The sequence below is a fragment of the Pseudodesulfovibrio mercurii genome, from assembly GCF_000189295.2.
Lineage (GTDB): Bacteria > Desulfobacterota > Desulfovibrionia > Desulfovibrionales > Desulfovibrionaceae > Pseudodesulfovibrio > Pseudodesulfovibrio mercurii.
The window spans coordinates 3,203,437-3,318,779 of the sequence record NC_016803.1 but is presented as its reverse complement, the minus strand read 5'-3'; the positions used below and the strand labels follow the sequence as shown (position 1 = coordinate 3,318,779).

Below are 115,343 nucleotides of genomic sequence, written 5' to 3'. Positions count from 1 at the left end.
TCGAAGTTGAAGGCGTTGGACACCGAGATGCCCGCCACGGAGGCCAGGGTGGACAGGCTGCGCCGATGGGCGGCCTCGAAGACCCCGGTCTTGCGGGAGGCCAGGATAAGCAGCCCCTCGCACCGGTTGGGCGAGTTGATGGGGATGAGGATCATGGAGCCCAGGCCGGGCAACTCGTTGTCCCAGCGGTCCTCCTTGTCCAGGTCGTTGACGATCTCGCCCCGGCCGGAAACGGCCACCTCGTGGAACAGGTCGCTGTCCACCATGGGCTGGAGGTAGGTGCCGAAGGGAAAGCCGAACTGCACGGCCAGGCGGAAGACCTTGCGCGAGGGCTCCAGCAGGAAGATCATGCCCAGCTCGCCGGGATAGTTCTCCAGCCGGCACTCGTCGATGAGCGCGTTGACCACGTCGCGCATGTGCAGGGACGTGTTGATGTTCGGCACCGAGCGGTGGAACAGGGCCAGCTCGCGGTACTTGGCCAGGGCCTCCTCGGCGATGGACCGCCGGGCGCGCTCCATGTCCACCAGCTCCTGGATGGAATAGGCCGTGAAATCGAGGAGCCGGGCGCAGTCCACCCGCTCGTCGGGCTCGTCGCGGCGCATGAACAACCGGCCCGAATGGGACTCGTCGAAATGGATCGGAACGCTGATCTGTCCCGGCCCGTCCTCGCCGAAGGCGGCGGCCGGGGCCGAACCCTCCACGATGACCACCTCGCCCTCGAAACTGATGGCCAGGGAGCAGCCTCCCCCGGCCATCTCGGCGGCCTTGCGGAGCAGGTTCCGCAACACGCCGGGGCGTATGTATTTTTTTAGCGGTGTCATGCGGGAAAAATCGGCGCGGAAGCGGGCCGGGTTACAATTCGAGCAGCTCCTTGGAGACGCGCAGGATTTCGTCGGGGTCGAACGGCTTGGTCATGTACATCATGGCCCCCAGCTCCAGCCCCTGCTTGCGGTCCACTTCCTGGCCCTTGGCCGTGAGCAGGATGATCTTCACGTCCTGCAGGGCGGGGTCGTCCTTGATGATCCGGCAGACCTCGTAGCCGTTCATCTTGGGCATCATGATGTCGAGGAAAACGAGGTCGGGGCGCTTGCTCCGGATGAATTCCAGCCCCTCTTCGCCGTCCGAGGCGGTAAACAGGTCCACTTCGAACTCGTCCTCAAGCTCCTCGAGCGTCTGCTCGAGCAGCATTTTGATGTGGACCTCATCATCAACAATGAGGATCTTCTTGGCCATGGGTCATCTCCTTGGGAAAACCGGTTGAAAAAAAGGCTCCGAGCCCAATGGCACGACCATGCCACAAGAGGACGGGGTATCGCAATTGGAATAACGCCGCCAGCCGTCCGTCCCGGTCCAGGCGGCATGGCTTTCACCGGACCGTACCATGCCCGTCGCGCACCGGGAACAGGGTTATATTCCCGCTCCATTTCCTACGAAACGGGAGGGCCATCGGAATTTCCGGCGCCCCCCTTCCGGGCCGTCCGCGCCCTTGCCAAGGGCCACCATGTGCAGTACGTCAACGGACGCATGCAGGACGCCCGGCGCGCCGTGCATCCCGCGCCGCCCCGCCGCCTCCTCTCCCGAAACCATCCACCAGGAGTATTCGACCGCCATGTGTGGTATCGCCAGTTTTCTCAGCAATAAAAAATGGTTGAACGCGCCGGACACCGGCTGGCTCTCGACGCTCGACGCCGCCTTCAACGCCGTCCGCGACACCCCGGACCTCCTTTCGGCCGCCGGTCCCTTGGCGGAGCTGGCCGGGCGGTTTTACGACCTCATGTCCTTCGGGCTGCATATGCGGCTGGTGGGCGATCCCGAAGCGCGGCGGGCGTTGTCGGGCATCCGGGACTCCATCCGGGCGCTGCGCAACGCGGCCGCCGTCAAGCTGGAGCAGGGGCCGCGCACGGATGCGCTGGAGTCCCTGCGCGAGGCCCTGGACGACTACCTGTGGCAGATCGAGCGCGAGGTCCTGGTCAACGTGGACCGGACCCTGGCGCTCATGCCCGGCGAACTGGCCGCGAACCCCGAGGCGCGCGACCGCCATTTCCTGGCCTGGGGGGCCGAGCAGGTCCTGCAGTCCATCGACAAGCTCGAGGTGCGCGGCCGCGACTCGGCGGGCGTGGCCCTGGCCTTTGTCCTGCCCGCTGGCGTGGACCCCGAGGTCGACCTGGACGCCGCCCAGAAGCGGGAGCTGGCCGAGCGCAGCTCCATCGGCAACGCCGACACCCGCCAGGTCCTGGTGCGCAAGCTCAACGACGGCCGGACCGCCTGCCGCTTCTTGTACAAGGTCGCCCAGCTGGTCGGCCAGCTCGGGGACAACGGCGCGGCCCTGCGTGAATTCATCAAGCATGACGACCTGTTGTGGACCATGTCCCAGGGGCTGGAAACCCTGAACATCATCGCCCACACCCGCTGGGCCTCCAACGGGATCATCTCCGTTCCCAACTGCCACCCGGTCGACGGCCTGGTCGAGGGCGACATGTCCACCGGGCTCGAAAAGACCATGTTCGTGCTCAACGGCGACGTGGACAACTACCGCACCCTGGTCGAGGAGACGGTCCTGTCCAAGGGTGCGCACATCCCGCCCGCCATCTCGACCGACGCCAAGATCCTGCCCGTGCTTTTCCACCTGGGCGTGGAGGACACCGGCGACGCCGAGGAGCGCTTCCGCAACGTGCTCCGGCGGTGCGAGGGGTCGCTGGCCGTGGTCATGCAGAACCTCAATGATTTCGACTCCCAGTTCCTGGCCCAGAAGGGGTCGGGCCAGTCCTTCTACATCGGCCGCACCCAGGACGGCTGGCTGGTGGCCAGCGAGGCCTACGGCATGGCCGCCCGGGCCCGCAGCTCCTTCCCGGTGGCCGTGCACCGCCAGGGCGGGGTGTCCGTGGTCCTGCGCGACACCGACCCGGCCGACGCCGTGCCCGTGGCCCGCTACCTGGACAACGGCGGGCCGGTGGAGCTGGCCGAGGAGAAGATCGAGATCTTCTCGCGCGACATCTTCCGGGGCGAGTACGCCCACTACATCGAGAAGGAAATCCACGAGGCCCCGGACTCGGTGCGCAACACTCTGCACGGAAAATATCTCAAGAAAAACGGCGAGGTGGAGTTCCTGCCCGAGGGCTTCGGGCGCGGCCCGGCCCTGGTGGAGCGGTTCCGCGACGCGACCCGGCCCATCCGCCGGATCATCTGCGTGGGCCAGGGCACGGCCGCCGTGGCCGCCATGGCCGTGGCCCAGCTCCTGCGCCGCACCCTGGCCGACACGGGCATGTCCATCGAGTCCTACACCGGCTCCGAACTCATCGGCTTCATGGGCGACGAGCGCATGGACGACGTGTTCCTGATCCCGGTCTCCCAGTCGGGCACGACCACGGACACCAACCGGGTGGTGGACCTGTGCCGCGACCGGGGCGCGTGGGTCAATTGCATCGTCAACCGGCGCAACTCGCCCCTGGTCCAGAAGTCGGACTCGCACATCTACACCTCCAACGGCCGCGACGTGGAGATGGCCGTTGCCTCGACCAAGGCGTTCTACTCCCAGATCGCGGCGGGCAAGCTCCTGTCCCTCTGGCTGGCGGACATCCTCGGCACCCTGGACAAGGGGACGATCCTCAAGGAGATCGAGGCCTTGGAGGGGCTGCCCGGGCTGATCGACAAGGTCCTGGAAAACAAGGAGCAGATCGCCGAGGTGGCCCGCAAGTACGCCCCGGTGCACCGCTACTGGGCCCTGGTCGGCAACGGCGCGAACTGCATCGCGGCCCAGGAAGTGCGCATCAAGCTCTCGGAATTGTGCTATAAATCCATCCCGTGCGACGTCACCGAGGACAAGAAGCACATCGACCTGTCCACCGAGCCCCTGACCCTGGTCATGGCCTCGGATCTGCCCGAGATGGTCGTCACGGACACGGTCAAGGAGACGACCATCTTCAAGGCGCACAACGGCTCGCCCATCGTGTTCTGCGCCGAGGACGAGGACCGCTTCGACCGCGTGGCCGAGGCCACGGTCAAGGTGCCCCGCGCGGGCGGCGGCCTGGACTTCGTGCTCGAGACCGTGGCGGGCCACTGGTGGGGCGTGTCCGCGGCCAAGGCCATCGACTCCCACGCCGAGCCCTTCCGCAAGGCGCGCGTGCTCATCGGCGGGATGCTCGAAAACACGGCCACCTTCGACCGCGCCGCGCTGCTGACGGCCCTGAACCTGTGCGTGGAGCGCATCGCCTCGGGCGCCACGGACTCGGCCCTGCCCGCCCGGGTGGCCGCAAGCCTGGCCAACTACATGCTCTGGCTGGTCAACCAGTCCGAGGCCATCTGCGCCACCGAGGCGCGCCTCGCCGACATCCTGACCATCCTGAACAAGGCCATCGAAGAAATGACCCGCCCCATCGACACCATCCGCCACCAGGCCAAGACCGTCACCGTGGGCATCAGCAGGCCGCAGGGGTAATCCCCATTCCCAGGCGCATCCGAAGACAATGAAGCCCTCCGCATTTCCCGTGCGGGGGGCTTCTGCTTCTGGCCCCGGCGTCTGCGCCGCAAATTCGGCTTTTGAAGAAATAATAACGCCGCCCGCCCGAAAACGTGCTATGCTTGTGGCCTCTGAAACCACAGGAGGCTTTGCCATGAGAAATCACATCATCACCATTGCCGGACTGGCCCTGCTGCTCTTCGCGGCCACAGCCTTCGCCCAGATGGGCATGGGGCCCGGATCCGGCATGATGGGCGGCGGTCCCGGCTACGGCGGCGGTCCCGGCTACGGCGGCTGGAACAACTACCAGCTCACCCCTGAACAGCAGAAGGCGTATCAGGACATCTCCGCCAAATACCAGGAGGACTTCGCCAAGCTGTCCAGCGAGATGTGGGCCAAGCGCGCCCAGTTGAACGCGGTCCTGGCCCAGGACAAGATCGACCGTGCCCAGGCCAGGACCCTGGCCGACGAGATCGGCAGGCTCTCGGCCAAGGCCTACGCCATGCGCGTGGACATGCTCGTGGACCTGCGCGAAAGCGGCATCTCCTACTACGGCCTGGACATGATGCACGGCGGCATGCTGGGCGGGGGGATGATGGGCGGACCCGGCGGCATGGGCGGACCGTGGCGTCAGGGCAACCGGCCCGGCTCCGGGTACGGCGACACCCAGTAGGCCCGCCGGAGGTGACGACATGACCGACATCCTCACCCGACTGACCGCACAGCAGCCCATGTACAACGGCGGCGGCCCCAACGCGTGGGGCGGCGGCATGATGTACTCGCCCTTCGGAGGCTGGTTCATGATCCTTCTCCTCGTCGCGGCCGTGGTCGTCGTCGCCCTGCTCCTCCGGGGCAGCCCCGGTCGGAACAACGGCGGAAACAGCCGGGGGCCGTCCGGCGAGACGCCCCTGGACATCCTCAAGCGGCGCTATGCCGCCGGGGAGATCGACAAGGCGCAGTTCGAGGAGATGAAGCGCGACCTGACCGCCAAATGAGAAAGGCTCCGGACAAACGTCCGGAGCCCTTTTTCGTCCGCATCAAAAGGCGAGATCAGATGTAGAGGGTCTTGAAGTTCTGTTTGACGTCGGGGAACCGCTTGAATTCCTTGTATTCGCTGGCGGCCTTGCCCATGTAGGCGACGAACTGGGGGACCATGTTGTCGCGCGGGACCTTGCGGCTCCAGGACTTGACCACCAGGTCGCCGTTGGTTTGCAGCTCCACGGCGAAGATCAGGACGGTCTTCGGGGTGATCTTGTCCACGTGGCCCACGGTGTCGATGACCAGCCCCACCTTGGGGAAGGTTTCGCGGTACTTCTCCACGGTCCGGTTGATGACTCCGACCTCCTGGTCGGTCAGGGCCAGCTGTTCGAGGCCCACCGAGCCCCGGACCGAGACCAGGCCGGACAGGCCGCGCTCCGCCGAACGGGCGCGGAACAGATCGGTCTGGAAATAGACCAGCCCCGCTGCGGCCACGCAGAAAAAGATGAGGGCAAAGAAAACGACGGGAGATCGCTTCCCGGAACCTGCCTTCCTCGGCATAAATTAAACCGCCTTAAATTCAACTTTTCCAACATGAAAGAATGTGGAAAACATATCCATGAAAATCACGAGTAAACCATTTTGCGTGGCTTGGCAATGGTTTTCGGTGGCCGCCGCCGGGGCCGGGAGGCGCTGCGGGCACGGCCGGACGCGTTGCACCCGATAACGAAAAACAACTTGATGAATTCTTTATTAATCAAGAGTTTAAATTGGTTGATTCAATCCTAAACGGTTGTCGTATACATTTTGATGTTGTATGTTGGCCCATCATGACGGAGCGCAACATGCCCGAATACCGTATTTCGGTGGATCAGCTCCGGCCGGGCGTCTTCATCCGGCTGGAAAAGACCGGCTGGTTCGAACACCCCTTCCTGTTCAGCAACTTCAAGGTCAGGGACGCGGACCAGATCGCCCTGATCAGAAGCCTGGGCATCACGCACGTCTTCTGCGTTCCCGAGAAATCCGACGTCCTGCCCTCGGCCCCGGACAAGCCGGACAAGGCGGCCCCGCCCGCCGCCCAACCGGTGCCGCGCGAGGTCATCGACCACCTGTGGGAGGTCAAGAAGGAGCGCGCCCGTCGGCTCAAACAGAAGAAGGAACGCATCGCCCTGTGCGAGAAGCGCTTCAACACCTGCATCAAGACCTTCAACGACATCCTCAAGGGCGTGGTCGCCGGACGGGCGGAAGCGGCCGCGGCCGCAACGGATTTCGTGGCCCGGCTGACGGACTATTTTCTGGGCGACCGCGAGTCCACCCTGCACCTGATGAACGTGGTGGACCGGGGCGAATCGACCTATTCCCACCCCATGAACGTGGCCGTGCTGTCCATGATCGTGGGCAAGGAGGCGCGCCTGAGCGAGGCGGAGATGACCGTGCTCGGCCTGGGCGCGCTGTTCCACGACATCGGCAAGGAGCACCTGCCCAAGAAGCTGCTCAAGAAGCGCGGCGAGCTGACCCGCCCGGAGCAGGAACTGCTCGAGCGGCACCCGGTCCAGGGCGCGGCCATGCTGGCGGCCGTGGACGTCTTCCCGCGCGGGGCGGCCCTGGTGGTGGCCCAGCACCACGAGCGCATGGACGGCTCCGGCTTTCCCCAGGGGCTCAAGGCCGACCGCATCGACCGGCTGGCGCGCATGGTGGCCATCGCCGACGCCTACGACAACCACTGCAACCGGCCCGACCCCATGGACTCCCTGACCCCGTACCTGGCCCTGTCCTACATGTTCGGCCAGCAGAAGCACCTCTTCGACGTGGAGCTGCTCGCCCTGTTCATCCGCTGCCTGGGCGTGTACCCGCCCGGCACCGTGGTGGAGCTGTCCAACGGCGAGGTCGGCATGGTCATGGCCGTGAACCCCCGAAATCAGCTCAACCCGAGCGTCATGCTCTACGACCCGGACGTGCCCAAGAAGGAGGCGCTCATCGTGGACCTGGCCGACGAGCCGGACCTGCGCGTGGAGAAGTCCATCCGCCTGGCCCAGCTCAGCCCGGACATGTTCGAGTACCTCTCCCCCCGGACCCGCATCACCTACTACGTGGACCCCCGCGCCTAGCCGTTCCCCCGCCCGAAGACATCCCGCCGCACCAGGCCGACCACCGCGCCGAGCGCGCCGGTCAGAACCAGGAGCAGCGTGCCGTAGGCCATGGACAGCCCTATCTCGTATTCGAAGATGGCGTTGACCATGGCGATGGACATGGGCTTGTTGGAGGCGGTGTAGAGGAAGGCGGAGATGGTGTAGTCGCCCACGCTGTGGACGAAGACCAGCAGGAATCCGGCCAGCAGGCCGGGCGAGAGCATGGGCAGGGTCACGCCCCGCAGGGTCTGGAAACGGCTCGCTCCGAGGCTGGACGAGGCTTCCAGCAGGGTCGTGCTCAGGTTCTGGAAGGAGACGTGCACGATCTTGACCACTATGGGCAGGGACTTGATGAAGTAGCCGAGCGGCAGCAGGAAGTACGAGCCCAGCAGGATGGCGTTGAAGGCGAAGACGTTGGGCGTGCTGTTGGCGTTGATCAGGTTCACGGCGATGGCGCTGGCGGGCATGGCCCAGGGCAGGATGACCAGGAACTCGATGAGCCAGCGCAGCTTCGATTGCGTCTTCTCGATGATGAATGAGGCGGGCACGGCCACCAGCAGGCAGCCCATGGCCGCCAGCAGGGACATATTCACGCTGTTCAGGAACGGGCGGAACTTCCGGGCCCTGGTGAAGACCGCCTCGAAGTTGTCCAGGAAGAAGTGCTCGGGATAGATGCTGACCATCCAGGAGGCCGAATCCACGAAGGAGAGCAGGATGATGGTCGCGAACGGCAGGACGACCATGGCCACCAGGAACCAGGCCGCCGAGTACATGGCCGCCCGCAGGAACGGGTTGCGCACGGGCACCGGGCGCATGGGCGTGCCCTTGACCTGGGCCGCGAACAGGCGCCCCCGCTCGTAGCGCCGCAGCAGCGCGAAGAAGATCAGCGAGATGACCGTCAGCACGACCACCTGCACCGCGGCCAGGCCCATGTAGTTGTTGGCCTTGGCCAGGAGTATCTGGGTGGTCAGGACCTTGTACGGCCCGCCGATGATGCTCGGCGCGGTGAACGAGCCGATGCCGGTCATGAAGGTCACGGCCGCCGAGGTGATCAGGGCCGGGGTCAGGAACGGCAGGATGACCGAGGTGAAGACCTTGAGCCGGGACGCGCCCAGACTGCGCGCGCTCTCCACCACCGAGCCGTCGATGTGCCGGATGGCCAGGGAGACCGCAATATAGAAATACACGTACTGGGTGTAGGTGTGCACGAACAGGATGCCCGGTAGCCCGGCGAAGTCCCAGGGTGCCGAGCGCAGCCCCAGCCAGGCCTCCACGGTCTTGGTCACCAGGCCGCTCTCGCCGTAGAGCTGGACAAAGGCGAAGACGATGATGATCCCCGGCATCATAACCGGCAGAAGCAGGATCTTGTCCACCACCCCGCGCAAAGGGAACTCGAAGAAATGCACGAAAAAGGCCAGCGCCGTGCCCGTCACCCCGCAGGCCAGCACGGTCAGCAGCCCGAGGACCACGGAATTCCACAGCACGGACAGATCGTTAACCGAGGCGAAGAAGGCCAAGTAGCGCGCCGGGCCGAGTTCCCCGCCCCCCCTCGGGGTCAGGCTGACCAGCAGCGTGGACAGGGCCGGGTGGAGGATGAACCCCACCAGGAGCCAGACCAGGGCGGCCGTGACCAGCCCGCGCGGGGAAAAACGGCCGTCAGAGGGCACGGCCCTAAGCCTCCAGGACCATGGCCGCGCGGGCCGCAAAGGACACGCGCACCCGCTCGCCCGGACGCGGCGCAAAGGCGTCGGTCACGGTGTTCAGGGCGGCGGCGCGCAGCCGCGTCGCCCCCACCCGGACCAGGTAGTCGATCCACACCCCGTTGAGCTGCGCGTCCTCCACCACGCCCTCGAAGACGTTGTCGTCGGGGGCGGGGGCGGACCCCGCGTTCCCGAGCGGGGACAGGCGCACGTCCTGGGGCCGCACGGCCACATACCGGCCCGGCCCCGCGCTCTCGGCGCGCACGGTCAGGCCCTCCGGGGTCACGGCCAGACCGTCTCGCCAGGCCGCCTCCAACAGGTTGGTGTCGCCCACGAACCCGGCCACGAAGCCGTTGCGCGGGCGGCCGTATATCTCGGCCGGGGTGCCGGTCTGGACCACCCTGCCCCGGTCGAACACGGCGATGCGGTCGGACAGGGTCAGGGCCTCGTTCTGGTCGTGGGTGACGAAGATGGTGGTGATGCCCAGCTCCCGTTGCAGGCGGCGGAGCTCCTCGCGGGTGTGGTCGCGCAGCCGGGCGTCCAGGTTGGACAGCGGCTCGTCCAGGAGGAGCACGCGCGGCTCCACGGCCAGGGAGCGGGCCAGGGCCACCCGCTGCTGCTCGCCGCCGGACAGCTCGTCGATGCGCCGCTCCTCGAAGCCGGACAGGCCGACCATGTCCAGGTACCGGGCCACGGTGGAGCGGATATCGCCCTTGGACCGCCGGCGCACGCGCAGGCCGTACTCCACGTTGCGGGCCACGGTCAGGTACGGGAACAGGGCGTAGTTCTGGAAGACCATGCCCACCTCCCGCTTCTCGGGGGGCAGCCGGGTGATGTCCCGGCCGCCCAGCAGGATGACGCCCGACTGCGGGGTCAGGAACCCCGCAATCAGGCGCAGGATGGTCGTCTTGCCGCAGCCGGACGGCCCCAGGAAGGTGAACAGTTCGCCACGGGCCACGGCCAGGTCCACGTCGGCGCAGGCCGTGGTCGCGCCGAAGGTCCTGGTCACCCCCCGGAGGACCACTTCGTCCATGGCAGGGGCCCCGCTACTTCTTGTCCTTGGCCGAATCCTTGATCTCGGCGTCCCACTTCTGCATCCAGGCCGACTGGCGGGAGGCCAGTTCGCCCCAGTTGACGTCCATGGCCTTGAACGTGACCTGGCCCATCCACTCCGGGGCCCCGGCCAGGGCGTCGGGCAGGGTCGGCATGCGGTTGAACTTCTGGGCCAGCAGGGCCTGGATCTCGGCGCTGCCCGCGAACTCCACGAAGGCCTTGGCCGCCTCGGGGTGCTTGGCGTTGTTGATCACCGCGATGCCGTCGGTGATGACCGGGGAGCCGCTGGCCGCGTCGATGAACTGCAGCGGCATCTTGTTCTTGGTCTTGTTGTCGATGATGTCGTTGAGCACCGAGAAGCTGATGGCGGCCTCCTTGCGGCCCACGGCCTGGAACAGGAGGGAGCCGCTACCGTAGTAGCGCTTGGTGTTGGCGTCGACGCCCTTGAGGAAGGCCCAGCCCTTGTCAAGCTCGCCCTTCTTCTCGTACTGCTGCAACAGGGCGGAATAGGTGGCCCGGGCCGACGAGGACAGGGCGTTGCGGAAGACCAGCATGTCCTTGTACCGGGGATCGGCCAGGTCCTTCCAGTCCTTGGGGGCCTCGGCGGCGGTGAGCATCTCGGTGTTGTAGAAGAGCAGCACCGGGGTCTGGATGGTGCCGATCCAGTAGCCGTCCTTGTCCTTGAACAGGGGGTTCACCTTGGCGGCCCAGGTGGGCGTGAAGGACGCGAACAGGTCCTCGGCCTGCAACTCCTGGTAAACCGAGGACGGGCCGCCGTACATGACGTCGGACTGGGGGTTGGCCTTTTCGGCGCGCACCCGGTCGGCCAGCTCGCCCTTGAGGTTCAGGAACTCCACGGCCACGCCGGTCTTGGCCTCGAAGGCGTCGGCCACGACCTCCAGCAGGGACTCGCCGTGGGTGGAATAGACCACCACCTTGTCCTCAAGTTTCCCGGCAAACGCGGTGGCGGCGCACAGCGCCACGACCGCCAGGCTGGACAGCAGACAGAAAATCCGTTTCATCGCATTCCTCCAATGTGTTGTTGTGACGTCCCGCGGGCAGGCCCCGCCCGGCCTACAGCGCGACGGAAATGGCCGCCATGTCGTCGTGAACCTTGAACCGGGGATAGAGGGTGCATGCCGCGTCACCCGCTTCCGTGCTCCGGACGTGGTCCCGGACGGACTTGAGCCCGCCCGCCCGGAACAGGTCGGCGAACAGGTCGAAATTTTCGCGCTCCCCCGGATCGCGCTTGGGGATGAACAGGCCGTCGGTGAAGAGCAGGATGTCCGTGATCCCGTCGAGGGGCAGGGAGCCGGTGTTCAGGAAATCCATGGCCGCGGGTTCGCCGTTGAGCACGCCGTAGGTCACGTTCATGCCCCGACGCACCTTGACGATCTGGTCGTGCAGGACGTCGAGGATCGGCCCGTCGCTTCCGCAGGAGACCTCCTGCCACAGTGTCAGGGTCTCAAGGTCGTGGTTGAATTCGGCGCAGTGCACCCGGTGGCTGCCGTCCTCGTGCAGGGTCATGACCAGGCAGTCGCCGATCTGGACCCACTCGAAGCGGTCCGCCTCCACCCGGCACACGGCCGCGCTGGTGGACCACAGGTTGGCCCGGTCGTCCAGGTCCACGCCGTGCCCGACCATGCCGTCGAGGATGGCCCGGTTGGCCCGCTCCGCCAGCTCGTCGAGGGGCAGGCCGCTGCCGTGGAAGGCGCTCCCGGCGATGGTCGCGGCCAGGTAGCCGCCGGTCAGGCCGTGGCCGAACCGGGCCGGGGACAGGCTGGTGGCCCCGTCGAACACGCCGAACAGGTTCTTGTCCACCACCAAAAAGTCCTCGTTCAGCGGGCCGGTCCCCTGCTCAAAAACGGTATCGATTTTCATGGGTTGTCCTTTTCCGGTCCCTGACACCCTGGTATCCGCGTCACCGTTCTGTCAAATTGATACCGTCTATTGAGCGTCCGTTGTCATCGATGGATTCAATAGATATTTCTAATCGCCCGGTTTCACGGAGGCTTTCCCGGCGGCGCCGAAGAGAAAGGGCCGAAGCGAACTCCGGCCCCTGACGTTTCATGGGGGTGGGGGCCGGGTTTCTCCGGCCGGAACGGCGGTTATTCCCCGCCCAGCAGGCGGCTGATGGAGGCCATCAGGTCGTGCTTGAGGATCGGCTTCATGATGAAGTCGCCGATGCCCACGTCGCGCAGCCGCTCGTAGGACACGGCGTCCGAGAACCCGGTGCACAGGATGATCGGGATGTCGGGCCGGATCTTGAGGACCTCGCGGGCGAACTCCATGCCGGTCATGTTCGGCATGGACTGGTCCGTGATGATCAGGTCGAAGTCGCGGGCCCGGAACTTGAAAGCCTCCAGGGCCTCGATGCTGGACGTCCGGGTGACCACCTCGAAGCCGCAGGACTCGAGCATCTCGCGGCCGATGTCCGTGAGCGGCTTCTCGTCGTCCACGAACAGAATGCGCCCCTCGCGGAAGACCAGGTCGGACGGGATGTCCGCCTCGCGCCGGGCCACCTCGGAGCTGCGCGGCAGGAAGACGTGGAAGGTCGCGCCCTGGCCCGGACGGTTCTCCAGCTCCAGATAGCCGTCGTGCCGCTTGACGATGCCGTGGACCATGGCCAGCCCCATGCCCGTGCCCTCCCCCTGCTTCTTGGTGGTGAAGAAGGGGTCGAAGACCCGCCCGGCCACGTCCGGGTCGATGCCCGGCCCGTTGTCGGCCACGGTCAGCCGCACGAACCGTTCGGCCTTGCCCAGGTCCTCGGGCGGCAGCACCGGGTCGTCCTGGTGCACGTCGGCCAGGGTGATGGTCATGGTCCCGCCGGTCTCCTGCATGGCGTGGGCGGCGTTGCCGCAGAGGTTGAGCAGGATCTGGTGCATCTGGGTGGCGTCGGCCATGACCTGGTCGCGGTCGGTCTCGAACCGGGTAACGATGCCCACGTTGGAGGGCACGCTGGACCGGAGCAGCTTGAGGGCCTCCTTGATCAGCGGGGTCAGGGTCATGGCGTGGCGTTCCTGGGGGCCCTGGCGAGAGAAATTCAGGATCTGGGTGACCAGGTCGCGCGCCCTCCGGCCCGCCCGGGATATCTCCCCGATGCGCCGCTCCAGGCCGGAGTCCGGCTCGGCCCCGGACTCGATGATCTCGGCGTAACCCAGGATCACGCCGAGGATGTTGTTGAAGTCGTGGGCGATGCCCCCGGCCAGGGTGCCCAGCGCCTCCATCTTCTGGGCCTGGCGCAGCTGGTCCTCCAGCCGCTTGGGCTCGGAAATGTCGAACAGGTAGCCGCGCAGCTCCTCCTGCCCGCCCTCGTCGTCGGTCACGGTGTCGCAGCTGACCATCAGGTGGCGCTTGAGGGGGCCGCGCGTGAAGACCACCTCCTGGTTGGACACCCGCCCGCCGGCCGCCAGCAGGTCGCGCAGGGACTCCCCGCCCCCGGCCCGGTCCCAGAGGTCGAAGATGTTCGCGCCCAGGGCGTCCTCGGGCAGGGCGAAGGAGAACATCTCGGCAAAGGCCGCGTTGCAGTCCAGGATGGCCCCCTCGGCGTCGGCCGCGAAATTGCCGGTGATGTTCTTCTCGAAGAGCAGCCGGTAGCGCTGCTCCGAGGCCTTGAGCTCGCGCAGGACCGCGGCGCGCTTGGCGATGTCGAGCCGAAGCCGCCGGTTGGCCGCGTTGAGTTCGCTGGTCCGGGCCTCGACCTTGGAGGCCAGGGTCTCGTTCAGGTCCCGCAGCCGGTTCTCGGCGTCCCACTTGGAGCCCAGGGACAGGGCGATCTGCTTGAGTTCGGGCGAGCGGAACGGCTTCTGGACGAAGAGCAGCTTCTCGGGCGGCTGGACACGCTTGTTGAATTCCTTGAGCGGCACCTTGTGGCGGGCCGAGAGCAGGACGATCTCCATGTACGGGTCCCGGCCGCGCAGGGCTTCGGCCAGGTCGATGCCCCCCAGCGCCTCGCCCAGGTCGGACAGTTGGATGTCGATGAGCGCGATGGCGAAGGGCGCACCCTCGGCCAGCGCCCGGTCCATGGCCTTGAGCCCGCCCGCCGCGTCCGGGGCCTGGACCACCTCGAAGACCGGCCGGGCCGCGTCCTCGGCGATCTCCTCGCGGGACGGCAGCCGGGCGTCGTCGTCGAACAGGGCCTCCAGGGCGGACGGCTCCTCGCTCTCGAAGCAGAGGATGTCGCGGTAGAGCGTGAGCATGGACTCGTCGTGATCCACGGCGAGGACGCGAAAGCGCTGGGTGCGGTCGGCTGGCAAGTTCATCTCTCCGAAGGTTCGGGCCGGGTCGGGGGCCTCATGTCTTCCGGGAAACATACGGAAATCCGCTGAAAAAGGGAAGGTTCCTCCATTACGCAGGCACCCCGGAGCAGTCGGCTCGGGGCCGCCTGTCCGGGGTGCTGCACGGGCCGGTGCCTGTCAAGACGTTGTGCCGTTGCTAGAGTTGGGCCGAGACCACGGGCTCGGGGTCCTCGCGCTCGAAGATCGGGGCGCTGTCCAGGTTGAGGATGGTCAGCACGTCGGGCCGTTCGGCGCGGGCTTCCCGGACCGAGGAGAACTTGCCGACCAGGACGCGATACCAGACGCCCTTGTCGCCGAGGTCCACCTGGTTGATCCAGGTCTCGAACCCCTGCTTCTTGAGGTCTTCGCACTGAAGCAGGGCGTTCTTCTCGTTGTGCCAGGAGCTGATGTGCAGCCCGTAGGTCTTTTCCCTGGGAATTATGTTCTTGTCCCCGGAACCCTGCTCGTTCAGGACCGCCTGGACGGCCTTGACGGGAGGGGGAGGCGAGCCTGCGGACGCGGGAGATGCCGCAGGCTCGCCGGGGTTCTGCTTCACGTCGGGGAAGGACGTACGAAGCAGAGGGTTCGGGGTGGAACCGCTGAGTTGGGTGCCGATCTCCTGAAAGCGGGCCGCCAGTCGGGCGCGCTTCAGGTTGTCGGCGGCCTTCACGTAGTAGTTGGGCGACAGCTCGATGGCCTTCTCGAAATAGGGCGCCGCCTGGGCGGGCTGGTTCTCCGTCAGGAGGACGTATCCGAGATTGTTGTTGGCCTTGGCTTCGCCGCCGGCGTACTTGAAGGATTCGAGAGCCTCGTCCAGACGGCCCATACGGGCCAGGGCCAGGCCGAGGTTGTTGTAGGTCCGGGAGGACACGCCGCCCGCCTGGAGCGCCTGGCGGAAGGTCTCCACCGCCTGGGCGTACTGCTTGCGGGCGATGTGGACCACGCCCAGGTTGTTGTAGATCTCGTCCACGCCGTTGCCCCGGTGCAGTTCCAGGGCGGCGGAAAATTCCTTGGCGGCCTTGTCGTAGTCGCGGTTGCGGTCGTAGATGATGCCCAGGAAGTTGTGGGCCTTCCAGAGCATGGGGTTGAGCTCCACGGCGCGGATCAGGTGCGCCTCGGCCTCGTCGTACAGCCCGGAGCGGAAATACACGCAGCCAGCGGCCTCGTTGGCGATGGCGTGGTTCGGGTCCTTTTCCAGGACCTTGGTGAACTCGGCCAGGGCCTGCTCGTCCAGCCCCTGATCGACCAGCAGCTCGCCGCGCTTGACCCGGGCGTCCAGGTTGTCGCCGTCCAGCTCGATGGCCTTGTTGAAGTGGACCAGGGCCATCTCGGGCTTGGCGCGCCGGACGTAGCCGTCGCCCACCTGCTCGTGCTGCTCGCTGGTCAGGTTGACCGCGGAGCCCTCGCCGTAGGCCAGTTCATCGAAGGTCTTGTCGTCGTAGGACTTGCCCATGCAGCCGGACAGGACCACGCCTGCGAAAATCGTTATCGCGATGATGGAAAGCTTTTTCATGACGGTCTCCTTGGCTCTTAGCCCTAATGACTGTTCATCTTGAGGAACATGTCCATGCTCATGATCACCGCCGGTCCGAGGATGGCCACGAACAGGGTCGGGAGGATGAACGCCACAAGCGGAAGAAGCAGCAGTACGGGCATCTTGGCGGCCTTTTCCTCGGCGCGCTGGGAGCGCTTGACGCGCATGGCGTCCGAGTAGACGCGCAGGGTCCGGCCGACGCTGATGCCGAAGGCGTCGGCCTGGATGAGCAGCGAGGTCAGGCTGTTCAGGTCGTCCAGCCCCACCCGTTCCGCCAGGGAGCGCAGGGCGTCGATGCGGGCCTTGCCCGCGCGCAGCTCCAGGGTGAGCAGCTTGAATTCGGAGCTGATGATCGGGCCGGAGTTCTTCATCTCCTGGCAGACGCGGTCCACGGCCTGGTCCAGGCCCATGCCTGACTCCACGCAGACCACCAGGAGGTCGAGGGCGTCGGGCAGTTCGTCGCCCACGGCCAACTTGCGCCGGTTGATCTTCTTGCTCAGCCAGTACTCGGGTCCGTACACGCCCACTGCGGCCAGGGTGACCGTGCCGAAGGCGGTCATGGCTATGGACATGTCCTCAATGAACAGGAAGCGGACGAGCAGGAAGCCGCCGGCCAACCCCACGGCCAGGAACCCCTTGAGGCCCTGAAAGATCTTGTAGGAATCGGGCTTGCGCATGCCTGCCTGGATCAAGCGCAGGCGGCCCTTGTCGATCTCCTCGGTCTCGGTGGGGCCGATCTTGGTGCCCAGCCGGCCGAAAAAGTCCACGACGGACTTGACCGCGTTGCCCAGGGGGGCGGTCAGGGCATCGGACCGCTTGACGGTCGTGCCCGAGACCCGCTCCTTGAGCTTGGCCGAGTCGCTGGCGCCGCTCAGGTAGCCGAGGAGGCCGTAACCGGCCAGGAGCACGGAGACGAAACCGATGCCCGCGGCGAACAGGGGAACTATCTGGATGTCCATGGTCGCCTCCCTACACCTTGATCTTGATGATCTTGCGGATGATGGCCGCGCCGATGATCATGGAGATGGCCGCGCCCCAGACCATGTTCTGGCCCAGTTCGCGGGTCCACAGCAGGCTGATGTAGTCCGAGTTGACCACGTACAGGATGCCGGTCAGCAGGAACGGCAGGGCGATGAGGATGTAGGCGGACACCCGGCCCTCGGCGGACAGGACGCGGATCTTGCCGAACAGGGCGAACCGCTCGCGCACCAGGGCGGCGATCTTGGCGATGATCTCGGCCAGGTTGCCGCCGGTCTCGCGCTGGATGTTCACCGAGACCACGAAGAACTTCAGGTCCGGGCAGTCCACCCGCGACTGGAGGTTGCTCAGGGCGCGGTCCACGTCCATGCCGTAGTTGATCTCGTCCAGGGTCTTGCCGAACTCGGGGCCGATGGGGCCGTCGAACTCGTCGGCCACCATGCGCATGCCGCCGCCGAAGGTGTGTCCGGCCTTGAGCGCGCGGGCCATGAGGTCCAGGGCCTCGGGCAGCTGCTTCTGGAAGCGGTCCATGCGCTTGCGCTTCTTGCCCTGGAGTATCCAGATGGGCAGGTAGCCGAGCATGATCGCCCCGGCCAGGGAGACCCATATCTTGCCGGAAAAGGACCCGGCGTAGAAGCCGATGACGGCCAGGAGCATGCACAGCAGGAGGTAGACGCCCGGCGAACCCTTGGCGTCGGCCTGGTAGAGCAGGCGGCTGAGGTTGCTGGACCAGCGCATGCTCTCGAGCAACCGGTTGAACAGCGGCACCTCGCTCATGGCGGCCTCGCGCAGGACCAGGTCCACGGAGGCGGCGTCGATGTCCGCGGTCAGGGCCATGGCCCGGAGGCGATCCTTGACCCGGCGCTCGGCCTTGTCCGAGCCGGACTGCATGAGCGAACCGATGCCCATGACCAGCAGGAAGACGATGAGCACGGCCGCTGCCGCGATGATCAGTGTCATGGACATGGCCTACTCCTTGTTCTTCGGGGGTCTGGGGGTGACGTTGAAGGTGTCCATGGGGAACGGGAAGCCCATGCGCTCGAGCTTTTCGGCGAACTTGGGGCGGATGCCCCGGGCGGTGAAGTAGCCCTCCACCTTGCCGTCGTGGGTCAGGCCGGTCTGCTCGAAGGCGAAGATCTCCTGCATGGTGATCATCTCCCCTTCCATGCCGGTCACTTCCTGGATGGAGATGACCTTTCTGGTGCCGTCCACCAGGCGGGTGGCCTGGATGATGACGTCGATGGCCGAGGAGATGTAGCGCTTCATGGAAAGGGGATTCAGGTTCAGCCCGGCCATGGAGATCATGGTCTCCAGACGCATCAGGGCGTCGCGGGGCGTGTTGGCGTGGATGATGGTCAGGGAACCGTCGTGACCGGTGTTCATGGCCTGGAGCATGTCCAGGGCCTCGGCCGAACGGACCTCGCCGACGATGATCCGGTCCGGACGCATACGCAGGCAGTTCTTGACCAGGTCGCGCATGGTGATCTCGCCGCGTCCCTCGATGTTGGCCGGGCGGGTCTCCAGCCGGACCACGTGATCCTGCTTGAGCTGCAGCTCGGCCGCGTCCTCGATGGTCACGATGCGCTCGTCCTCGGGCACGTTGCGCGACAGGCAGTTGAGCAGCGTGGTCTTGCCCGAGCCGGTGCCGCCGGAGATGAGCACGTTGAGCTGGGACTGGACGATGCCCTTCATGAGCAGGGCCATCTCCGGGGTCAGGGAGTTGAAGCCGATGAGGTCGGCCACTTCCAGGGGGTCCTTGGAAAACTTACGGATGGACAGCGAGGGCCCGTCGATGGCCAGGGGCGGGATGACCGCGTTGACGCGCGAGCCGTCGAGCAGACGCGCGTCGCACAGGGGCTGCGACTCGTCGATGCGCCGTCCCACCAGGGAGACGATGCGGTCGATGATCTTGCGCAGGTGGTCGTCGTCCTTGAACCGGGCCGGGGTCAGCTCGAGTTTGCCCGAACGCTCCACGTAGATCTGCTTGTACCCGTTGACCAGGATATCGTTGACCGTGGGGTCCTGGACGTAGGGTTCGAGCGGTCCCAGGCCGATGACCTCGTCCTGGATCTCGGAGAGCATGCGCTTGCGTTCGGCCAGGTTCAGGGGCGCATTGCGGAACTCGCCCCAGAGCAGCCCTTCGGTGACCTTGGAGATTTCGCTGCGCATCTCGGTCTCGGACAGGGAGTCCAGGAGCGACAGGTCGATCATGTCGATGAGCCGGTCGTGGATGCGCGTCTTGATGTCGAAATAGTGTTCCGCCGCCTCGACCTTGACCACCTTGGGCTGGACCTTGGCCTTGGGCTTGGCCGGGGCCGGGGCCGGAGCCGGGGCCGCCGGGGCGGAGCGCCGCGCCGCGTTTCGATTCAGTCGTTCCGCGAGGTTCATAACGCCGCTCCTGCCAGGTTGTCGTTGGTGTCCGAATTCTTGCCCTTCTTGCGGAAGAACGAGGAGAACGGCAGGGAGAGCTTCTTGTGGGCCTTCTTCTCACGGGGAGCCAGCCCCTTGAGCAGGGCCTGCACCCCCTTGGCCGCGGCGGACTTGGGAAAGGCCTGGACCACGGGGGTGCCCTGGTTCAGGGCGGAAAGCACGGTCTCCCCGTCCTCGGGGAGGGTCCAGGCGATCTCGCGGCCCAGGACCTCGGCGGCCTCGGGCACGCCGATGGAGCCGTTGCGGACCACGCGGTTGGCGACCAGGCGCAGGCGCCGGTCCGCGTCCGGGTCCTGCCCCGCGAGGGACTCGGTCAGCCGGGTGACGCGGGCCAGGCACGGCAGGGAGAGCTGCATGGCCATGAGGATGGAATCGGCCAGCTCCACTTCCTTGGGCAGCTCGTCCTCGTCCGGGGTGGCCGCGTCCACGACCACGAAGTCGTAGCTCTGGCGGAGCTGTTCAAGGATCAGGACCAGGGTGTGGTCGTCGGGGCGCTCGCCCGCGCCCGGAGCGGGCAGGACGTGCAGGCCGGACTCGTGCTCGGCGATGACGCTGCGCAGGTAGGTGGCGTCCAGCCGGGAGATGTCGGCCACCAGGTCGCCCCAGGTGTAGTCGTACTTGAGGTCCAGGAAATAGGGAATCTCGCCCATGGGCGCGTGCAGGTCCAGGAGCACGGTGCGGCCGGGCTCGCGCTCGTTCAGGGCGCAGGCCAGGTTCACGGCCAGGGTGGTGGTGCCCACGCCGGACTTGCAGCCCAGGACCGTGAGGATGCGGCCCTTGTCCGTGTCGTCCACGGTCAGGCTCAGGCGCATGGCCGTGCGCATGACCGCGGCGCGCAGGTCGTTCTCCTCCACGGGGAACTTGAGATATTCGCGGATGCCGCTGCGCATGGCCCGGATGAGGATCTCGGGGTCGGCCACGTCGCCGGCCAGGTAGACGTCCTCGGCCTGTCCCGATTCCAGGGCGTGGATGATGTGCGGCATGTCCTCCTCGACGGAGTCGCCGGGCTCGTAGATGAGCACGCCCATCTCTTCGGCGTCGTCGCCGACCAGACGGACCATGGGGTTGGCCGCGATCATCTTTTCCAGACGATCCCGCTGCTCCCGGTCTATGACGGCCAGCGATATGGGTATCACTCTGTTGTTCATGGTTCCCCCTTTCCCCTGTCTCCTGCTATTCGGCCCCGACAACGGCGATCAGGTGGTCGCCGTTTTCCCCGTCGTGCCGGTTGGTTGCAAACATTCTCCGGTCAAGCGCCAACCCCTTCGGGGGTCTGCGCACGGCATGGCGCTCGCGGCCGTTCATCACTGGACCTCGACCACGCCGAAGGTGGATTCGGTCTTGGCATCGCTCTTTTCCCTGGGGCCCTTCTGGTACTTCTTCATGGCCTCGGCCGCGTACTTGCCGTCCAGTCCGACCACCGGGGCGTCGCCTCCGGCCTCGGGATTGGCGGTCTGACCGGCCACGGCCATGTGCACCGAGCTGCCGAATTCCGGCGTGCTCTGCTTGCCCTCGAACAGGGTCCCGCATCCGGCCAGGAGCATGACGCCCAGCATGGCGGTGCAGATCATAATGTTACGCATGACGTTTCCTCGCACCTGCGGTCTCTAGTTGGGCCAGGAGTGGCCGAATTCCCCGTCGAAGCCGGATTCGGGACGGATCACGGTACCCGGATCGGCGGCGCCCTTGGCAACGGTCTTGGGGGTTCCGCTCCCGCTGGAACCTCCCTGTCCCTCCAACAGCCCGAAGAGGTAGAATTCCCGGTCGTCCGGCTCACGGAACCCGTCCGTGGGCAGGGTCTGGGTGGCCATGTCCACGGGCTTGGCCAGGTGGGCGGTGACCAGGACCACCAGTTCGGTCTTGTTGGAGTTGAAATCCTTGGAGCTGAACAGGGACCCGAGCACGGGGACTTCGCCCAGGCCCGGGAACTTGTGCGCGTTTTCCTTGAGCGAGTCGCTGATCAGACCGGCGATGACGAAGGACTGGCCGTCGCCCAGCTCCACCACGGTGTTGGCGCGGCGGGTGGAGATGGTCGGAATCTCGTAGCCGGACACGGACAGGGCCTTGGAGTAGTCGAGCTCGGACACCTCGGGGTTGACCTGGAGGTTGATCCGGCCGGACGACATGACCGTGGCCGTGAACTTCAGCGCGATGCCGAAGGGCTTGTAGTCGATGCCCACGGTGCCCAGCGCGCTGGGCATGGGGATGGGCACTTCGCCGCCCACCAGGAACTCGGCCGCCTCGCCGGACACGCAGGTCAGGTTCGGCTCGGCCAGCATGCGCACCAGGCCGTTGGACTTGAGCGCATCGACCATGCCGTGGATGGTGGTGTTGCCGCTGACGTAGCTGCCGGCCAGGTTGATGTTGTCGGTCAGCTCGAAGACGTTGTCCTCGTTGTTGTAGCTCGTCAGGTTGTTGATGATCGAGTAGATGGAAAAGTTGGAGCCGATGGCCGCGAAGTTGAGGCCCAGCCGCTTGGTCACGGAGCGGGACATCTCGGCCACGCGCACCTCGAGCATGACCTGCTGGATGCCGTCCACGCTGAGCAGGTTGACCACGCGGCCCGGAGCGGCCGCCTCGGCCAGGGAGAGCACCGAGGACAGGCTGGTGGCGTTGGACACCTGCCCGGACAGGGTGATGGAGTTGCCGCTGGTCAGCACGCGGACGTTGTTCTCCTGGGGCAGCAGCTCGTAGATCATCCGCTTCAGCCGGGTGGTGTCCGGGTCCACGGCGATGTCGTAGATCTCGGAGACACGGTCTCCGGTCCACAGGGTCAGGGTGGTGGAGCCGATCTCGTTGGCGGTCAGGTAGATCTGCGTCGGGGAGATGACCACGATGGAGCAGACCGTGTCCGAGCCCAGCGTGATGCGGCTGACGTTCTGGTCCGTGGTGATGACCGTGGACTCGCCGATGATCATGGAGATCATGTCCGGCTTGTCGGACTTGACCACGCGGGCCCAGGCCACGGTGGCGGTCAGCACGACCAGGCAGGCAAGCAGGACGACCAGGGTATACTGTATGGTTCTTGCGTTCTTCATGGCGCCTGCTCCTAAAACTTGACCGTCGAGCGGTTCGTACCGGTGATGATTTCTATGCTGATGTTCCGCCGGGTCCGTCGCACGTTCGGGGTCGTCTGCTTGGGCCGCAGGGCGGCCAGCGTCTGGGGCACCGTGGTCCCGATGGTCCGCACGTCGGCGTTGTCCTGCTCGTTGCGCAGGGCGAAATGCAGGGTCCCCTGGGTGGAGGCCAGGGCGAGCCGTTCGGACTCGGCCGGGGTCAGCTCCAGGGTGTACACGCCCACGGACGCGACCTTGCCTTCCTCGTTGGGCGGGGTCAGCTGGGTGCCGGTGGCGATGACCTTGATCTGTTCCAGGACCAGCTTGGTCACCGGCTTTTCATTGCGGCCCACGGTCAGGGAGACGATGACGTCCACCCGGTCGCCGGGACGGACGAAGCCGGACAGACCCATGACCTCGTTGCCCTTGACGGCCATGGCTCGCTTGCCGGGGGTGATCAGCGCGGACACGCCGCCGCCCATGATGGACTTGTCGGCAAGCTTGAGGGGGGTCAGGGCGTCGCCCATGCCCACGGTCTGGTTGAGCACCCGGCCCTCGACCTGCTTGACCTCGGCGAAGGCGCCGGAGGGACGGGAGTCCTGGGTGAACTTGCGGATTTCGAGCATGTCCTCGGTCAGCTTGACGCCGCGTCCCAGGTCGGTCTTGGCCACGACCACGGGCACGGTGTTTTCCACGACCGCCGTCGGGGCGGCCTGCTTCACGCCGTTGGTCCACTTGAAGATGATCACGCCCGCGATGACCGCGAGGAACAGGGACAGGGTGATCTGGACAAGGGCTCTGGTGGACTTGCTCATGCCGGGCCTCCTTTAATAGCCGGGGTACACGGACCCGGTCTGCCAGGCGAAGAGGGCCATGGCGACCACGGTTCCAACGGCGATGGCCACGCCGTAGCACAGTCTCGGCATGGCGTTTTCCGCAGTGACGGGGGCGAAGTCGAACTTCCGGCTGGCCATGAACACGGAAAAGGTGGCCGTGATGTTGCGCAGGACCCGCTTGAGAATCTCCCGATGGAAGGCGAGGACGGCCAGGGCGTAGACGCCGCCCGCGATGCAGGTGAACAGGAAGGCGGTGAAGGTCGCTTCCACGCCGAGCCATGCGCCGACGCCGGCCATAAGCTTGACGTCGCCCGCACCCATGACGCCCATGAAATACGGAAGGGCCATGGCCGCGAACCCGAGGGCGAAACCGGCGGCCGAAAACTTCAGCCCGGCGAAACCGCCGAAAACGGTGTGCGCGACCAGTCCCGTCAGGATGAGCGGGAGGGTCAGCCAATTGTAGATGCGCTGGTTGCGGATGTCGGTGACGGTGGCCGTCACCAGGGCGGTCGCGAGTGCGATGACGATCAGAATATCCATGGTTCCCCCGAGGTGCCGGACCGGCCGCGTGTCGTCTCCGCTTTCCCCCGGAGACAAAACCGGGGCTTACGGGACCATCCCGAAAGCCCCGGTTCGGCTGCTCTGGCTGCTTCCGTTAAACGGTTAGCTTCTCTTCTTCCTAGGAACCGGTCGTGGTCGCGGCGGACATCTGGCCGGTGATGTAGTCGAAGGTGCTCACAACCTGGTCGCCCAGGGCGGAGGTGGCGGCCACGATACCGGCGGCGATCAGGGCGGCGATCAGGCCGTACTCAATGGCGGTAGCGCCTTCTTCGTCACGGATGAGGTTCATCAGCTTGGTCATTGTCGTTCTCCTTGGTTTAAATTCGTCTGCTAAATTTGTTTTGTGCCTTTCAGCACCAGCCACGCCCTCCATTGAGCAACCCGCGTGCCACAGCGAAAAACAATCTGAAAAATAGTTTGCAACATCCCTGTATAATTGGAAATAAAATTTAAATTCCGGCAAACGGTCCGTGCCAGACACGATCCGGCACCCCTGCCGGAGGCTTACAATCCATGAATTGTGGAGCGCCTGGGCGCGATCGCTCCGGAATGAGCATTCGTTTCGCCAACAAATCAAGCTTGTTATACGTATCTATTTTTTATGGATAGTCTTGTGCAGGGGCTGGCCGGGACGCGTTTTCAGGGTCTGAAAACGCGAAAATCCCCTGTTTGAGGGGATTTTCCGGGTCCCGGAGGACCATAAAATGTGGACATGTTCCCGCTTCCGGGCGGACGGGAAGGCTGGGCGGACCGCCCTTCGAACAGCTATTTCTTGAATAATACCGGGTCGATGTCGTGCTTCTTGAGCTTGTTCCAGAGGTTCTTGGCGGACACGCCCAGGGCGGTGGCGGCCTCGGTCTGGACCCCGCCGCAGGCCCGGAGGGCGTTTTCGATCAGGGCCTTCTCGTACTCGGTCAGGGCCTGTTTCAGGGGCAGTCCCTCACCCGTGGGCACGCAGATTCCGCTGTCCGTAGCGGGCCGGGTATTGGAAAAGGCCTGGTCCACCTCGGCCGGGGTGATCCGGGAGGAGGTGCAGAAGATGGCCGCGCGCTCCACGGCATTGGCGAACTGGCGCACGTTGCCCGGCCAGTCGTAGTTGAAGAATATCTCCATGGCCTCGGACGAGACCCCGGCGATGTCCGTGCCGAGCCGTCTGTTGGCCCGGTCCAGGAAGAACTCGGCCAGCTGCGGCAGGTCGGACTTGCGCTCGCGCAGGGGGGGCAGGATCAGGGTGGCCACATTCAGTCTATAGTATAGATCGCTGCGGAACCCGCCGTCCCGGACCCGCTCCTCCAGCTCCTGGTTGGTGGCCGCGATGATGCGCACGTCGTAGCGGATGGGCTTGGCCCCGCCCACGCGCTCGGCCTGCTTCTGCTCCACGGCGCGCAGCAGCTTGGGTTGCAGGTGCAGGGGCATGTCGCCGATCTCGTCGAGCATGAGCGAGCCGCCCTTGGCCAGCTCGAACTTGCCCTGCTTCATGCTCGTGGCCCCGGTGAAGGCCCCCTTCTCGTGGCCGAACAGCTCCGACTCGATGAGGTTTTCCGGGATGGCCGCGCAGTTGATCTTGACGAACGGGGCCTTGGCCCGGGCGGACAGGACGTGGATGGTATCGGCCACCAGCTCCTTGCCGGTACCGGTCTCGCCCATGATGAGCACGTCCGCGTTCAGTTCGGCCACCCGGCTGATGCGCTCCTTGACCGCCATCATGGGCGCGCTGTGGCCGATGATGTTGTTCAGGGGGCTGGACCCGCCGTGCCGTTTCAGCTCGGCCAGCTCCTCCTGGAGGCGGCGCCTCTCCATGGCCCGGCCGACCACCACCTCCATCTCGCGCAGGGAGAACGGCTTCTCGAAATAATCGTAGGCCCCCTGCTGCATGGCCGTGACCCCTGTCTCCTTGGAGCCGTAGCCGGTCATGACGATGACGTCCACGCCCGGGGAGACTTCGGCCAGGTGCCTGAGCGCCTCGAGCCCGGACATGCCGGGCAGCTGGATGTCGTGCAGGATGAGATCGAAGCGCCCCGCCCCGGCCTTCTTTATGCCTTCCTCGGCGCTCGCCGCGGTCTCCACCACATAGCCCTTGTCGGCCAGCGCTTCGACCAGCATGCCCTGGAAGGCACGGTCGTCATCGACCACAAGTATTTTCTCGGCCACAGGTCTGCTCCCTGATCGTGTTGTTCCCGCGTGAAGACCACCCTACACGAATCGGGTCCGTCCATCCACAAAAAATAGATATTCCCTGTTTCACACCTTCATTACGAACGTTTGCCGACATGGGTCACAAAAAAAATTTATCTTGTTGATGCGGGAGGTTGTTTCCACCTTTCCGGGCACCCCATTACGCCTTGGCACGCACAATGCTTCCTTCGGGGTACCCGGCCTTCCGCCGGACCAATTTTGGAATGCAAGGAGAACGGGAATGAGAAAGAGAGACGTAAGGCGTCGGGGGATGGCCGCCGTGGAGTTCGCCCTGCTGGTTCCCATCATGGCGCTCCTGATCCTGCTTCTGATGCAGGGCGGCAACGCCATGCACACATACTCCTCCCTGGTGGAAGCCAGCCGCGAAGGCGCCCGGCGCGTGGTCACCCAGGGCGAGTCCTCCGACGTGGCGGCCCTGGTGGCCGCCGTTGTGGCCGATCTCGATCCCGACAAACTGTCCACCAACGTGACCACCAACCCCGCAGACAACACCGTCACAGTAGAGGTTTCCTATGTTTACGACATCTTCGGATCCCAGGACGGCAACGGACTGTTCGGCAACGATGAACCCCTCACGTTCGTCGCGCAGACAACCATGCCGCTCCCCTAGGCGGCGGGGCTCCACCAGCGCCATCATGGCCCTGCTGCTGCCCGTGCTCCTCGGAGTGGCGGGCATCGCCGTGGACATGGGCAACATGTACATGACCCACACCCGGCTACAGGCGGCCGTGGACGCGGGCGCCCTGGCGGGCAGCCTCGAACTGCCCTACGACCCCGACCTGTCCAAGGGCATCGTCACCCAGGCCGTGAACGACATGGTCGAGACCAACATGGAAGAGGCCGTGGTCACGGAAATTTCGGCGGGCACCGAGATCCGCAGCGTCAAGGTCACGGCCCAGGCCGAGGTCAGGATGCTCCTCATGGAGGTCCTGGGCATGGCCGACAAGACCGTGGAGGCCAGCGCCATGGCGGGCTTCAACAAGCTCGAGGTGGTCTTCGTCATCGACAACTCCGGCTCCATGAAGGGCACGCCCATCGACCTGGTCAAGCAGGCCTCCGAGGAGCTGACCGACCTGCTCATTCCGGACGGGACCACGCCCGACACCAAGGTCGGCCTGGTGCCCTTCCGCGGCAAGATCCGCCTGGGCGAGGCCGTGGACGGCTACGCCGAGGGCTGCGTCAACGCGGACGGTTCCCTGAACACCGGCATCAACGAGGAGTTCATGGACGAGTACAACGCCCTGCCCTACTACTACAAGCGCTACATCACCCTGGACACCTGCTCGGACATCCCGACGGTCCTGCCCCTGAGCAAGAACAAGAGCACGATCATCGCGGCCATAGGTTCCCAGACCGCCACGGGCGCGGCCTCGGGCACGGTCATCTCCGAGGGCATCAAGTGGGGGCGGAACATCCTCACCCCTGATGCGCCCTTCACCCAGGCCGGGAGCAAGGAAGACTTCCGCAAGATCATGATCGTGCTGACCGACGGCGACACCGAGGACGGCGAATGCGGCGGCACCTACCGCGCCACCTACCGGCCCAACAACTACTGGACCAACGCCTACTACGGCATGGGCGTGGACACCGCCCACTGCAACGACGGCGGCGTGCTCAACGCGGACATGCTCAGCGAGGCGCAACTGGCCAAGGACGCGGGCATCGAGATATTCTCCATCCGCTTCGGCTCCTCGGACACCACCGACATCAACCTGATGAAGGAGATCGCCTCAAGCAAGGCGGGCACCGACGACCACTACTTCGACGCCCCGTCCGTGTACGACATCCCCGACATCTTCAAGCAGATCGGCAAGCAGCTGGGCTGGCGACTGCTCTAAGGGAGGTTTCATCATGCTGAAGAACCGAAAGCGCTCCCGCCGCGCAGGGCTGGCCGCCGTGGAAACGGCCCTGATCCTGCCCATCCTGTTCATGCTGGTCATGGCCGTGATCGAGGGCGGCAACGCGGTCTACGCCTGGGTCACGGTGCAGAAGGCCGCCCAGATGGGCGCGCGCTTCGCGGCCACGGGCCGGGGCGCGGACGAAGGCACCCGCCTGGACGACATCATCGCGGCCACCGAGGCCGGGCTGACCACCCTGAACCAGGCCAACATCGAAATCTCCGTGCGCTCCTGGCCCGACGTCCAGGCCTCGGGCGACGGCATCGACAACGACCCCGGCGCGCCCTGCCAGCTGGCCGAGGTGGCCGTGGTCTACAACTACGAGCCCTTCACCCCCCTGGTCTCGCCCCTGCTGCCCGAAAACATCCCGCTCAGGGGGTTTGACCGCAAGGTCAACGAGCCCTGGAAGCCCTGCGACTAACCGAGTGCGGATCCACGACAAAAAGGCCCTCCCAAGGGCCTTTTTTCGGCTCGTTGACCGGCCCCGGCGGATAATAAGTATTGATCTATGCCAGGACCTGCACTAGTTTGACGTCTGACGACACGTCACGGGAACCGACCAACAAGGGAGATGGGAGTCTTGGACGATTATCCGGCCATTCTCGGCGTATACTCACTGCAACTCGCGGCCGAAGTGGGCACCGGCGGCACCGCGGCCCGGCACGACAACATCACCTACTGGTACGCTCGCCAGCTTTCCCCCGACCAGTTCGAGATTCAGCCCCTCAACGCCCATCACGTGCCCTCGGGCGTGCGCAGCATCCTCGCCGAGCTGGACTTCCTCCGACAGTACACCCCGGAGCCGACCTACTACCGGGTGCACACGGTCCCGGCCCTGGAGACCCTGCGCCGCAAGATCGAGATGGGCCAGGAGGCCTTCGTCAAGGGCGACCTGGACGAGGCGGAACGGCAGTTCCTCAAGGCCCTGATGATCGACGACAAGAACGTCGAGGCCAACTACGGCCTGGGCGAGGTCTATTCCGAGAAAAAGGACTTCGACAAGCTCAAGAAGGTCCTGGACACCCTGCTCGGCCTGGACGAGGCCTTCTCCTTCGAGTTCCGCCAGAAGTTCAACTCCTTCGGCATCTCCCTGCGCAAGAACGGCCACTACGACGAGTCCATCCGCTACTACGAGAAGTCCCTGGAGATCGTGGACACCGACGAGAACGTCTACTTCAACCTGGCCCGCGTCTACTACGAAAAGGGCCACAGCGACAGTTGCGTCAGCAACCTCGAACGGGCCCTGAAGATCAACCCCGCCTTTGTCGAGGCCCAGAAGTTCTTGAAATACTGTCAGAAACACGCCTAGCCGTCCGATCCATACATTTTTTTCGCCCCGCCCTTGCCAAGGGCGGTTCCGTGATTATTTATCACATATGTTCATGTATAATCAGCTCGACCATTGATGCCGGGCCATTCCCATACCACCACCTTGGAGGACACTATGCCCAACATGGATTATCCCGGACCGTGCCTCTCCTGCATCGATCACAGCTGCGGGCTGTGGGACGAAAACGTCTCGGAGAGCAAGGACGACCGTTCGAACGACGAAGAAGACCGCAATCGCAACTAACCAGCCCCGACCAATCAGATACACCCAAGGCCCGGACCCCCGTCCGGGTCTTTTTTTGCCTCCGGCGGCCGGAGGAAGGGGAAGGAAAACCCTTTGAAAAGGGCTTTCCTTCCCCTTCCCCCGGACCCCCATCCCCATCCTTTCCTAAACTTTGTATCGCCGCTCCGCGGGGCAATTCACAACAAAATGGCCTCCGACCCAACCATGGTCGAAGGCCTCTTATTCTATTCTTCTGGAGCGATTCGGGTGCCGCAGGCACCCGACAGCGGCTCTCTCCTCCCTGCCGCTCTAACGTCCTGGGGATAGGCTTTCGAGAGTGGTGCAGCTGTGCATTTTCTTCCTGGGGGCTTTCACCGCAGCGTAGCCGTCTACGTAAGGAGGAAAAGAGCTTCCCATAACCTCTTCCCCCATCATCATCCTTTACGAAACTTGTTATCGCCGCTTCGCGGGGAATGAGAACACGAAAAAGTCCTCCAACTCAACATCGGGTCGAAGGACTCTTGTTTTCTATTCTTCCTGGAGCGTTTCGGATGCCGCAGGCACCCGACAGCGGCTCTCTCTTCCCTGCCGCTCTAACGTCCTGGGGATAGGCTTTCGAGAGTGGTGCAGCTGTGCATTTTCTTCCAGGGGGCTTTCACCGCAGCGTAGCCGTCTACGTGAGGATGAAAGCCCCCTGGAAAAAATGTGCAGATGCGCCGCTATCGGAAGCCGCCTCCCGACCCACGCCCTACTCCTTCACAGAGCCCGCAAGAAGTCCGCGTATGAAGTATCTCCCGAGGAAGATGTAAATAGCCAAAACCGGCAGCGCCGCCAGGATGGAACCGGCCATGGGCAGGTTCCAGGTCACGGCCTGGCCCCCGGCCAGGTTGGCCAGCCCCACGGTGATGGGCCTGGCCGTACTCCGGGTCAGGCAGATGCCCCAGAGGAACTCGTTCCAGATCTGGGTGAACTGCCACAGGGACGTGACCACGAAACCCGGGATGGACAGGGGAAAGACGATGCGCAGGTAGATGGAGAAGAAGCCCGCGCCGTCCAGCCGGGCCGACTCGATGAGCGCGGTCGGTATCTGGGCGTAGAAGTTGCGGAAGATGAGCGAGGTGATGGGCAGCCCGTAGACGATATGGGCCAGGATCAGGCCGGGCAGGCCGCCGTACAGGTGCATGGCCCGCAGGGTCTGGAACAGCGGGATCAGGATGACCTGGTACGGGATGAACATGCCGAACAGGAACAGGGTGAAGATCACGTCCGAACCCTTGAACTTCCACTTGGAGAAGACGTAGCCGTTGAGCGACCCGAGCATGGTCGAGCCGATGGTCCCGCAGATGGTCAGGATGATGGAGTTGATGAAGTCGGGCCTGAGCTTGTCGACGGCCTGGGAGAAGCTGGACCAGTTGATGACCGACGGCCATTCCCAGGCCGTGGGCAGGTTGATCTCCGAGGGCATCTTGAGCGCGGTCACGGCCGCCATGTAGGCGGGCATGAGGAAGAAGAGCGCCAGCAGGACCAGGGTCCCGTAGAGAAACACGTTGCCGAGGGTGAGCTTGCGGGCGGTCATCTAGCGCCTCCCCTGCTGCCGGTACTGGCCGACGAGGTAGGGCACGATGAACATGGCCGCCACCAGGAACAGGACGATGGCGATGGCCGCGCCCCTAGCGAACTCGTTGCCCCGGAAGGTGGTCAGGTACATGGTCAGGGCCGGATGGCCGGTGGCCGCGTTGTCCGGACCGGTCATGGCGAAGATCAGGTCGAACATCTTCAGCGAGATGTGCGACAGGATGATCACCGCCGAGATGGTGATGGGCTTGAGCATGGGGATGGCCACGTGCCGGTAGTAGGCCACGTTGGAAGCGCCGTCGAGCATGGCCGCGTCGCGCAGGTCCTGGGAAATGCCGTTGAATCCGGCCAGGTACAGGGCCATGGTGTAGCCGGAATACTGCCAGACGGTCGCGATGATGATGCCGAGCGTGGCCAGGTTGAAGCCGTGCTCCTCCTCCATGAACAGGGCGTCGGGGATGATCCCGCCGAACAGCCAGACGAATCCCCCGATGAGGATGCCGGGCAGGAGGCAGCGCTTGATGGCCTTGGCCTGGTTCTTGCGCAGCATGAACACGCCGACCAGGATCAGGATGAAGGCCGCGATGTAGAGCAGGATGCGCAGGATGTCCTGCCAGTTGAAGACCAGGACGGCCGACTGGCTGGACAGCCACTTGAAGGTCAGGGGCTCGAAGCCGAAATATTTGGGCAGGACGTTGACCCCGCCCTGGGGGGCGAGCAGCCAGCGCCAGATGGTCCCGGAGACGATGAACGACAGGGACATGGGATAGAGGAAGATGGTCCGCAACAGGTCCTCGCCCCTGGGCTTCTGGTCGAGCAGGATGGCGATGAACATGCCCAGTCCCACGGCCCCGGCCAGGAGCATGATCGAATAGTAGACCGCGTTGACCAGGTCCTGGCGGAATCCGCTGCCCAGGAACCCGGTGAACAGGTCGATATAGTTCTCCAGGCCGATGAAATGTTTTTCCGGGGCAAAGGCCATGGCGGTCCCTCCGCCCCAGTCGGTCATGGAGGTCCAGATGGTGTCGCCGATGAACCCGTAGACGAAGACGCCGATGAGGATCATGGACGGCAGGAGCGTCAGGAACGCTTTCAACTTGTCGAGCGAGGCTTCCCGCATAAGCAAATCCGGTGTGTCGGGCCGGGCCGCGCCGGGGATATTCCCGGCGCGGCGCGGCTGGTTCATATTCTCAAACTAGATGCCGGCCTTCTTGGCGAGCTGCGCGCACGCCTTGGAAGCGGCCTGGGGGTTCTTGGTCTTCAGGAACATCTCCATGATGGAGGCGAAACCGTTCTTGAAGGTGTCGTTGGCGGCCACGCCGTGGGCCAGGGAACCGACCACGCGGTCACCGGTCCAATCCTTGGCCGCGGACTGGGAGTACGCGTTGTACTTGGACAGGTCCGAGTCCTTGCGGGCCGAGATGGAGCCCTTCAGCGGGTTGAAGGCGTCGGAGCCCTCCTTGGAGCCCAGGACCTTCAGCCAGGCAACGGCGTTGTCGCGGTGCGGGGCGCCCTTGGGCAGGCCGAAGGAGTCGGCCAGGAACATGAAGGTGCCGGTGGTGTCCGGGGAGGCGATCCAGCCGTAGCCGGTGCCGGGGGCGAGTTTCTTGGTGGTGGACATGTAGCCGGCCGCCCAGTCGCCCATGACGTTGAAGGCCGCGCGGCCGTCAACGACCATGTCCGTGGCCTGCTGCCAGGACAGGGAGGGGGCGTCCGAGTTGGTGTACTGCAGGACCTTGCCGAACAGTTCCCACGCCTTGACCACTTCCGGAGAATCGAAGGACAGCTTGCCCGCCCACAGGGCGTCCCAATTGTCCGCGCCCATGGCGGCCAGGGCCACGGATTCCCACAGGTGGTTGGCGGTCCAGTTCTGGGCCAGGGCCAGGGGCACCACGCCCTGCGCCTTCAGCTTGTCGGCGGCGGCGAAGAAGTCGTCCCAGGTCTTGGGAGCGGCCACGCCCCACTTCTGCAGGTTGGCGGGCACGTACCACATGACGTTGGAGCGGTGGATGTTGACCGGCACGGACCAGATGCCCTTGTCGGTGCCGATGAGCTTGATGAGGCCTTCGGGGAAGACTTCCATCCAGCCCTGCTCCTTGAACAGCGGGGTCAGGTCTTCCATGCGGTCGGCCTTGACCCAGGTGCCGATGAGCTCCTGGCCAGCGTGGACCTGGAAGGAGTCCGGCGGCTCACCGCCGAGCATGCGGGTCTTGAGCACGGCCTGGGCGTTGACGCCGGAACCGCCGGTCACGGTGGCGTTGATCACGTTCACGCCGGGATGCTGTTTCTTGTAGATGTCGATCAACGCTTCCAGAGCCGGACCCTCGTCACCGGCCCACCAGGAGAAGATCTCCAGGTCGCCCTTCAGATCGTCCGCCTGGGCGGCCTGCGGAGCGCCGATCAGCAGCGCGGCCGCAACCACGATCAACATTTTCGCAAAAGCCTTTTTCATACGTACCTCCTAAAGGTTTGCAAACTCAACTTCAGCCAATCAAGAGTCAATCAAATCAATCTGTTGTTAAACCAAAAATTTAATAAACCGCCTCTTTGGTCTCCGGGTCGAACAGGACCATGCGGTCGAACTCGAAGCCGATGGGCACGATCTCGCCGGGATGGGCCACCACCCTGCCCTCGACCTCGGCGATGAGCTGGTGTTCGCCGTCCACCACGATCTCCAGGTGGGAGTGGCCGCCGAGGATCTCCGAGACGACCACCTCGCCCTGGCACATCCATGCCTCGGGCAGCTTCTTGATGCCGTCGCCCATCTTGATGGAGTCCGGGCGGATGCCCGCGAGCACGGACGCGCCGTCCTTGAAGGAGTCGCTCTGGCCGTCCGACACCGGGAATTTCGAGGGACCGGCCTGGACGTAGCGGCGGCCGTCCTCCACCCGGAAGGTCCCCTCCAGGATGTTCATGGGCGGGTTGCCGATGAACCGGGCCACGAAGACGTTGGCGGGCCGCTCGAACACGTCGATGGGCGTGCCCACCTGCTGGATGTGGCCGTCCTTGAGGATGACGATGCGGTCGGCCAGGGTCATGGCCTCGGTCTGGTCGTGGGTCACGTAGATGGTCGTGGTCGCCAGCCGCAGGTGCATCTTCCTCAACTCCATGCGCATCTGGGTGCGCAGCTGGGCGTCCAGGTTGGACAGGGGCTCGTCGAACAGGAACACGTCCGGCTGGCGGACGATGGCCCGGCCCATGGCCACGCGCTGGCGCTGCCCGCCGGACAGCTCCGACGGCTTGCGCTCCAGGTACGGGGTCAGCTCCAGGACCCTGGCGGCCTCGTCCACCTTGGCCGCGATCTCGTCCACGCCCTTGCCGCGCATCTTCAGCGAAAAGCCCATGTTCTCGCGCACGGACATGTGCGGGTACAGGGCGTAGTTCTGGAAGACCATGGCCACGTTGCGGTCCTTGGGCGAGACCTGGTTGACCATCCGGCCGCCGATGAACACCTCGCCGCCGGAAATCGGCTCCAGGCCCGCGATCATGCGCAGGACCGTGGACTTGCCGCAGCCCGACGGGCCGACCAGGACGATGAATTCGTTGTCTTGGATGTCGAGGTCGATGCCGTGAACCACCTCCACGTCGCCGAACCGTTTGACCACCTTCTTCAATTGCACGTTTGCCATGTTGACCGTCTCTTTTTGCCTGTGCACAGTCCTGTGCTACTTCACGAAAAACCTGTACAAAATCGTCTGGTTGTATGCCTGTCCGGGGCGCAGCGTCACCTGCGGGAAGGGCGCGTGCCCCGGTGCGTCCACGAATCCCTGGGGCTCGAGACACAGTCCCGACCTCTCACCATACACCGCGCCGCCCTTGCCGGGCAACCCTTCCGGGATGTGATTGCCGGAATAGAACTGGACGCACGGCTGGGTGGCCAGGACCTCCAGGCCCCGGCCCGATACGGGCTCGAACACCGACCCGGCGGGCTTCAGCCCGGCCTGTCCATCGAGGACGTAACAATGGTCGTAGCCCCCGGCGAAGGACAGGGGCGGAAAGTCCTCGCCCATGCGCGCGCCCACGGCCGCCCCGGCCCGGAAATCCATCGGCGTGCCGGCCACCTCGGCCAGGCTCCCGGTGGGGATCAGTTCCGGGTCCGTGGCCAGGTAGCGCCGGGCCGGAATGGTCACGATGTGGCCCAGGCAGTCCGTTCCCGTCCGCCCGGTCAGGTTGAAATAGGGGTGCGCGGTCAGGTTGACCGCCGTGGTCCGGTCCGTGGCCGCCGAAAAATCGAGGCGCAACCCGTCGTCGGTCATGGTGTAGACGGCCGTGACCGCCAGGTTGCCGGGGTAGCCCTGGTCCCCGTCGCGGCTCTCCAGGGTCAGGACCAGTCCGGGCCCGCCCCCGGTCTCGACGGGCTCCGCGCGCCAGACCCGGCTGTGGAACCCGCCCCGCCCGCCGTGCAGGTGATGGCGGCCGTCGTTGCGGTCCAGAAGAAATTCCTCGCTGTCCAGGACCAGGCGCGCCCCGCCGATGCGGTTGGCCACCCGGCCCACCAGCCGCCCGAAATAGCATTCGTCCCGCAGGTAGCCGCCCAGGTCGTCGTACCCCAGGACCACGTCGGCCAGTGTGCCGTTGCGGTCTGGCGCGGTCAGCCGGACCAGGGCGGAGCCGTAGGTGCACACGTCCGCCTCCATGCCCGCTCCGTTGGCCAGGGTGAACAGCTCCACTGGGGTGCCGTCGTCGATCGCGCCGAAGGGTCGCCGGGTCAGTTGCATAGGCCCCCCCTGGGCGCGGAGGTGCCGCGCACCCGGAGCTCGGTCTTCAGAACCACGGTCTCGGGCGTGAAGTCCGCGCCCTCGGCGAACTGCCGCAGCAGCAGGGAGACAGCGGTCCGCCCCATGTCCACGGCGGGCTGGTAGACCGTGGTCAGGGCCGGGTCGATGAGCGCGGCCGCCGGGGTGTCGGAGAAACCCACCAGGGCCACGTCGTCCGGGATGCGCACGCCCAGCTCCTTGAACCGGGTGTACAGCCCCACGGCCACGGGGTCGTTGATGGCCAGGATGGCCTCGGGCAGCTCGCCCAGGGCCAGATAGCGCTCGGCCCCGGCCCGGCCGTCCTCCTCGCGGTACCCGCCGCTGAGGTGAAATTTCTCTTCCAGCGGCAGGCCGTGGGCCGCAAGGGCGTCGCGGTACCCCTCGAAACGCAGGCGGTTCAGGGCGATGCCCTCCCGCCCGGCCATGTGCCCGATGCGCCGGTAGCCGGATTTGATCAGGTGCTCCACCGCGCCGAAGGCGGCCGCGTAGTCGTCCACCACCACCTTGCCGGTGTCCAGCTCCTCCACCACCCGGTCGAACTGGACCAGGGGCACGTGCTGGCGCATGGCCCTGGACAGGTGCTCGAAGGTCGTGGTCTCCGAAGAGATGGCGATGAGCAACCCGGCCACGCGGTTGGCCACCAGCGCCTGGACGTTGAGAATCTCGCGGGCCAGGGTCTCGTTGGATTGGCAGACCATGATGGTGTAGCCGTTGTCGTAGGCGACCTCCTCGATGCCGCCGATGACGTGGGAGAAGAAGTGGTGCCGGATCTCGGGCACGATGACCCCGATGACGTTGGAGCGTTTCTTCTGCAGGGACTGGGCGAGCTGGTTCGGGTGGTACTGGTACTTCTCGGCCGCCTCGGTCACGCGCTGCCGGGTGGCCGGGCTGATGTCCGGGTGGCCGCGCAGGGCGCGGGACACCGTGGACGGCGACACGCCCAGCTTGCGGGCCAGGTCCTTGATGGTGAACTGGCTCATGCCCGCGCCTCCCCGCCGATCCCGTCGAGGGAGATGCGTTCGAAGCCCGGCCTGCGGACCTTGAGCGGCATGACCGCCCCCGGTCCGAAGATGCCCTCCATGAACGCCGCGTAGGCCGCGAACAGCCCTTCGGGCACGTAGGCCTGGATGGTCCCGGCGAAGCCGCCGCCCTGGATGCGGCACGCGCCCCGGCCGCCCAGGAACCGCTCGGTCAGGGTCAGGGCCAGGGGGATGGGCTGCTCCAGGGGCGCGGTGGCCGAGATGCAGTTCTGCAACAACCGCCAGGAGGAGTCCCCGGACCGCCGGACCAGGTCGAGGAAATCGTCCATGCGCCCGGCCGCCAGGACCTCGGCCTGCTCGGCGGCGCGGTCCGTCTCCTCGATGAAATGGATCAGCCGGAGCACCCCCCGGTCCCCGGCCGCCTCACGCACCCGTGCGGCATGGGCCAGGACCGCGTCCACGGTCAGGCCGCGCGCGTGCTCCCGTCCCAGGGCACGGGCCGCCCGGCCCATCTCGTCCGGGATGGCCGCGTAGTCCGGGGTCAGGTCCGCGTGGCTGCCGCCCGTGGCGACCACGGCCAGCCGGTACCCGGTGCGCTCGAAATCGAAGTCCACCTCGCGCACGGCCGGGGCGGCCGGGTCCGCGAAGTCGATGGACAGGATGCCCTGGGCCGCGCAGGAGAGCTGGTCCATGAGCCCGCACGGCTTGCCGAAATAGACGTTCTCCGCCGCCCGGCCCGCCACGGCCAGCTCCAGGGCGGTGCATGCCCCCCCGTTGAACAGTTCGCTGAAGATCCGCCCCACCAGGACCTCGAAGGCCGCCGACGAGCTCAACCCCGCGCCCAGGGGGACCTCGCCGTCCACGCGGGCGTCGAACCCGGCCACCCGGCGGCCGTTCCCGGCCAGCCCGGCGGCCACGCCGCGCACCAGGGCCGCGGAGGTGTCCTCCTCCTCGGGCCGGGGCGCCAGGTCGTTCAGGTCCACGACGATCTCGCCGTCGAACCCCTTGGAGCGGATGCGCACCACGTCCCCGCCGTTGGGCCGGGCCGCGGCCAGGCAGTCGAACTGCACGGCGGCGGCCAGGACCACGCCCAGGTTGTGATCGGTGTGATTGCCGCCCAGCTCGGTCCGGCCGGGGGACAGGACCAGGGCGGCCGGGCCGGGGCCGGGCCAGTCCACGAAACGGGCCAGGAGATCGAGATAGCGGGCGCGCTGGGCCGCCACGTCGCCGGGCCGGTACAGCTCGGCCAGGACAGCGTCCAGGTCGCCCCGACGCAGGGCCTCGGCGTATGCGGCCGCGCTCGTCATCACGCGCCCTCGCCCGGCAGGTCCAGGTAGTGGACCTCGGACTGTTCGCGCAGCCGGGCCGCCGCGGACTCGGCGGTCAGGTCGCGCTGGGGCATGGCCATCATTTCAAAGCCGACCATGAACTTCTTCACGGACCGGGAGCGCAGGAGCGGCGGATAGTAGTGCAGGTGGAAATGCCAGTGCGGGTGGTCCCCGCCGTCGGTCGGGGCCTGGTGGATGCCCATGGAATAGGGGAACGAGGTCCGGAAAAGATTGTCGTAGCGCACGTTCAGCCGGACCATGGCCTCGGCCAGGTCGCGCCGCTGGGCCGGGCTCATGGCCGGGATGTTCGTCAGGTGCGCCTTGGGCAGGATCATGGTCTCGAAGGGCCACAGGGCCCAGAACGGCACCAGGGCCGCGAACGAGTCGTTCTCGAAGACGATCCGCTCGCCCCGCGCCAGTTCGGTCTCCAGGTAGGCGCAGAGCAGGCACTGGCCGTGGTCGCGCAGGTGCGCGGCCTGGTGGCGGTCCTCGGCGGCCGGGTACATGGGGACGGACCGGGTGGCCCAGATCTGGCCGTGGGGATGCGGGTTGGAGCAGCCCATGGCCGCGCCACGGTTCTCGAAGATCTGGACGTAGCCGATGTCCTCGCGCCCCCCGAGCTGCCGGAACTCCTCGCACCACACGTCCACCACGGCTGCCGCCCGGTCCACGCCCAGCCGGGCCATGGTCAGGTCGTGGCGCGGGGAATAGCAGATCACCCGGCAGGTGCCGGTCTCGGGCTCGGCCACCAGCAGCCCGTCCGTCTGCGGGGCGAGCCCCTGCGCGGGCGGCTCGGGCAGCAGGGCCGCGAAGTCGTTGGTGAAGACGAAGGTGCCGGTGTAGTCGGGATTGACCGCCCCGCCCGCCCGGCCGTTGCCGGGACAGAGGTAGCAGTGCTCGTCATACGGCGGCAGGGCCGCCCGGTCGGGCGGTTCCTGCTGGCCCTGCCAGGGCCGCTTGGTGCGCTGGGGCGAAACCAGCACCCATTCGCCGGTGAGCCGGTTCAGCCGCCTGTGCGGATGGTCCTCGAAAAACATGCCTTCCCCTCGGCTCTCGTGATCGCGCCGGAGGGAGGTCCTTCCCAAGACTTCCGCGCCCTCCGGGTCGTGCCGCAAACGTTGCCGCAAACGTTTGCGGTACACGCACCAAAAAAACACAGAAAGGCTGTTTTGTCAACAGGGTGTCACGGAAAAGGATCCCCGGACGCGGGGACCGGCAGGCTTTGCCGGGAGGCACCCGAGCGGTCCCGCCGGTCCATGCCCGGCCGGGACAACGCTCAGGCGGCCGGTCAGGCGGCGACCTGGGAAAGGATCTGGCCGACGACCGCCGCTGCCAGGATGGACAGGCACAGCCGCGCCTCGGTCTCGCCGAAGCGCACGTCCAGATAGACCGTCTCGCCGTGCTGGTGGCTGCCACCGGCCACGCCGGTCAACAGCGGCAGCTCCAGGGGCTCCGACAGGTCGAACTCAAGGGGAATCATGCCCTCGCGCTCGGGGCCCACGGCGGCCTGGGACATCTCGGTCAGCGCCTCGGCCATGGGGCCGCAGGCGGTCAGGGCCACGGGCAGGAAGAGCTGGTTGAAGCGGAACAGACAGACCTCGTGGTCCTCCAGCAGCGTGGCCTCGGGCGGATCGGCCAACACCTGAAACAGATAGGGGCCCTTGCCGTCAAATTCGATTCTCTGGCCTTGATCGGTCATCCTTCCTCCTAGTCCAGGTAGGAACAGCAGTAGTCGGTCACGGTGCTGACCTTGAGACGGAACTTGGCCTCGCCCGGAACGTTGAAGCTCTGGCCCGAGGTCACGGCCACCCAGTCGTCGATGCCCGGCAGCTGCACGGACAGCTCGCCGGAGGTGATCTCCATGAACTCCGGCTTCTCGGTGCCGAACTCGTACTCGCCGGGCAGCATTATGCCGAGCGTGACGACGCTGCCGTCGTTCAGGGTGATGGTCCGGCTGGTTACCTTGCCGTCGAAATAGATGTTTGCCTGTTTCTTGATGGTCGCGTTGGCGAATGCGGTCATGCTCTCTCCGATGTTGTTGGCTGGTTCGCGGGGATATCCGCGCTTGCGTGGTGACGGATTCCGGTTATACTGGGAGGCGGCAATCACCGTCAACCCTGGGGGAGCCCATGAAGACCATCCGCATCGGCGTGCTGTCCACGGCCAGGATCGGCCGCACCAAGGTCATTCCCGGCATGCAGAAGGCCCGCAACTGCACCGTCGAGGCCATCTGCTCGCGCGACGAATCGGCCGCCCGCCGGACCGCCGAGGCCCTGAACATCCCCAAGGCCTACGGCAGCTACGAGGCCCTGCTGGCCGACCCGGGCATCGACGCGGTCTACAACCCCCTGCCCAACCACCTGCACGTGGAATGGACCCTCAAGGCCATGGCCCGGAACAAGCACGTGCTCTGCGAAAAGCCCCTGGGCCTGAACGACGGCGAGGTCAACCGCCTGATCAACGCCATGGCCGTCCACCCGGAGGTCAAGGTCATGGAGGCGTTCATGTACCGCTTCCACCCCCAGTGGGTGGAAACCAAGCGGCTCATCGACCGGGGCGCCATCGGCAGGCCGACCTCGATCCAGTCCTTCTTCTCCTATTTCAACGCCGACCCCGGCAACATCCGCAACAAGGCGGACATGGGCGGCGGCGGACTCATGGACATCGGCTGCTACCAGGTCTCCCTGTCCCGCCTGCTGTTCGACGCCCAGCCCCGGCGCGTGCTCGGCTGGATGGACAGGGACCCCGAGTTCGGCACGGACCGGACCTTCTCCGGCCTGCTCGACTTCGGCGGCAGACTGTCCGCCTTCACCTGCTCCACCCAGCTGGCCCCCTACCAGCGGGTCAACGTTCTGGGCGAAAAGGGCCGCATCGAGATCATCATCCCGTTCAACGCCCCGCCCGACGCCCCCACCGAAATCCTGCTCCAGCAGGACCGCGAAACGCACACCATCACCTTCGACCCCTGCGACCAGTACACCCTCCAGGCCGAAGCCTTCGCCCGGGCCGTGCTCGAAGACACGTCCGTCCCCATCTCCATCATGGACACCTTCGCCAACCAACACACCGTGGACGCCCTGTTCAAAAGCGCCGAGGCCGACCGCTGGGAAAACTGCTGACAGTAAGACGGCGCCTCCGGCGGCCGGGGGAAGAGGAGAAGGGAACCCTTTGAAAAGGGCTTCCCTTCTCCCCTTCCCCCGAACCCCCATCCCCTCTTCCTTCCTAAACTTTTTGTGCCGCTTTGCGGATGGTGCGGGACCGGTGGATTTCATTTTTTTACAAGTTCGGGCACGCCGCCCTGATGCTTCGGCTTGACCCGCGCCCCGCCAAGCCCTCCGCACAAACCGACGCACCCTCTCCACCCCGACACGACCCCAACCCTCCGCCACCCCGCTCCCGCACGTCCCTGCCGAAGGCGCACAAAAAGTTTGGGAGAGTCCAGAGAACCCTTTCCAAAGGGTTCTCTGGTCCCGCCGAAGGCGACCCCCGGTAGGGCCGCCGGAGGCATCCTCCGCCTACTTCGCGGGGATGTAGGTCACGCCCGTGGTGGGCAGGGGTTTGAGCATGCGTTGTTGCCGGACGTAGCGGATGAAGGCCTGGGCGTCGACGAAGCCGGTGTCGTAGCTGGACTTGGCCGCCTTGAGGACCTCGTAGCCGTCGCCGCCCGAGGCGAGGTAGGCGTTGGTGACCACGCGGTAGACGCGGGCCGGGTTGAGCGGGGTCCAGTTGCCGTCGTGGTCCAGGGTGTCGATGGCCAGGACGCGGCTCCCGGCGGGTCGGCGCATGTCGGCGGTGAAGCGGGCGTCGCCCACGTAGGGGAAGGCGCCCCCGCCCCGGTCCACGCCGGTTTCCAGGGCCTGGCGGATCTGTTCGCCGGTCAGTTCGAGGAGCACCAGGCTGTTGTTGAACGGCAGCAGGGTGTAGGCGGTGCTCATGGTCACCGGCCCCTGCTCCACGGACTCGCGCACCCCGCCCGCGTTGAGCAGGGCCAGGTCGGCGGGTTCGCCGGTATCCTGAAGCTGGGCGAGCATGGACCGGCAGACCAGGGGGGCGATGAGGCTGCCGCGCGGCAGGGACTCGCCCGTGTCGGTGGTGCCGGGCACGCGGATGTGCGGCAGGGGCAGGACTGCCTCGCCGATGACCTCGGTGCCCATGGCCTCCACGCCCTGGCTGAACGGACCGAGGAAGGTCCGGACGGCCGGGTCGGCCTCCACCACGGCGGCCTCGGGATCGGCTTTGATGAGGGCGAGCAGGTCTTCGCGCTCTGGTCCCTTGAGTTCGATCTTCTGCCCGGCGTCGTTACGGCGCTTGAAGGTGTCGGCCAGGATCAGGGTGGGCCGGGGTTCGGCGCGGGTGACGCGCCCCTGGTCGTCGAAGGTCAGGTCCAGGCGGCCGAGCACGCGGCCCCATTTCCAGGCGGTGACCACGTACACGTCGTCGCCGTCCGCGCCCTTGATCACCGTGGGATAGGCGGCCTCGGGGCGCAGGCCCAGCGCGCCCACGCCGTCGGGGCTGCCGAGCAGGGTGTGGGAGTGGCCGCCCACGATGACGTCCACGCCGGGGATGGTCGCGGCCAGGCGCTTGTCCTCCTCGAAGCCCACGTGGGTCAGAAGCACGATCTTGTTCACGCCGCGCGCCTGAAGTTCGCGCACCAGCAGGGTGGCCGCGTGGGTCTCGTCGGTGAAGTCCACATGGCCGGGGCTGGAGATGACCTTGGTCTCCGGGGTGAGCAGGCCGATGACGCCGATCCGCTGGCCGCCCCGCTCAAGGATGACGTAGGGCCTGACCCGCGAGGCCAGGACCGGCTCGTCCGGGGCGTGCAGGTTGGCGCAGAGCACCGGGACCCGCGTGTACTTGAGGAACCCGGCCAGGAAGGGCGCGCCCCGGTCGAACTCGTGGTTGCCCAGCTCGAAGGCGTCGAAGCCGAGCCGGTCCAGCAGTTCCATCTCGGGCCTGCCGCCGTACTTCATGAAATAGAGGCCGCCCTGTACCGCGTCGCCCGCATGCAGCAGGATGACGTTGTCCTTTTCGGCGCGGGCGTCCTCGACCGCCCGCTCAAGGCGCGCCCAGCCGCCCATGCGCACGTAGGTGGCCACGCCCCTGGGGGCGATCTTGTCGGCCGTGGCGTCCAGATAGGAGTGGGAGTCGTTGACGTGCAGCAGGGTCACGTCGAAGGCGCGGGCCGCAACGGGATAGGCAAGGATGACGGCGGCAAGGACGAAACGGGCGAGATGGCGCAGCATGGGTAACCTCCGGCTATTGTGGCCTGAATAGCAGCATTCCGGGGAAATGGAAATGATTGACCGCCGCCCCGCGCGGGCGCGGACCGGATAACGCGGGGCTGTGTGAACAATTGTGACAATTCCACGCCGCGCATTGTCTTGGAGCGTTTTTTCCCGGTATGGTCGTCACAATCATTTTTCATAGGGAGACCTGCATGAGCGACGACATGACCATCAGCAAATATCTCGACGCCGGGGAACTGGCCGCCTTTTTCCGCGCCCTGGCCGACGCCGTGGAGAACGGCGGGCACGACGAATTCGCCTGCGTGGACGACTTCCGCAAGATCAAGATCGGCGTGAAGAACGAGTTCGGCCAGATCAGCCTCAAGGCCAAATTCAAGGCGGCCAAGCCGTGCGCCCCGGAGGCCGTCGGCGCGGACGGCGAGCCCGCCAGGCCCAAGTACAAGGACCTCAAGAAGCGCATGCGCGGCAGCTTCAAGATTCTGGTCAAGATGGTCCACGACGGCGTCGAACCGCCCAGGGAGGCGGTGGACGCCTTCCTGGCCGACGCGGCCCTGATGGTCGGCTACCCCGGCTACGGGGACGAATATTACGAGAGCTTCACGCAGGTCTGCGCGGAGTTCAAGGCCGCCTACGAGTCCGGCGACCTGGAGCGGATGCACGCGGCCGTGGACGGACTGGTCCACGAGAAGAGCCGCTGCCACGCCAAGTACGATTGAAACACCCGACCCCGGACAACGCCCATGAAACTGATCCAGACCGACCCCAAGGACCGCGACTGCCGGACCCTGCCGTTTGAGACCGACGAGGAAATCTCCGAGGCCGACGTCGAACGGTTCTTCGCCGTGGTCTCCACGGACCTCGAACCGTGGCAGGTGGAGCAGGTGGTCACCCCCTCCACGGTGCACGCCCGGCAGGAGGTCGTCCTGGCCGCGCACTGGCACCCGGAATTCGTGCCCTTCGAGCACATCCGCGCCAGGGTGGAGGCCATGTTCCCCAACCGCACGGACGAACTGCTCATCCCCACCCAGCACAACCAGCTCATGAGCTGGGACGGCTATTCCGGGGTTGAGGTGGACTGCTTCTCCTCCGGCTTCAACCGCAAGGTCCAGCTCCTGCTGCACTTCGCCGACGAGCGGGTGGAGGACGCGGGCGTGCTCAAGTCCATGCTGGCCCACACCTTCAAGTACCGCTCGGGCCAGCTGTTCGAGTTCATGCACACCATCACCAGGCCCGACGAGGCGCGCGTGGCCCGCGCGGCCAGGGCCACGGGCGCGGACCGCGAGCTGATCGAGTTCGTCCGCGTCAACGTGGCCAAGGTCGAACGACTGCTGGACGAACACTGGGCCGACGTGCCGCGCCTGTCGGTCAAGAACAAGCTGTTGCGCGACTGGTTCAACGCCATGCGTTCCGATCTCGGCGACAACGTGACGGACCGCGTCCAGGCCTACCTCAAGGCGGTCAAGCAGTTGGTCAAGGAGGGGTTCGACCTGTCGTTCTTCTACCGGGCCAGCGAGGTCATCGAGGAGGTCCGGTCCCTGGGCGGCTGCGTGGTCATCCCCCACCCGGAACAGTTCTGGCCCATCCTGCTGCGCAACTACGACGTGGACGGCATCGAGGTCTGGAACCCCCAGTCCAGGGAATACACGGAGTTTCTGATCTCCGTGGTCAACGAGCAGAACGAGCGGCGCACCTCCGGCAGGGACAAGCTCATCTTCATGGGCGACGACTGCCACATGGGCGAGAAGACCAAGCCCGCGGACCAGCAGGACCCGGAGAAGTCGGCCCGCGAGATCGGCTACCAGCCCGCCTGGGACGACCTGGGCGTGCGCAAGCGGCTCATCGTCAACAACATCTCCCGACGCACGGTCATTCAGGAGTACAAGGCCCGCCTGGCGGGATAGGCAGGCAAGGACACCCATGGCAGAAGAAAAATTCGTATTCGATTCGCTCCAGGACTGCGGGTCCATCAAGGAGTTCCTGGAATCCCTGATCGAGGGGTTCGAGAAGCACTCCATCGACCTCTCCACCAACGGCAACGAGATTCACCTCGAACCCCAGGGACTGCTCAACTTCACGGTCAAGGCCAGGAAAAAGGGAACCGAGAACAAGATCTCCATCAAGGTGTCCTGGAAGGACGCGCCCTCCATCCAGGCGTCGGAAGACGCCTTCCTCAAGGTCCGCTGATGATGACCTTCGAAGGACTGGACGAGAACTTCAAGTTCATCGTCTACGAGGTGGAGAACCAGGCCCGGTCCACGCAGAGGTTCATGGATGCCCCTTCCCGCAAGCGGTACGCCAAGATCACCTCGCGCGACGACTACATCGACAACCTCAAGACGATCATCGAGAACAAGTGCTACTCGCGCATCCACGCGGATCGGTCCCTGGACAAGCGGGCCCTGAACAAGATCAGGGCCATCCAGGTCATCTGCGTGAACCTCGAAAAGATCGCCGACTATTTCGTCAACATCGTCAAGCAGATGCAGTACCTCGACGACCAGTCCTTCGTGCAGCGCTACGACTACACCGAGGTCTTCGAGATCATGCTCTCCCGGCTGGAGGCCATCCTCGACGCCTACCACGACGAGGACATGTCCAAGGCCCTGTACATCTGCAAGGCCGAGCCCATGCTCGACGACGTGTACAAGGTCCGCTTCGACCGGGTCATGAACGAGATGGGCATGGGCCGCGACGCGCAATCCCTGGTCACGGTGCTGTTCATCTTCCGCTATTTCGAACGGGTGGGCGACGCCCTGCTGAACATCGGCGAGGCGGTCATCTTCTCCCTGCTCGGCGAGCGCATCAAGATCGAGCAGTTCGAGGCGTTGCAGCAGACCCTGACCAAGTCCGGGTTCAGCGACTCCTTCTCGGACATAGACTTCAGCGCCATCTGGGGCACGCGCTCGGGCTGCCGCATCGGCAAGGTCGAGCCGCGCGAGGCCGAGCTGACCGCCGAGGAGAAGAAGCAGGGGTCCATCTACAAGGAAGGAAACCTGGAGAAGATCCGCAAGGAGCGGGAGTCCATCCAGCGCTGGAAGCAGCTCTTCCCGCACCTGGTGGCCGACATCTACGGCTTCCACGAGGACGCGGACAAGGGGTCCATGCTGGTGGAGTTCCTGAACGGCTGCACCCTGGACGAGGTGATCCTGTCCGGGGACGACGAGCTGGTCCGCAACGCCCTGTTCATCCTGGAGAACACCGTGCTCGAGACCTGGTCCACCACCATGGTCCGGCTGCCGGTCAAGACCAACTACATCCGGCAGATCCAGTCCCGCCTGGAAGGCGTGCTCCAGACCCACCCCGAGTTCTGGCGCGACCCCAAGAGCCTGGGGCCGTCGGAGGTCCGGTCCACCGAGGCCCTGCTGTCGGCCTGCGCGGACATCGAGGACGAGCTGGAAGCCCCCTTCTCGGTCTTCATCCACGGCGACTTCAACATCAACAACGTGGTCTACAACCACGAGGCCCAGCAGATCCACTACATCGACCTGTACCGCTCGCGGGACTTCGACTACGTCCAGGACGCCTCGGTCTTCCTGGTCTCCAACTTCCGCGTGCCCCTGTTCGATTCGGACCACCGCAAACGCATCAACTCGGTCATCCGGCAGTTCTACGGGTTCATCCTGGAGTTCGCCCAGCGGCACGAGGACCCCACGGTCCAGGCCCGGCTGGCCTTCGCCCTGGCGCGCAGCTTCTACACCTCCACCCGGTTCGAGCTGAACTTCAAGTTCGCCAAGGAGATGTACAACCGGTCCATGTTCCTGCTGGAAAAGATTCATCAATACCGGGGCGGGGACTGGGAGCTTTTCTCCCTGCCCGAGGACGTCCTCTACTACTAGGCAAGCAAGGAGCCGTTTCGTGAAGATAGGAGTCATTGGCATCGAGGGCGGCTGGTCCTCCGAAAAACTGGCGGACACCGTGGCCGAGAAGACCGGCGGGGAGCGCGTGCTCATCGACATGGAGGACGTGCGCCTGGACCTACCCTCGGGCCGGGCCTTCTACGACGGGCACACCCTGAACGATTTCGACGCCCTGATCATCAAGAAGATCGGCGCGCGCTATTCCCCGGACCTCCTGGACCGGCTGGAGGTCCTGCGCTACCTGCACGAGCGGGGGCTCAGGATATTCAGCGCGCCCTACGCCATCCTGCGCGCCCTGGACCGGCTGTCCTGCACCATCTCGCTGCAACTCAAGGACATCCCCATGCCGCCCACGACCGTCACGGAGTCCGTGGACCAGGCCCTGACGGCGCTGGAGCAATACGGCGAGGCCGTGTTCAAGCCGCTGTACACCTCCAAGGCGCGCGGCATGTTCGTGCTGAGGAACGGCCCGGACGCCCGGGCGGCCATCGAGGAGTACAAGGCCGAGAACCCGATCCTGTACATCCAGAAGACCATCGAGCTGGGCGATCTGGACCTGGGCATCGCCTTCCTGGGCGGCGAGTACCTGACCACCTACGCCCGGTGCAAGACCAACGGGGCCTGGAACACGACCACGGCCTCGGGCGGCAAATACCGGCCCTACGAGCCCGCGCCCGAGATCATCGAGCTGGCCCGCAAGGCCCAGGCCGACTTCAACCTCGACTTCACCTGCGTGGACGTGGCCATCACCGACGACGGCCCCTACGTCTTCGAGGTCTCCGTGTTCGGGGGCTTCCGGGGCATCCAGGAGACCAGCGGCATCGACGCCGCCGCGCGCTACGTGGACTACGTCATGGAGAAACTCAAATGAAGCTGACCGGCACCACCCGCAGGGAACTGGCCGAGGCCGTGAAGACGGCCTGCCCGGCCGGGCACACCCTCCACCTGGACCTCGGCGGCTGCCGCATCCGGGTGGACAGCTCCACGGACGCCCTGCACGACGTCCTGGCCGACTATTTCAAGGAGTTCCTGACCGGGGACGGCGAGCCGGAGATCACCCTCTCGGCCCACGAGGTCCCGGCCGTGGACACGGACCTCGCCTTCAACGTCAAGGAGCCCGATCCCGGCAAGACCAGGATCAAGGAGGAGTGGATCGACCTGCCCGACGGCCGCGTGGTCCGCAAGCGGCTGACCGGCATGCACTTCCTCTTCGGCCGGGGCGAGAACGTGGCCGTGGGGCCGTGCCTGGACAACCCCAACCAGGTCATCAATTTCGTCAACAACCGGTTCATCGAGTGGAAGCTCAACAGGGGCGGGTTCCTGGGCCACGCCGCCGGGGTGCGTTCGGGCGAACGCGGCATCTCCCTGGCCGGATTCTCGGGCGCGGGCAAGTCCACCCTGGCCCTGCACCTCATGAGCAGGGGCACGACCTTCATCTCCAACGACCGGGTCATGGTCGAGGAGGACGGCGACGGCCTGGTCATGTACGGGGTGGCCAAGCAGCCGCGCATCAACCCCGGCACGGCCCTGCACAACCCGGACCTGCACTGCATCGTGGAGCCGGGCATGCGCGAGAAGTTCCTGTCCCTGCCCAAGGACGAGCTGTGGCAGCTGGAGCACAAGTACGACGCCCTCATCGACGAGTGCTACGGACCGGGCAAATTCGAGCTGCGCTGCCCCATGAACGCACTGGTCGTCCTCAACTGGAGCCGGGACCGCGCCCCCCTGCGCGCCGGTCTGGTGGACCCACGGGAGCGCCGCGACCTGCTGCCCGCGTTCATGAAGTCCACGGGGCTGTTCTACCTGCCCGACGACCCGGCCCGGCGGGCGGACCCGGACGAGGACGCCTACGCCGCGCTCCTGTCCAAGACCGATCTCATCGAAATCGCCGGAGGCGTGGACTTCGACCGCGCTTCCGAGATATGCTTGCGGTACATGCAAACCGGCCTCCTCCCGGCCGACTGACGGAGCGGACAGTGCGCATTCGAGTCACCAGGGACGTCACCATCCCGGACCCGCGAAAGCTGGAGCAGTTCCGGCGGGCCCCCGAACTCGGCCCGTCCGTGCTCTTCTTCAGCGGCGGCTCGGCCCTGCGCGACACCTCCAGGGAGCTCATCCGCTACACCCACAACTCCATCCACCTGATCACCCCCTTCGACTCGGGGGGCAGCTCGGCGGTCATCCGCAAGGCCTTCGGCATGCCCGCCGTGGGCGACATCCGCAACCGGCTCATGGCCCTGGCCGACCAGTCCGTGCAGGGCAACCCCGAGATATACAACCTGTTCACCCACCGGCTGCCCAAGGACGGGGAGCGCGACGCCCTGCGCGCCGACCTGGACGCCATGGCCGCCGGGGCGCACCCCCTGGTCCGGCGCATCCCGGACCCCATGCGCAAGCTCATCCGCAACCATTTCTACGAATTCCTGGAACGCATGCCCGAGGACTTCGACCTCCGGGGCGCGTCCATCGGCAACCTGGTCCTGACCGCCGGGTACCTGTCTAACCGCCGCCAACTGGACCCGGTCATCTACCTCTTCTCCAAGCTGGTCCAGGTCTGCGGCGTGGTCCGCCCGACCGTGAACCAGGACCTGCACCTGGCCGTGCGCCTGGCCGACGGCGAGACCATCGTGGGACAGCACCGGATTACCGGCAAGGAGTCCGCCCCGCTCGCCTCGCCCATCGAGGACATCTGGCTGACCCGCTCCCCGGACGACCGGGAACCGGTCCGCACGGCCATCCGCAAGAAGGTCCGGGAGTGGATCGGCAAGGCGGACCTGATCTGCTACCCGCCGGGCAGCTTCTATTCCAGCGTGGTGGCCAACCTGCTGGTCGACGGCGTGGGCCGGGCCGTGGCCGCCAACACCTGCCCCAAGGTCTTCGTCCCGTCCACGGGCGCGGACCCCGAGACGCCCGGCGTGTCCGTGGCCGAGCGGGCGGACATCCTCTGCCGCCACCTGCGGGCCGACGTCGAGGCCCACGACGGGGACGGCGGCGGTACCGGAGACGGCGAGGTCCTGGGCTACGTCCTGGTGGACTCGAAAAACGGGCGGTACGCCGGGGGCATCGACAGAAAGCGGATCGAGGAGCGCGGCTTCACGGTCATAGACGGCCCCCTGGTCACGGCGCGGAGCGCGCCGCACCTCGACGGCCGGGTCCTGAGCGAATTTTTGCTGTCGCTTTGCTGACGGCCAACCCAAAGGAGGTTGTGAACGTGGATAAGCAAAAGATCAGTGTCAAGAAGGTCCTGGAGTACAAGGACGCCGTGTCCTACATCGAAGACCTGGCCAGGAGCTTCCGGTCCGGCACCATCGTGGTGGAGAGCGGCGGGGAGCACGTGGTCATGACGCCCGGCGCCCAGGTGGCCGTCAAGGTGGAGGCCAAAGTCAAGAACGACAAGCAGAAGATCGGCTTCGAGCTGAGCTGGACCGAGGCCGGAGGGGACGAACTCCGGATCGGCGACGCCGAGCCCGCGCCCGCACCGGCGATCCAGCCCGAGGGCGGCGCCCCGGCCATGAAGCCCGCGGCCCAGGCCCCGGCCGCCAAGATTCCGGCAATGGCCCCGGCCACCACCGAACCGGCCAGGGTCCCGGCCACCACCGAAGCCAGGCCCGAATCCGAGGCCAAATCCGAGGCCAAATTCGAAGCGAAAAAGGCGGCGGCCAAAAAGGACCCGGACGGGAAAAAAGCGGCAAAAAAGGCGGCATCCAAGAAATCCATCGCCAAGAAAACGTCGGCCAAGTCCGCCGACAAGAAATAACAACGAGCACGAGCCCATTGCGGAGAAAAACAATGACTGAAACGCAAGATCAATGTTTCGAATGGAATGAGGTGGCCGACCTGTTCGGCATCGAAGAGGAGAACCCCGACATGGTGGACGAGGAGCGGGACCGCATTCTCGAACGGATCAACTCCCTGACCTGCCGCTACGGCCGGGAGTACGTCATCAAGAAGATCACCCTGCACACCACGCACTAGACCGGGACCGGCATGCGCATCATCGCCGTACTGAACCAGAAGGGGGGCGTGGGCAAGACGTCCACCGCCGTGAACCTGGGGGCCGCCCTGGCCCGGCAGGACCGGCGCGTCCTGCTGCTGGACCTCGACCCCCAGGCGCATCTGACCTATTCCCTGGGCATCATGGCCCACGAGCTGCCCCGGACCATGGGCGCGGCCCTGATGCGCGAGTGTCCCCTGGACAGCGTGACCATGGAGGTCGGCGGACTGCATGTGGTGCCCGCCTCCGTGGCCCTGGCCGGGACCGAGGTGGACCTGGCTTCGGCCGGGAACCGCGAGACCCGGCTGCGCGACGCCCTGGCCGGGACCGGAGGGTACGACTTCGCCATCATCGACTGCCCGCCCAACCTCGGCATGCTCACACTGAACGCCATGGTCGCGGCGAACGAACTGCTCGTGCCGGTGCAGCCGGAATTCCTGGCCCTGCAATCCCTGGGCAAGCTCATGGAGACGGTCAAGGCCATCCGCGAGGGCTGGAACCCGCATCTCACCCTGTCCGGCATCCTCATGACCCGCTACCAACGCACCCGCAAGCTCAACCGGGAGATCCGGCGCAAGATCAAGGACCACTTCGGCGACGCCCTGCTGGATACGACCATCCGCGACAACATCTCCCTGGCCGAGGCCCCCAGTTTCGGCCGGGACATCTTCACCTACAAACCCCGCAGCCACGGGGCCGCCGACTACCGGAACCTGGCCCTGGAACTGCTCCGCAGAGGTGCCCCATGAGCGACGAGAGACTCGGGACCAACCCTCTTGAGTGGGTCACGCCCGCCGCGACCCCCGAGGCCTCCGGCCCGGCCCCCGAAACCACGCAACCCGCCCCGCGGGCGGACACGGCCGGACCGCGCACCGGCCTGTTCCGCCCGGCCGCGACCGACAACGAGGAGACCACGATGGGCAAAGGCAAGATCAAGATCGAACAGACCATGGACACGGCCCAGGTGGTCGCCTACCTCAAGGACCTGGCCGACTCCATCGAATCCGGCGTCATCCGCGCCGAGAACGAGGGCGGCACCCTGGTCCTCGGCGTGCCCGAGACCATGCAGGTGGAGCTCAAGCTGGCCCGCAAAAAGGACAAGGCCAAATGCGAGATCGAGCTGGAATGGCTCGACGACGGCTCCCAGGCCGAATCCCTCAAGATATCGGGCGAATAACCGGCCCGCGACACCCATCCGGAACCGGGGCCCCGTGCGGACGTGCGGGGCCCCGGCCCGTTTTCCGCCCCGGTCCGTTGCGCACGGACGGCCGTCCGGCGCGCCCCGCGCGAACGGTGGAAAACCATTTTGCCGAACAGGAGAAAAATCGGCCGGAGGTGTCCGTCCCCGTATCTGTGGAGGCCGGAATCAGGAGGCCCTTATCTAGGAATTGAACAAGTTGGCGCTTGTTGATATGTTCACGGCCTGCCGCCGAGCCACCGAGTCTCACCCTGTCCCCGGAGTTTACCGTGCACACCAGAACCCCCATCGCCATCGTCGTCTCGCTGTTGGCGACAACCCTGCTCCTTCTCGCGCCCGCCAGGGCCGCCGCTCCCCAGAAAACCGCCCTGGTCATCGGCAATTCCGCCTACCCCGGCATGCCCCTGGCCAACCCCGTCCACGACGCCACGGACGTCGGCAGGGAACTCGAGGGACTCGGCTTCCGGGTCACGCTCCTGACCGACGGCACCCGGCGCCAGATGGAGAACGCCGTGCGCAAGCTGTCCAGGCAGCTGGCGGACGGCGGCGTGGGCCTCTTCTATTTCGCCGGGCACGGCATCCAGGTGAACGGGGAGAACTACCTCATCCCGGTGGACGCGGACATCGAGACCGAGGCGGACGTGCCCTATGAGGCGGTCTCGGCGGGCCGCATCCTGGATCACCTGAAGCTGGCGGGCAACCAGATGAACATCATCATCCTGGACGCCTGCCGCAACAACCCCTTTGCCCGGTCCATGCGCTCCGAGACCACCGGCCTGGCCCGCATGGACGCGCCCACCGGGTCCATCATGGCCTACGCCACGGCTCCGGGCTCGGTGGCGGCCGACGGGGAGGGACGCAACGGGGTCTACACCAAGAACCTGCTCGCGGCCATGAACACCCCCGGCCTGGACATCTACGACACCTTCATGCAGGTCCGGCGCGGCGTGATCCGGGACACCGGCGGTCGCCAGACGCCGTGGGAATCCTCGTCCCTGATCGGCAAGTTCTATTTCCGTGAGAAGAAACCGGAACCGGTCGCCGCGCCGACGCCCCCGCCCGCCCCGGCCGTCACCCCCGAGACCGAGGCGCTCAAGGCGCAGCTCCTGGCCATGCAACAGCAGATGGCGGCGCTCCAGGAGCAGGCCCGGCAGAACGCCGAACTGGTCCAGACGCGGCAGCCCGACGATTCCAACGAGGAGCTCAAGGCCCAGCTCGCGGCCGTGCAGCAGCAGATGGCCGCCATGCAGGAACAGGCCGAGACCCGGCCGCAGCCCGTCCCGGCCCCGCAATCCGGCCAGACCGACGAGGAGCTCAAGGCCCAGTTGGAAGCCATGCGGCAACAGGTGGCCGCATTGCAGCAGAACCGGATCGTTTCAGGCGGATCGGACATCGTCCATACCGACGTCGATCCCCTGTCCGCCAGGCAAAAAGCCCTGAGCGCCGCCAACGGCAGGCTCGTCCTTTCTGTGGCGCCCATGGCCTTTGCCTGGACCTACAAATACAAGCGGCGCGACTGGGAGGTGAAGGGACGGGAAAAGCTGCTCTCCGTCCTGGCCGAGAGAAAGGACGTCCTTTCCGTCTTTTGCGCCGGAGACGGGGATTCGCCGGCGCATCCCTATACCCTGTCCCCGAACGCGGAGGCGATCCTGTGGTCCGGCGGGGCCTCCCGGCCCCCCGACACCAATATCCTCAGGCAGATGGCGGTTCAGCTGCACGCCGACACCCTGATGGCCGTGTCGACCTACCTGAGCACCCTGAACACCTCGAATCAAATATACGTCCTGTGCAACTTCTACGATGCGAAAAAGGACACGTTGAAGACCTTCACGCTGAAGGAATCGCGGGGGAGCTACTATCCGGTGACCCGCTACCTGTTCTTCCTCAAAGAGAGCGTGAACCAGGCGCTGGACGAATACATGGGCAAATAGCTAGACCAGCCTGAGCACGATCAGGGTCAGGTCGTCCTCGACCCCGTCGTCACCGGCGAAGGCCCGGACCGAGGACAGGATCACGTCGGCGATGGCCCCGGCGGAACGGTCCGCGTTCTCCCGGAGGATCGCCCTGACCCGGTCCTTGCCGAACAGCTCCCCGTCCCGGCCATGGGTCTCCCAGACCCCGTCCGTGCCGAAGAAGACCACGGCGCCCTCGGGCAGTTCCCGCCGCTCCTCCACATATTCCATCCCGTCCATGACGCCCAGCGGCAGCCCGCTGTCCCCGGCCAGTTCCTCGAAGGCGCCGCTGCCGGGCAGGTAGACGATGGCCGGATCGTGTCCGGCGCGGGACCAGCGGATCATCCGGCGGGCAGGGTCCACGGCGCACAGGAACGCGGTCATGGACCGGCCCGTGGTCTGGATGTCCCGCGAAAGCAGCTCGTTGGCGCGGGTCAGGACCTGTCCCGCATCCGCCCCCCCATCGAGGTTGGCGCGGAGGAAGGCCCGCGAGCTGGCCATGAGCAGGGCCGCCGGGATGCCGTGTCCGGTGACGTCCCCGACCACGGCCCCGACCTCGCCGTTGTCGAAGCGGAAGAAATCATAGTAATCCCCGCCGGTCTCGTCGTGCGGGATGGACATTCCGGCCACGTCCAGCCCCGGCGCGGACGGCGCGTCCTCGGGCATGAGGCACTGCTGAATGCCACGGGCCACGGCCATGTCCCGCTTCATGCGCACCTGCTCGTCCAGGGCCGGGACCATCTCGTCGAAGGTCGCGCCCAGCTGGGCCAGCTCGTCCCGGCCGCGCACCCGCACCCGGACCGAAAAATCGCCCGCCGCCACCTGCCTGAACGCCTCGGCCAGCCGCTCCATGCGCCGGGTCATGGTGCTCGACAGGGCCAGGGCCGCGAGCAGGGTCAGCAGCCCCAGGCCCGCGATGACCAGCATCATGGTCCGGTGCCGGACCCGGATGGTCTCGCCGACGAACCGCTCGGCCTGGAGGGACTGCCCGAGCAGGGAGGACACGGACAGGCGCAGGACCACGCCCAGGCCGCGCACCCCCAGCCCGGCAAAGATCCAGAGATGGTCGGCGTCCCCTTCGCCCCGGCGAAACGACCCGTGGCCGCCGTCCCGGAGACCGGCCCGGAGCGGGCCGCCCCGGTCAGGCCCGAGGTCGGGCAGGGGGTCGCCCGAGGCCCAGTACAGGGAGCCGGGATCGTCGCCGGGCGTGCGCGAGGCGAGCAGGCGCACCACCTCCCCGTCCGCCTGGACGAAAAACCACTGGATGCCGGCGGGCAACCCCACCGCGTCCGCGCTGTCGAACAGGTCGTCCATGGCGGCCGCCACCGTGACCGTGGGGGATGACAGGGTCCGGCCCCGCAGGGTCGAGAGCAGCATCAGCTGGTGCGTGGCCGGGCTGGCCAGGACCGTAACCGGTGTGCCGACCGCCTCCCTGCCCACGGCGGCGAACTCCCGGACGAGCGCGCCCCCGTTGCCCGGCAGTCCGGGATACAGGCAGACGGTCCCATCCGTGGACCGGGCCCACTGCCACAGGACCAGCCGGGGCAGGGAGCGCTTGCCGAATTCGAGGGCGGGGAGCGCCGTCCCGAGAAACCCGTCCGGGGCCGCAGGGACGCCGCCTTCCGGGGAGAGCGTGGTGAGCGAGGAGAGATCCACCTCCAGCCGGGACCGCTTGCCGTCCCCGGTCCAGGCCCAGTAGCCGCTCCCGGCCCCGGTCCGCTCGGGCGGCGTATCCTGGGGCGCGTCTCCGGCCAGCAGGCGCAGCTGTTCCCGCTGCACCTGGGCGAGCAGCCGGAAGCGGTCCCCGGCCGTCCGGGCGGACCGTCGGGCCACGGAGAGCAGTTCGGATTCGGTCCGGGCCACGAGGATGTCCTCAAGGGGCATGGACAGGTCGTCGTCCGCGTCCCGGCCCACGGACACGCCCAGGCCGAACCGCTCTGCCAGGACACGGGCGGACTCCTCGTCCGCGTCCTGGATGACCACCCGCATGACCAGCAGGGGCACCAGGGCCACGGCCAGCAGGACCAGCAGGAGCTTCCACTTGAATTTCACGGCGCAGACTTCCCCGAGCCTAATCCAGGCGGGTGATGACCACCCGGCGGTTCCCGGCCCGCCCCTCGGCGGTCTCGTTGGAGGCCACGGGGGCGGACTCGCCGTAGCCCGTGACGGCCGCAGCCGTGAACCCATACTTCTTGTTGAGATAGTCGCTCACGGCCTGGGCCCGCTTCCTGGACAATTGCAGGTTGTAGGCATCGCTGCCCACGCTGTCCGTATGGCCGCCGATCTCCATGCGCGCCCCGCGCAGGGCGCTTGAGGTCAGGGCCCGGCCCAGCTCGTCGAGCTGCCTGAAGGATTGCTCGCCGGTGATGACCGCGCTGTTGGTGGCGAAATAGATGTAGACGGTCGCCGAGGGCCTGGGCGTCTCGGCCGCGGCCTTGTTGACCGTGAAGCCGCGCGTGCGCATGCCGCCGCTCCCGCCGTCCTCCAGCTGCCGGACCAGGGTGTCGCTGTCGATCACCTCCCCGGCCAGGGCGACCCCGGCCAGGGCGACCGCCGCGAATGCCAGACAAACCCCGATGCAGAATTTCCGAAACATGTCTCTCTCCGTGGGCGCTAGTTGGTCAGCATGAGGTAGGCCAGTTCGGCCCCCTGTTCCCGGTTGGCCACCTTGATGGTGAACAGCCCGTCCCAGTCGGGCGTCCACTGGACCATGCACTCCCTGTCCACGCCGTCCCGGTCGGCCACCAGGCCGCCGTTTTCGTCGTAGACCGAGACCTTGAAGCGGCCGCCACGGCTCTTGACGTAGACCGCGGCCCGTTCCCCGGCCATGAAGCGGACGTCGTGCTCGGCCGCGCCGCTCGGCTCCAGCCGGTTGACGTTCTTGGCCGGGCCCTGGACATTGCCGCGCATGCCCTGCCGCCGCATCTCGGCGGTGATCAGGGAGCGCAGCTTGAGGTTCGTGCCCGCGCGCCGCATGGCCGACTCCAGGATGCGCGCCGCGTCCCGGTCCGCCTCGGCACCGAGCCCGGCGTCCTTCATAATCTGGGCAGCGGCCAGGAGGACCACCGGATTGCCGGAACTCTCGCCGTAGTCGGCCATGGACACGGACAGGGCGTATTGCTCGATCATCACCACCCGGGGCGACTTGGCCCCGTCCTCGGCGCTGCGGTTCACGCGCTCGCCCGCGCCGCATGGCGCGGCGAACAACAGGCTCAATACGACGACAAGACACCATTTCACGCTGTTCATGAGTTGCTCCCGCCCCGGGCGGCTATGTCCAGGACCAGTTTTTCCGTTGCCCACTGCGCCGGGGGGACGCTCCGGTCCACGTCCTTGCCACGGCCGGAGGCGGGCAGCAGGAAGCTCCCGGCAAAGCCCAGGTCCTTGCCGGAAGACCCGGCCCGGCGCTGGTTGAGCAGGCCGATGTCCACCGGGTCCCGGCTGACGATCAGCTGGATGTATTCGCGCCCGGACCGGTCCATTTCCAGGGAAAGGTCGTCCGCCGTGTCCAGGGTCTGCCCCGGCAGCACCTTGCCCGATTCCATGCCCTTCTCCTCGGTCGGGTAGAAGGGCAGAATCCTGCCGTCGTCAGTGATATCGATCAGATAGCAGTAATACGGCGTATCGCTTTGGTTGTACATGCCGAACGTCAGCACGTCGCCCACGGCCAGGACGGCCGTGTCGGAAACGTCCGTGTCGAAGCTGCCCCAGCGGGCGTAGCGCCTGCCGCCGATCTCCCGAATCTCGCCCGTGGCCCCGGCAACGGCGGGCTTCCAGATGGTCATCTCCATGATCACCGGCCGGGCCGCGCCCGGCGGCGACTTGAGGGTCAGCAGATGGCGCACCCTGGAGACCCGTTCCAGGGCATCCTCTAGGGGCTTCTCCCAGTCCCGCGTCACGGCCAGGGTGAGCCTGCGCCCGCCCTCGGCCAGGGGCCGCCCGTCCGGGGAAAGAATCCAGCACTGGACCGGGGCGCTTTCGTCCGATGCGGGCGGGCCTTCCTGCCGGGCGGCGTCCTTGGCCGCCCCCCTGCCGGGCCGGAAGATGTGCAGGATCAGGTCCGCCGAGGATTCGTCCCCGGCGAGCTCGAACTGCGGCATGTTCCGCACGGCCTCGCGGGCCATGGCCGCGTAGAGGGCGTCGCCGGGCAGCTCCGCGCGCACGAAGATCGACCGGGAGGAGGCTTCGGGCCAGAACCGCTTCAGGGACAGCAGGTCCCCCGGCTTCAGGTCCGCCGAGGTCTCGCCGATGCTCATGGTCGGCTCCACCGAGACGATCCGCACGCTGCGCTCCCCGGCTCCGCCCCCCCGGGACGTGTCCACGTAGAGCGAGTTGACGGTCACTCCGGACAGGCTGCCCGCATTGAGGGACACCAGGCCGTCGTCCACTCCGGCCACGGACACCCTGTCGTCCAGGTCCCGCCCGCCGCCGCCGAAGACCTCCCGGTCCAGGCCGCCCTCGATCTGCGGGTGCTGATTGGAATACCCGGCGTACTCGTAGCCGATGAGCGCGGAGGCCCGCTTGACCAGGTCCTGCCAGGTGGCGTCCGGCCCGACCTCCATCAGGGCATTGGCCCAGAACCAGGTGAACATGCCGTAGACCTTGTCCCCGGTGCGGTACTCCCCGGCCTTTTCGTCGTCCCGGCAGGCCCCGATCCGGACGCCCCGCAGGGTCCCGGTCTCGATCCGGCCGGGCACGTAGGGCCGGAAATCGCGGGGCAGGCCGCGCGTGGCCCGAGCCTCGAAGCTCCGGGTCACGGTGCCGGAGTGGCAGGAATCGGACACGAACACGATGTTGTCCGTGACGCGGCCCAACTCCACCAGCCAGCCATTCAGTTCGTCGTCCAGGATGTCGTAGGAGTCGATGCCGTCGCTCCAGGCGGGGAGGGTCCCCGCCCGCTCGCGCAGCAGGCGGCAGTCCACGGGCCCGGCCTTGCCCTTGCCGCCGGTCCTCGATCCGAAGGCGACCCAGGTGGAGTCCAGCCCGCCGGGTCCCTCGTCGCCGCTCACGTCGCAGACCGAGGAGCCGTGGCCGGAATAGTGGATGTAGACGAAATCTCCGGGACCGACCGTGTCCCGCAGGCGGTGGAAGGCGTCGCGGATGGCCGTGTGCGTGGCCTGGCCGTCCACCAGCTGGACGATATGCCCGGGCGCGAACCCGAAGCGGGAGACGAGCACCCCGCGCATGAGGTCGATGTCGTTCCTGGCCCCGCGCAGGGAGCGGAAGCCGGTGTGGGAATAGTCGTTGATGCCGATGAGCAGGGCGTACTTCTGCGCCCCGAAGGCGACCGACGTCAGCAGCAGGAACAATGCCGGGACCAGGGCGGGCAGCCACCCGGCGACGGGCCTCGGACGATGGATGATGGGCAAGTGGATGTTCATGACATTGTCAGACGGACGCGGCCCGGTTTTTTCGTCAGGCGCCGAGGTCCGATTCCCCCATGACCCGACCGAGCCCGCCCAGGAGCCTGCACAGCCGGTCCCGGTCCCGCGCCGTGGCGGAACCGTCGGCCAGACGGTCCAGGACCGCCGCCAGGTCCCCCCACAGGGCCCGGTGCCGGGTCTCGTCCCCAGGCGCGAGCGCGGCCGTCCGCTCCTGGAACAGCCCGGCGGTCCGCGCCTGCTCCTTCCAGAAATTCCCGCCGGACGGGACCTCCGCGTCCAGCGCCGCATGAACCAGGACGCTCCACCGTCCCGCCGCAAAGACGTACTCCGCGCGCGCGTTGCCGGAAGGCGCGGCAACCCCTTCCCTGCCCCGGCCCAGCGCGGCCAGGCCCGCCGCCCACCCGGCCTCGAACGCGCCTTCGGCCGGGGTCCCGGCGGACCGCACCCCGCCGGACGCGGCCAGCTCCCGGACCGGGCCGCTCAGGGCGGCGTACAACCGGGGATCGTCCAGCACGAGCCGGTACCCGGCGTCCACGGAGCGCGCGAAGTCCGGCCCGCCCCCGCTCGGGGGAAAGAGACGGATGACGAAAAACACGCAGGCGGCAACGGCCGCAATCACGGCCACGGTCCGGACAAAGACCGGCGACACGGCCCTGGGGGCCGGGACGGCCCGCTCCGGCGCGTCCTCCGAGGATGCGTCCACCGACGACACGGCCAGCCACCGGGCCACGCATTCGGCGCAACCGTCGAGATGGGCCAGGATTTCGGCCCGGCGGGCCGCGTCCAGGCGGCCCTCCCGCAGTGCGGCCAGATCCTCGGCGGACGGGCAGGGGCCGGGATGCCCGGTTCCTTCCGTCGCGGCCAGACCCAGTTCGGCCAGTTGTTCGTCGCTCAGATGGTGCGCCATATGCCGATTCGTCCTCTGCATCTTTGTCCTATGCATTCGTTATCAGGGCGAAAATTTCCTCGCCGATGCCCGCGCCGTCAAAGGCCTCCCGGAGCTCCCGCAACAGCGACTTCAACCGGCTGTGCGACCGGGACGCCGACCATTCGAGCATCCGGCCCGCCGCGCTGACGTTCATGCCCTCGCGGTAGATCATCTTCAGGAACAGCCGGTCCTCCGCGTCGAGCCGCAGGGTCCGGCCCGCGTCCGCGACCTTGTCCGCCAGGCGGGTGGCCGCCCCGTTCTCCGGGGCGAGTTCGTCGCCCACCATCCAGGACAGGCTGGCCAGGACGCTCTCCCGCTGCCGTCCGCTCAGGTCTGCTGCCGGATTGCCGGTCCCGGCCGCTTGGCCGTCGCCGGGCAGGTCGTCCACGGACACTCCGTCGGCGGCCAGGGGCAGGGTGGACCTGCCGCAGTCGGGCACGTGCACCCGGATGTCCACCACGGCCCTGCGCACAAAGTCCCTGGACCGCCCGCCGGGCGCGCCCGCCGCCAGGACGTCCGCCACCCGCTCGCCGTCCTGCCGTTCCAGGCAGAGCATCCTGAACAGGGTCAGCCAGATGCCGCCCCGCTCAAGGACCCACTTGTTGGGACGGACCCTGCCGAACTTTTTCCGCGAAAAATCCTCCAGCAGCCGGGCGGCGACGTGCAGCAGGTACGAACCGAAGCTGGACCGCCCCTCGAAGGACCTGAGCCGCTTCCAGTCGTCCCGCTCCAGCTCGCCCGAGACGTAGAGCAGGGCCTCATCGGCCAGATTCTCGTCGGAAAAGCGCCTGCGCGACAACGCGGCCAGCCTTTCCCAATTCGCCAACATCTCGTCTTTCCACTTCACAGGCGTGAACATCCCTGATTTGCAGACAGTTTTTCCCCGTCCGTAGAGATAGCGGGTTGTCTCGCGTTACGCAACCCGTGGGGAAAAAGGTCACCTGCGGAAAAAAATCCTCACCTGTCCGTCTCATTATGACGAGCAACGCGGTATTGATTATTGATGCATTCTATGAAATTATTTTTGTTAACAATTTTTTAAAGGGCCACCACGCCATGAAACGACTGCTTCTCTTCATTGTTCTCTGCCTCCTGATCCTCCCCGCAACACCCGCCAACGCAGCCGACAAGGCCCTGCTCATCGGCATCGGCAAATACCGGATGAAGGGCATCGACCTGCCCGGTATCGACAAGGATGTCGAGACCATGCGCAAGGTCGCCCTGACCCTCGGGTACAAGCCGGAAAACATCAGGGTCCTGACGGACGACCAGGCCACGCTCAAGAACATCCAGGCCGCCGTGGACGAGTGGCTCATCGCCGGCGTGGGCCCCGACGAACGCGCCCTGTTCTATTTCAGCGGGCACGGCTCGCAGATATACGATAAGGACAAGGACGAAACCGACAACGCGGACGAGGTCCTGGTCTGCAACGACGTGGCCCTCGGGGTGAACACGCTCAAGAACGTCCTGGTGGACGACATGTTCCGCGACATGCTCAAGCGCATGCGTTCCGCCAACGTCTTCATTCTCATCGACGCCTGCCACAGCGGCACCGCCACCCGGAGCCTGACCGCCCGGCACGCGGGCATCGTGCCCAAGTTCCTTGAATATCCGGGCATGCCGAGGGCCAGCCGGTCCCTGCCCCTGTTCAACAAGTCCATGGACACGGCCGAGCCGCTCAACTATTCGGCCCTGAGCGCCGCCCAGGACAACCAGCGGGCCCAGGCCTCCACCAAGGGCAGCTTCTTCACCCTGGGTATCGAGCGGGCGGTCGAGCAGGCGGCCAAGGACCGGCGCCTGGACATGTCCAAGCTCTACGCCGAGACCACCCGGTACATAGCGGACGTCGTGCCCGAACCGGCCATGGTCTACAGCCCGGCCCTGGTGGGCGACGCCGCCCACAACGAAAAGAATCTCTTCGTCCCGAAGGAGGCCGCGCCCGAGGACTGGATCACCCAGATCCGCAAGATCGCGGGCCACGCCGCCTATGACGTCAAGGTCGGGACCAACGGCACGGTCTTCAAGGTCGGCGATCCGCTACGCATCACCTGCACCCCCCGGACCGACGGCTACCTCAACGTGGTCACCATCCAGCCCGGCGACAAGGCGCCCACCATCCTCTTCCCCAACAAGTTCCATCCCGAGAACCTGGTCAAGGCGGGCCTGACCGTGGCCATCCCCGCGCAGGGCGACGCCTTCGAGCTGGCCGCCGCCCCGCCCGCGGGCAAGGCGCTCATCGCGGTCTTCCACTCCCCGTTCCCGGTGAACTTCTACCGTCAGGGGTACGGGGACGGCGCGTTCCGGACCATGGACCAGGCCTCCACGCGCGGCTTCGTCGTGATCGACGCCCAGGAGAAGCCCGAAGCGGAAACGGCGCAACCGGCCCAACCGGCCCGCCCCGAAAGCAAGCCCTACGGGGCCGGCATCGTCCTGCTCAAGATCAGGTAACCGCCACGGCGCCCATCACCGACACATCGCCCAAGCCCCACGGAGGAGCCATGTTCCATACGACGAAGACATTCATGTCCCTGGCCGCGGCCGTCCTGCTCTGCGCCGCCCTGCTGGCCGCCTGCGCCCCCAAAAAGCATCCGGCCGTCATCGAGCCCCTGGAACAGGTGGAGTTCTTCGACTCCGCGAGTTTCGACAAGCAGCTGTCCGCCAGCCTGGCCGGGGACTACCCCGCGGTGACCCTGGTCTTTCCGGCGGCCATCACCCTGAACTCCATCCCCAAGCGGCTGGACAACTGGTTTTCCAAGGTCGCGGAGTACGGCGGGAGCGTGAAGCTCGTGCCCGTGAGCCAGGACAAGGGCGTCTTCTCCGAGGTCCTGTCCATGCTCGTGGCCGCCTACGACTACCTCAAGGACATCGCCCTGTATTCCCCGGTGGAGGACTACAACGCGCTGGTCTTCTACCAGAAGGGCAACGGGATCATCGACAAGGTGGTCTTCGAGCGCAAGGAACAGACCCAATCCGACAACTAGGAGGGATATCATGAACAAGGCAATCCATATTTTCCTGGCCGCGAGCCTGCTGGCCGTTGTGCTGGCCCTTCCTTCCATCTCCGTCGCCGGTCCCCTCACCCTGTTCTCGGCGGAAGAGGCCAAGGACCTCGCCCTGGACGACGCCGAATGGGCGCAGGGCGTGGCCTCCAAGGGCATCGGCTTCGGCGTGGGCCCGAAGATCGTGTTCGAGACGCCCTCGGTCAAGGACACCGACAACGGGCTGGTCATCGAGTCGCCGTCCAGGCTGCGCCTGCTCATCCTGTTCCAGGACGGCGTGGCCCGGGTGGACATGAAGACCCTTAACATCCGGGCGTGCAAGGGCTGGTTCTCCAAGAACCTGACCGACCGGCTGGCCCCCTATCTCGAAGGGAACGCCATCAAGGCCGACAACGTGGAGATCCCCTCGGGCCGGTTCAAGCTCGAGATCAAGATCGCGGACGCCAAGGGCAACGAGTCCATCCAGGAATACCTGTGCGAGATACAATAGGCTGACGCCGGAAGGAATGCCCATGGAGCCGGGTATCGAATACTATTACAACCAGGTGATCGAGTGGTTGCAGGTGAACCTGCTGACGGTCCACGCGGCCGTGGAGTGGTCGTGCATCGTCGCGGGCCTGGCCGGGGCCTATGTGCTCGGCAGGTTCACCCGGCCGAGGTTCGTGGCCTGGATCGGGCGCTCCGTGCGCAACGAGGTCGTGCGCTCCCTGATTCTCGCCCCCACCGGGGTGGGCGCCAGCCTGGCCTTCGTGGCCTTCGCCCAGGTCTGCATCGGCCTGTCCGTGCTCCTGGATCACTTTCCGCGCTGGATGTTCGCGGCCAGCGACCTGGCCCTGGCCTGGGTGGCCATCCGGCTGCTGACCCTGCTCATCCCCAACCGCGTCCTGTCCAGGCTCGTGGCCGTGCTCATCTGGCTCATGGCCCTGCTCCAGGTCTGCGGGCTCCAGGCCCCCCTGACCGCCTACCTCCAGGGGCTGACCCTGTCCGTGGGCGGCACGGCCATCTCCCTGTACGGGGCCATCAAGGGCGTGTTCCTGGCCGTCCTCTGCCTCCAGATCGCCTCGGCCGTCTCCCGGCTCGTGGCCCGGTGGATCCGGACGAGCACCGGGCTGTCGCCCTCTCTCCAGGTGCTCACCGGCAAGTTGGTCAACGTCGTCCTGTACACCGCCGCACTGCTGCTGGCCATGTCCAGCGTGGGCATCGACCTGACCAGCTTCGCCATCTTTTCGAGCGCCGTGGGCGTGGGTGTCGGCTTCGGGCTGAAAACCATCTTTTCCAATTACATAGCGGGCATCCTCCTGTTGGCCGACAAGTCCATCAAGCCCGGCGACACCATCGAGGTGGGCGGGGTCTTCGGCACGGTCCACCACATGTTCGCCCGCTACGCCTCGGTGTTGACCAGGGACGGGAAGGAATACCTCATCCCCAACGAGCGGATGATCACCAACGAGGTGGTCAACTGGACGTATTCCAACAAGGACATCCGCCTGATCATCCCGGTGGGCGTGTCGTATGAATCCGATCCGCACCAGGTCAAGACCCTCCTGGAAGAGGCGGCCTCACGGACCAGCCGCATCCTCAAGATTCCCGAGCCCAAGGCCCGCCTGGCCGGATTCGGGGACTCGTCCATCGACATGGAACTGTGCGTCTGGATCTCGGACGCCAACTGCGGCGTGGGCAACGTCAAGAGCGAAGTCCTCTTCAACATCTGGGATTCCTTCAAGGAAAACAACATCACCATCCCCTTCCCCCAACGGGAAATCCGCCTGCTGAACACCCCCGAGGACAAACAGGACTAGCCCCGACTCGGGTTTCACCGGCCCCCACACCGGCTCCTCCCCCCCTGGAGCGACTCGGGTGCCACCGGCACCCGACAGCAGCGCTTTCCACGTGTCCCCCCCCTCTCCCCTTCGGGCGATTCGGGCGGCGCAGCCACCCGACAGCAACTCTCCCCACACGCACCGCCCCCTCTTCTCTTTGGAGCGATTCGGGTGCCACAGGCACCCGACAGCGGCTCTCCCCCGCGACCGTATGTAGCGAGGCTTTCGAGAGTGGGTCAGCCGTGCATTTTCTTCCGGGGGGCTTTCACCGCAGCGTATTGCGGCATACGTGAGGATGAAAGCCCCCCGGAAAAAATGTGCGGATGGCCCGCTATCGGAAGCCGCGGCGCGCTCCGACAAACGCAAAAAAAGGGCCCCGGCATCGCCGGGACCCTTGTTTTTGCGTTTGGCAGGAGCGCGCTTACTTAATGAAGAGCATTTCCTGGTAGCTGGGCAGGGGCCACAGATCGTCGGCCACGATGCCTTCGAGGGCGTCGACCACTTCGCGGACGGCGAGCATGGCGGGCAGGGTCTTTTCGACCTTGTACTTGGCATCCTCTTCCACGGTCTTGAAGTCGTCCTTGGCGATGATCTTCTCCAGGGCCACGATGTTCTGCTGGAGGTCACGCAGCTTGTCGGTGACTTCCTGGAGCAGGATGGTCCGGGGCTCGATGCCGATGGCCTTGATGGACGCGGCGACCTGGGCCAGTTCGCCCTGGTAGCGGATGGCCGAGGGCAGGATGATGGTCTTGGCGACCTTCACGGTCAGCAGGGACTCGGTGACGATGTGCTGGCAGTACTGCTCGTGGTAGATCTCGTAGCGGGAGTGCAGCTCGTCCTTGGACAGGACGCCGTACTTCTCGAAGACCGCGACCACTTCCTTGTCGATGATGGCGGGCAGGGCGTCCGGGGTGGTCTTCAGGTTGGGCAGACCGCGCTTGGCGGCTTCCTTCTGCCATGCGTCGGCGTAGCCGTCACCGTTGAAGATGACGTGGCCGTGCTTCTTCATGATGCCCTGCAGGACCTTCTGGCAGGCTTCCTTGAGACCGGCCTTCTTGCCGCCGGTGATCTTCAGGATCTCGTCGGTGATGAAGTCCAGGGACTCGGCCAGGATGGTGTTCAGGGCCACCTGGGCGCCGGCGATGGACTGGTTGGAGCCGACCGCGCGGAACTCGAAGCGGTTGCCGGTGAAGGCGAAGGGAGAGGTGCGGTTGCGGTCGCCGGAATCCAGCGGCAGCGGGGGCAGGGAATCGACGCCCATCTCGAGGCAGCCCTTGGCCTTGCAGCCCTTGAGGTCGCCCAGTTCGATCTGGTTGAAGATCTCGGCCAGTTCTTCGCCCAGGAAGATGGAGATGATGGCCGGGGGCGCTTCGTTGGCGCCCAGACGGTGGTCGTTGCCCGCAGAGGCGACCACGGCGCGGAGCAGCTTGGCGTATTTTTCCACGGCGCGGATGGTGGCCGCGGTGACCGCCAGGAACTGCATGTTCTTGTGCGGGGTGTTGCCCGGGGAGTACAGGGAGCCCTGGGAGGAGGTGGAGATGGAGTAGTTCAGGTGCTTGCCGGAGCCGTTGATGCCCGCGAAGGGCTTCTCGTGCAGCAGGCAGGCCATGCCGTGCTTCTTGGCCACGGACTTCAGGGTGGTCATGACCATCTGGTTGTGGTCGGTGGCCAGGTTGGACTGCTCGTAGACCGGGGCGATCTCGAACTGGCCGGGGGCCACTTCGTTGTGGCGGGTCTTGACCGGCACGCCCAGCTTGTACAGTTCACGCTCGACCTCCATCATGAAGGAGAGCACGCGGCGCGGGATGGCGCCGAAGTAGTGGTCGTCCAGCTCCTGGCCCTTGGAGGGCTTGGCGCCGAACAGGGTCCGGCCGCAGACCATCAGGTCGGGACGGGCGAAGAAGAAGTTGCGGTCGAGCAGGAAGTATTCCTGTTCCGGACCGGCGTTGGACACGACCAGGGAGCCGTCGTCGGAGCCGAACAGCTTGAGGAAGCGGCGGCCGGCCTTGTTCAGGGCCTGGTTGGCGCGCAGCAGCGGGGTCTTCTTGTCCAGGGCATGGCCTTTCCAGGAGACGAAGGCGGTCGGGATGCACAGGAAGGTGCCGTTGGGGTTCTCCAGGATGTAGGCCGGGTTGGTCACGTCCCAGGCGGTGTAGCCGCGGGCTTCGAAGGTGGCGCGCAGGCCGCCGGACGGGAAGGAGGAGGCGTCGGGCTCACCCTGGATCAGGAGCTTGCCCTCGAACTCGGCGATGGCCCCGCCGGCGCCGTCGGGGTTCAGGAAGCTGTCATGCTTCTCGGCGGTCAGGCCGGTCAGCGGATAGAAGACGTGGGTGTAATGGGTCGCACCCTTGGCCATGGCCCACTCGCGCATGGCGGCGGCCACGGGTCCGGCGATGGACGGATCCATCTTCTCGCCGGCCAGTTTGGTCTTCATCAGGGATTTGTAGACCTCCCTGGGCAGCATGGCCTTCATGACCTTGTCGTTGAAGACGTTGGAACCGAAGATCTCCGCCGGGGAGGTCTCCGCGAAATTCAGGGGCTCGATGCTGGGTTTGTAGTTGGTCACCGCATTGATTGCGTTCTGACGAGTCTGGTATCCGCTCATGTAATTCTCCTTCAGGCATGAATATGGGTTTTCCGGCGTCCGGCCGGGCCAAAGGGCGCCTGACCCTTGTTGTCTAGACGCGGTTTATACCAAGTTACATGCCAAACAATGAAAAGAGCGTATATCCAGGCAGATACGCGGAACGCATTTCTTGCGGGGGCGTATTTTACTACGAAAATGTAGTTTAATACCCTTTTTTGGGTCTTTCGCGATGACAATTTTGCAAAAAAAATCATATTTTTTCACAACCATGTCATATCGTTCAGAAAGGGGTTGACGGAAATGCAAAGAAAAAAATGCCGTAACCTGGGACACTTCGAGGGGCGCGACGGGCCCGGCGATCCGGTCCGGAGAAAAAGCACAAAAATGGTATTCCGCGCGCTCCGACCTGATACCGGCGGACGCGGCTCAGAACGGGGGCGCGGAGACGAATTCCAGGGGCGCGCGGGTCACGGGGTGGCGGAAGCGCAGCAGCGAGGCGTGAAGCTTGAGCTGGCCCGGTCCGGTGCCGGTGCCGTAAAGGCGGTCGCCGACGATGGGCAGTCCGAGCCCCTTTTCATGGGCCGAGTGCAGGCGCAGCTGGTGGGTCCGGCCGGTGTGCGGCATGAACTCCACGCGGGTGCGGCCGTCCTCCACGGACAATTTGCGCCAGCGGGTCACGCCGCGCTTGCCGTTCACCGGGTCGTAGACCTGGTACGGGCGGTTGTCCGGGTCCAGGCGGAACTTCAGCTCGATGATCCCGCCCTGTCCTTCCACCACGCCGTCGATGAGGGCCACGTACCGCTTGCCCACCAGCCGGTCCATGAACTGGCCGGACAGGTCGCGGTGGGCCTCGGCGCTCAATGCCAGGACGAGCAGGCCCGAGGTGTCCTGGTCCAGGCGGTGGACCGAGGGCTGATCGATGCAGCCGGGGTGGCGGGCCTTGACCCGGGCGACCACGCAGTCCTGGTTGGCCTCGCCCTTGCCCGGCACGGACAGCAGGCCGGACGGCTTGTCCACGACCACGACGACCGCGTCCTCGTAGACGATCCTCAGGTCGTCGGCCGGGGTCATGCGCCCTCCAGGCCGCAGAGCATGAAACCCAGAATGCGGCCGCACTTGTCCAGGCAGGACGGATAGAACCGGCCGTGCTCCTTCGAGCCCGAGCGGTTGGTCCGGCCGAAGTAGAACTCGGCCAGGCCGAGCGGGGTCAGCCCGTGGGTGGCGACCCAGCCCAGGAGCTTGGGCGCGCAACAGTCGCCCGTGCCCGTGGGCGGGTTGCCCGCCGGGTGCACGGCCAGGGGCAGGGGCACGGTCTCGCCCCGGAAATTGGGCAGCCGGTACATGGCGTGAATCTCTTGCATCAGGGCGGCGGACGCCTGTCTGCGCCGGTAGATCAGCAGGTCGCGCGCGGGCGACCCGTGGGGCATCCCGGCGATCTCCCTCCCCATGGCCTTGATGCGCTGTTCGGCCTCGAAGGTGTCGGCCCGGAAGCGGGCCGTGTCCAGGAGCGGCGGGGCCCAGCCGTCCACGTCCCAGACCGAGTTGTACTGGCCGGAGAAGGCCTTGAGCACGACGGTCGCGCCCGAGCGGTCGCGGGCCGCGAGCACGCCGAACATCTGGCCGCCCGCCTCGCCGAACAAGTAGTCCGTGGAGAACCTGGGGTCGGGCTCGGCCGCCTCGAAATCGATGCGCTTCTCGCGGGTCAGCCGCTCGAACAGGTCGAGGGCGGGCGCGCGGGCCGGGCCCACGGGCAGAACGTGCTCCCGGCCGCAGCGGGCGCACCCGCCCCGGCAGGCGGCGGAGGGGTCGAACTCCCCGGTAAGGCGGACGGGTGTGGGCTGCATGATGAAAACGCCCCGTCGCCGGGAGACGACGGGGCGGGGTTGTGCGATGAACGCGGACGAACGCTACTTGAAGCCCAGTCCGGCGACGCCGAGGAACTGGACGGAGACGATCTCGTACTCGATGCGGCCGCGCGGGGCGTCCACGATGACCTCGTCGCCCTCTTCCTTGCCCAGGATCGCCTGGCCCATGGGGGAGAGCACGGAGATGGAGCCCTTCTTGTGGTCCGCGTCGTCCGGGCCGAGCAGGGTGAAGGTGCGCCGCTCCTCGGTGTCGATGTCCTCGACCTCCACGGTGGCGCCGAATATGGCCCGTTCACCGGACAGGGCGTCCAGGTCGAGCACGTCGAACAACGGCATGTGCGAGTTGATGTAGGAGATGCGCGCTTCGAGCATGCCCTGGCGCTCGCGGGCGGCGTCGTAACCGGCGTTCTCGGAGAGGTCGCCTTCCGCGCGCGCCTCGGCGATGGCCTGGATGATGGCCGGACGCTGGGCCTTGAGGTCCTCAAGTTCCTGGGAGATCTTTTCAAATCCCTGTTTCGAAATGGGAATGCGATCCATGTTCAAAAACCTCACTAAAAAATGAATTCACAGTCGGACAGTAAAAAAAGATACAGGCCGCGCATCCATGAAAAGCTGCGCGGCTGCATATTCGTCAATCCAGCTGACGGGTCATTAGATAGAACATCCGAAGGCCGAGGTCAAGTATTCCGCGTCGTGCCGACGGGCCGGGCCCTCCGGCGGCCGGCGCATCGACTTGCGGACCGGTCAACAAGCGGTTGACACGACCCCGGCTTCTAATCCAAGAATAGACTTTTGCGGGAGCGTCGGCTACACCGTTCCCGCCGTTTTTTTTGCGGGCCCCATCCGGGGCCGCGCCACCGAAACAGCCCGCAGCACACCGCCGCGCACCGTCACGGGCGGGCACCGAATCTGGAGGAGAGGATGAAACGTATCACCATGTTGCCCGCCCTGGTCCTGAGCGCGCTCCTGCTCATGTCCGGACTGGCTTTCGCCAAGGATTTCACCATCGGCCTGATCCTGGTCGGCCCCTACAACGACAAGGGCTACAGCCAGGCCCAGTATGAGGGCGGCAAGTACGTCGAGGCCCACATGGACGGCGCCAAGCTGATCTACCTCGACAAGGTCAACCCGGCCGACCGGCCCGGACTGACCATCCCGCAGGTGGCCGACGACCTGATCGAAAAGGGCGCCGACCTGATCATCGCCGGTTCCGACGACATGAAGGACGGCATCCTCGAAGCCGCCGCCCAGCACCCCGACAAGATTTTCGTGCACGTGTCCGGCGACGCCGCCTGGACCGGCAAGGCCCCGGCCAACCTGGGCAACCTGTTCGGCAAGATGATCTACTCCAAGATGCTCGCCGGATTCACCGCAGCCATGACCACCCAGACCGGCAAGATCGGCGTGGTCGGCCCGCTGATCAACGAGGAGACCCGCCGCCTCATGTCCGCCGCCTACCTGGGCGCGCGCTACGCCTGGACCGAGGTGCGCGGCAAGGACGCCAAGGACCTGACCTTCAACGTCAAGTGGATCGGCTTCTGGTTCAACATCCCCGGCGTGACCGCCGACCCCACCCAGGTGGCCGGTTCCCTGTATGACGCCGGTTACGACGTGGTCATCTCCGGCATCGACACCCCGGACAACGTGGTCGTGGCCAAGCAGCGCGCCGACGCGGGCAAGAAGGTCTGGGCCCTGCCCTACGACTACGAGAAGGCCTGCGAGGGCCAGGGCGACATCTGCCTGGGCGTGCCCTACTTCAACTGGGGCCCCGGCTTCCTGAAGCTGGCCAAGACCGTGGCCGCCGGGACCTACAAGCCCGCCTTCGAGTGGGACGCCCCCTACTGGGCCGACTACAACAACCCGGACGAGTCCCCGGTGGGCTTCATGCCCGGCCCCGGCGTGACCCCCGAGGTCAAGGCCGCCCTGGACGCGTTCATCGCCAAGCTCGGCTCCGGCGAAGTGGACCTGTTCACCGGTCCCCTCAACTACCAGGACGGCACCCCGTTCCTGAAGGCCGGGGAAAAGGCCACCGACAAGCAGATCTGGTACATGCAGCAGCTGCTTGAGGGCATGGAAGGACTGTCCTCCCCCGAATAGGGATGATCGTCTTACACGACATACATAAGCACTACGGCCGGGTTCGGGCCAACGACGGCATCAGCCTGACCCTCGAACCCGGCCGCATCTATGCCCTGGTCGGCGAGAACGGCGCGGGCAAGTCCACGCTCATGCGCGTGCTCGCCGGACACACCCGGCCCACGTCCGGGGAGCTTACCATCGGCGGCGAGACCCTGACCCACCTGACCCCGGCCCTGGCCCGGGAAAAGGGCGTGGGCATGCTCTACCAGGACCCGCTGGACTTCCCGGCCATGCCCGTGTGGGAGAACTTCCAGCTGGGCGCCCCCAGACGCAGCAAAAAGGAGGTCGTGGACGTCATCGGCGAGCTGTCCTTCCGCCTGGACGCCTGCTTCCTGCCCGACGAGCCGGTCTCCAGCCTGACCGTGGGCGAACGCCAGCTCCTCGAACTCCTGCGCCTGCTCGACCTCGGGGCCACTACCCTGATCCTGGACGAGCCGACCACCGGCATCACCCCGGAGCAGAAGCAGGACCTCTTCGACCTGCTCATGAAGCTGGCCCGCGAAGAGGGCCACACCATCGTGCTCGTGACCCACAAGCTGTCCGAGGCCTTCGAGATGGCCGACTCCATCTTCATCATGCGCCAGGGGCGGCTGGTCGGGACCCTGACCCCGCCCTACGACGAGCACGAGCTGGTCCACCTCATGTTCGGCGAGGCCGCCGACGGCGAGGTGGAGCCCCTGCCCGAACTGCCCCCGGCCACGGACACGCCCCGCCTGGCCATGCACGACGTGCTCTTCGCCGGGCCCAAGTACTCCATGGGTGGACTGAATTTCACGGCCCGGCCGGGCGAGTGCATCGGCCTGGCCGGACTCGACGGCTCGGGCCAGGAACTCTTCCTGCGCGGCCTGTGCGGCCTGGACCGCATGCCCGGCGGCGGCTTCGACCTGGACGGGACCCGCTTCGCGGCCAACGACTTCAGGGCCCTGCGCCGGGCCGGGGTGCAGTTCGTACCCGCCGACCGCCTGGGCCTGGCCCTGTTCCCGGACCTGAACCTCATGGAGCACATCACCCTGGCCTTCCCCGACCGGGACGGCGACCTGACCGAATTCTACCGCTCCCAGTGCGTGGACAAGTTCAATCTCCAGGCCCACCCGGACACCCGCGCCGTGGAGCTGTCCGGCGGCAACCAGCAGCGGCTGCTCCTGTCGCTCATCCCGGACCGGACCCGGCTCCTGCTCATGGAGCACCCCACGCGCGGCCTGGACGCGGGCTCGGCCCGGCAGGTCTGGAACCACCTCAAGCGGCGCTGCGCGGACGGGGCCACCCTGATCTTCTTCTCCCCGGACCTCGAGGAGGTCCTGGAGCACAGCCACCGGGTCATCGTCTTCTACGACCGGGCCCTGGCCGCCGTGGTCGAGGGCGCGGACATCTCCATGGAGGTGGTCGGCGCGCTCATGGCCGGCAAGCGATACGACGAACTCAAGGAGGAACGGGCGTGAACCGCGATTCCCTCCTGACCCAGATGGGCTGGCTCGCCCTGGCCCTGGTCCTGGCCCTGGTCCTGACCGTGATCGTGGCCCTGCCCGCCGGGGCTCCGCCGTTCAAGACCATCTACGTGCTCTTCCAGGGCGGCCTGAGCTCCTGGTCCAAGGTCGGCCGCGTGCTCGCGGGCTGGGTGCCCCTGACCCTGTGCTCCGTGGGGCTGCTCATCCCGTTCACGGCCCGGCTGTGGAACATCGGCGTGGAGGGCCAGGTCATCATGGGGGCCATCTTCTGCACCGCGGCCCTGCGCCCCTTCGGCGACGGCGGCGGCGCGGGGGTCATCCTCCTGGCCCTGGCCGCGTCCATCCTGGGCGGCGCCTTCTGGGCCCTGCTCTCCGGGCTGCTGCGTGTCTTCGGCCGGGTGCACGAGATCTTTTCCGGCCTGGGGCTCAACTTCGTGGCCATGGGCGTGATCCTGTGGCTCATCTTCGGCCCGTGGAAGCGGCCCGGCGTGGCCTCCATGTCCGGGACCGAGCCCCTGGACGTCTCCCTGTGGCTGCCCCGGCTCGGCACCCTGTCCGTCAGCTGGGTGGGGCTGGTCCTGGCGCTCGCCGCCATCCTGCTGGTCTACATCCTGCTCCACCGCACCAAATGGGGGCTCAAGATGCGCGCCGTGGGCGAGAACCCCAAGGCCGCCACCCTGTTCGCCCTGGGCCCGCGCCGCCGCCTGCTCCAGGCCTTCATGCTCTGCGGCGGCCTGGCCGGACTGGCCGGGGCCACCCAGGTCCTGAGCGTCTACCACCGCCTGCTGCCGAACATCTCCTCCGGCTACGGCTACACCGCCCTGCTGGTGGGCATGATGGCCTCCTTCCGCCTGCCGCTCGTGCCGTTCATCTGCCTGTTCTTCGCCATCCTCAACGTGGGCTCCATCCAGCTGCCCCTGCAACTCAACCTGGACTCCTCCCTGTCCGGCGTGATCCAGGGCATCATGGTCCTGTCGCTGTTCATCGTGCAGGGGCTGCGGTTGTGGCTGAAGCAACGCAAGGAGGCGGATTGATGCCGCATCCATCCTTTATCGCGTCCATTTTCAATGCGGCGTCACGGCGGCCGGAACGGGCCGATGCGCGGCCGATGGCGGCGGAGCAGGCCGGAAACCGCGTTTTTCAGCACGGCGAGCTTGAGGGCGCGGCCCGGAGGAGAAGCTGATGGACACCTTCGCCCTGACCATCGCCGCCATCCTCATGGCCGGAGCGCCCCTGGTGCTGGCCACCCTGGGCGAGACCCTGACCGAGAAGGCGGGCATCATCAACCTGTCCCTGGACGGCTCCATCCTGCTGTCCGCCATGGCCGCCTTCGCCTGCTCGGCCACCTTCGACTCCCCGTGGCTCGGCATGGTCGCGGGCGCGGCCGTGGGCGCGGCCATCGCGGGCGTGCTCGGCGTCATCGGCATCTATCTGGGCCAGTCCCAGCTGGCCGTGGGCTTCATCCTGACCCTGCTCTCCCGCGACCTGGCCTACTTCCTGGGCCACAACTTCTCGCGCCAGCCCGGACCGGACCTCGGCCTGTGGACCATCCCCGGCCTGGGCGACGCGCCCTTCGTGGGGCTGATCTTCGGCTCCCAGTCCCCGGTGGTCTACCTGAGCCTGGCGGCCGTCGCCTTCTGCTGGTGGTGGATGTACCGCACCGAGGGCGGCATGCGCCTGCGCGCCGTGGGCGAATCCCCGCGCGCGGCCTTCGGGCGCGGCATCCGGGTCCGCCTGGTGCGGCTGTATTACTGCCTGGCGGGCGGAGCCCTGGTGGGCTTGGCCGGAGGCGCCTACTCCCTGGCCGTAAAGCCGGGCTGGGGGCGGCCCCAGGGGTGCGAGGGCGCGGGCTGGATCGCCCTGGCCATCGTCATCTTCGGCGGCTGGCACCCGGTGCGGGCCGCGCTCGGCGCGTTCTTCTTCGCCGCCCTGCAGGTGTCCGGCATCTATCTGCAGGAAATCTTCCCGTCCATCCCGGCCCCGGTCTTCCAGGTGGCCCCCTTCCCCATGATGATCCTGACCCTGCTGGCCGTGAACATGGGCCGCATGGGCTGGGTCCAGGACATCGTCCGGCGCCACCCCTTCCTCAAGGCCCTGTCCAGAGGCTGGTCCATCGAGGCCCCGGCCGCGCTCGGCCAGGACTTCGACCCCAGGAAGGGGCTGTGATCACTGCGGCTCCCTCCGGATTACCTTGCGGAGTCCCTTGCTCCTGAATCCGAAATGCGGTAATTCTAGCATAATGGTCCCTGAATCCATGGAGCCGCAATAAAGATGAGCGAACGCGCCACCGTCCTGGTTGTGGACGACAACCGCCTGAACATCGACCTCCTGGTGGATGTGCTCAAGGATGACTACAAACTGCTGGTGGCCCTCAACGGGGTTTCGGCCCTGGAGGTCATCCGCCACACGCTCCCGGACATCATCCTCCTGGACATCATGATGCCCGAGATGGACGGCTACGAGGTCTGCCGCAGGCTCAAGAGCGACGAGCGCACCAGCCCGGTCCCGGTCATCTTCATCACGGCCAAGTCCCAGACCGAGGACGAGGCCAAGGGGCTGGCCCTGGGGGCCGTGGACTACATCACCAAGCCGGTCAACCCGGCCATCGTCCAGGCCCGCATCCGGACCCACCTGGCCCTGTACAACCAAAACCGCGACCTTGAGGAAAAGGTCCGCAAGCGGACCCTCGAACTCGAGAAAAGCAAGGCCCTGGCCGACGAGGCCAGCCGGGCCAAGTCGGCCTTCCTGGCCAACATCAGCCACGAGCTGCGCACCCCGCTGAACCACATCATGGGGCTGTCCAGCCTGCTCCTGGAGCTGGACACCAATCCCGAGCGGCTGGAGCTCCTCCGCCCGCTGCACGACGGGGCCGCCCAGCTGGCCGGGCTCTTCGACCAGCTCCTGGACCTGACCATGCTCGAGTCCGACGCCGTGCTCATCGAGTACAAGCTCTTCGACTTTCCCAAGGTCCTGGCCCGGCTGGCCGCCGTGTTCCACGCCTATGCCGTGAAAAAGAACGTGGACTTCGACTTCGTGGCCCACAGCGACCTGCCCGACACCCTCTACGGCGCGCCGCTGGAGGCCACCCAGGCCCTGCACAACATCCTGCTCAACGCCTTCCGCTACACCGAAAAGGGCAAGGTCACCCTGCACGTGCGCATCGACCCCGAGCACTTCGCCGGGGCGGACAGCGACCGGGTCATGATCCGCTTCGAGGTCTCGGACACGGGCGTGGGCATTCCGGCCGACCGGATGGAGACCATCTTCCACAGCTTCGAGATCGGGGAAAAGGTCATGACCAAGCGGCTGTCGGGACCCGGCGTGGGCTTGACCATCTCCAAGTACCTGATCGAAAAGCTGCACGGGAAGATATGGGTGGAAAGCGCGCTCGGCAAGGGCAGCACCTTCTTCGTGGCCCTGCCCTTCGCCCTGACCCCCGAGGCCGCCGAGGAGCCCGCACCCGGACCGGCCTAGAGCTCGCGCTCCCCGAAAGGGATGGTGAAGCGGAAACAGCTCCCCTCCCCGACCACGGAATCCACCTCCAGCCGACTGCCGTAGTGGGCCACTATCCGTCGGCAGATGGACAGCCCGAGCCCGGTGCCCAGGACCTGGGTGGAGCGGTTGTTCTCGTCCCGCCCCTGGTAGAAGAGGTCGAAGATCTTCTCCCGCTCGTCCTCGGAGATGCCCCGGCCCGTGTCGCGGACCGAAAAGGTCGCGCCCGCCCCGGTCCTCACCGCGGACAGGGTCACGCTGCCCGCCTCGGTGTTCTTGAAGGCGTTGCTGAGCAGGTTGATGAGCACCTGGTGGACCCTGTCCGCGTCGGCCAGGATGCCCATGGGTTCGGTCAGGGGCTCGACCACCAGCCGCACGCCGGGCCGGTCCTCGGCCAGGGAGGCCGAGGCCTCGCCCGCCCGTTGCAGGACCAGGTCCACGGACAGGATGTTCTCGCGCCACTCCATGCGCCCGGCCTCGATCTTGCTCAGGTCCAGGAGGTCGTTGACCAGTCGGCCCAGCCGGTCCGCCTCCACGCGGACGACGGCCAAGTTCTTCTCGAAGGTGCGCGCCTGGCGGCCCACCGGGTCCAGGGGGCCGAGCACGGGCAGGAAGCGGGTCCTAAAATTCTTCTCCATGAGGTGCAGGAAGCCGATGATGGAGGTCAGCGGCGTGCGCAGCTCGTGGGAGGCCGAGGCCAAGAACATGGTCTTGGTCCGGTCCATGGCGATGAGCTCCCTTTCGGTCTCCCGGCGGTGGGCGATCTCGTTTTCCAGGTCGTTGCTGTAGGCGGTCAGCCGCTCCATGAAGGCGTTGAAATAGCCCGCCATGAGGCCGAGCTCGTCGCGGGAGTGCTGCTCCATGCGCACGGAGAAGTCGCCGTCGGCGGCCCTGGAAAAGCTCTCCTGAAGGGTCGCGATGGGCCGGGTGATCAGGGCGCCGATGCCGAAGGAGACCGGGATCATGAGCAGCACGGCCACGGCCAGGGCCGTGAGCATGACGTAGCCGATGGTGTCGAGGGGCTTCTGGAAGTCCTCGTAGTAGCTGGACGAGGCCACCACCCAGCCCAGTTCCGGGATGTCCTTGAAATAGACCACCTTCTTCTTCAGCGCGGTCTCACCCGGGTTGCGCCACATGTAGTCGAAGTGCCCGTTGCGCTCGGCCACGATGCGCTCGGCCGTGGTCCGCAGCCCCGGCGAGTCATAGTCGTTGTAGTGCACCCCGAGCAGGTAGGGGTGCAGGAGCAGGTACCCGCTGTAGTCGAGGACGAAGGGATAGCCCGACTCGCCCGAGCGGAGCTCGAAGAAGCGCTGGCGGAAGTCCTCCATGTTGACCAGCTGGCCGAACTCCTCGCGGTAGGCCGAGGCCGAGATGATCCAGTCCCACGGCTCGAAATAGGTCATGTACACGGCCTTGGGCCGCGTCTCGGCCTCCAGGGGCTCCTTCCACTCGTAGGTCATGTATCCCTGCCTGCGCCGGATCTGCTCGCGCACGAAGGCCATGCCGGACATGTCCACGCCCACCAGACTGCGCTTGTGGTGCACGACCATGATGCCCTGGCTGTCCAGGCAGTAGACCCGGCCGGTGCGGCCGATGGTCATGCTCAGGAAGGCCCGCCTGGCCCGGTCCTTGGCCTCGGCCTCGGTCAGCCGCCCCCGCCGGACCTGGCGGTGCAGGCTCCGGGCCTCGTCCAGGCACTTCTCGGCCACGGCCCGCATGTAGTTGCGGATGGACACGTCCACCGAGGAACGGACCAGGGTCCGCAGCGCCTCGGTGGTCCGGTCCAGCTCGGTTTCGATGTTCCGGCGCAGCATGTCCCGGACCTGGGCGTGGATGATCCCCCCGGCCACCAGGAAGATGACCAGGAACGCACCGGCGTAGGCCACGTAGAGCTTGGTCCGTATGCGCGAGTCGGCCGGGCGGAGCATGGTCTATTCCCCCGGCTCCAGGTGGAAGACCGGCAGGTAGTCGCGCGGCCCGAACAGCCCCTTGAAAAGATGGTCCCCGATGTTGTCCACGGTGATCATGGGGATGAACGGCCCGGAGCGGAAGGGGAAATCCCGGCCCGGCACCTCGCCGTTGAAGATGCGGGCCATCATGTCCACGGCCATGCGCCCCTGGTAGACGTTCAGGTCGGCGGCCGCGGCCAGGACCTCGCCCGACCGGATGCGCCGGTACAGGGAGGGCATGATGTAGGACGAGACCACCGAGACCCTGTCGGCCAGCCCCAGCTCCCGGAGGATATCCGGCGCGGCCTCGGCGGCCACGGCGTTGCCGACCACGTAGTCGACATCCGGGTGCGCGGCCAGGACCCGGCGCAAAAGCCCGGCCTGCTCCTCGCGCCCGGTGTCGCCCCAGGCCACGTCCGCCAGGTCCACGCTGCCCGGATAGGAGTCCATGGCCTCCATGAACCCGGCCAGGGTCTCCGGGGCCCAGCCCGCGTTGCGCGGACCGGGGAAAAAGACGATGCGCACGGTGTCGAGCCCGGCCCTCTCGGCGTGCCCGGCCACGTATTCGCCCACCAGGCCGCCGACCTCGTGGTAGGAGACCAGGGCCTTGGCGGACACGGCCGGGGCCAGGACGTCGGTGATCATCTCCACCACCGGCACGCCCGCCTCGCGCAGTTCGGCAATGACCTGGTCATTGCCCGCGTAGTCCACGGCCGCCAGGATGACGCCGTCCACCCCGTCCCGAAGGTGGCCGCGCAGGTGGTCCGCCTGGACGTCCCCCCCGCCGTAGCCCCCGGCCATGGTCATGTCCACGCCCAGGCCCAGCCGCCGGGCCTCTTCGATGACCCCGTAGTTCACGGCGACCCAGTACGGGTCCTTGAGGTGGGGCACACACACGCCCACGGTGTACCGGCCCGAAGGGGGCCTGGGCGGGGTCCACTCCTCGAGCCTGGGGCGGTCCAGGCTGACCGCGGCGCGGCCCGGCTGCTTGCCGCCCGGATCGTAGATGCCGTACCAGCTCTTGACCTGGATGGGCCACCAGGGGACGTCGTCCGCGCCCGGGGCCGGGACGGCCGCCAGGCACAGGGCCAGCGCCAGCGCGCCCGCCGCGAGCACGGCGGCCCTCCGGGGTATCCGCCGGGTCATGGGGCGGACTCCGGGCAGACCTCGGCCAGGGCCTGTTCCAGCTTCTCCATCTCGATGGGCTTGACCACGTAGCCGTCCATGCCCGCCTTGAGGAACTTCTCGCGGTCCCCGACCATGGCGTAGGCGGTCACGGCCACGATGGGGATGTCGGTTAGGTCCGCGCCGACCCGTCCGGCCCGGATGGCGCGGGCGGTCTCCACTCCGTCCATGACCGGCATCTGGATGTCCATGAGGATCACGTCGAAGGAGGCGGTCCGCAGGGTTTCCAGGACCTCTGCGCCATTCTCCACGGCGACCACGGTGTGCCCGCCCTTTTCCAGGAGGCGCTTCATGACCAGGCTGTTGACCCGCTCGTCCTCGGCCAGGAGGATGGACAGGGGTCTGAGCGCGCCCCCGGCGCGCGGCCGGGTCCGGTCCGCGGTGGGAGCCTCGTCGTCCCCGGCCCCGAAGGGCAGGGCCACGTACAGGGTGGTGCCCGCCCCCTCCTCGCTCTCGATGGACATGGTCCCCCCCATGAGCCGGACCAGATTCCGGCAGATGGACAACCCCAGCCCGGCCCCCTGGTGCCGCCGGGTGTACCCCTCGCTGACCTGGGTGAAGGCGTCGAACAGGGTATCGACCTTCTCGTCCGGGATGCCCTCCCCGGTGTCGGCCACGGAAAAAAGGATGCGGTAGCCCTTCGACGGCCCGTCCGGCAGCCGGTGCGCGGCCATGACGATGGAGCCCGTGGCCGTGAACTTGAAGGCGTTGCCCAGGAGGTTGGTCAGGACCTGTTGCAGCCGGATGGCGTCCCCGATCACGCGGCGCGGGACGTTCTCGCCCAGTTCGCAGATCAGGGTCACCCCGGACTGGGCCGAGGTCAGCTTGAACAGGTCGCAGACCTGCCGACAGGTCTCCACCAGATCGAAGGGGACCGCGCGAACCACCAGCTTTCCCGCCTCCACCCTCGACAGGTCCAGGATGTCGGTCAGCAGGTTCATCAGCCGCCGTGAGGATTGCAGGGCGGCCCCGCTGTATTCGGCCTGCTCCCGGCTCAGGCCGGTGGAATGCAGGAGCTGGAGCATGCCCATGATCCCGTTGAGCGGGGTCCGTATCTCGTGGCTCATGTTGGTCAGAAATTCCGTCTTGGAGCGGCTGAAGGCCTCGGCCTGCTCCTTGGCCCGGCGCAGGGCGTCCTGGTCCCGCTTGCGCTCGCTGAAGTCCTCCAGGGTGGCGATGACCTCGGTGGGCGACTGGCCCGGATTGACCGGGTTGAACTGGACGTGCAGGAAGGTTTCCCGCCGCCCGGTCTCCGAGCTGTAGTAGTCCTCGTAGGCGGAGGGGCTGCCCGCGATGGCCGTGGCCAGGGCCCGGCGCATGTCCGGGTTGCTCGCGCGCAGCATGGGGAAGCCGATGAGCGCCTCCCGGCTCGAACCCATCATCTCCACGAAGCGATCGTTGCAGTCCAGGATGCGCCCGTCCCGGCTGAAGCGGATCATGCCGAGCGGGGAGTTCTCGAAGATGACCCGGTGACGGCGTTCGCTGTCCTTGAGCTCGTCCTCGGCCCGCTTGCGCTCGGTGATGTCCCGAAACTCCACCACCCGGACCACGCGGCCCTTGTAGGGGATGCTCTTGGCCGCGATCTGGAGGGGATAGCACGTCCCGTCCCTGCGCAACCCCACGGTCTCGTAGGGCCGCTCGAACCGGGCGCGGATCTTTTCCCGGACGTCGTCGCGCGCGGACGGGGCCAACAGGTCGAGCGCCTCCATGCCGCTCAGCTCCTCCTGGGTATAGCCGGTGATGTCCGAAAGGCCCTGGTTGCAGTCGAGCAGGACGCCCTGGTCGTGGAGAAATATGCCGCCGAAGGAGGCGTTGTGCAGGACCTTGAAGCGCAGTTCGCTCTCCTTGAGCTCGTCCGCGATGCGCTTGCGCTCGGTGATGTCGCGGGCCACGCCGAGCACGCCGATGAGCTTGCCGTCGTCGTCGAAGAGCGGCGTCTTGATCGTCTCCAGGTACTCCACGTGGCCGTCGTCCCGGTAGGTGACCTGTTCCTCGTTGATGCACGGCCTGCCCGAGTTCATGGCCCGCAGGTCGTGACCGCGAAAAAAGTCCGCCAGGTCGGCGTCCACGAAGTCGTAGTCCGTGCGCCCGACGATCTCCGCCTCGCTGGCCCCGTACAACCGCTCGAAGCGGTGGTTGCAGAACAGGAAGACCCCTTCCTCGTCCTTGACCCAGACCAGCTCCGGCATGGTCTCCATCAGGGTGCGCAGGTGTGCCATGTTGACCTTGAGCGCGCTGTTGGCCAGGTCGGCGGCCATCTTGGCCCGGCGCAGCTCCTCTTCGGCGGTCTTGCGGGCATGGACGTCCTGGATGGTTCCGACCATGCGCGCCGGGGCCTTGCCGTCGTCGGACTCGGCCGTCTTGCCCCGGACCAGGACCCACCTCCAGATCCCGTCGCGGTCCAGGATGCGCAGCTCGCGGTCGAAGGCCCCCCGGCGCTCCACCGCCCCCCACAGGGCCTCCTCGAATCCGGGCCTGTCCGATGGATGGACCAGCCCCAACCAACCGTCGTGGGTGCCCGGCACGGCGTCCGACCCATAGCCCAGCAGGGCGGCCAGCTGCGGGCTGACGAAGACCTCGCTGGTGTCGCAGTCGAGATCCCAGACCGCGTCCTTGGCCGCGTCCAGGGCGAGCTTGAGCTGTTCCTCGCTAGCCTCGACGGCCTCCCTGGCCTCCTCCCGGGCGGACAGGTCGATGCCCAGGCTGGTCACGTTGGCCACGCCGCCCTCCGGGGCCGAGATGAGGACGTTGAACCAGGACACGTTCCGCCGACGCCCGTCGCGGGTGACGATCTCGTTGGTGTGGCAGGAATGCGGTCCCACGTCCCGGCGGGCCATGGTCGCCAGAAAGACCTCGCGGATGCCCTCGCGCACGTCCTCGGGCAGGAAGAGCTCGAACCAACTCTTGCCCCGTATTTCCTCGAAGGTCCACCCGGTCATGTCCAGGAGGTGCCGGTTGGCGAAGACCACCCGTCCCTCCGAATCCAGGCTGAGGACGATGTGGGGCATGTATTCGAGGACGCCGCGCCAGCGCCGTTCCGAATCCGCCAAGCGGTGTTCGAGTTCCTCGATGCGCCGTATGCACTGATCAAGATTCGTGAATTCCACCATTCCTCCAGGGGCTCCGGGGCTGAGGGGGGCGAAATGAGGCCGCCGCACTATCGCCATAGCATGAAACGGGGAGGGGCGGAATACGATTAGAATCGGCCTCCGGTGGCCCGTTACCGGACGCCGCGAAATCTGCTATGCTCGGCCGAACGGACGAAAAAACGATATCCACCTCCAGCCCCCGACGCCCAGGAACCGCCATGACCATTCCCCTCCCGCCCAATCCCCACGCCGTCGCCGTCCTCCTGCTCACGGGCCTGGCCCTGGTCCTGTTCAGCCGCGACAGGCTCCCCCTGGAGACCTCCAGCCTGGTCGTCCTCGTCTGCCTGGCCGTGGGCTTCGAGGCCGTGCCCTTCGAGACGGACGGCGTGCGCCTGCGGGCCGTGGACTTCTTCCTCGGGTTCGGCAACGAGGCCCTGGTCGCGGTCTGCGCATTGATGATCGCGGGCCAGGGCATCCTGCGCACCGGCGCGCTCGACCCCGTGGGCCGCTCCCTGGCCCGGTTCTGGCGGGTCAGTCCGGGCCTGTCCCTGCTCCTGACCCTGCTGCTCGGCGGGTTCATCAGCGCCTTCATCAACAACGTGCCCGTGGTGGTCCTGCTCCTGCCGGTGCTCATCAGCGTGTCGCTCAAGACCGACACTCCGGCGGCCAAGGTGCTCATGCCCATGGGCTTCTCCACCCTGCTCGGCGGCACGACCACGACCATCGGCACCTCCACCAACCTCCTGGTGGTGGCCGTGGCCATGGAGATGGGGCTGGCCCCGTTCGGCATGTTCGACTTCGCCGTACCGGCCGTGCTCGCGGGGCTGCTCGGCGCGGCCTACCTCTGGCTCGTGGCCCCGCGCCTGCTGCCCGACCGCAGGATATGCCTGACCGACTCCTCGCCCCGGATATTCACCGCGCACCTGGCCGTGACCCAGGGCGGCCCCCTGGACGCCCACCCCCTGCACAAGGCCCTGGAGCTGACCGGCAACAAGATGAGAATCGACGCCCTGGAGCGGGGCGAGGGCAACAAGCTCATGCTCCTGCCCGACGTGAAGCTGGCCGCCGGCGACCACCTTGTGGTCAGCGACACGCCGGAGAGACTGAAGGAATTCGAGCGGGTGCTGAGCGGCACCCTGTTCCCGGCCGGTTCCGTGGACGAGCCCATCAGCGACGACAACCCCTTCAGCGATGCGGACCAGCAGATCACCGAGATCGCCGTGTTCCAGGGGTCCGGGCTCCGGGGGACCACCCTGAACGACTACCATTTCTTCGACCGCACTGGGCTCGTCGCCCTGGCCATCCACCGCTCGGGCAAGCGCTACGAACGCATCGAGGACCACGTCGGCGACATCCTGCTGCGCGTGGGCGACATCCTGCTCGTCCAGGGGCCGCGCCCGAACATCGCCGAACTCAAGCGGAACACGGACATGCTGGTTCTCGACTCGACCATGGACCTGCCCTACTCGAGCAAGGCCCCCCTGGCCGTCGCCATCATGCTGGCCGTGATCGTCGCCGCGGCCGCGGGCCTCCTGCCCATCGCCATCAGCGCCACGGCGGGCGCCCTGCTCATGATCCTGACCGGTTGCCTGACCTGGCGCGACGCCACCCGGGCCCTCAGCGTCCAGGTCGTCCTCATCGTGGTCACCAGCCTGGCCCTGGGCACGGCCATGATCCGGACCGGCGGTGCCCAATACCTCGGCTCGGTCTTCGTGGCCCTGTCCGGCAACGCCTCGCCGACCATGGTCCTGAGCGGCCTGATGCTGCTCATGGCCGGGCTGACCAACATCATCTCCAACAACGCCACGGCGGTCATCGGCACGCCCATCGCCGTATCCATCGCCCGACAGATGGGGCTACCCCCGGAGCCCTTCGTCCTGGCCGTGCTCTTCGGGGCGAACATGAGCTACGCCACGCCCATGGCCTACAAGACCAACCTGCTGGTCATGAACGCGGGCGAGTACGCCTTCTCGGACTTTCTCAAGGTGGGCGTGCCCCTGCTCCTGATCATGTGGGGGGCGTACACGTTCCTGTTGCCTTTGTTCTACCTGTGACGCATCCTGGCGCATACGGGGAGCCTCCAACCATAACCGGTCCGCCCCTCCGGCCGGGCCGACAACCGAAATCGACGCCCATGAAGAAAACGAAAGAACCGAAGATGATCATCGGCTGGCGGGAGTGGGTCGGTCTGCCCGACCTGGACGTGCCCGCCATCAAGGCCAAGGTGGACACCGGGGCCCGGACCTCGGCCCTGCACGCCTTCGACGTCGTGCCCTTCGAGCGCGACGGCGTGCCCTGCGTGGCCTTCAACGTCCACCCCGTGCAGGGAAACGACGACCTGGTCATCCCCTGCACCGCCCCCCTGGTGGACCGCAGAAAAGTCACCAATTCGGGTGGACAAAGCCAGAACCGCTATGTCATAGCCACCACCCTGCTGCTGGCCGGGCGAACCTGGCCCATCGAACTGACCCTGACCAACCGGGACGAAATGAAGTTCCGCATGCTCCTCGGACGCAACGCCATGTCCGGGCGGCTGCTGGTGGACCCGTCCCTGTCCATGCAGGCCGGGAGCGCCCACGGCAGGAACGCGTACGCAAAACGAAACAAAGGACATCTGCCCACATGAAAATCGTGATCCTGTCGCGCAAGGCGAGCCTCTATTCCACCACGGCCCTGGCCGAGGCGGGCCGGACCCGAGGCCACGTCGTGGAGGTCATCAATCCCCTGCGCTGCTACATGAACATCACCTCCCACAGCCCGTCCATCCACTACAAGGGCGAGCGGGTGGAGGCCGTGGACGCGGTCATCCCGCGCATCGGCGCGTCCATCACCTTCTTCGGCTGCGCCGTGGTGCGCCAGTTCGAGATGATGGGCGTATACAGCCTGAACGAGTCCATCGCCATCACCCGCTCCCGCGACAAGCTGCGCAGCCTGCAACTGCTGTCGCGCAAGGGCATCGGGCTGCCGGTCACCGGCTTCGCCAGCTCCACCAAGTTCACCGGCGACCTCATCGACCTGGTGGGCGGCGCGCCCCTGGTGGTCAAGCTGCTGGAGGGCACCCAGGGCATCGGCGTGGTCCTGGCCGAGACCCGGCACGCGGCAGAGAGCGTCATCCAGGCCTTCCAGGGGCTCAACGCCAACATCCTGGTCCAGGAGTACATCAAGGAGTCGCGCGGCACGGACATCCGCTGTCTGGTGGTCGGCGGCAAGGTGGTGGCGGCCATGCGGCGCACCGCGGGCAAGGGCGAGTTCCGCTCGAACATCCATCGCGGGGGCTCGGCCGCGCCCATCAAGATCACCCCGGAGGAGCGCTCCACGGCCGTGCGGGCCGCCCGGATCATGGGGCTGAACGTCTGCGGCGTGGACCTGCTGCGCTCCAACCACGGCCCGGTGGTCATGGAGGTCAACTCCTCGCCGGGCCTGGAGGGCATCGAAAAGGCCACGGGCATCGACATCGCGGGCAAGATCATCGAATTCATCGAGAAGAACGCCAAGCCCGGCAAGACCAAGACGCGCGGCAAGGGCTAGGCCGCCGCGCGAACAATCGGGGAGGACAGACCATGACCAGACCATCCGTGACCATCGGCGGCAGGACCGTACTCCCCGGAACCCGCGCCACGGTGCACCTGCCCGTGCCCGACACCTTCCTGCGCCAGGGCTCGGTCATGCCGGTCCACGTCTTCCACGGCCGCCGCCAAGGCCCGTCCCTCTTCGTCTGCGCGGCCATCCACGGCGACGAGCTCAACGGAGTGGAGATCATCCGGCGGCTACTGCGCCTGAAGCGGCTGGACCGCCTGGCCGGGACCCTGTACGCCATCCCCATCGTGAACATCTACGGGTTCATGGCCAACACCCGCTACCTGCCGGACCGCCGCGACCTGAACCGGTTCTTCCCCGGCCGGGAGGGCGGCTCCCTGGCCTCGGAGCTGGCCTCGGTCTTCTTCGAGAACGTGGTCCGGCACTGCGACTACGGCATCGACCTGCACACCGGCTCCAACCACCGCCGGAACCTGCCGCATATCCGGGGCGACATGGAGGACCCGACGGTCCTGGCCATGGCCGAGGCCTTCGGCGCGCCGCTCGCCCTGGACCTGTCCGGCATGGAGGGGTCCCTGCGGGCGGCGGCCAAGGAGAACGGGGTGCGCGTCCTGCTCTTCGAGGCGGGCGAACCCCTGCGCTTCGACGAGTTTTCCATCCGCGCCGGGCTGCGCGGCATCACCTCGGTGCTCGAGGCCCTGGACATGCTCCCGGCGGGCAAGCGCAGGCGCGGGCGGGTGCCGCTCCAGATCGCCACGGACCGGACCTGGTGCCGGGCCCCGGCCAGCGGGCTGTTCCGGGCCTCGGCCAAGCTCGGCCAGCATGTCGCCCGGGGCGAGGTCCTGGGGACCATCTATGATCCCTTCGGCGGCCGGTCCACGGACCTGACCGCGCCCCAGGACGGCGTGATCATCGGCGACCAGTCCCTGGCCTCGGTCTACAAGGGCGACGCGGTCATGCACATCGCCCGATTCGACGCGCCGCGCCAGGCCCAGGCCTCGGTGGACGAGTATTCGGAAATGGTCATGGACGCCCGGATGGCGCGCTGACCGGAAGGGGGTGCGGGAGCGCCCGGGCCTATCCCTTGGGCCCCATCAGGAACCAGAACAGGAAGCCGAGCACCGGGAAGATCAGCACCAGCACGATCCACAGGACCTTGGAGCCGGTGCCCGCCGTGCTCTGGAAAATCTTGACCAGGGCGTACACGTCCAGCACGAGAACGAGCAATCCGAGCAATCCGCCGAATCCCATCATAGCCATTCACTCCAGTGTTCGAATTTGCGGTGCGCCGCCTTCCCCGGAGCCGTTCTCCAGGAAAGACGCGATGCTACCGTAGCACGTTTTTTCCCCGGCCCACAACCGGGCCGCCGGGTCACGCCTCCCGGTCCGGGCCGCCCTGCAACAGCACCCGCCGCCTGGGCAGACACTCGGGATAGTGCCCGTTGAGGTATCCGATCAGCCCCTCGCGCACCAGGCAGCGCAGGTCCCACGCCCTGGACGCGTCCGCCGCGCTGACGATGGCCCGCAGGGTCATTGTCTCCGGCCCGGCGTCGGTCACCTGGAGCACGCAGGTCTTGCCGTTCCACAGCCCGCCCGAGGTCTCGCACAGCCGGGTCAGCTCCGCGCGCAGGGGTTCGAGCGGGGTGGCGTAGTCCACGTGCAGAAAGACCGAGCCGATGATCTCCGCGGACTTCTTGGTCCAGTTCTGGAACACGGTGTCCGTGAAATAGGTGATCGGCACCACCAGACGGCGCTGGTCCCAGAGCTTGACCACCACGTAGGTGAAGGTGATCTCCTCGATGCGCCCCCACTCGCCCTCCACGATGACCACGTCGTCCAGGTTGACGGGGTGGGCCAGGGCGATCTGGATGCCCGCGATGATCGCCCCGAAGGTCTTCTGGGCCGAGATGCCGAGCACGATGCTGAGCACTCCGGCCGAGGCCAGCATGGTCCCGCCCAGCAGACGGAAGCGCTCGAACTGCATGAGCACGGCCGCGGCCGCCGCGAACCAGACCACGACCACGACGATCCGGTGCAGGATGCGCACCTTGGTCTGGACCTCGCGCGCGCCCAGGTTGTCCTCCATGTCCATGTCGTACTTCCAGCTGACCACGCCGGTCATGGCCGACAGGGCCAGGGTCGCGGCCCAGGCCGCCAGCACCACCCAGGCCGTGTTCATGGCCGTCACGGCGGGCCCGGACCAGCCCTCGGGCAGATGGGACGGCGGCACCAGGATGGACAGGCCCAGGGCCGTGGCGAAAACCGCCAGAAACAGGATTACCCGCCGCTTCGTGGACCGGGAAAGCAGCTCGCGCAGGTCGCGCCACCGCCGGGCCCGGCCTCCGCTGAACAGCCGGATAAGGGTGAACGCCGCCGCCCCGACCGCCAGGGCCAGCAGGACCCGGATGATCCAGCCCGCCGTCTCCGTGAACTCCATGCAATCCTCCCTGCCTGACTTTTTCCCGTGCAAAAACGGTTTCATCCGTTGCCGATACGATATATCATATTTTGCGTTCCCGGCAACGACAGCATGCACCGCTCCCCGTGTCCGCACGGAGGGGAAACCGGAGGAGCCCATGGCCAGATTCCTGAAAAAGAACGACATGACGGCAGGCAAGCCGCCGGGATCGCTCATCTTCGTCGGCCAGCAGAAGGTCACCGAACCGCGCCTGCGGATCATCGACTACGACGAGGAGACCCTGCGCGACGAAATCATCCGCGACGTGGACGTGCTCGCCCCCTGCCTGACCAGCAGGACCACCTCCTGGCTCAACGTGGACGGTCTGCACGAGCCCGAGGTCATGGGGCGCGTGGGCGCGGCCTTCTCCATCCCCGAGCTCATCCTCGAGGACATCGTCAACACCGGGCACCGGCCCAAGATGGACGAGTACCCGAACCTCATCTTCATCACCCTGAAGATGCTGTCCATCAACGAGGACCGCGACCGGATCATCTCGGAACAGCTCTCCTGCGTGCTCACCGGCCGTTGCCTGATCACCTTCCAGGAACAGCCCGGCGACGTGTTCGAGCCCGTGCGCGACCGCATCCGCCACCAGTCCGGCAGGCTGCGGCGGCGCGGCCCGGACTACCTGCTCTACGCCCTGCTCGACCGCGTGTTCGAAAACTACCTCAAGGTCATCGAGATCATGGGCGAACGCATCGAGGCCTTCGACGAGGAGGTCCTGGACGACCCCTCCCCGGAACTGCTCGAGGAGATCAACACCTACCGCCGGGAGATGGCCTTCATCCGCAGGGCCGTGCGCCCGGCCCGGGAGATCGCCCTCAAGCTGGCCAGGACCGAGAACGAGCTGGTGGCCGAGGAGATCACCCCGTACCTGCGCGACCTGACCGACATGGCCGAGCAGACCGCAGAGGCCGTGGAGACCTACCGCGAGATGCTCAACGACCACCTGAACAGCTACAACATGGCCGTGAGCAACCGCCTGAACGACGTGATGAAGTTCCTGACCATCTTCGCCACCATCTTCATCCCCCTGTCCTTCCTGGCGGGCCTCTACGGCATGAACTTCGACTTCATGCCCGAGCTGAAGTTCCGCTACGGCTACTTCGTGCTCCTCGGCGGCATGGGCGCGGTGGCCGTGGGCATGCTGCTCTATTTCAAAAAACGCAAATGGATCTAGTCCCCCCGAAAAGGAGGCCCCTGATGGACAAGACCACTTCCCCCGCGACCCAGGACCAGCCCAAGACCGGCCCGACCACCTGGCAAAAGGTCCGCCTGGCGACCATCACCACCCTGGTGGTCCTGTGGATCGTCTTCCTGCTCCAGAACACCGAACAGACCCAGGTCTCGTTCCTGTGGTTCACCTTCGCCACCTCGCGCATCCTGCTCCTGCTCGGCACCCTGGTCATCGGCGCCCTGGTCGGCGCGTTCCTGACCTACCGGCTGTGCGTCCGGAACAGGAAATCGCAGACCAAACCGCCCTCGTTCTCCTGATGCCCGCCGACCCCGGCCTTGCGGTCCGGGAAAAACCGGGTATCATGGATGAAAACAACGAACCCGACAAACCAAGGACTCAAGCCATGACACAGACCAGATACCTCCGCGCCCTGCTCCTGCCGCTCATCCTGCTGTCGGTCCTGGCCCTGGCCGTCCCGGCCGGCGCCCAGGCCTGGAAGGTGGACCCGGACCACTCCGCCGCCCACTTCTCCATCCGGCACATGATGATCGCCCAGGTGCGCGGCATGTTCCCGGACGTCACCGGAACCATAGACTTCGACCACGACAAGCCCACCGCCCTCGACATCACCGTCGGCGTCAACAGCATCGACACCGGCGTGGAGGCGCGCGACGCGCACCTCAAGAGCGGCGACTTCTTCGCGGCCGAAATCCACCCGACCATGACCTTCAAGAGCACCCGGGTCTTCCCGGCCGAAAACGGCTTCTCCGTGGCGGGCCTGCTGACCATCAAGGGCGCGTCCCACGAGATACAGCTGACCGTCACCGGCCTGAACGACCCGCGCGTGGACCCCTGGGGCAACACCCGCCGGGGCGCCACCGCCCTGTTCACCATCGACCGCCGCGACTACGGCGTTGACTGGAACGCCCCCCTGGACGGCGGCGGCTTCATGGTCGGCAACACCGTCCACATCGCCGTGGACCTCGAAGCCATCCAACCGAAGTAACGATCAATGAAAAGTCCCCCCGCGTTATGCGCGGGGGGACTTTTTTTGTTGCCTCCGGCCCCCCATCCCCTTCTCCCTCCTAAACTTTTTGTCGCCGCTTCGCGGGGTCACAGCGCGCAAGAGGCCCCTCTTTTCCCCACAGTTCCAACACGCCGCCCTGACGATTCCTCTTGTCCCCGTCCCTTCCGGCGCGAACCCTTCGGGACACCGCCTGGCCGCACCCCGCCGATCCCCCCGCGCCAAGCACCGCCTCCCCGCGTCCAGCCCCGAGCGCAGCGAGGCAACGGGATTCTCAAGGCCCTCGGCCTTGAGCGGGTGCAGGGCGGCGCCCTGCCCGCCGGAGGCGCCCTGCCGGCGAGGCCCCGTCGGAGACGCCCGCCCGGCGAGGGCCCGCCGGAGGCATCCCCCGACGGCCCCGGCCGGGGACATTCCCCTACTCCGCCTGTTTCGGCCAGCTGGCCTCGTCGAGCAGGAAGACGATGTTCTTGTAGGGCACCTTGCCGTGCAGGGACAGGCCGATCTCGCAGGTGCGCGAGGTGGAGTAGCCCATGGTGCAGCCGTCGAGCTGTTTGCGCAGGTCCTTGAGGGACGCCTCGTTCAGTTCGGGGTAGTTGAAGCCCCGGTCTCCGGCGAAGCCGCAGCAGAATATCTCGCCGGGCACGACCACTTCGCGGGCGCAGCGGCGGGCCAGGGCCTCCATGGACTCGGCCAGCCCCATCTTGCGCGAGGAGCAGGTGACGTGCAGGGCGATACGGCGGTTGACCGGGGTGAACTCCAGCCTGTCGGCCAGGAACTGGACCGCGAACTCCACGGGCTCGTACAGCTTGAGCCCCTTGATGTGCTCCTTCATGCGGTAGAGGCACGGGCTGGTGTCGCAGAGGATGGGCAGTTCGCCGCCGTTGCTGGCCGCGCGCAGGGCGCATTCGAGCTCCTGGAGCTTGGCGTCGGCCTGGTCCATGAACCCCTTGGATTCCCAGGGCTGACCGCAGCACAGTTTGGTCATGTTCGCGGGGTAGACCACCTCGTAGCCCGCCTTGGCCAGGAGGCTGAGGGTGCGGTCGCGAATGGCGGTCTTGTCCGGATCGTGCTTTTCCGGGCCCATGTGCCGGGCCACGCAGCTGGGGAAGTAGACCACGCGGTTGCCGGTGGCGGGCGAGGACAGGCGGGCGGGCGTTGCGGCGCGGGGCATGGAGGTGTTCCACCGGGGGATGCGCTTGCCGGAGTACTTGTGCAGGGAGCCTGCCACGGCGTCCATGGCCCGGTCGCCGAGCAGGTCCTGGGCGGCCCCGGCCACGCGCAGGGCCCCGGAGACCGCGTGGATGGTCATGCCCGTGGTGTTGGCCGCGAAGGTGGCCGCGGCGTTGGCCCAGCGGCCGTGTCCCCAGGCCCGGTACTGCTTGATGAACTTGCCGGTGTCGATGGCCACGGGACAGCGCGTGCCGCACAGGCCGTCGGCCGCGCAGGTGGCCTCGCCGTCGTAGTCGAAGCTGTCGTGGAAGGCCTTTTTGGTCTCGGCCGCGTCGCCCGCCTGTTCGCGACGGGAGATTTCGCGGTAGGCCACGATGCGCTGGCGCGGGGTCAGGGTCAGGGTGCGCGACGGGCAGACCGGCTCGCAGAAGCCGCACTCGATGCAGCGGTCGATCATGTCGTCGGCCACGGGCAGGGGCTTGAGGTCCTTGAGGTGGGCGCGCGGGTCGTCGTTGAGGATGACGCCGGGGTTGAGCAGCTTCCTGGGGTCGAAGAGGTGCTTGATGTCGCGCATGAGGGCAAAGGCGTCGCGGCCCCATTCGAGCTCCACGAAGTGGGCCATGTTCCGGCCGGTGCCGTGCTCGGCCTTGAGGGAGCCGTGGTACTTGTTGGCGACCATGTCGGTGACGTCGTTCATGAACGCCTCGTAGCGGTCGATCTCGGCCTGGGTGTTGAAGTCCTGGGTGAAGACGAAGTGCAGGTTCCCCTCCAGGGCGTGGCCGAAGATGATGGCCTTGTCGTAGCCGTGCTTGCGGAAGAGCTCCTGGAGGTCGAGGGCGCCGTCGGCCAGGGACTCGATGGGGAAGGCCACGTCCTCGATGATGACCGTGGTGCCCGGCTCGCGCACCGCGCCCACGGCCGGGAAGAGGCCCTTGCGCACGTTCCACAGCCTGCCGAACTCGGCGGGCACGTCGGTGAAACGGTGCGGTTCCAGCGGCTCGATGTGCGCGATGGTCTCCCGGACCTTCTCGATCTTGGCGGCCAGCTCGTCGGCGGACCCGGCGCGGACCTCGACCAGCAGGGCGCAGGCGTCCGGGCCGAGCTGGTCCAGCCCCTCGGGCATGCCCGGCTTGTCCTGGACCGAACCGATGGACGCGCGGTCCATGATCTCGGCCGCGGACACGGCCCCGCCGCGCAGGGCGGTGGCGGCCTCGCAGGCCGAGCGCACGTCCGGGAAGCGCATCAGGGAGGAGGCCTTGTGCGGGTGTTCGACCACGGTGTTGTAGACGACCTTGGAGATGAAGGCCAGGGTGCCTTCGCTGCCCACCAGGAGGTGTTGCAGGATCTCGAAGGGGTCCTCGAAGTCCACGATGGCGTTCAGGCTGTAGCCGGTGGTGTTCTTGATCTTGAACTTGCGCCGGATGCGTTCGGCCAGGGTCTCGTCGGCCAGGACCCGTTCGCGCATCTCGGAAAGCCCGTCGAGGATATGCCGGTGCGTGCGGGCGAAGGCCTCGCGGCTGGCCGGATCGCCGGTGTCCAGCGGGGTGCCGTCCACCAGGACCAGGCGCATGGAGTGCAGGGTCTTGTAGGAGTTCTCGGCCACGCCGCAACACATGCCCGAGGCGTTGTTGGCCACGATGCCGCCGATCTTGCAGGTGTCGATGGAGGCCGGGTCCGGACCGATCTTCTTGCCGTGCGGGGCCAGGTACCGGTTGGCCTGGCTGCCGATGATGCCCGGCTCCAGCTCGATCCTGGCGGCGTCGTCGAGGATGCGGTAGTGCCGCCAGCCGTCGCCCAGGCGGATGAGCACCGAGTCGCTGATGGCCTGGCCGGACAGGCTGATCCCGGCGGCGCGGAAGGTCACCGGCACCTGGTGGGCGTTGACCACGGCCAGGATGCGGATGACCTCGTCCTCGCTGTCCGTGTCGACCACGATCTTGGGGATGAGCCGGTAGAAGCTGGCGTCCGTGCCGTAGGCCAGGGTGCGCAGGGGATCGGTGTAGACCCGGTCTTTGGGCAGGAACGCGAGCAGTTCCCGATGGATGGCGTCATATGGTGCGATGAGCATTTTCTATCTCCTTGGTATGAAATCCGGTCCGGACGGACCCGAGGCGTAAACCTACCATAGTTATCCTTCTCATAACAACCCTGTGCCATTATTTTCCCACTCGTACCGGGAGGAAACCGGCCCCCGCCGAAGGCGCGAAACGGGGTGCAAGGGTGCGAACCCTTGCCCGCCGGGGGCGACAAATCCGCAGGACAGCGGATTTGGACCGCACCTGACAGGGCGCGACCCCGAAGGGGTGAGCCCCGGGACGGGGCGAATCAAACCGCCTGTCCATCGACGCGCAGCGGCATGCGCCTCTGATTTCTCCTCTTCCCCCAAAAGAAGACCCCGGCCGAAGCCGGGGTCTCTGGGTTTGTCGTTGCGCGGAAGCGGTCAGCGCAGGTGGCGGAAGACCTCCACGGCCTCGGCGGGCGGCGGGGTTTCCATGCGCCGGTAGCGGCTGCCGTCGCTGGTCCGCTCGACCATGTGGTGGTCGGCCAGTTCGCGTCGGAGCAGGGCGTGGTCCGCGAACAGGTGGTGTTGTTCGAGAAGCGCGCCGATCTCTGCCTCGTTGTAGTCCCGGCGCGGCGCGATGCGCGACCACAGGACCCACAGGCAGAGCAGCCGTTCGGAGTACTTCTTGGGCCAGCGGGTCAGGCGGGCCTGCTCGTCGAACAGGCGGACCACCCGCTTCACGCGCTTGGCGTCGACCTCGGCGGTTTGGGTCTCGGGCGGCTCCATGGTCCGGCGGGCGTCGAACTCGGCCTTGAAGTGCTGGAAGTTGCGGTAGCCCACGGATTTGACCAGCAGGTTGAGCATCTCCACGTGGCCGGGCACGGTCTCGGCTTCGCGGAGCCCGCGCCGCAGGGCCTGGGCCAGTGCGGAGACGTCCCCCGCGTAGAAGGGCATGGGAACTCTGGACATGACATATCCTCGCTTGCGCGCCTGTCGCGGATGAGGGACTGCCGGTGGCCGCCGACTTCCGGCCCGGCACGCTGCAAGGTGTCGAGCGGAGGGGAATGATGGCAGGTTTAGCTCCCCGGTGAGGGGCGGCGACGCCTGGGTGAACTGCCGACCGGCCCCGTGTATACGCGGGATCGGCGCGGCGCGCAAGGGACGGGAGCCTAGTCCGCGTCCTCCCGCTGTTCGCGCTTGAGGATGGGGCAGCACATGCTTAAGGGTTCGAAGGACTCGGTCTCCCGCATGTAGCTCAGGAGCTGGCCCGACTCCATCTCGAAATACCAGCCGTGCAGGCTCAGGGAGCCCTCGTCCACGCGCCGCTTGATCCAGGGGAAGGTCATCAGGTTGCGCACCGAGCGCAGGATGCCCGCCATCTCGCAGGCGGTGCAGGACTTCTTGTTGACCTCGCCGAAGTGGCCCACGACCTCGTCGCGCACCGGGGCCATGACCGACAGCCACTTGTACAGGAACTCGGTGTGCCGGACCTTGTCGTCGTGCATGAGCGCGTCGATGCCGCCGCACAGGGAGTGGCCGAGCACGATCAGGTGCTCCACCTTGAGGACCTTGACCGCGTACTCGATGGCCGAGGACACGCCGTGGAAGCCCTCGTCGCTCTCGTAGGGCGGGACGATGTTGGCCACGTTGCGGACCACGAAGATGTCGCCGGGCTCGCATTGCAGGATGAACGACGGATCGGTCCGCGAATCGCTGCACGCGATGACCATGGTGGTCGGGTTCTGCCCCTTGAGCAGAATCTCGAAGGGGGCGTCCTCGCGGCTGAAATACTCTTTCCGGAAATTCCGGAAACCGGCAATGAACTTCTGTATGTCTTTCATGGGAGCATGCACCTCGTGGATGGGGAGGCCGGAACCCGGGTCCCGGCCCTCTTCTTCCGTAGTGCATTTCCCGGCGGGAGGCAATGCGCTCCATACCCGCCGGGTCGGGAAATGTGCCCCGAAAATGACCGGCGGGGAGCCGGGCGACGTTGTTCGCGCCTGCGGGGCAAACGCGCCGCCCCTCTTTACGGCACGCTCCATGCAAGGTAGTGGGACCGACAAACGCACCAACAGGATGGGACACACCATGGACACCGCCGTACGCCGTATCGCCTGCGTCGCCTCGCAGACCCCCACCGCCCGGAAACGCCTGGCCGAACTGGAGGCGCGCTATCCCCTGGTCCCCCTGGACGAGGCCGACGCCCTGGTGGCGCTCGGCGGCGACGGGTTCATGCTCCGGACCATGCACCGGGTCATGGACCGCGACCTGCCCATCTACGGCATGAACTGCGGGACCATCGGCTTCCTGCTCAACCAGTATTCCCCGGACGACCTCTTCGAGCGCATCGACGCGGCCCAGGAACACCTCCTGAGCCCCCTGGCCATGGCCGCCACCACCGTGGACGGCGACCGCGTCTCGGCCCTGGCCTTCAACGAGGTGGCCATGCTGCGCATCTCCCAGCAGTCGGCCCACATCCGATTGTTCATCAACGGGCGCGAGCGGCTGGACAACATGGTCTGCGACGGGGTCATGATCGCCACCCCGGCGGGCTCCACGGCCTACAACCTGTCCGCCCACGGGCCGATCATCCCGCTGGGCTCCAACGTCATGGCCCTGACCCCCATCTGCCCCTTCCGGCCCCGGCGCTGGAACGGGGCCCTGCTGCCGGACACGGCCGACGTGGAATTCGAGGTCCTCGACCCGAAGCGGCGGCCGGTCAGCGTCACGGCGGACTTCCTGGAGGTCCGCGACGTGGCCCACATCCTGGTCCACGAGGACCACGCGCGCCCGGCGCGCATCCTCTTCGCCCCGGACCACTCCCTGGAGGAGCGCATCTTCAACGAGCAATTCGTGCACTGATTGCGGGCGGCCCGGGGTCGCGGGGGTGGACAACCCCGCCGATTGCGGTCAGGATGGGCCTCCCGAGGAACCGGCCCCCCCGCCGAGAACCGCCTGCCCGGCAAACCGTTAACCGACATGCACGCCAACGGGAACAACCGCACCCTCGCCGCCGTCCTGACCGGCGGTCTGTTCACCACCCTGGGGGTGGGGCTGTTCGCCTTCACCATCCCGCTCCTGACCCTGGACGAACGGGTCAGCGGGGCGTGGCTCGGCACGGCCTTCGCCGGATACTACCTGGCCAAGCTCCTGGTCTCGCCCCTGTCCGGCCTGGCCGCCGACCGCTACGGGCCCAAGCCGGTCCTGGTCCTGGCCATGGGTGCCGGCTGCCTCATCCCCCTGGCCTATTTCCTGTCCCCCGGCCTGGCCGCCCTGTACCTGGTCCAGGTGGCCATGGGGCTGGTCACGGGCCTGGTCCGGCCCGTGGGCCTGGCCGCCCTGGGCGGATCGGCCACGGGCGCGGCCCTGTCCCGGCGCTTCGCGGTCCACGCGGCCCTGTTCAACGCGGCCGCCTTCGCCGGGCCCATCCTCGGCAGCCTGCTCTACACCACCGGGGTCATGGGTCCGGTGCTGGTCGGCCTGTCCGTCTGCCTCGGCCTGGCCCTGGCCGCCACCCTGCTGCTCCTGCCCGGCGAGGCGACCACCAGCCGCCCGCCCTCGCCCCAGGCCGAGCCGGTCCGCTCCAAAAGCCGCGCCGGGGCCCTGCTCCTGGCCATCGGCGGGCGCAGCCTGGGCATCGGCCTGACCACCGCCTTCTACCCCATCGTCCTGGCCGAAATCCTCGGGCGGCACGGCCCGGTCATCGCGGCCACCTTCGCCGCGCCCGGCCTGGCCACCTTCCTCGGCCTGCTGCTCACCGGGCGGTTCGACAACAAGTCGCCGAACATGGACCGCGTGGTCCTGGGCATGCTCGTCAGCGCCGGGGGGCTCTACGCCCTGGGCGAGTGCCGGATGCTCTGGCAGTTCGCCGCCTTCGGCGTGATCCTGGGACTGGGCGCGGCCCTGTCCATCCCGGCCTCCATGTTCTTCGCCTCGACCCTGAGCCGCCGCCAGGGCGCGGTCTTCGGCGCGGCCAACCTCGCCTCCGGCCTCGGTTTTCTCCTGGGCCCCCTGCTCGGCGGGTTCATCGTCCACTCACTGCACGCCCCGGAGGCCGGGCTCAAGGCCGCGGCCGTCATCGGTGCACTGACCTGCCTGCCCCTGCTGACCCACGTCTTCCGCGACCAGTTCCACTGGGGCGCGGGCATGGCCCGGACCGCCACCGGCCTGGCCGCCTGCCTGCTCGGCCTGCTCCTGGCCGTGACCCTCTCCCCGAACCTGCGCCCGGACGGCGGAGACGAGGATTTCTACCGCTTCACCGACGTGGCCATGGGCACCGTGGTCAAGCTGACCATCGAGGCCCCGAGCCGCAAGTCCGCGGCCCTGGCGGCCCGCCTGACCATGACCGCCATGCGCGCCCTGCAGCAGGACTTCGACCACCGCAACCCGCGCGGCTCCATCGGCCGGATCAACCGCGCGGCCGGGCAGTCCTGGGTCAAGGTCACGCCGCGCGCCTTCGCCCTGCTCGACAGGGCGCTGCAATTCAGCGCGGCCACGGGCGGGGTCTTCGATCCCACTGTGGGGGCCCTGACCACCTCGCCCTTCTACTACGCCATGGACGAGTCCGTGGCCCGGGCCAAGTCCGGGCTGGTGGACTACCGCATGGTCCTCCTGGACCGGCCCGGCGACCGGGTCCGGCTCAAGAAACCGGGCATGGCGCTGGACCTCGGCGGCATCGCCAAGGGGTCCATCGTGGACGAGGCCGTGGCCCTGCTGCAAAAGCACGGCGTGCCCGCGGGCATCGTCGAGGCGGGCGGCGACTTCCGCTGCTTCGGCGACCGCGACTGGCACGTGGGCATCCGCCACCCGCGCAACGACGCGGTGTTCCAGACCATCGCCGTGCGCGGCAAGGGCGTATGCGGCTCCGGCGACTACCGCCAGTTCGTCACCCCGGACAAGCAGGACGGGCCCATCGAGCACCACCACATCATCGACCCCAAGACCATGGATTCGGCCCACGAGTCCATCGGCGTGACGGTCATCGCCGACACCGCCGAGCTGGCCGACGCCCTGGCCACCACTCTGTTCATCATGGGCCCGGCCAAGGGCGCCGCCTTCCTCGAAAGCTACTCGCCCGACAGCGCCTGCATCTGGTTCCTGCCCGACCGGACCGTGGCCTACACCGAGAATTTCCCGCACTGATCCCGCCCGGTTGCCCCACGGTCTGCGAACGGGCGGCCCGAAACATGCGCCTTGGTCCGCATGTCGGTATCCTATTTGCTAGGTTACGGGCATGGCTCCGCTCAATAATCGACACAAGGCAAACAATTCAGGGAAGTTGAACGCAAACGTCCCCCAGGGGGCCCGCTTTTGCCCTTGCCCCATCGGCGGATTTCCGCCTATTGCTGGGAAACGGACCGAAACAGACCCAACCCCCGCCCGTGCGGCGGGGAGCACAGGCAAAGCATGAAAGCCTTCAACGAGACGCGATTCAACACCCCGGCCGTGACGCTGGCATCTTCCTGCTCATCGGCCTGCCGTTCATCGTCGGCCTGCTGGTGCAGTACGACTACCTCCAGGACCTGGAGCAGGTATCCGACGAGCGGCTGACCCTGTACGAGATGACGCTCGATTCCGAGCTGCGCAAGTACGAGTACCTGCCCTACCTCATCTCCGAGAACGGCATGGTCACGGCCTTCCTGACCAAGGGCGGCGAGGGCGTGCCCATCAACCGCTTCCTCAAGCGGGTCAACACCATCGCCGAATCGTCGGTGGTCTACATCATCGGCACGGACGGCATCGTCAAGGCGGCCTCCAACTGGGACCGCCCCAACGCCTTCATCGGCCTGGACCTCGGCTTCCGGCCCTACTTCAAGGACGCCATGGCCGGACGCCAGGGGACCTTCTTCGGCGTGGGCATCACCCGGGGCGAGCCCGGCATCTACATCTCCCATCCCATCAAGGACAGGGACGAGGTCATCGGCGTGGCCGTGGCCAAGATCGCCCTGTCCCCCCTGGAGCACCTCTGGAAGGAGGGCGGCGAGACCCTGATCGTGACCGACTCCAACGGGGTCATCGTCCTGACCAGCCGCCCCTCATGGAAGTACATGACCCTGACCCCCCTGGACGCGGGCCTGATCCAGGAGATCCACGACCGCGAGCACTACCCCAAGTTCCAGCTCAAGCACCTGCCCTGGCACACACGGACCCGCTTCGGCTTCGTCCAGGAGACGACCATCGGCACCGAACGCTTCCTGCTGAACACCCGGGGCATCCCCGGCACGGACTGGAAGATCAGCTACCTCACCCCCCAGGGGCCCCTCTGGGAGCGGACCCTGGGCGTCTCCCTGACCACCTTCGTGGTTCTCGGCCTGGCCGTGCTGACCCGGCTCTTCCTGCGCGAGCGCCGGCAGCGCCAGATCTCCCGCCAGCAGGCCGTGGAGGCCAACCGCATCCGGGACATCAACCGCCAGCTGGCCCAGGAGGTGGAGGAGCGCAAGCGCACGGAGCACGAGCTGCGCGCGGCCCAGGAGGAGCTGGTCCAGGCGGGCAAGCTGGCCGCCCTGGGCGAGATGGCCACGGCCATCGCCCACGAGCTCAACCAGCCCATCGCGGCCACCAAGACCTACGTGGCCTCCTGCCGCCTGATGCTCAAGCGCGACAAGCTCGACGACCTCGACCCGACCCTGATCAAGGTCTCGGAGCTGGGCGACCGCATGGCCAAGGTCACGGGCCAGCTCAAGTCCTTTGCCCGGCGATCCACGGACAAGGACATCGAATTCGACCTGCGCCTGGCCATCAAGGAGGCGCTGAACCTGATGAAGCACCAGTTCCTGGTAGAGAACTGCGACCTCAAGCTGTCCATGCCCGGCCAGCCCGTGCTCATCCGGGGCGACCGCATGCGCATGGAACAGGTCCTCATCAACCTCTTCCGCAACGGCCTGGACGCCCTCCAGGAGACCGCCTCGCCGCTCATCGGCGTGCGCCTGTCCGAGGACGGCGACCGGGCGACCATCCACGTCTGGGACAACGGGCCGGGCATCGCCGAGGAGGTCGGCAAGAAGATCTTCGAGCCCTTCGTGACCACCAAGAAGGAGGGCATCGGCGTGGGCCTGGGCCTGTCCATTTCCTACAAGATCGTCAAGGACATGAAGGGCGACTTCCGGGTGGGCAACCGCGACCCGCACGGGGCGGAATTCTTCGTCATCCTGCCCCGTTCCAAGCAAAAACAAGAAGAAGAATCATGAAGAAAGTCATACTGGTGGACGACGAGCAGTCGGTCCGGGATTCGGCGCGGCAGTGGCTGGAACTCTCGGACTTCGAGGTGGCCGACTACGCGGACGCCCGCGTGGCCCTGCGCGACATCACCCCGGACTACGCGGGCATCGTCCTGACCGACGTGAAGATGCCCGGCCTGGACGGGCTGGCCTTCCAGAAAAAGATCGCGGACATCGACGAGCACATCCCGGTGGTCCTGTTCACCGGCCACGGCGACATCGCCATGGCCGTGGAGGCCATCCGGGGCGGGGCCTACGACTTCGTGGAAAAGCCCTTCGATCCCGAGCAGATACTGGAGACCATCAAGCGCGCCCTGGAAAAGCGGCGGCTGGTTCTGGAGAACCGCCAGCTCAAGATGGCCCTGTCCGAATGCGAGGGCATCGACTCGCGCCTGGTCGGCACCAGCGCGCCCATGCGCGAGCTCAAGAAGGAGATCACCCACATCGCCCCGACCAGGGCCAACGTGCTCCTGTTCGGCGAGACCGGCACGGGCAAGGAGGTCATCGCCCGGGCCATCCACAACCTCTCCCTGCTGAACAAGGGCCCGTACATGGCGCTGAACTGCGCGACCATCCCGGTGGACATGGCCGAGAGCGAGCTGTTCGGCCACGTCAGCGGGGCCTTCACCGGGGCCCAGGGCAAGCGCATCGGCAAGCTCGAGGCGGCCAACGGCGGGACCCTGTTCCTGGACGAGCTCAACTCCATGCCCCTGGACGTCCAGGGCAAGCTGCTGCGCGCCCTGGAGATGCGCGAGATCACCCCGCTTGGGGCCAACTCGCCGCGCGCGGTCAACTTCCGGCTCATCTCCGCCATGAACGAGAACCCGCGCAAGGCCATCGACGAGGGGCGGCTGCGCGAGGACCTCTACTTCCGCATCAACACCGTGGAGCTGAACGTCCCGCCCCTGCGCGAGCGCATGGACGACATCCCCCTGCTCTTCTCCTTCTTCCTGGAGCGCACGGCCGACACCTACGGCATGACCGCCGCGCCGCTCGGCCCCGAGGGGCTGCCCCTGATGATGAGCCACGACTGGCCCGGCAACGTCCGCGAGCTCAAGAGCGTGGCCGAGCGATACATCCTCTCCCCCCTGCCGCCCAAGGAGCGCATCGCCAAGATCATGGCCGCCAAGACCGGGGACACCGCGCCCCAGGCCGTCAGCCTGCGCGACCAGGTCTCCCTGTTCGAGCGCCACCTCATCCAGGAATCCCTGAACCGCAACGGCGGGGTCATCAAGGACGTCATCGACGACCTCGGCATCCCCCGCCGCACCCTGAACGAGAAGATGACCAAATACGGACTGAAACGGTCCGAATAATCATCGGCGGATTCTTGCCTACCGAATGCGCCCCATCGGCAAGAATCCGCTCATTCCCTTTCCCACGACCCATTATAGCCGTGTAATCCCGTGACTTTTTTGTCACGCGTTCTGGCATGCCTGTTGCTTTTCCGAAACCGTTGCGATCCATATCCGATGTATAGAGGAGGTTCCGTAGGAGGATCTCGGCAAGCGCATCGAACCGCGCGCGGGACGCGCCCGCCGGACCCGGTCCGGAGGGACGGGCCCCCCGCGCGGACGAGGCGATTCCAGAGGCAGGGTCTATTCGTATCAATCAAGAACAACAGGTGAAGAATGATGAAAACCTTTACGACATCCGTCCCAGGCGTATCCCTCACCGATGCCGCCCTCGACTGGCTGCAGATGCTGACGGGAGCAAGCCTGATCCTTTTCATGTGGTGTCACATGCTGCTCGTGTCCTCGGTGGTCATCTCCCCCGGCGTGATGAACGCCATCGCCCACTTCTTCGAGGCCACCTACATGGCCCAGGTGGGCGGTCCGCTGATCTTCCTGACCTTCCTGGTCCACTTCGCCCTGGCCGCGCGCAAGATCCCCTTCCGCGCCGAGGGACAGGCCACCATCGTGGCCCACGCCCGGATGCTCAAGCACCGCGACACCTGGCTGTGGGTGGTCCAGGCCGTGACCGCCATGATCATCCTGATCCTGGGCGCCATCCACATGTGGGTCGTGCTCAACGACCTGCCCATCACCGCCGCCAAGTCCGCCGCGCGCATGCAGCATTTCTGGTGGTTCCTCTTCTACATGATCCTCCTTCCCAGCGTGGAGCTTCACGTCAGCGTCGGCTTCTACCGCATCGCCGTGAAGTGGGGTTTCGTGAAATCCGAGCAGCGGAAGGGCTTCAAGCGCTTCGAGACGACCCTGTTCACCATCTTCATGGTCATCGGCGTCATCACCCTGATCCGCTTCATAACGCTGAGCTAACGAGGTGAACACCATGCAGACATACTATTCCGACCTGCTCGTCATCGGCGCCGGACTGTCCGGCGAACGCGTGGCCTGCGAGGCCGCCCAGAACGGCTTCAAAGCCACCTGCCTGTCCATCGTCCCGGCCCGGCGGTCCCACTCCTCTGCGGCCCAGGGCGGCATGCAGGCCGCCCTCGGCAACTGTGCCAAGGGCGAGGGCGACAACCCGGACGTCCATTTCATCGACACCGTCAAGGGCTCGGACTGGGGCTGCGATCAGGAGGTCGCCCGCCTGTTCGCCGACGCCGCGCCCATCGAGATGCGCCGCCTGGCCCACTGGGGCGTGCCCTGGAACCGCGTGGTCCCAGGCCAGTCCTTCTACTTCAAGGGCGGCGAGAAGTTCGAGAAATACGAGAAGGAGGAGAACGAGGGGCTGATCACCGCCCGCTCCTTCGGCGGCACTGCCAAGTGGCGCACCTGCTACACCTCGGACGGCACCGGCCACGCGGTCATGTGCACCATGGACAACCGCTGCGCCGAGCTGGGCATCGACGTCTTCGACAAGAAGGAAGCCATCTCGCTGATCCATGACGGCGACAAGTGCATGGGCGCGGTGGTCCGCGACCTGCGCAACGGCCAGCTGGAGGTACACCTGGCCAAGGCCACGGCCATCTGCACCGGCGGTTTCGGACGCATCTACAAGGCCACCACCAACGCGGTCATCTGCGACGGCGCGGGACACATCCTGGCCCACGAGACCGGCCTGGTGCCCATCGGCAACCCCGAATCCATCCAGTTCCACCCCACCGGCATCGTGCCCACCGACATCCTGGTCACCGAGGGCTGTCGAGGCGACGGCGGAACCCTGCTCGACGTCAACGAAGAGCGGTTCATGCACATCTACGAGCCGGAAAAGGCCGAGCTGGCCTCCCGCGACGTGGTCTCCCGCCGGATGACCGAGCACATGCGCGCGGGCAAGGGCGTGAAGTCCCCCTACGGCGAACACCTCTGGCTGGACATCCGCCACCTCGGCGACAAGCACATCTCCACCAAGCTGCGCGAAGTGGACGAGATCTGCCATCACTTCCTGGGCATCGACCCGCGCACCCAGCTCATCCCGGTGCGCCCCACCCAGCACTACACCATGGCCGGCATCCGGACCAACAAGGACGGCGCGGTCTACGGCCTCAAGGGCCTCTACTCCGCCGGCGAGGCGGCCTGCTGGGACATGCACGGCTTCAACCGGCTGGGCGGCAACTCCCTGGCCGAGACCGTGGTCGCGGGCGGCATCATCGGCGCCAAGATCGTCGAGTTCCTCAAGGGATACGAGACCACCTTCGACACCGCGGTCATCGAGGCCGAGGTCAAGCGCCAGCAGGAGCGCATCCACGACGTCATCCACGGCCGCAACGGCAAGCTGAACGTCTACGAGGTGCGCAACGAGATGCAGGAGGCCCTCATGAAGGGCTGCTTCGTCTTCCGCAACAAGGACGGCCTCGAAGAGTGCGTCTCCACCCTCCAGGGGACCATGGAGAAGGCCCGCAAGGTCGGCCTGGTCTCGGACGGCGTGGGCTGCAACCACGAGTTGGCCGCCGCGCTGAAGATCGAGGGCCAGGTCCGTCTGGCCATGTGCATCGCCCAGGCCGCCCTCATGCGCACCGAGTCGCGCGGTTCCCACAACCGCGAGGACTTCCCCGAGCGCAACGACAAGGAATGGCTCAACCGCACCCTGGCCTACTGGCCCATCGGCGCGGACATGCCCGACCTCAAGTACGAGGACACCACCCCGCTCTTCGAGTTGCCTCCGGGCGACCGCGGCTACGGCGGCGGCAAGATCATCCCGGCGGACGAAAAGTACGTGAAGGACCGCACCATCGCGAGCCCCGTCACCGAAATCGGCAAGAAGAAGTAACCCGGATCAAGAAAGGAATGCATCATGGGTAGACAAATCAAATTCGAGATATTCCGATATAATCCCGAGAGGAAGGGTGACGTCCCGCACATGCAGGAGTACATCCTGGACGAACACCCGAACATGACCCTGTTCATCGCCCTGAACAGGCTGCGCGAGGAGCAGGACCCGAGCCTCATCTTCGACTTCTGCTGCCGCGCGGGCATCTGCGGGGCGTGCGCCATGGTCATCAACGGCCGTCCGGGCCTGGCCTGCCAGACCAAGACCAAGGACCTGCCCGGCCACATCATCCTCCACCCCCTGCCGGTCTTCAAGCTCGTCGGCGACCTGTCCGTGGACACGGGCGTCTGGTTCCGCGAGATGTACGCCAAGACCGAGTCGTGGATCCACACCAAGAAGGTCTTCGATCCCGCCGCCCACGAAGAACGCATGGACAACGGCGTGGCCGAGCAGATCTACGAGCTTGAGCGGTGCATCGAGTGCGGCTGCTGCATCGCGGCCTGCGGCACCGCCCGCCTGCGCGACGACTTCATGGGGGCCGCCGCCCTGAACCGCATCGCCCGCTTCGTGGTCGACCCCCGCGACGAGCGGACGGACAGACAGTACTTCGAGGTCATCGGCAACGACAACGGCATCTTCGGCTGCATGGGCCTTCTCGCCTGCGAAGACGTCTGTCCCAAGGGGCTGCCCCTGCAGAACCAGCTCGGCTTCCTGCGCCGCAAGATGGGCATCACCGCAATGAAGCAGATCTTCAGGAAGAAATAACATGCGTACCATTCAGACCAGCGACATTATCGACGCCGTCGCCAGGATGTGCGTCAGCGCCAACACCGAACTGCCCGCCGACGTGCGCGCAAGACTGGAAAAGGCCATGGCAGAGGAAACCAGCCCTTCCGCCAAGGAAGTGCTCCGCCAGCTCCTGGAAAACGCGGACCTGGCCCACAACACCAAGCTGCCCCTGTGCCAGGACACCGGACTGGCCGTCTTCTTCGTGGAGGTCGGCGACGACGTGCGCATCGAGGGCGGCAACCTGCGCGAGGCCATCAACGAGGGCACGCGCAAGGGCTACAAGGAAGGGTACCTGCGCAAGTCCGCCTGCGACCCGCTGACCCGGGCCAACACCGGCGACGGCACCCCGGCCGTCATCCACTTCGACTTCGTGCCCGGCGACAAGCTCAAGATCTCCTTCATGGCCAAGGGCGGCGGCGCCGAGAACATGTCCCGCGTGACCATGCTCGCCCCGGCCCAGGGCTGGGAAGGAATCAAGAAGTTCGTGGTCAACCGCGTGGCCGAGGCCGGTCCCAACCCCTGCCCGCCCACGGTCATCGGCGTGGGCATCGGCGGGACCTTCGAGCACGCGGCCAAGATCGCCAAGCGCGGTCTGCTGCGCAAGCTCGACGACACCCATCCCGATCCGGACATCGCGGCCAAGGAAAAGGAGCTCGAGGACGCCATCAACGCCCTCGGCATCGGCCCCATGGGGCTCGGCGGCAAGACCACCGTGCTCAGCGTGAAGATCACCATGGAGCCCTGCCACCTGGCGAGCCTGCCTCTGGCCGTCAACGTGCAATGCCACTCCCAGCGGCATGAGGAGGTCATACTCTAATGGCTGAATACAAACTGAACACCCCGCTGACCGACGAGGACATCGCCCAGCTCAAGGCGGGCGACGTGGTCTTCCTGACCGGGACCATCTACTCCGCGCGCGACGCGGCCCACAAGAAGCTCGTGGACCTGCTCGACGCGGGCAAGGAGCTGCCCTTCAAGCTCGAAGGCGCGGCCATCTACTACGTCGGCCCCTCCCCGGCGCCTCCGGGCCGCCCCATCGGCGCCGCCGGTCCGACCACCAGCTACCGCATGGACTCCTACGCCCCGCGCCTCTACTCCCTGGGCCTCAAGGCGACCATCGGCAAGGGCAAGCGCGACGCCGCCACCCGGCAGGCCATGCAGGACTACACCGCCGTGTACTTCGGCGCCACGGGCGGCGCGGGCGCGCTGCTGTCCAACTCCATCGTGGCGTCCAAGGTCATCGCCTTCGACGAACTCGGTCCCGAGGCCATCCGCGAGATGACCGTCGAGGACTTCCCCCTGCTCGTCATCAACGATTCCCACGGCGGCGAACTGTACGCCGTGCCCGACCTGAAGGCCGCGGGCATCGAATAACGCACAAACCTTCAAGGAGATAACACAATGGCATTATTCACCAAACAAGAGGCCCTGGACTATCATTCCATCGGCCGCAAGGGGAAGGTCGAGGTCGTCCCGGTCAAGCCGTGCAAGACCCAGAAACATCTGTCCATGGCGTACAGCCCCGGCGTGGCCGAGGCGTGCAAGGCCATCCACGCCGATCCCGAACTGGTCTACGAATACACCGGCAAGGGCAACCTGGTCGGCGTGGTTTCCAACGGCACCGCCGTGCTCGGCCTGGGCAACATCGGGCCCCTGGCGGGCAAGCCGGTCATGGAGGGCAAGGGCGTGCTGTTCAAGGTCTTCGGCGACGTGGACGTCTACGACATCGACCTGGACGTCAGCGACCCGGACAAGCTGTGCGACATCGTCAAGGCCCTGGAGCCGACCTTCGGCGGCATCAACCTCGAAGACATCAAGGCCCCGGAATGCTTCTACATCGAAGAGAAGCTGAAAAAGGAAATGAACATCCCGGTCTTCCATGACGACCAGCACGGCACGGCCATCGTCACCTCCGCCGGCATGATGAACGCCATCGAGATCTCGGGCAAGAACGCCGCCGACATGCGCGTGGTCATCTCCGGCGCGGGCGCGGCGGCCATCGCCTGCACCAACCTGTACCGGAACATGGGCGTCAAGTTCGAGAACATCGCCATGTTCGACTCCAAGGGACACATCAACAAGCCCCGCACGGACCTGAACGAGTTCAAGCAGCAGTACGCCACCGAGAAGGAATACGCCTCCCTGGCCGAGGCCATGGTCGGCGCGGACTGCTTCCTGGGCCTGTCCAAGGGCGGCGTGGTCAGCAAGGAGATGGTCAAGTCCATGTCCGACAACTGCCCGATCATCTTCGCCTGCGCCAACCCGGACCCGGAGATCACCTACGACGACGCCAAGTCCGCCCGCCCCGACTGCATCATGGGCACCGGCCGCTCGGACTTCCCGAACCAGGTCAACAACGTGCTCGGCTTCCCGTTCATCTTCCGCGGCGCGCTCGACTGCGGCGCCACGGCCATCACCGAAGGCATGAAGCTGGCCGCCGCCCAGGCCCTGGCCGACCTGGCCAAGACCGAGGCCCCGCAATACGTCTGCGAGGCCTTCGGCGTGGACAAACTCGAGTTCGGCATCGACTACGTCATCCCCAAGGCCCTGGACCTGCGGCTCATCGAGTACGTCTCCGTGGCCGTGGCCAAGGCCGCCATGGAGGAGGGCGTGGCCCGCAAGCAACTCGACCTGGACGAATACAAGGCCTCGCTCGGCAAGCGTATCCAGGCCTCCAGCGCCCGCGTGAGCGCTTTCGTTGATACTTATCATCTTGGAATCTAAATAAATACCGGGCGGAGCGGGGTGCTCCGCCCGGCACTTTTCCTCAGCGCCGTCTGGGGTTGCGGTCCTTTCCGAGATGGAAACGTCTTACCAATTGAGGAGTGTAGAATGTCCAATCAGGCTGATTCAAACAACGGCAAGCGCATAGGGTTCTTCCTCGGACCCATCGTGCTCGTCGCGATGCTGCTCATTCCGGCCCCCGAGGGCATGAAGACAGAGGCATGGCACGTCGCGGCGGTTACCGCACTGATGGCCATCTGGTGGATCACCGAGGCGATTCCGATTCCGGCGACCTCCCTGCTGCCCATCGCCCTGTTCCCCATGCTCGGCGTCATGTCGTCCGCCGCGTCCACGGCCCCCTACGCCAACCACCTGATCTACCTGTTCATGGGCGGCTTCTTCCTGGCCGTGACCATGGAGCGCTGGAACCTGCACCGCCGTGTGGCCCTGTACACCATCAAGGCCATCGGCACGAGCCCGGCGCGCATGATCATGGGCTTCATGGTCGCCACCGGCTTCCTGTCCATGTGGGTGTCCAACACCGCCACGGCCATGATGATGGTCCCCATCGGCATGGCCGTCATCCAGCAGGCCACGGGCTACGACTCCGAGCACCTGCGTGACGGCACCACCCACGTCGGTCCCGAGTTCAACTTCGGCCGGGGCCTGATGCTCGGCATCGCCTACGCCGCGTCCATCGGCGGCGTGGCCACCATCATCGGCACCCCCCCGAACACCGTCATGGCCGGCATGGTCGAGAAGATGTTCGGCGTGCAGATCGGCTTCGGCCAGTGGATGCTCTTCGGCGTCCCGCTGGCGGTCATCACCCTGGCCTTCGCCTGGTTCCTGCTGACCAAGATCCTGTTCCCCATGGGCGGCCTGGAGTTGGCCGGCGGCGCCCAGATCATCGACGACGAAGTGAAGAAGCTCGGACCCATGTCCAGCCAGGAAAAGAAGATCGTGGTCGTGGGCTGTTTCATGGCCGCCTTCTGGCTGGCACGCGGCTTCATGGCCAAGTCCACCTTCGTCCTGGGCATCATGCCCCACTTCAAGTACGTGGGCGACGCCACCATCGGTATCCTCGGCGCCCTGATCCTGTTCGCCATCCCGGTCGACTTCAAGAAGGGCGAGTTCCTCCTGGATTGGAAGACCGCCGTGAAGATTCCCTGGGACGTCATCCTGCTCTTCGGCGGCGGCCTGGCCATCGCCAACGGCTTCGCCAAGACCGGCCTGGCCGCCTACATCGCGAGCCAGCTCGGCGGACTCGCCGGCACCAGCATGATCATCTTCGTCGGCGTCGTGGTCCTGATCACCATCTTCCTGACCGAGATCACCTCCAACACCGCCACCGCCACCCTGCTCGTGCCCATCATGGGTTCCGCGGCCATCGCCATGGGCGTGCACCCGTTCGCGACCATCGTCGGCGCCTGCGTGGCGGCCTCCTACGCCTTCATGCTCCCGGTGGCCACGCCGCCCAACGCCGTCGTCTTCGGCAGCGGATGCGTGAGCATCAAGCAGATGGCCAAGGCGGGCGTCTGGCTGAACATCTTCGGCACGATCCTGATCACCGCCTTCGTGGTCTACATCCTCCCGGCCCTGTGGGGCGTGGACCTGACCACCGTGCCCAGCTGGGCGGTCATTCCCAAGTAACGACAAGACCCTGCGGGCGGCTCCGGCCGCCCGCAGACCGCAACGGAATCAATCACCGGTAATCACCCGGAGCTGCCGCCTCATCGCGGCGGAGAGGAACGATGCGTTCAAAATCGAAAATATTTCCGGTCCTGGCGGCGACCTTAGTGCTCCTGGCCGTGGCCATCGTCGGCTATGTCCGCTCCGGCCAGACGCAGCCGATGCCCGTGCGCATCCTGTTCGAGAACAACGGGGGCAAGGTCATCTTCTCCCACCTGGTCCACCACCGGGACTACGGGATCGAATGCTCCCGCTGCCACCACGACAAGACCCAGCCCATCGTCACGCCCGAGGACGGGGCCCTGGCCTGCGGCTCCTGCCATCCCAACGACTTCGACAAGAATTTCGTGGACAATCACATGGATTCCTTCCCCAACGAGTCCTACTGCGTGCGCTGCCACCACATTGAATACGACAAGATCAACTTCGATCACGAGGTCCACAAGGACTACGCCTCGGACTGCGGCGACTGCCACCACGGCAAGGACATCGAGCCCGAGCCCCAGAAGTGCACCAACTGCCACGGGGAAAAGAGCACGAACAACCTCCTGTCCATGCGCGAGGCCGGACACAAGAGCTGCGGCCAGTGCCACGAGGACATGTTCGACAAGGGGTTGTCCAGCTGCAAGTCCTGCCACTCCCAGAAGGACATGACCGACTACAAGGGCGACTTCTCGGCCTGCAACCAGTGCCACGAGGCCGAGACCAGGGAGCTGGTCCTGCCGCGCATGAACGCCTTCCACGACCAGTGCATGTCCTGCCACGAGGAAATGGGCGCGGGCCCCTACGGCCCGGACAACTGCAAACAATGCCACATCAGCAGGTAGCCGGAACATGACCATGCAACAAACACCCTCCGCCCAGGCGGAGATGACCCTGAACCGCCACTGCCCGCTGGTCACCTGCGGCCAGGAGGTCGCGCGCGGCGAGCGCATCGCCACAGCGTCCCGGCCCGGCGCGGGCGACATCCACGCCCCCTTCGCCGGCACGGTCCGGCACGTGGATCCGTACCGCATCCGCATCGAGGGCGGCGAGGGCGGGACCGTGCCCCCGGAAGTCCTCGACGGCCTGAGCGGCCCGGAACTCCTGACCCGCCTGCGCGAACTCGGGGCCGACATCCCGGTCTGTCACCAGGTGGACACCCTGATCCTCAACGCGGTGGACGAGGAGCCGAGCCTGCACTCCCGGCGCACCCTCATGGCCGAGCGGCAGGACACCCTGCGCGCCGGGGCCGAGGCCCTGGTCCGGGGATTCGTGCCCGTGGACGTGGTCCTGGCCGTGCCCGGAGCGGTCCGGGAGAGCCTGCCCAACATGACCGTCAAGGTCGTGCCGGACCAGTATCCCCAGGGGCTCGACCCCCTGGTGGCCAAGGCCGTGACCGGCATCGAGGCCCCGGACAACACCCTGGTCATCGGCCTGGAGACCGTGTTCCACGCGGGCCTGGTCATGGAGACCGGCCTGCCGGTCATGGAGACCATGGTCACCGTGGGCAACGCGGCCCGGCTCATGGACCTGGGCACCCCGGTGGGCGAGATCCTGACCACCGATGGCGAGACCCTCCGCGACGGCGACCGCATCGTCCTGGGCGGCGTGCTCCGGGGCACGGCCGCGTCCTCGCCCGGCCAGGGCGTGGACCGCGCGACCACCTGCGTCGGCCTGGTGCGCAACCCGGCGCCGGTGGTGGTGGATGCCGCCTGCGTGGGGTGCGGGGAGTGCGTGCGGCGGTGTCCGGCGCGGCTGGATCCGGCCATGATCACCAGCTATGCCGAGTTCGGGCGGTACGACAAGGCCGAGGCCGAGGGTGTGGACGTCTGCTTCGAGTGCGGCCTGTGCGGCTATTTCTGCATCGCCCACCGCCCCATGCTTCAATACATCCGGCTCGCCAAGAGCGAATTGGCGAAGGCCAAAGCCCAGTCCGGGGAGGTACCCCTGCCGTGAAGCCCCTCAACCCCTTTGCCCTGACCGTCTCGGTCCCGCCCCACCGCCACTGCGGCACCACCGTGCGGGACCGGATGCTGACCATCCTGGTGGCCATGCTGCCCGCCGCCGTCATGGCGACCATGACCTTCGGCATGCCCGCCGTGCGCGTCATGGCCCTGTCCATGGCCGCCGCCGTGCTGGCCGAGATGGCCTGCGACTACTTCATGGACCGGGAGACCGAGGTCCACGACTTCCACGCCTTCACCGTGGGGCTGTCCTTCGCCTTCCTGCTGCCCGCATCGGCCCCGTGGTGGCTGGTGACCTTCGGCAGCGCGGCCTCCATCGTGCTCGGCAAGATGGCCTTCGGCCCGCTGGGCGGCAGCCCGTTCTGCGCCCCGCTCATCGGCTGGGCCATCTGCCGCATCTCCTGGCCCGCCTTCATGGACATCAACGCCTCCATGCTCGGCACGGACCTGACCTATCCCCTGGCCCAGCTCAAGGACTTCGGCCTGGACGCGGTCCAGATCACCGACACCCGCCAGCTCTTCCTGGGCAAGCAGCTCGGCGGCCTGGGCGCGGTCCAGATCGCGGGCGTGGTCCTCGGCGGCATGCTCCTGGTCATGCGCAGGCACGTCTCGTCCATCATCCCGGTGGGGGTCATCGGCGGGGTCGCCCTGACCGCCTTCCTGTTCCACTGGCTCGACCCGTCCATCTACGCCTCCCCGGCCTTCCATCTGCTGACCGGGTCCACCCTGTTCGGGGCCTTCTTCCTGGCCACGGACGGGCCGTCCTCCCCCAACCGGCAGATCCCCATGCTCCTCTTCGGGCTGCTGACCGGAGCCCTGATCATCATCATCCGGACCTGGGGGGCCTACGCGGACGGCGTGCCCTTCGCCATCCTGCTGGCCAACCTGTTCACCCCGGTCCTGGAACGCATCCGGCCCAAGCCGTTCGGAAGGAGGTAGGCCATGAAGGAAATGATCAAGATGATGATCGTCCTGTCGCTCATCTGCGGCATCGCGGGCATCACCCTGGCCGCGCTCAGGCAGGTCACGGCCCCGATCATCGAGGAGCAGGTCCTGACCTATGTCCAGGCCCCGGCCATCGAGTCGGTCCTGGCCGGGTACGACAACAACCCGATCAAGGACCGCAGGAAGTTCGAGGTGGACGGCCGCACCGTGATCGTGTTCCCGGCCCTCAAGAACGGCGCGCTCGTGGGCGTGGCCTTCGAGACCTCGGGCAAGGGCTACGGCGGCGACATCGGCGTCATGGTCGGCTTCGACGTGCACGCCATGGCCCTGACCGGCATCGGCATCACCACCCTCAAGGAGACCCCCGGCGTGGGCGCGCGCGTGGCCGAGCACGGCTACACCACCCAGTTCCGGGGCCATTCACTGGAACACATGGACCTCAAGAAGAACGGCGGCGACATCCAGGCCGTGGCCGGGGCGACCATCTCGTCCACCGGCACCGTGGCCGCCGTGCGCGACGCCATCGCCATCTTCAACGCCCTGAAAGGCAAGCTCGCCGCGGGCTGGTCCTAGACCGCCGCAGCGCATGGAGCCGACAATGAACAGCAGATTGTGGAAGGAATTCTCGAAAGGGCTGTGGACGGACCTGCCGCCGTTCAAGCTGGTCCTGGGGCTCTGCCCGACCCTGGCCGTGACCAACACGGCGAGCAACGGGCTCGGCATGGGCGTAGCCGTCATCTTCGTCCTGGCCCTGTCCAACATGCTGGTCTCCCTGCTCAGCCGGTTCATCCCGTCCAAGGTGCGCATCGCCTGCTTCATCGTGGTCGCGGCCTCCCTGGTGGTCGCCGTGGAGCTGCTCATGCAGGCCTTCGCCTATCCGCTCTACCAGCGGCTGGGCATCTTCGTGCCGCTCATCGTGGTCAACTGCATCATCCTGGGGAGGGCCGAGGCCTTCGCCTCCAAGAATCCCGTGCTCCCGTCCCTGGCCGACGGCCTGGGCATGGGCGTGGGCTACACCCTGTCCCTGACCTTTCTCGGGGCCCTGCGCGAGCTGCTCGGCACGGGCATGATCTTCGGGGTCAACGT

Annotated in this window: 102 protein-coding genes (2 of these 102 only partly in view); 54 read left to right on the top strand and 48 right to left on the bottom strand. The window is 66.5% G+C overall.

The genetic code is table 11. The features are described 5' to 3' along the window. Positions 1-821 carry the 5' portion of an HD-GYP domain-containing protein gene (locus DND132_RS14970; RefSeq protein ID WP_014323599.1) on the bottom strand. The gene continues 919 nt to the left of window position 1, outside the view, so only the first 821 of its 1,740 coding nucleotides appear in the window; its start codon is at positions 819-821; its stop codon lies off the left edge, out of view. A 31-nt stretch (positions 822-852) separates the two neighbouring features. Beyond that, positions 853-1,233, bottom strand: a complete 381-nt coding sequence (locus DND132_RS14965) for a response regulator transcription factor (RefSeq protein WP_014323598.1) — start codon at positions 1,231-1,233, stop codon at positions 853-855. A gap of 376 nt (positions 1,234-1,609) precedes the next feature. Here DND132_RS14965 and DND132_RS14960 point away from each other — a divergent pair, with 376 nt between their 5' ends. The 3 genes from DND132_RS14960 to DND132_RS14950 all read left to right on the top strand — a co-directional run bounded on the left by DND132_RS14960 (position 1,610) and on the right by DND132_RS14950 (position 5,451). Then, positions 1,610-4,435 carry an SIS domain-containing protein gene (locus DND132_RS14960; protein ID WP_014323597.1) on the top strand — a complete coding sequence of 942 codons (2,826 nt, stop codon included), beginning with the start codon at positions 1,610-1,612 and terminating at the stop codon, positions 4,433-4,435. Between the two features lie 175 nt (positions 4,436-4,610). After that, on the top strand, positions 4,611-5,129 hold the full coding sequence (locus tag DND132_RS14955) for a periplasmic heavy metal sensor (protein ID WP_014323596.1): 519 nt from the start codon (positions 4,611-4,613) through the stop codon (positions 5,127-5,129). A 19-nt stretch (positions 5,130-5,148) separates the two neighbouring features. Further along, positions 5,149-5,451 (top strand): SHOCT domain-containing protein, encoded by a 303-nt coding sequence (locus DND132_RS14950; protein WP_014323595.1) that lies wholly within the window; start codon positions 5,149-5,151, stop codon positions 5,449-5,451. A 55-nt stretch (positions 5,452-5,506) separates the two neighbouring features. Here the strand turns inward: DND132_RS14950 and DND132_RS14945 are convergent, their stop codons facing one another. Then, positions 5,507-5,929: a hypothetical protein gene (locus tag DND132_RS14945; protein WP_148267009.1), complete on the bottom strand. Its 423-nt coding sequence runs from the start codon at positions 5,927-5,929 to the stop codon at positions 5,507-5,509. A 350-nt stretch (positions 5,930-6,279) separates the two neighbouring features. Here DND132_RS14945 and DND132_RS14940 point away from each other — a divergent pair, with 350 nt between their 5' ends. Further along, on the top strand, positions 6,280-7,542 hold the full coding sequence (locus DND132_RS14940; RefSeq protein WP_014323593.1) for a cyclic di-GMP phosphodiesterase: 1,263 nt from the start codon (positions 6,280-6,282) through the stop codon (positions 7,540-7,542). Here the strand turns inward: DND132_RS14940 and DND132_RS14935 are convergent. The 16 genes from DND132_RS14935 to DND132_RS14860 form a co-directional block, all read right to left on the bottom strand. Beyond that, positions 7,539-9,230: an ABC transporter permease gene (locus DND132_RS14935; protein WP_014323592.1), complete on the bottom strand. Its 1,692-nt coding sequence runs from the start codon at positions 9,228-9,230 to the stop codon at positions 7,539-7,541. The two genes, DND132_RS14940 and DND132_RS14935, sit on opposite strands and share 4 nt — an antisense overlap. Positions 9,231-9,234: 4 nt before the next feature. Next, a complete protein-coding gene (locus DND132_RS14930) occupies positions 9,235-10,296 on the bottom strand; it encodes an ABC transporter ATP-binding protein (RefSeq protein ID WP_014323591.1) in 1,062 nt (353 codons plus the stop codon). Positions 10,297-10,309: 13 nt separating this feature from the next. Beyond that, on the bottom strand, positions 10,310-11,338 hold the full coding sequence (locus DND132_RS14925; RefSeq protein WP_014323590.1) for an extracellular solute-binding protein: 1,029 nt from the start codon (positions 11,336-11,338) through the stop codon (positions 10,310-10,312). A 52-nt stretch (positions 11,339-11,390) separates the two neighbouring features. After that, on the bottom strand, positions 11,391-12,197 hold the full coding sequence (locus DND132_RS14920; RefSeq protein ID WP_014323589.1) for a protein phosphatase 2C domain-containing protein: 807 nt from the start codon (positions 12,195-12,197) through the stop codon (positions 11,391-11,393). Between the two features lie 227 nt (positions 12,198-12,424). Then, the gene (locus DND132_RS14915; RefSeq protein WP_041915824.1) at positions 12,425-14,578 is read right to left on the bottom strand and encodes a response regulator; all 2,154 of its coding nucleotides are present in this window, start codon (positions 14,576-14,578) and stop codon (positions 12,425-12,427) included. Between the two features lie 172 nt (positions 14,579-14,750). Next, positions 14,751-16,106 carry an SPOR domain-containing protein gene (locus DND132_RS17835; RefSeq protein ID WP_014323587.1) on the bottom strand — a complete coding sequence of 452 codons (1,356 nt, stop codon included), beginning with the start codon at positions 16,104-16,106 and terminating at the stop codon, positions 14,751-14,753. Positions 16,107-16,129: 23 nt separating this feature from the next. Beyond that, positions 16,130-17,086 (bottom strand): type II secretion system F family protein, encoded by a 957-nt coding sequence (locus tag DND132_RS14905; RefSeq protein ID WP_014323586.1) that lies wholly within the window; start codon positions 17,084-17,086, stop codon positions 16,130-16,132. A 10-nt stretch (positions 17,087-17,096) separates the two neighbouring features. Further along, positions 17,097-18,071: a type II secretion system F family protein gene (locus DND132_RS14900; RefSeq protein ID WP_014323585.1), complete on the bottom strand. Its 975-nt coding sequence runs from the start codon at positions 18,069-18,071 to the stop codon at positions 17,097-17,099. Between the two features lie 3 nt (positions 18,072-18,074). After that, positions 18,075-19,493 (bottom strand): TadA family conjugal transfer-associated ATPase, encoded by a 1,419-nt coding sequence (locus DND132_RS14895; RefSeq protein WP_014323584.1) that lies wholly within the window; start codon positions 19,491-19,493, stop codon positions 18,075-18,077. After that, entirely contained in the window at positions 19,490-20,683 is a 1,194-nt protein-coding gene (locus DND132_RS14890; RefSeq protein WP_014323583.1) for a CpaE/TadZ family protein, read from the bottom strand. Before DND132_RS14890 ends, DND132_RS14895 begins: the two co-directional genes overlap by 4 nt. 156 nt (positions 20,684-20,839) lie before the next feature. Next, positions 20,840-21,118, bottom strand: coding sequence for a hypothetical protein (locus DND132_RS14885; protein WP_014323581.1), 279 nt, complete (start codon positions 21,116-21,118; stop codon positions 20,840-20,842). A gap of 24 nt (positions 21,119-21,142) precedes the next feature. Then, positions 21,143-22,573, bottom strand: coding sequence for a type II and III secretion system protein family protein (locus tag DND132_RS14880; RefSeq protein WP_014323580.1), 1,431 nt, complete (start codon positions 22,571-22,573; stop codon positions 21,143-21,145). Between the two features lie 11 nt (positions 22,574-22,584). Then, a complete protein-coding gene (gene cpaB / locus DND132_RS14875; protein ID WP_014323579.1) occupies positions 22,585-23,406 on the bottom strand; it encodes a Flp pilus assembly protein CpaB in 822 nt (273 codons plus the stop codon). Between the two features lie 12 nt (positions 23,407-23,418). Beyond that, positions 23,419-23,967 carry an A24 family peptidase gene (locus DND132_RS14870; RefSeq protein WP_014323578.1) on the bottom strand — a complete coding sequence of 183 codons (549 nt, stop codon included), beginning with the start codon at positions 23,965-23,967 and terminating at the stop codon, positions 23,419-23,421. 139 nt (positions 23,968-24,106) lie between these two features. After that, positions 24,107-24,289, bottom strand: a complete 183-nt coding sequence (locus DND132_RS14865) for a Flp family type IVb pilin (protein WP_014323577.1) — start codon at positions 24,287-24,289, stop codon at positions 24,107-24,109. A gap of 464 nt (positions 24,290-24,753) precedes the next feature. After that, positions 24,754-26,139 carry a sigma-54-dependent transcriptional regulator gene (locus DND132_RS14860; protein WP_014323576.1) on the bottom strand — a complete coding sequence of 462 codons (1,386 nt, stop codon included), beginning with the start codon at positions 26,137-26,139 and terminating at the stop codon, positions 24,754-24,756. A gap of 265 nt (positions 26,140-26,404) precedes the next feature. Here DND132_RS14860 and DND132_RS14855 point away from each other — a divergent pair, with 265 nt between their 5' ends. The 5 genes from DND132_RS14855 to DND132_RS18895 all read left to right on the top strand — a co-directional run bounded on the left by DND132_RS14855 (position 26,405) and on the right by DND132_RS18895 (position 29,655). Beyond that, positions 26,405-26,794, top strand: a complete 390-nt coding sequence (locus tag DND132_RS14855) for a TadE/TadG family type IV pilus assembly protein (RefSeq protein WP_014323575.1) — start codon at positions 26,405-26,407, stop codon at positions 26,792-26,794. Beyond that, entirely contained in the window at positions 26,748-28,022 is a 1,275-nt protein-coding gene (locus tag DND132_RS14850; RefSeq protein ID WP_081475954.1) for a TadE/TadG family type IV pilus assembly protein, read from the top strand. The genes DND132_RS14855 and DND132_RS14850 overlap by 47 nt, the downstream gene beginning before the upstream one ends. A 13-nt stretch (positions 28,023-28,035) precedes the next feature. Next, positions 28,036-28,503, top strand: a complete 468-nt coding sequence (locus DND132_RS14845) for a TadE/TadG family type IV pilus assembly protein (RefSeq protein ID WP_014323573.1) — start codon at positions 28,036-28,038, stop codon at positions 28,501-28,503. 150 nt (positions 28,504-28,653) lie between these two features. After that, positions 28,654-29,391, top strand: a complete 738-nt coding sequence (locus DND132_RS14840; protein ID WP_014323572.1) for a tetratricopeptide repeat protein — start codon at positions 28,654-28,656, stop codon at positions 29,389-29,391. A 135-nt stretch (positions 29,392-29,526) separates the two neighbouring features. Then, positions 29,527-29,655, top strand: coding sequence for a hypothetical protein (locus DND132_RS18895; RefSeq protein WP_014323571.1), 129 nt, complete (start codon positions 29,527-29,529; stop codon positions 29,653-29,655). Between the two features lie 727 nt (positions 29,656-30,382). Here the strand turns inward: DND132_RS18895 and DND132_RS14835 are convergent. The 10 genes from DND132_RS14835 to ppnP form a co-directional block, all read right to left on the bottom strand. Next, entirely contained in the window at positions 30,383-31,210 is an 828-nt protein-coding gene (locus DND132_RS14835) for a carbohydrate ABC transporter permease (protein ID WP_014323570.1), read from the bottom strand. Then, positions 31,211-32,329 (bottom strand): carbohydrate ABC transporter permease, encoded by a 1,119-nt coding sequence (locus DND132_RS14830; protein WP_041915822.1) that lies wholly within the window; start codon positions 32,327-32,329, stop codon positions 31,211-31,213. 75 nt (positions 32,330-32,404) lie between these two features. Then, complete coding sequence (locus tag DND132_RS14825; protein WP_014323568.1) at positions 32,405-33,661, bottom strand: ABC transporter substrate-binding protein; 1,257 nt, start codon at positions 33,659-33,661, stop codon at positions 32,405-32,407. Between the two features lie 79 nt (positions 33,662-33,740). Beyond that, complete coding sequence (locus DND132_RS14820) at positions 33,741-34,838, bottom strand: ABC transporter ATP-binding protein (RefSeq protein WP_014323567.1); 1,098 nt, start codon at positions 34,836-34,838, stop codon at positions 33,741-33,743. Positions 34,839-34,874: 36 nt separating this feature from the next. Then, the gene (locus DND132_RS14815; protein WP_014323566.1) at positions 34,875-35,927 is read right to left on the bottom strand and encodes an aldose epimerase family protein; all 1,053 of its coding nucleotides are present in this window, start codon (positions 35,925-35,927) and stop codon (positions 34,875-34,877) included. Then, positions 35,918-36,946, bottom strand: a complete 1,029-nt coding sequence (locus tag DND132_RS14810) for a LacI family DNA-binding transcriptional regulator (protein WP_014323565.1) — start codon at positions 36,944-36,946, stop codon at positions 35,918-35,920. Before DND132_RS14810 ends, DND132_RS14815 begins: the two co-directional genes overlap by 10 nt. Then, positions 36,943-38,253, bottom strand: coding sequence for a galactokinase (locus DND132_RS18890; protein ID WP_014323564.1), 1,311 nt, complete (start codon positions 38,251-38,253; stop codon positions 36,943-36,945). The genes DND132_RS14810 and DND132_RS18890 overlap by 4 nt, the downstream gene beginning before the upstream one ends. Next, positions 38,253-39,311, bottom strand: coding sequence for a UDP-glucose--hexose-1-phosphate uridylyltransferase (locus DND132_RS14800; RefSeq protein ID WP_014323563.1), 1,059 nt, complete (start codon positions 39,309-39,311; stop codon positions 38,253-38,255). The genes DND132_RS18890 and DND132_RS14800 overlap by 1 nt, the downstream gene beginning before the upstream one ends. A gap of 251 nt (positions 39,312-39,562) precedes the next feature. Beyond that, positions 39,563-39,973: a hypothetical protein gene (locus DND132_RS14795; protein ID WP_014323562.1), complete on the bottom strand. Its 411-nt coding sequence runs from the start codon at positions 39,971-39,973 to the stop codon at positions 39,563-39,565. An 8-nt stretch (positions 39,974-39,981) separates the two neighbouring features. Then, positions 39,982-40,296 (bottom strand): pyrimidine/purine nucleoside phosphorylase, encoded by a 315-nt coding sequence (gene ppnP / locus DND132_RS14790; protein WP_014323561.1) that lies wholly within the window; start codon positions 40,294-40,296, stop codon positions 39,982-39,984. 107 nt (positions 40,297-40,403) lie between these two features. On the opposite strand from ppnP, the gene DND132_RS14785 reads away from it, so the two are divergent. Next, a complete protein-coding gene (locus DND132_RS14785; RefSeq protein ID WP_014323560.1) occupies positions 40,404-41,393 on the top strand; it encodes a Gfo/Idh/MocA family protein in 990 nt (329 codons plus the stop codon). A 396-nt stretch (positions 41,394-41,789) separates the two neighbouring features. Here the strand turns inward: DND132_RS14785 and DND132_RS14780 are convergent, their stop codons facing one another. Beyond that, a complete protein-coding gene (locus tag DND132_RS14780) occupies positions 41,790-43,517 on the bottom strand; it encodes a bifunctional metallophosphatase/5'-nucleotidase (protein ID WP_014323559.1) in 1,728 nt (575 codons plus the stop codon). Positions 43,518-43,711: 194 nt separating this feature from the next. Between DND132_RS14780 and DND132_RS14775 the strand changes: the two genes are divergently transcribed. From DND132_RS14775 to DND132_RS18595, 12 genes are all read left to right on the top strand, one after another. Next, on the top strand, positions 43,712-44,236 hold the full coding sequence (locus DND132_RS14775; RefSeq protein WP_014323558.1) for a GAK system XXXCH domain-containing protein: 525 nt from the start codon (positions 43,712-43,714) through the stop codon (positions 44,234-44,236). Between the two features lie 24 nt (positions 44,237-44,260). Next, positions 44,261-45,421, top strand: coding sequence for a PHP domain-containing protein (locus tag DND132_RS14770; RefSeq protein ID WP_014323557.1), 1,161 nt, complete (start codon positions 44,261-44,263; stop codon positions 45,419-45,421). 16 nt (positions 45,422-45,437) lie between these two features. Next, complete coding sequence (locus tag DND132_RS14765) at positions 45,438-45,704, top strand: amphi-Trp domain-containing protein (RefSeq protein WP_014323556.1); 267 nt, start codon at positions 45,438-45,440, stop codon at positions 45,702-45,704. Then, on the top strand, positions 45,704-47,356 hold the full coding sequence (locus DND132_RS14760; protein ID WP_014323555.1) for a phosphate signaling complex PhoU family protein: 1,653 nt from the start codon (positions 45,704-45,706) through the stop codon (positions 47,354-47,356). Before DND132_RS14765 ends, DND132_RS14760 begins: the two co-directional genes overlap by 1 nt. A 19-nt stretch (positions 47,357-47,375) precedes the next feature. Continuing rightward, entirely contained in the window at positions 47,376-48,248 is an 873-nt protein-coding gene (locus DND132_RS14755; protein WP_014323554.1) for a GAK system ATP-grasp enzyme, read from the top strand. Beyond that, positions 48,245-49,342 (top strand): HprK-related kinase B, encoded by a 1,098-nt coding sequence (locus tag DND132_RS14750; protein WP_014323553.1) that lies wholly within the window; start codon positions 48,245-48,247, stop codon positions 49,340-49,342. Before DND132_RS14755 ends, DND132_RS14750 begins: the two co-directional genes overlap by 4 nt. Before the next feature lie 11 nt (positions 49,343-49,353). Then, positions 49,354-50,562, top strand: coding sequence for a GAK system CofD-like protein (locus tag DND132_RS14745; protein WP_014323552.1), 1,209 nt, complete (start codon positions 49,354-49,356; stop codon positions 50,560-50,562). Positions 50,563-50,588: 26 nt separating this feature from the next. Then, positions 50,589-51,134, top strand: coding sequence for an amphi-Trp domain-containing protein (locus DND132_RS18600; protein ID WP_014323551.1), 546 nt, complete (start codon positions 50,589-50,591; stop codon positions 51,132-51,134). Positions 51,135-51,166: 32 nt separating this feature from the next. Further along, the gene (locus DND132_RS14735; protein ID WP_014323550.1) at positions 51,167-51,352 is read left to right on the top strand and encodes a hypothetical protein; all 186 of its coding nucleotides are present in this window, start codon (positions 51,167-51,169) and stop codon (positions 51,350-51,352) included. Positions 51,353-51,364: 12 nt separating this feature from the next. After that, a complete protein-coding gene (locus DND132_RS14730) occupies positions 51,365-52,120 on the top strand; it encodes a ParA family protein (RefSeq protein WP_014323549.1) in 756 nt (251 codons plus the stop codon). After that, positions 52,117-52,548: an amphi-Trp domain-containing protein gene (locus tag DND132_RS14725; RefSeq protein ID WP_014323548.1), complete on the top strand. Its 432-nt coding sequence runs from the start codon at positions 52,117-52,119 to the stop codon at positions 52,546-52,548. Before DND132_RS14730 ends, DND132_RS14725 begins: the two co-directional genes overlap by 4 nt. A 290-nt stretch (positions 52,549-52,838) precedes the next feature. Continuing rightward, entirely contained in the window at positions 52,839-54,500 is a 1,662-nt protein-coding gene (locus DND132_RS18595; protein ID WP_014323547.1) for a caspase family protein, read from the top strand. Here DND132_RS18595 and DND132_RS17820 read toward each other — a convergent pair whose 3' ends face one another. The 6 genes from DND132_RS17820 to DND132_RS18365 are packed head-to-tail and all read right to left on the bottom strand — an operon-like array spanning position 54,501 to position 61,662. Continuing rightward, positions 54,501-56,573 carry a PP2C family protein-serine/threonine phosphatase gene (locus tag DND132_RS17820; protein ID WP_014323546.1) on the bottom strand — a complete coding sequence of 691 codons (2,073 nt, stop codon included), beginning with the start codon at positions 56,571-56,573 and terminating at the stop codon, positions 54,501-54,503. It abuts the gene before it with no gap. A gap of 19 nt (positions 56,574-56,592) precedes the next feature. Further along, positions 56,593-57,117, bottom strand: coding sequence for an OmpA family protein (locus DND132_RS14710; protein WP_014323545.1), 525 nt, complete (start codon positions 57,115-57,117; stop codon positions 56,593-56,595). Positions 57,118-57,134: 17 nt separating this feature from the next. Continuing rightward, positions 57,135-57,770 carry a hypothetical protein gene (locus DND132_RS14705; RefSeq protein WP_014323544.1) on the bottom strand — a complete coding sequence of 212 codons (636 nt, stop codon included), beginning with the start codon at positions 57,768-57,770 and terminating at the stop codon, positions 57,135-57,137. Next, the gene (locus tag DND132_RS14700) at positions 57,767-59,902 is read right to left on the bottom strand and encodes a caspase family protein (RefSeq protein WP_014323543.1); all 2,136 of its coding nucleotides are present in this window, start codon (positions 59,900-59,902) and stop codon (positions 57,767-57,769) included. Before DND132_RS14700 ends, DND132_RS14705 begins: the two co-directional genes overlap by 4 nt. A 34-nt stretch (positions 59,903-59,936) precedes the next feature. Next, positions 59,937-60,812: an anti-sigma factor gene (locus tag DND132_RS18590; protein ID WP_041915820.1), complete on the bottom strand. Its 876-nt coding sequence runs from the start codon at positions 60,810-60,812 to the stop codon at positions 59,937-59,939. Positions 60,813-60,840: 28 nt separating this feature from the next. After that, positions 60,841-61,662, bottom strand: a complete 822-nt coding sequence (locus DND132_RS18365; protein ID WP_014323541.1) for a hypothetical protein — start codon at positions 61,660-61,662, stop codon at positions 60,841-60,843. Between the two features lie 227 nt (positions 61,663-61,889). Between DND132_RS18365 and DND132_RS14685 the strand changes: the two genes are divergently transcribed. The 4 genes from DND132_RS14685 to DND132_RS14670 are packed head-to-tail and all read left to right on the top strand — an operon-like array spanning position 61,890 to position 65,631. Beyond that, complete coding sequence (locus DND132_RS14685; RefSeq protein WP_014323540.1) at positions 61,890-63,281, top strand: caspase family protein; 1,392 nt, start codon at positions 61,890-61,892, stop codon at positions 63,279-63,281. A gap of 50 nt (positions 63,282-63,331) precedes the next feature. Next, positions 63,332-63,814, top strand: coding sequence for a hypothetical protein (locus tag DND132_RS14680; RefSeq protein WP_014323539.1), 483 nt, complete (start codon positions 63,332-63,334; stop codon positions 63,812-63,814). 10 nt (positions 63,815-63,824) lie between these two features. Next, positions 63,825-64,322 carry a hypothetical protein gene (locus DND132_RS14675; protein ID WP_014323538.1) on the top strand — a complete coding sequence of 166 codons (498 nt, stop codon included), beginning with the start codon at positions 63,825-63,827 and terminating at the stop codon, positions 64,320-64,322. Positions 64,323-64,344: 22 nt separating this feature from the next. Beyond that, entirely contained in the window at positions 64,345-65,631 is a 1,287-nt protein-coding gene (locus tag DND132_RS14670) for a mechanosensitive ion channel family protein (protein WP_014323537.1), read from the top strand. A 442-nt stretch (positions 65,632-66,073) separates the two neighbouring features. Here the strand turns inward: DND132_RS14670 and DND132_RS14665 are convergent, their stop codons facing one another. The 4 genes from DND132_RS14665 to greA all read right to left on the bottom strand — a co-directional run bounded on the left by DND132_RS14665 (position 66,074) and on the right by greA (position 70,641). Next, positions 66,074-68,257, bottom strand: a complete 2,184-nt coding sequence (locus tag DND132_RS14665; RefSeq protein WP_014323536.1) for a glutamine synthetase III family protein — start codon at positions 68,255-68,257, stop codon at positions 66,074-66,076. A 408-nt stretch (positions 68,258-68,665) separates the two neighbouring features. Continuing rightward, on the bottom strand, positions 68,666-69,310 hold the full coding sequence (locus DND132_RS14660; RefSeq protein WP_014323535.1) for an RluA family pseudouridine synthase: 645 nt from the start codon (positions 69,308-69,310) through the stop codon (positions 68,666-68,668). After that, entirely contained in the window at positions 69,307-70,083 is a 777-nt protein-coding gene (locus DND132_RS14655) for a hypothetical protein (protein WP_014323534.1), read from the bottom strand. Before DND132_RS14655 ends, DND132_RS14660 begins: the two co-directional genes overlap by 4 nt. 63 nt (positions 70,084-70,146) lie before the next feature. Then, positions 70,147-70,641 carry a transcription elongation factor GreA gene (greA, locus tag DND132_RS14650; RefSeq protein WP_014323533.1) on the bottom strand — a complete coding sequence of 165 codons (495 nt, stop codon included), beginning with the start codon at positions 70,639-70,641 and terminating at the stop codon, positions 70,147-70,149. A 384-nt stretch (positions 70,642-71,025) separates the two neighbouring features. On the opposite strand from greA, the gene DND132_RS14645 reads away from it, so the two are divergent. The 5 genes from DND132_RS14645 (at position 71,026) to DND132_RS14625 (ending at position 77,162) form a co-directional block, all read left to right on the top strand. Next, positions 71,026-72,201: a BMP family lipoprotein gene (locus tag DND132_RS14645; protein WP_014323532.1), complete on the top strand. Its 1,176-nt coding sequence runs from the start codon at positions 71,026-71,028 to the stop codon at positions 72,199-72,201. Positions 72,202-72,203: 2 nt separating this feature from the next. Further along, positions 72,204-73,682, top strand: a complete 1,479-nt coding sequence (locus tag DND132_RS14640; protein WP_014323531.1) for an ATP-binding cassette domain-containing protein — start codon at positions 72,204-72,206, stop codon at positions 73,680-73,682. Further along, positions 73,679-74,722 carry an ABC transporter permease gene (locus DND132_RS14635; RefSeq protein ID WP_014323530.1) on the top strand — a complete coding sequence of 348 codons (1,044 nt, stop codon included), beginning with the start codon at positions 73,679-73,681 and terminating at the stop codon, positions 74,720-74,722. The genes DND132_RS14640 and DND132_RS14635 overlap by 4 nt, the downstream gene beginning before the upstream one ends. Positions 74,723-74,870: 148 nt before the next feature. Beyond that, positions 74,871-75,854 (top strand): ABC transporter permease, encoded by a 984-nt coding sequence (locus DND132_RS14630; RefSeq protein WP_014323529.1) that lies wholly within the window; start codon positions 74,871-74,873, stop codon positions 75,852-75,854. Positions 75,855-75,959: 105 nt separating this feature from the next. Beyond that, entirely contained in the window at positions 75,960-77,162 is a 1,203-nt protein-coding gene (locus tag DND132_RS14625; RefSeq protein WP_014323528.1) for a hybrid sensor histidine kinase/response regulator, read from the top strand. Here the strand turns inward: DND132_RS14625 and DND132_RS14620 are convergent. The 3 genes from DND132_RS14620 to DND132_RS17815 are packed head-to-tail and all read right to left on the bottom strand — an operon-like array spanning position 77,159 to position 83,421. Further along, the gene (locus tag DND132_RS14620) at positions 77,159-79,108 is read right to left on the bottom strand and encodes a cache domain-containing protein (protein WP_014323527.1); all 1,950 of its coding nucleotides are present in this window, start codon (positions 79,106-79,108) and stop codon (positions 77,159-77,161) included. The genes DND132_RS14625 and DND132_RS14620 overlap by 4 nt on opposite strands. A gap of 3 nt (positions 79,109-79,111) precedes the next feature. Next, a complete protein-coding gene (torT, locus tag DND132_RS14615; RefSeq protein ID WP_014323526.1) occupies positions 79,112-80,275 on the bottom strand; it encodes a TMAO reductase system periplasmic protein TorT in 1,164 nt (387 codons plus the stop codon). After that, positions 80,272-83,421 (bottom strand): PAS domain-containing hybrid sensor histidine kinase/response regulator, encoded by a 3,150-nt coding sequence (locus DND132_RS17815; protein WP_014323525.1) that lies wholly within the window; start codon positions 83,419-83,421, stop codon positions 80,272-80,274. Before DND132_RS17815 ends, torT begins: the two co-directional genes overlap by 4 nt. A 200-nt stretch (positions 83,422-83,621) precedes the next feature. Between DND132_RS17815 and DND132_RS14605 the strand changes: the two genes are divergently transcribed. The 4 genes from DND132_RS14605 to DND132_RS14590 all read left to right on the top strand — a co-directional run bounded on the left by DND132_RS14605 (position 83,622) and on the right by DND132_RS14590 (position 87,989). Continuing rightward, positions 83,622-85,457, top strand: coding sequence for an SLC13 family permease (locus DND132_RS14605; protein ID WP_014323524.1), 1,836 nt, complete (start codon positions 83,622-83,624; stop codon positions 85,455-85,457). Positions 85,458-85,537: 80 nt separating this feature from the next. After that, a complete protein-coding gene (locus DND132_RS14600; protein WP_148267008.1) occupies positions 85,538-86,029 on the top strand; it encodes an ATP-dependent zinc protease family protein in 492 nt (163 codons plus the stop codon). Next, positions 86,026-86,931, top strand: coding sequence for a 30S ribosomal protein S6--L-glutamate ligase (gene rimK / locus DND132_RS14595; protein ID WP_014323522.1), 906 nt, complete (start codon positions 86,026-86,028; stop codon positions 86,929-86,931). Before DND132_RS14600 ends, rimK begins: the two co-directional genes overlap by 4 nt. Before the next feature lie 32 nt (positions 86,932-86,963). Further along, positions 86,964-87,989 carry a succinylglutamate desuccinylase/aspartoacylase family protein gene (locus DND132_RS14590; protein WP_014323521.1) on the top strand — a complete coding sequence of 342 codons (1,026 nt, stop codon included), beginning with the start codon at positions 86,964-86,966 and terminating at the stop codon, positions 87,987-87,989. Between the two features lie 28 nt (positions 87,990-88,017). Here the strand turns inward: DND132_RS14590 and DND132_RS18080 are convergent, their stop codons facing one another. Beyond that, complete coding sequence (locus tag DND132_RS18080) at positions 88,018-88,194, bottom strand: PLDc N-terminal domain-containing protein (RefSeq protein WP_014323520.1); 177 nt, start codon at positions 88,192-88,194, stop codon at positions 88,018-88,020. A 118-nt stretch (positions 88,195-88,312) separates the two neighbouring features. Then, positions 88,313-89,377 carry a mechanosensitive ion channel family protein gene (locus DND132_RS14585; protein WP_014323519.1) on the bottom strand — a complete coding sequence of 355 codons (1,065 nt, stop codon included), beginning with the start codon at positions 89,375-89,377 and terminating at the stop codon, positions 88,313-88,315. 139 nt (positions 89,378-89,516) lie between these two features. Between DND132_RS14585 and corA the strand changes: the two genes are divergently transcribed. From corA to DND132_RS14570, 3 genes are all read left to right on the top strand, one after another. Beyond that, positions 89,517-90,581, top strand: a complete 1,065-nt coding sequence (gene corA, locus DND132_RS14580; protein WP_014323518.1) for a magnesium/cobalt transporter CorA — start codon at positions 89,517-89,519, stop codon at positions 90,579-90,581. Positions 90,582-90,604: 23 nt separating this feature from the next. Continuing rightward, positions 90,605-90,895, top strand: a complete 291-nt coding sequence (locus DND132_RS14575) for a LapA family protein (protein ID WP_014323517.1) — start codon at positions 90,605-90,607, stop codon at positions 90,893-90,895. Between the two features lie 86 nt (positions 90,896-90,981). After that, positions 90,982-91,584 (top strand): YceI family protein, encoded by a 603-nt coding sequence (locus DND132_RS14570; protein ID WP_014323516.1) that lies wholly within the window; start codon positions 90,982-90,984, stop codon positions 91,582-91,584. Positions 91,585-92,017: 433 nt separating this feature from the next. On the opposite strand, the gene DND132_RS14560 is transcribed toward DND132_RS14570, so the two are convergent. From DND132_RS14560 to DND132_RS14550, 3 genes are all read right to left on the bottom strand, one after another. After that, complete coding sequence (locus DND132_RS14560; protein ID WP_014323515.1) at positions 92,018-94,840, bottom strand: FAD-binding and (Fe-S)-binding domain-containing protein; 2,823 nt, start codon at positions 94,838-94,840, stop codon at positions 92,018-92,020. Positions 94,841-95,212: 372 nt separating this feature from the next. Beyond that, complete coding sequence (locus tag DND132_RS14555) at positions 95,213-95,743, bottom strand: DUF2087 domain-containing protein (RefSeq protein WP_014323514.1); 531 nt, start codon at positions 95,741-95,743, stop codon at positions 95,213-95,215. A 200-nt stretch (positions 95,744-95,943) separates the two neighbouring features. After that, entirely contained in the window at positions 95,944-96,615 is a 672-nt protein-coding gene (locus tag DND132_RS14550; RefSeq protein ID WP_014323513.1) for a carbonic anhydrase, read from the bottom strand. A gap of 247 nt (positions 96,616-96,862) precedes the next feature. Between DND132_RS14550 and DND132_RS14545 the strand changes: the two genes are divergently transcribed. From DND132_RS14545 to rsxE, 16 genes are all read left to right on the top strand, one after another. After that, positions 96,863-97,636, top strand: coding sequence for an NAD kinase (locus DND132_RS14545; RefSeq protein WP_014323512.1), 774 nt, complete (start codon positions 96,863-96,865; stop codon positions 97,634-97,636). A gap of 117 nt (positions 97,637-97,753) precedes the next feature. Further along, on the top strand, positions 97,754-99,916 hold the full coding sequence (locus DND132_RS14540; protein WP_014323511.1) for an MFS transporter: 2,163 nt from the start codon (positions 97,754-97,756) through the stop codon (positions 99,914-99,916). A 239-nt stretch (positions 99,917-100,155) separates the two neighbouring features. Continuing rightward, positions 100,156-101,961 carry a sensor histidine kinase gene (locus tag DND132_RS14535; protein WP_014323510.1) on the top strand — a complete coding sequence of 602 codons (1,806 nt, stop codon included), beginning with the start codon at positions 100,156-100,158 and terminating at the stop codon, positions 101,959-101,961. Further along, the gene (locus tag DND132_RS14530) at positions 101,958-103,307 is read left to right on the top strand and encodes a sigma-54-dependent transcriptional regulator (RefSeq protein WP_014323509.1); all 1,350 of its coding nucleotides are present in this window, start codon (positions 101,958-101,960) and stop codon (positions 103,305-103,307) included. Before DND132_RS14535 ends, DND132_RS14530 begins: the two co-directional genes overlap by 4 nt. Before the next feature lie 318 nt (positions 103,308-103,625). Then, complete coding sequence (locus tag DND132_RS14525; RefSeq protein WP_014323508.1) at positions 103,626-104,270, top strand: succinate dehydrogenase/fumarate reductase transmembrane subunit; 645 nt, start codon at positions 103,626-103,628, stop codon at positions 104,268-104,270. Positions 104,271-104,283: 13 nt separating this feature from the next. Next, positions 104,284-106,164: a fumarate reductase flavoprotein subunit gene (locus tag DND132_RS14520; RefSeq protein WP_014323507.1), complete on the top strand. Its 1,881-nt coding sequence runs from the start codon at positions 104,284-104,286 to the stop codon at positions 106,162-106,164. Positions 106,165-106,188: 24 nt separating this feature from the next. Beyond that, positions 106,189-106,929: a fumarate reductase iron-sulfur subunit gene (locus DND132_RS14515; protein ID WP_014323506.1), complete on the top strand. Its 741-nt coding sequence runs from the start codon at positions 106,189-106,191 to the stop codon at positions 106,927-106,929. 1 nt (position 106,930) lies between these two features. Next, positions 106,931-107,770, top strand: a complete 840-nt coding sequence (locus DND132_RS14510; RefSeq protein ID WP_014323505.1) for a fumarate hydratase — start codon at positions 106,931-106,933, stop codon at positions 107,768-107,770. Next, positions 107,770-108,327, top strand: coding sequence for a Fe-S-containing hydro-lyase (locus DND132_RS14505; protein ID WP_014323504.1), 558 nt, complete (start codon positions 107,770-107,772; stop codon positions 108,325-108,327). The genes DND132_RS14510 and DND132_RS14505 overlap by 1 nt, the downstream gene beginning before the upstream one ends. A 27-nt stretch (positions 108,328-108,354) precedes the next feature. Then, positions 108,355-109,677, top strand: coding sequence for a malic enzyme-like NAD(P)-binding protein (locus DND132_RS14500; RefSeq protein WP_014323503.1), 1,323 nt, complete (start codon positions 108,355-108,357; stop codon positions 109,675-109,677). Positions 109,678-109,785: 108 nt separating this feature from the next. Beyond that, positions 109,786-111,327, top strand: a complete 1,542-nt coding sequence (locus DND132_RS14495) for an SLC13 family permease (RefSeq protein WP_014323502.1) — start codon at positions 109,786-109,788, stop codon at positions 111,325-111,327. 101 nt (positions 111,328-111,428) lie between these two features. Further along, complete coding sequence (locus DND132_RS14490) at positions 111,429-112,193, top strand: cytochrome c3 family protein (RefSeq protein WP_014323501.1); 765 nt, start codon at positions 111,429-111,431, stop codon at positions 112,191-112,193. Positions 112,194-112,206: 13 nt separating this feature from the next. Then, positions 112,207-113,304: a 4Fe-4S dicluster domain-containing protein gene (locus tag DND132_RS14485; RefSeq protein ID WP_238528175.1), complete on the top strand. Its 1,098-nt coding sequence runs from the start codon at positions 112,207-112,209 to the stop codon at positions 113,302-113,304. Next, positions 113,301-114,251, top strand: coding sequence for an RnfABCDGE type electron transport complex subunit D (locus DND132_RS14480; RefSeq protein WP_014323499.1), 951 nt, complete (start codon positions 113,301-113,303; stop codon positions 114,249-114,251). Before DND132_RS14485 ends, DND132_RS14480 begins: the two co-directional genes overlap by 4 nt. 3 nt (positions 114,252-114,254) lie before the next feature. Beyond that, the gene (rnfG, locus tag DND132_RS14475) at positions 114,255-114,830 is read left to right on the top strand and encodes an RnfABCDGE type electron transport complex subunit G (protein ID WP_014323498.1); all 576 of its coding nucleotides are present in this window, start codon (positions 114,255-114,257) and stop codon (positions 114,828-114,830) included. A gap of 25 nt (positions 114,831-114,855) precedes the next feature. After that, a protein-coding gene (rsxE, locus tag DND132_RS14470; RefSeq protein WP_014323497.1) for an electron transport complex subunit RsxE crosses the window boundary here: on the top strand, positions 114,856-115,343 show its 5' portion. The gene runs 190 nt beyond the window's last position; only the first 488 of its 678 coding nucleotides appear in the window; it begins with the start codon at positions 114,856-114,858; the stop codon falls past the right edge of the window.

Bases quoted from the DNA above. Each gene is read 5' to 3' on its own strand.
- DND132_RS14965 (WP_014323598.1), bottom strand. From the start codon at position 1,233: ATGGCCAAGAAGATCCTCATTGTTGATGATGAGGTCCACATCAAAATG.
- DND132_RS14960 (WP_014323597.1), top strand. From the start codon at position 1,610: ATGTGTGGTATCGCCAGTTTTCTCAGCAATAAAAAATGGTTGAACGCG.
- DND132_RS14955 (WP_014323596.1), top strand. From the start codon at position 4,611: ATGAGAAATCACATCATCACCATTGCCGGACTGGCCCTGCTGCTCTTC.
- DND132_RS14950 (WP_014323595.1), top strand. From the start codon at position 5,149: ATGACCGACATCCTCACCCGACTGACCGCACAGCAGCCCATGTACAAC.
- DND132_RS14940 (WP_014323593.1), top strand. From the start codon at position 6,280: ATGCCCGAATACCGTATTTCGGTGGATCAGCTCCGGCCGGGCGTCTTC.
- DND132_RS14930 (WP_014323591.1), bottom strand. From the start codon at position 10,296: ATGGACGAAGTGGTCCTCCGGGGGGTGACCAGGACCTTCGGCGCGACC.
- DND132_RS14925 (WP_014323590.1), bottom strand. From the start codon at position 11,338: ATGAAACGGATTTTCTGTCTGCTGTCCAGCCTGGCGGTCGTGGCGCTG.
- DND132_RS14920 (WP_014323589.1), bottom strand. From the start codon at position 12,197: ATGAAAATCGATACCGTTTTTGAGCAGGGGACCGGCCCGCTGAACGAG.
- DND132_RS14915 (WP_041915824.1), bottom strand. From the start codon at position 14,578: ATGAACTTGCCAGCCGACCGCACCCAGCGCTTTCGCGTCCTCGCCGTG.
- DND132_RS17835 (WP_014323587.1), bottom strand. From the start codon at position 16,106: ATGAAAAAGCTTTCCATCATCGCGATAACGATTTTCGCAGGCGTGGTC.
- DND132_RS14905 (WP_014323586.1), bottom strand. From the start codon at position 17,086: ATGGACATCCAGATAGTTCCCCTGTTCGCCGCGGGCATCGGTTTCGTC.
- DND132_RS14900 (WP_014323585.1), bottom strand. From the start codon at position 18,071: ATGTCCATGACACTGATCATCGCGGCAGCGGCCGTGCTCATCGTCTTC.
- DND132_RS14895 (WP_014323584.1), bottom strand. From the start codon at position 19,493: ATGAACCTCGCGGAACGACTGAATCGAAACGCGGCGCGGCGCTCCGCC.
- DND132_RS14890 (WP_014323583.1), bottom strand. From the start codon at position 20,683: ATGAACAACAGAGTGATACCCATATCGCTGGCCGTCATAGACCGGGAG.
- DND132_RS14885 (WP_014323581.1), bottom strand. From the start codon at position 21,118: ATGCGTAACATTATGATCTGCACCGCCATGCTGGGCGTCATGCTCCTG.
- DND132_RS14880 (WP_014323580.1), bottom strand. From the start codon at position 22,573: ATGAAGAACGCAAGAACCATACAGTATACCCTGGTCGTCCTGCTTGCC.
- cpaB (WP_014323579.1), bottom strand. From the start codon at position 23,406: ATGAGCAAGTCCACCAGAGCCCTTGTCCAGATCACCCTGTCCCTGTTC.
- DND132_RS14870 (WP_014323578.1), bottom strand. From the start codon at position 23,967: ATGGATATTCTGATCGTCATCGCACTCGCGACCGCCCTGGTGACGGCC.
- DND132_RS14865 (WP_014323577.1), bottom strand. From the start codon at position 24,289: ATGACCAAGCTGATGAACCTCATCCGTGACGAAGAAGGCGCTACCGCC.
- DND132_RS14855 (WP_014323575.1), top strand. From the start codon at position 26,405: ATGAGAAAGAGAGACGTAAGGCGTCGGGGGATGGCCGCCGTGGAGTTC.
- DND132_RS14850 (WP_081475954.1), top strand. From the start codon at position 26,748: ATGAACCCCTCACGTTCGTCGCGCAGACAACCATGCCGCTCCCCTAGG.
- DND132_RS14845 (WP_014323573.1), top strand. From the start codon at position 28,036: ATGCTGAAGAACCGAAAGCGCTCCCGCCGCGCAGGGCTGGCCGCCGTG.
- DND132_RS14840 (WP_014323572.1), top strand. From the start codon at position 28,654: ATGGGAGTCTTGGACGATTATCCGGCCATTCTCGGCGTATACTCACTG.
- DND132_RS18895 (WP_014323571.1), top strand. From the start codon at position 29,527: ATGCCCAACATGGATTATCCCGGACCGTGCCTCTCCTGCATCGATCAC.
- DND132_RS14835 (WP_014323570.1), bottom strand. From the start codon at position 31,210: ATGACCGCCCGCAAGCTCACCCTCGGCAACGTGTTTCTCTACGGGACC.
- DND132_RS14830 (WP_041915822.1), bottom strand. From the start codon at position 32,329: ATGCGGGAAGCCTCGCTCGACAAGTTGAAAGCGTTCCTGACGCTCCTG.
- DND132_RS14825 (WP_014323568.1), bottom strand. From the start codon at position 33,661: ATGAAAAAGGCTTTTGCGAAAATGTTGATCGTGGTTGCGGCCGCGCTG.
- DND132_RS14820 (WP_014323567.1), bottom strand. From the start codon at position 34,838: ATGGCAAACGTGCAATTGAAGAAGGTGGTCAAACGGTTCGGCGACGTG.
- DND132_RS14815 (WP_014323566.1), bottom strand. From the start codon at position 35,927: ATGCAACTGACCCGGCGACCCTTCGGCGCGATCGACGACGGCACCCCA.
- DND132_RS14810 (WP_014323565.1), bottom strand. From the start codon at position 36,946: ATGAGCCAGTTCACCATCAAGGACCTGGCCCGCAAGCTGGGCGTGTCG.
- DND132_RS18890 (WP_014323564.1), bottom strand. From the start codon at position 38,253: ATGACGAGCGCGGCCGCATACGCCGAGGCCCTGCGTCGGGGCGACCTG.
- DND132_RS14800 (WP_014323563.1), bottom strand. From the start codon at position 39,311: ATGTTTTTCGAGGACCATCCGCACAGGCGGCTGAACCGGCTCACCGGC.
- DND132_RS14795 (WP_014323562.1), bottom strand. From the start codon at position 39,973: ATGACCGATCAAGGCCAGAGAATCGAATTTGACGGCAAGGGCCCCTAT.
- ppnP (WP_014323561.1), bottom strand. From the start codon at position 40,296: ATGACCGCATTCGCCAACGCGACCATCAAGAAACAGGCAAACATCTAT.
- DND132_RS14785 (WP_014323560.1), top strand. From the start codon at position 40,404: ATGAAGACCATCCGCATCGGCGTGCTGTCCACGGCCAGGATCGGCCGC.
- DND132_RS14780 (WP_014323559.1), bottom strand. From the start codon at position 43,517: ATGCTGCGCCATCTCGCCCGTTTCGTCCTTGCCGCCGTCATCCTTGCC.
- DND132_RS14775 (WP_014323558.1), top strand. From the start codon at position 43,712: ATGAGCGACGACATGACCATCAGCAAATATCTCGACGCCGGGGAACTG.
- DND132_RS14770 (WP_014323557.1), top strand. From the start codon at position 44,261: ATGAAACTGATCCAGACCGACCCCAAGGACCGCGACTGCCGGACCCTG.
- DND132_RS14765 (WP_014323556.1), top strand. From the start codon at position 45,438: ATGGCAGAAGAAAAATTCGTATTCGATTCGCTCCAGGACTGCGGGTCC.
- DND132_RS14760 (WP_014323555.1), top strand. From the start codon at position 45,704: ATGATGACCTTCGAAGGACTGGACGAGAACTTCAAGTTCATCGTCTAC.
- DND132_RS14750 (WP_014323553.1), top strand. From the start codon at position 48,245: ATGAAGCTGACCGGCACCACCCGCAGGGAACTGGCCGAGGCCGTGAAG.
- DND132_RS14735 (WP_014323550.1), top strand. From the start codon at position 51,167: ATGACTGAAACGCAAGATCAATGTTTCGAATGGAATGAGGTGGCCGAC.
- DND132_RS14730 (WP_014323549.1), top strand. From the start codon at position 51,365: ATGCGCATCATCGCCGTACTGAACCAGAAGGGGGGCGTGGGCAAGACG.
- DND132_RS14725 (WP_014323548.1), top strand. From the start codon at position 52,117: ATGAGCGACGAGAGACTCGGGACCAACCCTCTTGAGTGGGTCACGCCC.
- DND132_RS14710 (WP_014323545.1), bottom strand. From the start codon at position 57,117: ATGTTTCGGAAATTCTGCATCGGGGTTTGTCTGGCATTCGCGGCGGTC.
- DND132_RS14705 (WP_014323544.1), bottom strand. From the start codon at position 57,770: ATGAACAGCGTGAAATGGTGTCTTGTCGTCGTATTGAGCCTGTTGTTC.
- DND132_RS14700 (WP_014323543.1), bottom strand. From the start codon at position 59,902: ATGAACATCCACTTGCCCATCATCCATCGTCCGAGGCCCGTCGCCGGG.
- DND132_RS18590 (WP_041915820.1), bottom strand. From the start codon at position 60,812: ATGGCGCACCATCTGAGCGACGAACAACTGGCCGAACTGGGTCTGGCC.
- DND132_RS18365 (WP_014323541.1), bottom strand. From the start codon at position 61,662: ATGTTGGCGAATTGGGAAAGGCTGGCCGCGTTGTCGCGCAGGCGCTTT.
- DND132_RS14685 (WP_014323540.1), top strand. From the start codon at position 61,890: ATGAAACGACTGCTTCTCTTCATTGTTCTCTGCCTCCTGATCCTCCCC.
- DND132_RS14680 (WP_014323539.1), top strand. From the start codon at position 63,332: ATGTTCCATACGACGAAGACATTCATGTCCCTGGCCGCGGCCGTCCTG.
- DND132_RS14675 (WP_014323538.1), top strand. From the start codon at position 63,825: ATGAACAAGGCAATCCATATTTTCCTGGCCGCGAGCCTGCTGGCCGTT.
- DND132_RS14670 (WP_014323537.1), top strand. From the start codon at position 64,345: ATGGAGCCGGGTATCGAATACTATTACAACCAGGTGATCGAGTGGTTG.
- DND132_RS14665 (WP_014323536.1), bottom strand. From the start codon at position 68,257: ATGAGCGGATACCAGACTCGTCAGAACGCAATCAATGCGGTGACCAAC.
- DND132_RS14660 (WP_014323535.1), bottom strand. From the start codon at position 69,310: ATGACCCCGGCCGACGACCTGAGGATCGTCTACGAGGACGCGGTCGTC.
- DND132_RS14655 (WP_014323534.1), bottom strand. From the start codon at position 70,083: ATGCAGCCCACACCCGTCCGCCTTACCGGGGAGTTCGACCCCTCCGCC.
- greA (WP_014323533.1), bottom strand. From the start codon at position 70,641: ATGGATCGCATTCCCATTTCGAAACAGGGATTTGAAAAGATCTCCCAG.
- DND132_RS14645 (WP_014323532.1), top strand. From the start codon at position 71,026: ATGAAACGTATCACCATGTTGCCCGCCCTGGTCCTGAGCGCGCTCCTG.
- DND132_RS14640 (WP_014323531.1), top strand. From the start codon at position 72,204: ATGATCGTCTTACACGACATACATAAGCACTACGGCCGGGTTCGGGCC.
- DND132_RS14630 (WP_014323529.1), top strand. From the start codon at position 74,871: ATGGACACCTTCGCCCTGACCATCGCCGCCATCCTCATGGCCGGAGCG.
- DND132_RS14625 (WP_014323528.1), top strand. From the start codon at position 75,960: ATGAGCGAACGCGCCACCGTCCTGGTTGTGGACGACAACCGCCTGAAC.
- DND132_RS14620 (WP_014323527.1), bottom strand. From the start codon at position 79,108: ATGCTCCGCCCGGCCGACTCGCGCATACGGACCAAGCTCTACGTGGCC.
- torT (WP_014323526.1), bottom strand. From the start codon at position 80,275: ATGACCCGGCGGATACCCCGGAGGGCCGCCGTGCTCGCGGCGGGCGCG.
- DND132_RS14605 (WP_014323524.1), top strand. From the start codon at position 83,622: ATGACCATTCCCCTCCCGCCCAATCCCCACGCCGTCGCCGTCCTCCTG.
- DND132_RS14600 (WP_148267008.1), top strand. From the start codon at position 85,538: ATGAAGAAAACGAAAGAACCGAAGATGATCATCGGCTGGCGGGAGTGG.
- rimK (WP_014323522.1), top strand. From the start codon at position 86,026: ATGAAAATCGTGATCCTGTCGCGCAAGGCGAGCCTCTATTCCACCACG.
- DND132_RS14590 (WP_014323521.1), top strand. From the start codon at position 86,964: ATGACCAGACCATCCGTGACCATCGGCGGCAGGACCGTACTCCCCGGA.
- DND132_RS18080 (WP_014323520.1), bottom strand. From the start codon at position 88,194: ATGATGGGATTCGGCGGATTGCTCGGATTGCTCGTTCTCGTGCTGGAC.
- DND132_RS14585 (WP_014323519.1), bottom strand. From the start codon at position 89,377: ATGGAGTTCACGGAGACGGCGGGCTGGATCATCCGGGTCCTGCTGGCC.
- corA (WP_014323518.1), top strand. From the start codon at position 89,517: ATGGCCAGATTCCTGAAAAAGAACGACATGACGGCAGGCAAGCCGCCG.
- DND132_RS14575 (WP_014323517.1), top strand. From the start codon at position 90,605: ATGGACAAGACCACTTCCCCCGCGACCCAGGACCAGCCCAAGACCGGC.
- DND132_RS14570 (WP_014323516.1), top strand. From the start codon at position 90,982: ATGACACAGACCAGATACCTCCGCGCCCTGCTCCTGCCGCTCATCCTG.
- DND132_RS14560 (WP_014323515.1), bottom strand. From the start codon at position 94,840: ATGCTCATCGCACCATATGACGCCATCCATCGGGAACTGCTCGCGTTC.
- DND132_RS14555 (WP_014323514.1), bottom strand. From the start codon at position 95,743: ATGTCCAGAGTTCCCATGCCCTTCTACGCGGGGGACGTCTCCGCACTG.
- DND132_RS14550 (WP_014323513.1), bottom strand. From the start codon at position 96,615: ATGAAAGACATACAGAAGTTCATTGCCGGTTTCCGGAATTTCCGGAAA.
- DND132_RS14545 (WP_014323512.1), top strand. From the start codon at position 96,863: ATGGACACCGCCGTACGCCGTATCGCCTGCGTCGCCTCGCAGACCCCC.
- DND132_RS14540 (WP_014323511.1), top strand. From the start codon at position 97,754: ATGCACGCCAACGGGAACAACCGCACCCTCGCCGCCGTCCTGACCGGC.
- DND132_RS14530 (WP_014323509.1), top strand. From the start codon at position 101,958: ATGAAGAAAGTCATACTGGTGGACGACGAGCAGTCGGTCCGGGATTCG.
- DND132_RS14525 (WP_014323508.1), top strand. From the start codon at position 103,626: ATGAAAACCTTTACGACATCCGTCCCAGGCGTATCCCTCACCGATGCC.
- DND132_RS14520 (WP_014323507.1), top strand. From the start codon at position 104,284: ATGCAGACATACTATTCCGACCTGCTCGTCATCGGCGCCGGACTGTCC.
- DND132_RS14515 (WP_014323506.1), top strand. From the start codon at position 106,189: ATGGGTAGACAAATCAAATTCGAGATATTCCGATATAATCCCGAGAGG.
- DND132_RS14510 (WP_014323505.1), top strand. From the start codon at position 106,931: ATGCGTACCATTCAGACCAGCGACATTATCGACGCCGTCGCCAGGATG.
- DND132_RS14505 (WP_014323504.1), top strand. From the start codon at position 107,770: ATGGCTGAATACAAACTGAACACCCCGCTGACCGACGAGGACATCGCC.
- DND132_RS14500 (WP_014323503.1), top strand. From the start codon at position 108,355: ATGGCATTATTCACCAAACAAGAGGCCCTGGACTATCATTCCATCGGC.
- DND132_RS14495 (WP_014323502.1), top strand. From the start codon at position 109,786: ATGTCCAATCAGGCTGATTCAAACAACGGCAAGCGCATAGGGTTCTTC.
- DND132_RS14490 (WP_014323501.1), top strand. From the start codon at position 111,429: ATGCGTTCAAAATCGAAAATATTTCCGGTCCTGGCGGCGACCTTAGTG.
- DND132_RS14485 (WP_238528175.1), top strand. From the start codon at position 112,207: ATGCAACAAACACCCTCCGCCCAGGCGGAGATGACCCTGAACCGCCAC.
- rnfG (WP_014323498.1), top strand. From the start codon at position 114,255: ATGAAGGAAATGATCAAGATGATGATCGTCCTGTCGCTCATCTGCGGC.